This window comes from Kitasatospora sp. NPDC022785 (assembly GCF_055561295.1).
Map to the genome: position 1 here is coordinate 114,345 of NZ_JBVHHB010000012.1, position 110,204 is coordinate 224,548.

General features: G+C 73.3%; 103 protein-coding genes, 6 tRNA genes and 2 pseudogenes (1 of these 111 only partly in view). 57 read left to right on the plus strand and 54 right to left on the minus strand.

Translation table 11 applies throughout. From position 1 onward, the window contains the following. Window positions 1–23 precede the first annotated feature (23 nt). A complete protein-coding gene (locus ACZ3YO_RS20730; RefSeq protein ID WP_465571182.1) occupies window positions 24–914 on the plus strand; it encodes an alanyl-tRNA editing protein in 891 nt (296 codons plus the stop codon). Between the two features lie 169 nt (window positions 915–1,083). Here ACZ3YO_RS20730 and dcd read toward each other — a convergent pair whose 3' ends face one another. Then, the gene (dcd, locus tag ACZ3YO_RS20735; protein WP_465571185.1) at window positions 1,084–1,659 is read right to left on the minus strand and encodes a dCTP deaminase; all 576 of its coding nucleotides are present in this window, start codon (window positions 1,657–1,659) and stop codon (window positions 1,084–1,086) included. A 93-nt stretch (window positions 1,660–1,752) separates the two neighbouring features. Continuing rightward, window positions 1,753–1,974 carry a hypothetical protein gene (locus ACZ3YO_RS20740; protein ID WP_153461495.1) on the minus strand — a complete coding sequence of 74 codons (222 nt, stop codon included), beginning with the start codon at window positions 1,972–1,974 and terminating at the stop codon, window positions 1,753–1,755. A gap of 281 nt (window positions 1,975–2,255) precedes the next feature. On the opposite strand from ACZ3YO_RS20740, the gene ACZ3YO_RS20745 reads away from it, so the two are divergent. Next, a tRNA-Gly gene (locus tag ACZ3YO_RS20745) sits at window positions 2,256–2,329 on the plus strand. Window positions 2,330–2,475: 146 nt separating this feature from the next. On the opposite strand, the gene ACZ3YO_RS20750 is transcribed toward ACZ3YO_RS20745, so the two are convergent. The 3 genes from ACZ3YO_RS20750 to ACZ3YO_RS20760 form a co-directional block, all read right to left on the minus strand. Beyond that, window positions 2,476–2,784, minus strand: coding sequence for a hypothetical protein (locus tag ACZ3YO_RS20750; protein WP_465571189.1), 309 nt, complete (start codon window positions 2,782–2,784; stop codon window positions 2,476–2,478). Between the two features lie 206 nt (window positions 2,785–2,990). Further along, entirely contained in the window at window positions 2,991–3,497 is a 507-nt protein-coding gene (locus tag ACZ3YO_RS20755) for a nuclear transport factor 2 family protein (protein WP_465571192.1), read from the minus strand. Window positions 3,498–3,562: 65 nt separating this feature from the next. Further along, window positions 3,563–4,594, minus strand: a complete 1,032-nt coding sequence (locus tag ACZ3YO_RS20760; protein WP_465571195.1) for a medium chain dehydrogenase/reductase family protein — start codon at window positions 4,592–4,594, stop codon at window positions 3,563–3,565. A 122-nt stretch (window positions 4,595–4,716) separates the two neighbouring features. Between ACZ3YO_RS20760 and ACZ3YO_RS20765 the strand changes: the two genes are divergently transcribed. From ACZ3YO_RS20765 to ACZ3YO_RS20785, 5 genes are all read left to right on the plus strand, one after another. Then, the gene (locus ACZ3YO_RS20765) at window positions 4,717–5,370 is read left to right on the plus strand and encodes a TetR/AcrR family transcriptional regulator (protein ID WP_465571197.1); all 654 of its coding nucleotides are present in this window, start codon (window positions 4,717–4,719) and stop codon (window positions 5,368–5,370) included. 228 nt (window positions 5,371–5,598) lie between these two features. Beyond that, window positions 5,599–6,519, plus strand: coding sequence for an ABC transporter ATP-binding protein (locus tag ACZ3YO_RS20770; protein ID WP_465571200.1), 921 nt, complete (start codon window positions 5,599–5,601; stop codon window positions 6,517–6,519). Next, the gene (locus ACZ3YO_RS20775; RefSeq protein ID WP_465571203.1) at window positions 6,516–7,331 is read left to right on the plus strand and encodes an ABC transporter permease; all 816 of its coding nucleotides are present in this window, start codon (window positions 6,516–6,518) and stop codon (window positions 7,329–7,331) included. Before ACZ3YO_RS20770 ends, ACZ3YO_RS20775 begins: the two co-directional genes overlap by 4 nt. A gap of 70 nt (window positions 7,332–7,401) precedes the next feature. Then, window positions 7,402–8,577 carry a sensor histidine kinase gene (locus ACZ3YO_RS20780; protein WP_465571205.1) on the plus strand — a complete coding sequence of 392 codons (1,176 nt, stop codon included), beginning with the start codon at window positions 7,402–7,404 and terminating at the stop codon, window positions 8,575–8,577. Beyond that, a complete protein-coding gene (locus tag ACZ3YO_RS20785) occupies window positions 8,574–9,182 on the plus strand; it encodes a response regulator (RefSeq protein ID WP_465571208.1) in 609 nt (202 codons plus the stop codon). Before ACZ3YO_RS20780 ends, ACZ3YO_RS20785 begins: the two co-directional genes overlap by 4 nt. Window positions 9,183–9,304: 122 nt before the next feature. On the opposite strand, the gene ACZ3YO_RS20790 is transcribed toward ACZ3YO_RS20785, so the two are convergent. The 5 genes from ACZ3YO_RS20790 to ACZ3YO_RS20810 all read right to left on the minus strand — a co-directional run bounded on the left by ACZ3YO_RS20790 (window position 9,305) and on the right by ACZ3YO_RS20810 (window position 14,164). Next, window positions 9,305–10,432 (minus strand): glycosyltransferase, encoded by a 1,128-nt coding sequence (locus tag ACZ3YO_RS20790; RefSeq protein ID WP_465571211.1) that lies wholly within the window; start codon window positions 10,430–10,432, stop codon window positions 9,305–9,307. A 277-nt stretch (window positions 10,433–10,709) separates the two neighbouring features. Next, window positions 10,710–11,588: an RNA polymerase sigma factor SigJ gene (sigJ, locus tag ACZ3YO_RS20795; protein ID WP_465571214.1), complete on the minus strand. Its 879-nt coding sequence runs from the start codon at window positions 11,586–11,588 to the stop codon at window positions 10,710–10,712. Window positions 11,589–11,683: 95 nt separating this feature from the next. Then, window positions 11,684–12,376, minus strand: a complete 693-nt coding sequence (locus ACZ3YO_RS20800) for an NAD(P)-dependent oxidoreductase (RefSeq protein ID WP_465571217.1) — start codon at window positions 12,374–12,376, stop codon at window positions 11,684–11,686. 188 nt (window positions 12,377–12,564) lie between these two features. After that, window positions 12,565–13,344 carry an alpha/beta fold hydrolase gene (locus tag ACZ3YO_RS20805; protein ID WP_465571220.1) on the minus strand — a complete coding sequence of 260 codons (780 nt, stop codon included), beginning with the start codon at window positions 13,342–13,344 and terminating at the stop codon, window positions 12,565–12,567. Between the two features lie 550 nt (window positions 13,345–13,894). Continuing rightward, window positions 13,895–14,164, minus strand: a complete 270-nt coding sequence (locus ACZ3YO_RS20810; RefSeq protein ID WP_465571222.1) for a transposase — start codon at window positions 14,162–14,164, stop codon at window positions 13,895–13,897. 237 nt (window positions 14,165–14,401) lie between these two features. Here ACZ3YO_RS20810 and ACZ3YO_RS20815 point away from each other — a divergent pair, with 237 nt between their 5' ends. Then, on the plus strand, window positions 14,402–15,550 hold the full coding sequence (locus ACZ3YO_RS20815; protein WP_465571225.1) for a hypothetical protein: 1,149 nt from the start codon (window positions 14,402–14,404) through the stop codon (window positions 15,548–15,550). Between the two features lie 119 nt (window positions 15,551–15,669). Here the strand turns inward: ACZ3YO_RS20815 and ACZ3YO_RS20820 are convergent. Both ACZ3YO_RS20820 and ACZ3YO_RS20825 read right to left on the minus strand, forming a co-directional pair. After that, window positions 15,670–17,315: pseudogene (locus tag ACZ3YO_RS20820) on the minus strand (IS1182 family transposase). Between the two features lie 134 nt (window positions 17,316–17,449). Then, window positions 17,450–18,112: a TetR/AcrR family transcriptional regulator gene (locus tag ACZ3YO_RS20825; RefSeq protein WP_465571228.1), complete on the minus strand. Its 663-nt coding sequence runs from the start codon at window positions 18,110–18,112 to the stop codon at window positions 17,450–17,452. A 197-nt stretch (window positions 18,113–18,309) separates the two neighbouring features. Here ACZ3YO_RS20825 and ACZ3YO_RS20830 point away from each other — a divergent pair, with 197 nt between their 5' ends. After that, window positions 18,310–18,879: a hypothetical protein gene (locus ACZ3YO_RS20830; protein ID WP_465571231.1), complete on the plus strand. Its 570-nt coding sequence runs from the start codon at window positions 18,310–18,312 to the stop codon at window positions 18,877–18,879. A 444-nt stretch (window positions 18,880–19,323) separates the two neighbouring features. Here ACZ3YO_RS20830 and ACZ3YO_RS20835 read toward each other — a convergent pair whose 3' ends face one another. Both ACZ3YO_RS20835 and ACZ3YO_RS20840 read right to left on the minus strand, forming a co-directional pair. Continuing rightward, window positions 19,324–19,968 carry a response regulator gene (locus ACZ3YO_RS20835; protein ID WP_396324121.1) on the minus strand — a complete coding sequence of 215 codons (645 nt, stop codon included), beginning with the start codon at window positions 19,966–19,968 and terminating at the stop codon, window positions 19,324–19,326. A 25-nt stretch (window positions 19,969–19,993) separates the two neighbouring features. Next, on the minus strand, window positions 19,994–21,253 hold the full coding sequence (locus tag ACZ3YO_RS20840; RefSeq protein ID WP_465571234.1) for a sensor histidine kinase: 1,260 nt from the start codon (window positions 21,251–21,253) through the stop codon (window positions 19,994–19,996). 373 nt (window positions 21,254–21,626) lie between these two features. On the opposite strand from ACZ3YO_RS20840, the gene ACZ3YO_RS20845 reads away from it, so the two are divergent. The 8 genes from ACZ3YO_RS20845 to ACZ3YO_RS20880 all read left to right on the plus strand — a co-directional run bounded on the left by ACZ3YO_RS20845 (window position 21,627) and on the right by ACZ3YO_RS20880 (window position 28,609). Continuing rightward, a complete protein-coding gene (locus ACZ3YO_RS20845; protein ID WP_465571236.1) occupies window positions 21,627–22,187 on the plus strand; it encodes a GlcG/HbpS family heme-binding protein in 561 nt (186 codons plus the stop codon). 272 nt (window positions 22,188–22,459) lie between these two features. Then, complete coding sequence (locus tag ACZ3YO_RS20850; protein ID WP_396324130.1) at window positions 22,460–22,876, plus strand: PPOX class F420-dependent oxidoreductase; 417 nt, start codon at window positions 22,460–22,462, stop codon at window positions 22,874–22,876. Window positions 22,877–22,920: 44 nt separating this feature from the next. Continuing rightward, complete coding sequence (locus ACZ3YO_RS20855) at window positions 22,921–23,343, plus strand: YunG family protein (RefSeq protein ID WP_465571239.1); 423 nt, start codon at window positions 22,921–22,923, stop codon at window positions 23,341–23,343. Window positions 23,344–23,471: 128 nt separating this feature from the next. Further along, window positions 23,472–24,356 carry an NAD(P)-dependent oxidoreductase gene (locus tag ACZ3YO_RS20860; protein ID WP_465548637.1) on the plus strand — a complete coding sequence of 295 codons (885 nt, stop codon included), beginning with the start codon at window positions 23,472–23,474 and terminating at the stop codon, window positions 24,354–24,356. 169 nt (window positions 24,357–24,525) lie between these two features. Next, a complete protein-coding gene (locus ACZ3YO_RS20865; protein ID WP_465571242.1) occupies window positions 24,526–25,083 on the plus strand; it encodes a GNAT family N-acetyltransferase in 558 nt (185 codons plus the stop codon). A gap of 68 nt (window positions 25,084–25,151) precedes the next feature. Continuing rightward, entirely contained in the window at window positions 25,152–25,703 is a 552-nt protein-coding gene (locus tag ACZ3YO_RS20870) for a flavodoxin family protein (protein ID WP_465571435.1), read from the plus strand. 293 nt (window positions 25,704–25,996) lie between these two features. Next, the gene (locus ACZ3YO_RS20875; protein ID WP_465571245.1) at window positions 25,997–27,202 is read left to right on the plus strand and encodes an LPXTG cell wall anchor domain-containing protein; all 1,206 of its coding nucleotides are present in this window, start codon (window positions 25,997–25,999) and stop codon (window positions 27,200–27,202) included. A gap of 180 nt (window positions 27,203–27,382) precedes the next feature. Next, on the plus strand, window positions 27,383–28,609 hold the full coding sequence (locus ACZ3YO_RS20880; RefSeq protein WP_465571247.1) for a hypothetical protein: 1,227 nt from the start codon (window positions 27,383–27,385) through the stop codon (window positions 28,607–28,609). Window positions 28,610–28,629: 20 nt separating this feature from the next. Here ACZ3YO_RS20880 and ACZ3YO_RS20885 read toward each other — a convergent pair whose 3' ends face one another. Then, on the minus strand, window positions 28,630–29,376 hold the full coding sequence (locus ACZ3YO_RS20885; RefSeq protein ID WP_465571250.1) for an aquaporin: 747 nt from the start codon (window positions 29,374–29,376) through the stop codon (window positions 28,630–28,632). A 273-nt stretch (window positions 29,377–29,649) separates the two neighbouring features. Here ACZ3YO_RS20885 and ACZ3YO_RS20890 point away from each other — a divergent pair, with 273 nt between their 5' ends. Then, window positions 29,650–30,426, plus strand: a complete 777-nt coding sequence (locus tag ACZ3YO_RS20890; RefSeq protein WP_465571252.1) for a MerR family transcriptional regulator — start codon at window positions 29,650–29,652, stop codon at window positions 30,424–30,426. A gap of 11 nt (window positions 30,427–30,437) precedes the next feature. Here ACZ3YO_RS20890 and ACZ3YO_RS20895 read toward each other — a convergent pair whose 3' ends face one another. Then, window positions 30,438–31,490, minus strand: a complete 1,053-nt coding sequence (locus ACZ3YO_RS20895) for a helix-turn-helix domain-containing protein (protein WP_465548643.1) — start codon at window positions 31,488–31,490, stop codon at window positions 30,438–30,440. A gap of 236 nt (window positions 31,491–31,726) precedes the next feature. On the opposite strand from ACZ3YO_RS20895, the gene ACZ3YO_RS20900 reads away from it, so the two are divergent. Then, window positions 31,727–32,410: an RNA polymerase sigma factor gene (locus ACZ3YO_RS20900; protein WP_465548644.1), complete on the plus strand. Its 684-nt coding sequence runs from the start codon at window positions 31,727–31,729 to the stop codon at window positions 32,408–32,410. Continuing rightward, window positions 32,407–33,837 carry a hypothetical protein gene (locus tag ACZ3YO_RS20905; RefSeq protein ID WP_465571256.1) on the plus strand — a complete coding sequence of 477 codons (1,431 nt, stop codon included), beginning with the start codon at window positions 32,407–32,409 and terminating at the stop codon, window positions 33,835–33,837. Before ACZ3YO_RS20900 ends, ACZ3YO_RS20905 begins: the two co-directional genes overlap by 4 nt. Before the next feature lie 189 nt (window positions 33,838–34,026). Here the strand turns inward: ACZ3YO_RS20905 and ACZ3YO_RS20910 are convergent, their stop codons facing one another. Both ACZ3YO_RS20910 and ACZ3YO_RS20915 read right to left on the minus strand, forming a co-directional pair. Then, entirely contained in the window at window positions 34,027–35,529 is a 1,503-nt protein-coding gene (locus tag ACZ3YO_RS20910) for an aminopeptidase P family protein (protein ID WP_465571259.1), read from the minus strand. A gap of 130 nt (window positions 35,530–35,659) precedes the next feature. Beyond that, complete coding sequence (locus ACZ3YO_RS20915) at window positions 35,660–37,147, minus strand: PP2C family protein-serine/threonine phosphatase (protein WP_465571262.1); 1,488 nt, start codon at window positions 37,145–37,147, stop codon at window positions 35,660–35,662. A gap of 597 nt (window positions 37,148–37,744) precedes the next feature. Here ACZ3YO_RS20915 and ACZ3YO_RS20920 point away from each other — a divergent pair. After that, window positions 37,745–38,386 (plus strand): bifunctional DNA primase/polymerase, encoded by a 642-nt coding sequence (locus tag ACZ3YO_RS20920; protein ID WP_465571265.1) that lies wholly within the window; start codon window positions 37,745–37,747, stop codon window positions 38,384–38,386. Window positions 38,387–38,604: 218 nt separating this feature from the next. Here ACZ3YO_RS20920 and ACZ3YO_RS20925 read toward each other — a convergent pair whose 3' ends face one another. The 4 genes from ACZ3YO_RS20925 to ACZ3YO_RS20940 all read right to left on the minus strand — a co-directional run bounded on the left by ACZ3YO_RS20925 (window position 38,605) and on the right by ACZ3YO_RS20940 (window position 43,055). Further along, window positions 38,605–39,591, minus strand: a complete 987-nt coding sequence (locus ACZ3YO_RS20925) for a DUF5926 family protein (RefSeq protein WP_465571267.1) — start codon at window positions 39,589–39,591, stop codon at window positions 38,605–38,607. Window positions 39,592–39,703: 112 nt separating this feature from the next. Continuing rightward, window positions 39,704–40,297 (minus strand): ATP-binding protein, encoded by a 594-nt coding sequence (locus ACZ3YO_RS20930; protein ID WP_396324128.1) that lies wholly within the window; start codon window positions 40,295–40,297, stop codon window positions 39,704–39,706. 329 nt (window positions 40,298–40,626) lie between these two features. Beyond that, the gene (locus ACZ3YO_RS20935; RefSeq protein WP_465571269.1) at window positions 40,627–41,469 is read right to left on the minus strand and encodes a glycerophosphodiester phosphodiesterase family protein; all 843 of its coding nucleotides are present in this window, start codon (window positions 41,467–41,469) and stop codon (window positions 40,627–40,629) included. 98 nt (window positions 41,470–41,567) lie between these two features. Next, complete coding sequence (locus ACZ3YO_RS20940) at window positions 41,568–43,055, minus strand: purine-cytosine permease family protein (protein WP_465571272.1); 1,488 nt, start codon at window positions 43,053–43,055, stop codon at window positions 41,568–41,570. A gap of 383 nt (window positions 43,056–43,438) precedes the next feature. Between ACZ3YO_RS20940 and ACZ3YO_RS20945 the strand changes: the two genes are divergently transcribed. The 8 genes from ACZ3YO_RS20945 to ACZ3YO_RS20980 all read left to right on the plus strand — a co-directional run bounded on the left by ACZ3YO_RS20945 (window position 43,439) and on the right by ACZ3YO_RS20980 (window position 52,832). Further along, entirely contained in the window at window positions 43,439–45,238 is a 1,800-nt protein-coding gene (locus ACZ3YO_RS20945; RefSeq protein WP_465571275.1) for a S1C family serine protease, read from the plus strand. 68 nt (window positions 45,239–45,306) lie between these two features. Then, a tRNA-Ser gene (locus tag ACZ3YO_RS20950) sits at window positions 45,307–45,394 on the plus strand. 196 nt (window positions 45,395–45,590) lie between these two features. Then, complete coding sequence (locus tag ACZ3YO_RS20955) at window positions 45,591–46,706, plus strand: peptidoglycan-binding protein (RefSeq protein WP_465571278.1); 1,116 nt, start codon at window positions 45,591–45,593, stop codon at window positions 46,704–46,706. A gap of 82 nt (window positions 46,707–46,788) precedes the next feature. Then, window positions 46,789–47,619: a MerR family transcriptional regulator gene (locus ACZ3YO_RS20960; RefSeq protein ID WP_465571284.1), complete on the plus strand. Its 831-nt coding sequence runs from the start codon at window positions 46,789–46,791 to the stop codon at window positions 47,617–47,619. Window positions 47,620–47,682: 63 nt separating this feature from the next. Next, window positions 47,683–49,008 carry an MFS transporter gene (locus tag ACZ3YO_RS20965; RefSeq protein WP_465571286.1) on the plus strand — a complete coding sequence of 442 codons (1,326 nt, stop codon included), beginning with the start codon at window positions 47,683–47,685 and terminating at the stop codon, window positions 49,006–49,008. Window positions 49,009–49,292: 284 nt separating this feature from the next. Next, the gene (locus ACZ3YO_RS20970) at window positions 49,293–50,657 is read left to right on the plus strand and encodes an FAD-binding oxidoreductase (RefSeq protein WP_465548656.1); all 1,365 of its coding nucleotides are present in this window, start codon (window positions 49,293–49,295) and stop codon (window positions 50,655–50,657) included. A gap of 527 nt (window positions 50,658–51,184) precedes the next feature. Beyond that, window positions 51,185–51,490, plus strand: a complete 306-nt coding sequence (locus tag ACZ3YO_RS20975; RefSeq protein ID WP_465571290.1) for a hypothetical protein — start codon at window positions 51,185–51,187, stop codon at window positions 51,488–51,490. 559 nt (window positions 51,491–52,049) lie between these two features. Beyond that, on the plus strand, window positions 52,050–52,832 hold the full coding sequence (locus ACZ3YO_RS20980) for a pyridoxal 5'-phosphate synthase (protein WP_396324097.1): 783 nt from the start codon (window positions 52,050–52,052) through the stop codon (window positions 52,830–52,832). Window positions 52,833–52,954: 122 nt separating this feature from the next. Here ACZ3YO_RS20980 and ACZ3YO_RS20985 read toward each other — a convergent pair whose 3' ends face one another. Beyond that, window positions 52,955–54,049, minus strand: coding sequence for an EamA family transporter (locus ACZ3YO_RS20985; RefSeq protein WP_465571293.1), 1,095 nt, complete (start codon window positions 54,047–54,049; stop codon window positions 52,955–52,957). Between the two features lie 152 nt (window positions 54,050–54,201). On the opposite strand from ACZ3YO_RS20985, the gene ACZ3YO_RS20990 reads away from it, so the two are divergent. The 3 genes from ACZ3YO_RS20990 to ACZ3YO_RS21000 all read left to right on the plus strand — a co-directional run bounded on the left by ACZ3YO_RS20990 (window position 54,202) and on the right by ACZ3YO_RS21000 (window position 58,587). Further along, a complete protein-coding gene (locus ACZ3YO_RS20990) occupies window positions 54,202–55,080 on the plus strand; it encodes a DUF1906 domain-containing protein (RefSeq protein WP_465571296.1) in 879 nt (292 codons plus the stop codon). A 78-nt stretch (window positions 55,081–55,158) separates the two neighbouring features. After that, entirely contained in the window at window positions 55,159–56,472 is a 1,314-nt protein-coding gene (locus ACZ3YO_RS20995; RefSeq protein WP_465571299.1) for a hypothetical protein, read from the plus strand. A gap of 453 nt (window positions 56,473–56,925) precedes the next feature. Next, window positions 56,926–58,587: a long-chain fatty acid--CoA ligase gene (locus ACZ3YO_RS21000; protein WP_465571302.1), complete on the plus strand. Its 1,662-nt coding sequence runs from the start codon at window positions 56,926–56,928 to the stop codon at window positions 58,585–58,587. Between the two features lie 80 nt (window positions 58,588–58,667). Here ACZ3YO_RS21000 and ACZ3YO_RS21005 read toward each other — a convergent pair whose 3' ends face one another. Continuing rightward, a complete protein-coding gene (locus ACZ3YO_RS21005; RefSeq protein ID WP_465571305.1) occupies window positions 58,668–62,369 on the minus strand; it encodes a hybrid sensor histidine kinase/response regulator in 3,702 nt (1,233 codons plus the stop codon). A gap of 176 nt (window positions 62,370–62,545) precedes the next feature. Here ACZ3YO_RS21005 and ACZ3YO_RS21010 point away from each other — a divergent pair. The 3 genes from ACZ3YO_RS21010 (at window position 62,546) to ACZ3YO_RS21020 (ending at window position 63,029) form a co-directional block, all read left to right on the plus strand. Then, window positions 62,546–62,639: transfer RNA gene (locus ACZ3YO_RS21010), tRNA-Ser, on the plus strand. A 207-nt stretch (window positions 62,640–62,846) separates the two neighbouring features. After that, window positions 62,847–62,922, plus strand: a tRNA-Arg gene (locus tag ACZ3YO_RS21015). A gap of 31 nt (window positions 62,923–62,953) precedes the next feature. Then, window positions 62,954–63,029: transfer RNA gene (locus tag ACZ3YO_RS21020), tRNA-Arg, on the plus strand. A gap of 57 nt (window positions 63,030–63,086) precedes the next feature. Here the strand turns inward: ACZ3YO_RS21020 and ACZ3YO_RS21025 are convergent. Next, on the minus strand, window positions 63,087–64,289 hold the full coding sequence (locus tag ACZ3YO_RS21025) for a globin domain-containing protein (RefSeq protein ID WP_465571309.1): 1,203 nt from the start codon (window positions 64,287–64,289) through the stop codon (window positions 63,087–63,089). 10 nt (window positions 64,290–64,299) lie between these two features. Continuing rightward, entirely contained in the window at window positions 64,300–64,716 is a 417-nt protein-coding gene (locus ACZ3YO_RS21030) for a globin domain-containing protein (RefSeq protein ID WP_465571312.1), read from the minus strand. A gap of 354 nt (window positions 64,717–65,070) precedes the next feature. Between ACZ3YO_RS21030 and ACZ3YO_RS21035 the strand changes: the two genes are divergently transcribed. The 3 genes from ACZ3YO_RS21035 to ACZ3YO_RS21045 all read left to right on the plus strand — a co-directional run bounded on the left by ACZ3YO_RS21035 (window position 65,071) and on the right by ACZ3YO_RS21045 (window position 70,980). Further along, window positions 65,071–68,430, plus strand: a complete 3,360-nt coding sequence (locus ACZ3YO_RS21035) for an Ig-like domain-containing protein (RefSeq protein WP_465571315.1) — start codon at window positions 65,071–65,073, stop codon at window positions 68,428–68,430. Window positions 68,431–68,614: 184 nt separating this feature from the next. Further along, window positions 68,615–69,910 (plus strand): SPFH domain-containing protein, encoded by a 1,296-nt coding sequence (locus ACZ3YO_RS21040; protein ID WP_465571318.1) that lies wholly within the window; start codon window positions 68,615–68,617, stop codon window positions 69,908–69,910. Beyond that, window positions 69,907–70,980, plus strand: coding sequence for a C40 family peptidase (locus ACZ3YO_RS21045; RefSeq protein WP_465571321.1), 1,074 nt, complete (start codon window positions 69,907–69,909; stop codon window positions 70,978–70,980). The genes ACZ3YO_RS21040 and ACZ3YO_RS21045 overlap by 4 nt, the downstream gene beginning before the upstream one ends. Window positions 70,981–71,086: 106 nt before the next feature. Here ACZ3YO_RS21045 and ACZ3YO_RS21050 read toward each other — a convergent pair whose 3' ends face one another. Beyond that, window positions 71,087–72,052 (minus strand): aldo/keto reductase, encoded by a 966-nt coding sequence (locus ACZ3YO_RS21050; protein WP_465571324.1) that lies wholly within the window; start codon window positions 72,050–72,052, stop codon window positions 71,087–71,089. A 151-nt stretch (window positions 72,053–72,203) separates the two neighbouring features. Here ACZ3YO_RS21050 and ACZ3YO_RS21055 point away from each other — a divergent pair, with 151 nt between their 5' ends. Beyond that, window positions 72,204–72,404, plus strand: a complete 201-nt coding sequence (locus tag ACZ3YO_RS21055) for a hypothetical protein (protein WP_396324084.1) — start codon at window positions 72,204–72,206, stop codon at window positions 72,402–72,404. Window positions 72,405–72,446: 42 nt separating this feature from the next. Here ACZ3YO_RS21055 and ACZ3YO_RS21060 read toward each other — a convergent pair whose 3' ends face one another. The 8 genes and pseudogenes from ACZ3YO_RS21060 to ACZ3YO_RS21095 form a co-directional block, all read right to left on the minus strand. Then, window positions 72,447–73,451, minus strand: coding sequence for an endo alpha-1,4 polygalactosaminidase (locus tag ACZ3YO_RS21060; protein WP_465571327.1), 1,005 nt, complete (start codon window positions 73,449–73,451; stop codon window positions 72,447–72,449). A 126-nt stretch (window positions 73,452–73,577) separates the two neighbouring features. Next, complete coding sequence (locus ACZ3YO_RS21065) at window positions 73,578–74,261, minus strand: spherulation-specific family 4 protein (protein ID WP_465571330.1); 684 nt, start codon at window positions 74,259–74,261, stop codon at window positions 73,578–73,580. Continuing rightward, the gene (locus tag ACZ3YO_RS21070) at window positions 74,258–75,163 is read right to left on the minus strand and encodes an NAD-dependent epimerase/dehydratase family protein (RefSeq protein ID WP_465571333.1); all 906 of its coding nucleotides are present in this window, start codon (window positions 75,161–75,163) and stop codon (window positions 74,258–74,260) included. Before ACZ3YO_RS21070 ends, ACZ3YO_RS21065 begins: the two co-directional genes overlap by 4 nt. Before the next feature lie 128 nt (window positions 75,164–75,291). Then, window positions 75,292–75,999: pseudogene (locus ACZ3YO_RS21075) on the minus strand (nucleotidyltransferase family protein); the annotation flags it as partial. A 65-nt stretch (window positions 76,000–76,064) separates the two neighbouring features. Continuing rightward, a complete protein-coding gene (locus ACZ3YO_RS21080; RefSeq protein ID WP_465571336.1) occupies window positions 76,065–77,057 on the minus strand; it encodes an SDR family NAD(P)-dependent oxidoreductase in 993 nt (330 codons plus the stop codon). An 84-nt stretch (window positions 77,058–77,141) separates the two neighbouring features. Then, window positions 77,142–78,668 (minus strand): hypothetical protein, encoded by a 1,527-nt coding sequence (locus ACZ3YO_RS21085; RefSeq protein WP_465548675.1) that lies wholly within the window; start codon window positions 78,666–78,668, stop codon window positions 77,142–77,144. After that, window positions 78,665–80,167, minus strand: a complete 1,503-nt coding sequence (pelF, locus tag ACZ3YO_RS21090) for a GT4 family glycosyltransferase PelF (RefSeq protein WP_396324078.1) — start codon at window positions 80,165–80,167, stop codon at window positions 78,665–78,667. Before pelF ends, ACZ3YO_RS21085 begins: the two co-directional genes overlap by 4 nt. 107 nt (window positions 80,168–80,274) lie before the next feature. After that, window positions 80,275–82,656, minus strand: a complete 2,382-nt coding sequence (locus tag ACZ3YO_RS21095; RefSeq protein ID WP_465571340.1) for a hypothetical protein — start codon at window positions 82,654–82,656, stop codon at window positions 80,275–80,277. Between the two features lie 413 nt (window positions 82,657–83,069). Between ACZ3YO_RS21095 and ACZ3YO_RS21100 the strand changes: the two genes are divergently transcribed. Then, on the plus strand, window positions 83,070–84,035 hold the full coding sequence (locus tag ACZ3YO_RS21100) for a tyrosine-protein phosphatase (RefSeq protein WP_465571342.1): 966 nt from the start codon (window positions 83,070–83,072) through the stop codon (window positions 84,033–84,035). Window positions 84,036–84,103: 68 nt separating this feature from the next. Here ACZ3YO_RS21100 and ACZ3YO_RS21105 read toward each other — a convergent pair whose 3' ends face one another. From ACZ3YO_RS21105 to ACZ3YO_RS21140, 8 genes are all read right to left on the minus strand, one after another. After that, window positions 84,104–85,051 (minus strand): RNA polymerase sigma factor SigF, encoded by a 948-nt coding sequence (locus ACZ3YO_RS21105; protein WP_465571345.1) that lies wholly within the window; start codon window positions 85,049–85,051, stop codon window positions 84,104–84,106. Window positions 85,052–85,239: 188 nt separating this feature from the next. Next, the gene (locus ACZ3YO_RS21110) at window positions 85,240–86,085 is read right to left on the minus strand and encodes an RNA polymerase sigma factor SigF (RefSeq protein ID WP_465571347.1); all 846 of its coding nucleotides are present in this window, start codon (window positions 86,083–86,085) and stop codon (window positions 85,240–85,242) included. Between the two features lie 592 nt (window positions 86,086–86,677). Then, complete coding sequence (locus ACZ3YO_RS21115) at window positions 86,678–86,971, minus strand: Dabb family protein (protein WP_465571350.1); 294 nt, start codon at window positions 86,969–86,971, stop codon at window positions 86,678–86,680. A 61-nt stretch (window positions 86,972–87,032) separates the two neighbouring features. Continuing rightward, on the minus strand, window positions 87,033–87,197 hold the full coding sequence (locus ACZ3YO_RS21120; RefSeq protein ID WP_174315669.1) for a hypothetical protein: 165 nt from the start codon (window positions 87,195–87,197) through the stop codon (window positions 87,033–87,035). Window positions 87,198–87,649: 452 nt separating this feature from the next. Next, window positions 87,650–87,739 (minus strand) — tRNA-Ser (locus ACZ3YO_RS21125). A gap of 176 nt (window positions 87,740–87,915) precedes the next feature. Further along, entirely contained in the window at window positions 87,916–88,518 is a 603-nt protein-coding gene (locus ACZ3YO_RS21130; protein WP_465571352.1) for a nucleoside deaminase, read from the minus strand. 49 nt (window positions 88,519–88,567) lie between these two features. After that, a complete protein-coding gene (locus ACZ3YO_RS21135) occupies window positions 88,568–89,113 on the minus strand; it encodes a tRNA adenosine deaminase-associated protein (protein ID WP_465571355.1) in 546 nt (181 codons plus the stop codon). A 265-nt stretch (window positions 89,114–89,378) separates the two neighbouring features. Further along, entirely contained in the window at window positions 89,379–89,615 is a 237-nt protein-coding gene (locus ACZ3YO_RS21140; RefSeq protein WP_396324071.1) for a hypothetical protein, read from the minus strand. Between the two features lie 150 nt (window positions 89,616–89,765). On the opposite strand from ACZ3YO_RS21140, the gene upp reads away from it, so the two are divergent. After that, complete coding sequence (gene upp / locus ACZ3YO_RS21145; protein WP_329488640.1) at window positions 89,766–90,401, plus strand: uracil phosphoribosyltransferase; 636 nt, start codon at window positions 89,766–89,768, stop codon at window positions 90,399–90,401. Window positions 90,402–90,475: 74 nt separating this feature from the next. Here upp and ACZ3YO_RS21150 read toward each other — a convergent pair whose 3' ends face one another. Both ACZ3YO_RS21150 and ACZ3YO_RS21155 read right to left on the minus strand, forming a co-directional pair. Further along, on the minus strand, window positions 90,476–91,147 hold the full coding sequence (locus ACZ3YO_RS21150; RefSeq protein ID WP_465548703.1) for a LytR C-terminal domain-containing protein: 672 nt from the start codon (window positions 91,145–91,147) through the stop codon (window positions 90,476–90,478). Window positions 91,148–91,382: 235 nt separating this feature from the next. Next, window positions 91,383–91,679: a type II toxin-antitoxin system VapB family antitoxin gene (locus ACZ3YO_RS21155; protein ID WP_030061387.1), complete on the minus strand. Its 297-nt coding sequence runs from the start codon at window positions 91,677–91,679 to the stop codon at window positions 91,383–91,385. A gap of 148 nt (window positions 91,680–91,827) precedes the next feature. On the opposite strand from ACZ3YO_RS21155, the gene ACZ3YO_RS21160 reads away from it, so the two are divergent. Continuing rightward, window positions 91,828–93,477 (plus strand): helicase HerA-like domain-containing protein, encoded by a 1,650-nt coding sequence (locus ACZ3YO_RS21160; RefSeq protein ID WP_465571359.1) that lies wholly within the window; start codon window positions 91,828–91,830, stop codon window positions 93,475–93,477. 25 nt (window positions 93,478–93,502) lie between these two features. Here ACZ3YO_RS21160 and ACZ3YO_RS21165 read toward each other — a convergent pair whose 3' ends face one another. Next, window positions 93,503–94,696, minus strand: a complete 1,194-nt coding sequence (locus ACZ3YO_RS21165) for a hypothetical protein (RefSeq protein ID WP_465571362.1) — start codon at window positions 94,694–94,696, stop codon at window positions 93,503–93,505. A gap of 93 nt (window positions 94,697–94,789) precedes the next feature. Next, window positions 94,790–95,455 carry a rhomboid family intramembrane serine protease gene (locus tag ACZ3YO_RS21170; protein WP_465571364.1) on the minus strand — a complete coding sequence of 222 codons (666 nt, stop codon included), beginning with the start codon at window positions 95,453–95,455 and terminating at the stop codon, window positions 94,790–94,792. Window positions 95,456–95,558: 103 nt separating this feature from the next. On the opposite strand from ACZ3YO_RS21170, the gene ACZ3YO_RS21175 reads away from it, so the two are divergent. Continuing rightward, complete coding sequence (locus tag ACZ3YO_RS21175) at window positions 95,559–96,077, plus strand: YbhB/YbcL family Raf kinase inhibitor-like protein (protein WP_465571366.1); 519 nt, start codon at window positions 95,559–95,561, stop codon at window positions 96,075–96,077. Between the two features lie 12 nt (window positions 96,078–96,089). Then, window positions 96,090–96,974, plus strand: a complete 885-nt coding sequence (locus ACZ3YO_RS21180) for a hypothetical protein (protein ID WP_465571369.1) — start codon at window positions 96,090–96,092, stop codon at window positions 96,972–96,974. A gap of 26 nt (window positions 96,975–97,000) precedes the next feature. Here the strand turns inward: ACZ3YO_RS21180 and ACZ3YO_RS21185 are convergent, their stop codons facing one another. Continuing rightward, entirely contained in the window at window positions 97,001–97,978 is a 978-nt protein-coding gene (locus ACZ3YO_RS21185) for a helix-turn-helix transcriptional regulator (protein ID WP_465548687.1), read from the minus strand. 96 nt (window positions 97,979–98,074) lie between these two features. On the opposite strand from ACZ3YO_RS21185, the gene ACZ3YO_RS21190 reads away from it, so the two are divergent. Together ACZ3YO_RS21190 and ACZ3YO_RS21195 are read left to right on the plus strand one after the other, a co-directional pair. Further along, window positions 98,075–99,559, plus strand: a complete 1,485-nt coding sequence (locus tag ACZ3YO_RS21190; RefSeq protein WP_465571373.1) for an MFS transporter — start codon at window positions 98,075–98,077, stop codon at window positions 99,557–99,559. A gap of 68 nt (window positions 99,560–99,627) precedes the next feature. Continuing rightward, complete coding sequence (locus tag ACZ3YO_RS21195; protein ID WP_465571374.1) at window positions 99,628–99,840, plus strand: KTSC domain-containing protein; 213 nt, start codon at window positions 99,628–99,630, stop codon at window positions 99,838–99,840. Between the two features lie 47 nt (window positions 99,841–99,887). Here the strand turns inward: ACZ3YO_RS21195 and ACZ3YO_RS21200 are convergent, their stop codons facing one another. Together ACZ3YO_RS21200 and ACZ3YO_RS21205 are read right to left on the minus strand one after the other, a co-directional pair. Beyond that, window positions 99,888–100,157 (minus strand): DUF2087 domain-containing protein, encoded by a 270-nt coding sequence (locus tag ACZ3YO_RS21200; protein ID WP_465548690.1) that lies wholly within the window; start codon window positions 100,155–100,157, stop codon window positions 99,888–99,890. A 54-nt stretch (window positions 100,158–100,211) separates the two neighbouring features. After that, complete coding sequence (locus ACZ3YO_RS21205) at window positions 100,212–100,865, minus strand: TetR/AcrR family transcriptional regulator (protein ID WP_465571377.1); 654 nt, start codon at window positions 100,863–100,865, stop codon at window positions 100,212–100,214. An 84-nt stretch (window positions 100,866–100,949) separates the two neighbouring features. Here ACZ3YO_RS21205 and ACZ3YO_RS21210 point away from each other — a divergent pair, with 84 nt between their 5' ends. From ACZ3YO_RS21210 to ACZ3YO_RS21230, 5 genes are all read left to right on the plus strand, one after another. After that, window positions 100,950–101,345 carry a DUF4345 domain-containing protein gene (locus ACZ3YO_RS21210; protein ID WP_465571379.1) on the plus strand — a complete coding sequence of 132 codons (396 nt, stop codon included), beginning with the start codon at window positions 100,950–100,952 and terminating at the stop codon, window positions 101,343–101,345. A gap of 104 nt (window positions 101,346–101,449) precedes the next feature. Beyond that, window positions 101,450–101,791, plus strand: coding sequence for a DoxX family protein (locus tag ACZ3YO_RS21215; protein ID WP_396324060.1), 342 nt, complete (start codon window positions 101,450–101,452; stop codon window positions 101,789–101,791). Between the two features lie 410 nt (window positions 101,792–102,201). Continuing rightward, the gene (locus ACZ3YO_RS21220) at window positions 102,202–103,044 is read left to right on the plus strand and encodes a papain-like cysteine protease family protein (protein WP_465571383.1); all 843 of its coding nucleotides are present in this window, start codon (window positions 102,202–102,204) and stop codon (window positions 103,042–103,044) included. A gap of 14 nt (window positions 103,045–103,058) precedes the next feature. Beyond that, window positions 103,059–104,033, plus strand: coding sequence for a hypothetical protein (locus ACZ3YO_RS21225; RefSeq protein WP_465571385.1), 975 nt, complete (start codon window positions 103,059–103,061; stop codon window positions 104,031–104,033). 106 nt (window positions 104,034–104,139) lie between these two features. Further along, window positions 104,140–104,481: a DoxX family protein gene (locus ACZ3YO_RS21230; RefSeq protein ID WP_465571388.1), complete on the plus strand. Its 342-nt coding sequence runs from the start codon at window positions 104,140–104,142 to the stop codon at window positions 104,479–104,481. A 74-nt stretch (window positions 104,482–104,555) separates the two neighbouring features. Here the strand turns inward: ACZ3YO_RS21230 and ACZ3YO_RS21235 are convergent, their stop codons facing one another. Continuing rightward, on the minus strand, window positions 104,556–105,146 hold the full coding sequence (locus ACZ3YO_RS21235; RefSeq protein ID WP_465571391.1) for an HhH-GPD-type base excision DNA repair protein: 591 nt from the start codon (window positions 105,144–105,146) through the stop codon (window positions 104,556–104,558). A gap of 386 nt (window positions 105,147–105,532) precedes the next feature. On the opposite strand from ACZ3YO_RS21235, the gene ACZ3YO_RS21240 reads away from it, so the two are divergent. The 3 genes from ACZ3YO_RS21240 (at window position 105,533) to ACZ3YO_RS21250 (ending at window position 108,122) form a co-directional block, all read left to right on the plus strand. Next, a complete protein-coding gene (locus ACZ3YO_RS21240; RefSeq protein WP_465571393.1) occupies window positions 105,533–106,426 on the plus strand; it encodes a hypothetical protein in 894 nt (297 codons plus the stop codon). Between the two features lie 331 nt (window positions 106,427–106,757). Then, window positions 106,758–107,291, plus strand: a complete 534-nt coding sequence (locus tag ACZ3YO_RS21245; RefSeq protein ID WP_465571395.1) for a hypothetical protein — start codon at window positions 106,758–106,760, stop codon at window positions 107,289–107,291. A gap of 108 nt (window positions 107,292–107,399) precedes the next feature. Beyond that, window positions 107,400–108,122, plus strand: a complete 723-nt coding sequence (locus ACZ3YO_RS21250; RefSeq protein WP_465571398.1) for a DUF6461 domain-containing protein — start codon at window positions 107,400–107,402, stop codon at window positions 108,120–108,122. 21 nt (window positions 108,123–108,143) lie between these two features. Here the strand turns inward: ACZ3YO_RS21250 and ACZ3YO_RS21255 are convergent, their stop codons facing one another. Genes ACZ3YO_RS21255 through ACZ3YO_RS21265 form a run of 3 tightly spaced genes read right to left on the minus strand, consistent with a single transcriptional unit; the run spans window position 108,144 to window position 109,394 of the window. Next, on the minus strand, window positions 108,144–108,335 hold the full coding sequence (locus tag ACZ3YO_RS21255) for a DUF397 domain-containing protein (RefSeq protein WP_465571400.1): 192 nt from the start codon (window positions 108,333–108,335) through the stop codon (window positions 108,144–108,146). A 14-nt stretch (window positions 108,336–108,349) separates the two neighbouring features. Beyond that, window positions 108,350–108,535 carry a DUF397 domain-containing protein gene (locus ACZ3YO_RS21260; protein ID WP_465571439.1) on the minus strand — a complete coding sequence of 62 codons (186 nt, stop codon included), beginning with the start codon at window positions 108,533–108,535 and terminating at the stop codon, window positions 108,350–108,352. Further along, on the minus strand, window positions 108,447–109,394 hold the full coding sequence (locus ACZ3YO_RS21265; protein ID WP_465571402.1) for a helix-turn-helix domain-containing protein: 948 nt from the start codon (window positions 109,392–109,394) through the stop codon (window positions 108,447–108,449). The genes ACZ3YO_RS21260 and ACZ3YO_RS21265 overlap by 89 nt, the downstream gene beginning before the upstream one ends. A 173-nt stretch (window positions 109,395–109,567) precedes the next feature. Between ACZ3YO_RS21265 and ACZ3YO_RS21270 the strand changes: the two genes are divergently transcribed. The 3 genes in view from ACZ3YO_RS21270 to ACZ3YO_RS21280 are tightly spaced (at most 30 nt apart) and all read left to right on the plus strand, a layout consistent with a single transcriptional unit that may run on beyond the window. Continuing rightward, complete coding sequence (locus tag ACZ3YO_RS21270) at window positions 109,568–109,894, plus strand: hypothetical protein (protein WP_465571405.1); 327 nt, start codon at window positions 109,568–109,570, stop codon at window positions 109,892–109,894. Window positions 109,895–109,924: 30 nt separating this feature from the next. Then, window positions 109,925–110,149, plus strand: a complete 225-nt coding sequence (locus ACZ3YO_RS21275; protein ID WP_465571408.1) for a hypothetical protein — start codon at window positions 109,925–109,927, stop codon at window positions 110,147–110,149. Further along, window positions 110,146–110,204 carry the beginning of a hypothetical protein gene (locus ACZ3YO_RS21280; protein ID WP_465571410.1) on the plus strand. The gene runs 169 nt beyond the window's last position, so the window shows 59 of its 228 coding nt (coding positions 1–59); its start codon is at window positions 110,146–110,148; its stop codon lies off the right edge, out of view. Before ACZ3YO_RS21275 ends, ACZ3YO_RS21280 begins: the two co-directional genes overlap by 4 nt.

Consider the following 110,204-nt stretch of genomic DNA (forward strand, 5'->3'; position numbering starts at 1 on the left):
CCCTCACGCGCACGGAGCCAGGAATGACCCTCCCCACCACCCACGTCAGCTTCCCGGCCGGGGCGGTGACCGGCGAGTCCCCGGTGCTCGCGGTGCACCCGCTGGACGGCGGACGGTACGCGGTCGTCACCGAGGCGACCCCGTTCCACCCGCTCGACCACACCTGGCCCGACCAGCCCGCCGACCTCGGCACCCTCACCGTCGACGGCACCGAGCTCGCCGTCGTCGACTGCCTGACCGGGGCGGTCGGCCCGGACGGTGGCGCGCCGCTGGTCGGCGCCGACATCCCGGTCCGCCGCGGCGACGAGGAGTGGTCCTGGCTGGTCCTGCACGTGGTCGACGGAGACCCGGGCGCCCTGGCCGGCAAGGTCGCGGTGCTCGCCGTGGACGCCGAACGCCGTGCCGCCCTCTGCGCCTCGCACAGCGGCTGCCACCTGCTCGCCCTCGCCCTGAACGCCGCCCTGGCCCCGCGCTGGCGCAAGGACCCGGGCCGCGCCGACGCCTTCGGTCACCCGGACTTCGACAGCCTGGCGATGGCCACCTCCGTGATGGACACCGAGGCGAGCACCGACACCTACCGGCTCGGCAAGTCGCTGCGCAAGAAGGGCTTCACCACCGAGGCGACCGAGGACTTCCCGGCCCTCGCCGAGGCCCTGCCCGCCCTCACCGAGGCCGTCAACCGGCAGCTGGCCGCCTGGGTCGCCGCCGACGCCGCCGTCCGCATCGACGTCCCCGGTCCCGAGCTGACCGCCCGCCGCCAGTGGCACTGCGAGCTGCCCGAGGGGCCCGCGCAGATCTTCTGCGGCGGCACCCACCTGCACCACCTCGGCGAGCTGGCCGAGCTCCGCACCGAGCTGCGCCTCTCCGAGGACGGCAGCGAGCTGGTCGCCGTCACCCGCCCGAAGCGCGGCTGAGCGGGCCCTGAGCGGGCTCTGAAGCAGCCCTGGTAGCCCTGGCAGCCCTGAGCCGGGCCCGTAACGCCGCGGGCGGCCACCCCCGTCGTCCGGGGTGGCCGCCCGCTGTGCGTGCGCTCTCCGTGGTCCTCGTCCCGGATCCTCCCGGGATCCTTCTCGGACCCCCGGATCAGATCTTCGTACGGTGGAAGTTCAGGAACGAGCGGGACGGCGTCGGGCCGCGCTGGCCCTGGTAACGAGAGCCGTAGCGCGCGGAGCCGTACGGGTGCTCGGACGGCGAGGAGAGCCGGAACAGGCAGAGCTGCCCGATCTTCATCCCCGGGAAGAGCTTGATCGGCAGCGTCGCGACGTTCGACAGCTCCAGCGTGACGTGCCCGCTGAAACCGGGGTCGATGAAGCCGGCCGTGGAGTGCGTCAGCAGGCCGAGCCGGCCCAGGCTGGACTTGCCCTCCAGTCGCGAGGCGACGTCCTCGGGCAGCGTGATGACCTCGTACGTCGACGCCAGCACGAACTCACCCGGGTGCAGGATGAACGCGTCGTCGCCCTCCGGCTCGACCAGCCGGGTCAGGTCCGGCTGCTCCTCGGAGGGGTCGATGTGCGGGTAACGGTGGTTCTCGAAGACCCGGAAGAAGCGGTCCAGTCGCACATCGATACTGGAGGGCTGGATCATCGCAGGGTCGAACGGGTCGATCGCGACCCGGCCCTTGTCGATTTCGGTCCGGATGTCCTTGTCAGAGAGCAGCACGCTTCGAGGTTACGTGCACGACACGGCCCCGGACGAATCGCCCGGGGCCGCACCCGTCACTCCCGCCGCGCTTCCGCGCCGCTTCCGCCTCGGTCAGGCCAGGAACTCCGCGGCCTCCAGCCGCATCGCCCGGGCCAGTTGCGGAGCGGACAGCTCCTGCACGTCGGCCAGCACCGAACTCCGCAGCCGTCCGCACTGCGGACAGCGGATCAACCGGCCGGGCCCCAGCCGGCCGGGCCCGAGGTTCTGCATCGGGAACGTGGTGGTGCTGAACAGGTGCCCCTCGGCACAACGAACGACGGCGCGCTGCTCCATCGGTCCCCTTCCCATCCTTACCCCAGTACTCACCCGTACTCATCGCGCCCCGGACGGGCCGGGGCCCCGGGACAGCGTCACATTAGGGGAAGTTCCGGACATTCCACACCACGGCTCGCCGCCCCGAAACCCACCCCGCCGGAGCACTCTCACGCGGCCCACACAGTACGCCTCCGCCCCGCTCCCGGCCGCCTCCGCCACGACCTCCTGCCACCTGTGCAACCGGCGTCACGGATGGGGTACAGTGATGGCGGATCGAGCGGTCTCTGACGGCTCATCAGGCGGGCGTAGTTTAATGGTAGAACATGAGCTTCCCAAGCTTATAGCGCGAGTTCGATTCTCGTCGCCCGCTCCATGCCGAAAGCCGCAGGTCAGCTGACTTGCGGCTTTTGTGTTGTCTGGACCAACTCCCCCGCCGTGCCAGATCCGTGCCAGAACGCTCCTGGAACAGCAGTCGCCCCCCGGGCAGGGTGTGCCCGGTGGGGGCGCCAGGAGCCGTCCTCAGCCGGCGGTACCGAGGGCTTCGGCGAGGCGGGCGGCCTGGTCGGGCGAGAGCTCGAAGCGGATGCTGCGGGGGCTGTAGCAGCCGCCGAAGAGCCGTACGCGGCTGGTGTGGGCGGCGCTGTTGGTGCCGCTGAGAGGAGACCCGTCTCCTTGGAAGTACCACGTCTCGCCGTCCCAGAAGGGGTGGTCGAGCAGGGCCTCGGCGAGGGTGGCCGCGGCCTCGGGCGGAGTGCCGATGGAGGCAAGGGTGCGGGCGACGGTCGCGGTGGCATCGGCCGGCAGGTCGGCGTCGCCGAGGACGGGCAACAGGAGTCGCAGGCGGGAGATCCTAGGGGGAGCCGGGTTTCCGCAGTATCGGTAATCACTGCCGCCGAAGAAGCAGCAAGTGATCACGGCACTCGGTCGGCCTGAGCCGCAGCCGCGGGTCTGTCTGCTGATCCTGCTGCTCCGCCGGGGATTTCGAGGATCCTCGACAGGGTCGAGCCGAACCGGTGGGTGGTCGGCGCGTCGGCTCAGTGGGTGGGCGGGGTCCAGTCGGCGGGCAGGCCGGACTGGGCGAGGACGGAGTCGAGGCTGTAGTAGTCCTGGTCGGAAGCGATCCGGTGGTGCTCGCCGAGGTCGAGGAGGGTGGCCATCGGCACGGCGAACGGCTTGGGCGCACCCTTGAGGTGGCCGGAGTAGACGGCTTCGACGGTGATGTGGGAACCGTCCTGGTGGGTGGCCTTCACCGTGACGTGGACGTCGTCGATGAGGCTGTCGGTGCGGGCCTTCCACCCCGCGATCTCCTGGCGGCCGTGGAAGGTGACGCCCAGGCCCTGGTCGGTGTAGGTGCCGTCCGCGGTGAACAGGGCGCCGAGCGCCCGGGGGTCGGCACCGTTCCATGCGGCGGCCCATCCGGCGACGGCCTTGGGGAGGTGCTGCCCGGTGGGCTGCGCGGCCGCGGCGGTGGTGCCGAGTACGGCGCAGACGGCCGTGGCGCCGATCAGTGCGGTCGGGGTGCGGCGCGGGGTGGACTTCACGGCGGGACTCCTTCGGGTGGGGGCGGGTCGAGAGGTGGGTGCGTGGGGCGGGTGCGCGTCAGGGGTCAGGGAGTCAGGACGACCTTGCCGGAGACGGTGCCCGACTCGGCCAGGCGCAGGGCTTCGGCGGCCTCGGCGAGCGGCAGTTGGGCGGCGATGCGGGCGGTGACCTCGCCGCGGCGGACGGCGGCGAAGACCTCGGTGAGGTCGGCGCGCAGCCGGGCCCGGAAGCGGTCCTTGTTCAGCGGCCGACCGGCCCAGATGTTGTAGAAGTGGGCACGGCGGCCGTTGGGCAGGGTGTTCCAGAGCCAGGTGCGGGCGAGGATCTTCAGGACGGGCCACTGCTTGGAGCCGGTGTCGTCGCGGGTGGAGGCGCTGCCGTAGGAGATGAGGGTGCCGCCGGGGGCGAGCAGGTGCCAGGAGTCGACGACGCTCCGGCCGCCGACGTGGTCGAAGACGGCGTTCACCCCGCCGGGTGCCAGTTCGCGGACCTGGGCGGGCACGTCGCCGGCGCGGTAGTCGACCGGGACGACGCCCAGTTCCCGCAGGGCGTCGTGGTGCCGGGGGGAGGCCGTGCCGATCACCTTCACGCCCGCCGCGCGGGCGAGTTGGACCAGGACCGAGCCGACGCCGCCGCCGGCGCCGTGCACCAGGACGGTCTGTCCGGTGCGCACCCGGGCCTTGCGGTGCAGCATCTGCCAGGCCGTGATGCCGTTGACCACGACGGTCTCGGCCTCCGCCGCCGTGAGGCCCTCCGGGACTCGGACCGCGTCGTCGGCGTCGAGGACGACATGGCTGGCCCACCCGCCGACCTTCACCAGTGCGGCCACCCGCTGCCCGGCCAGGGCCGGGTCGACACCCGCGCCGGTTGCCAGCACCCGGCCGACCAGGTCGTAGCCGGGCACGAACGGGAAGGCCGGCTGGTCGTAGTACCGCCCGCGGCGCATCTGCTGCTCGGCGAACGAGACGCCGGTCGCCTCCATGGCGACCACGATCTGCCCCCGGCCCGCCTCCGGAACGGCGCTCTCGCGGATCTCCAGGCCCTCCGGCGCCACGATGCCCGGCAGGACGACCTCGATACGACGTTGGGTGCTCATGATCGCCTCTTCTCGTAGATGCTTTCGCGTTCGTTAGAAGTTATAGCTCTATCTGAACGTAATAGTCAAGAGCGATGGTGATACCCTCTAACTAGCAACGGCTGGAGAGAGGAAGGCGGGTCATGGGCGAATCGGGTACGAGGACACCGAGGGAGCGCTACCGGGTACAGGTGCAGGAGGAGATCAAGCGGCACGCTTGGGGGCAGATCGCCACCGCCGGGGCCTCGGCGTTGTCCCTCAACGCCATCGCCAAGCAGATGGGCATGAGCGGGCCGGCCCTCTATCGCTACTTCGCCAACCGCGACGAGCTGATCACCGCGCTCGTCAGGGATGCGTACCGCAGCCTGGCCGACACCTTCGCCGCCCGCGCCGAGGCCGGCACCGACCTCGGCGGCCTGGCGGACGCGCTGCGCCGGTGGGCTCTGGACGACCCCCAGCGGTACTTCCTCGTCTATGGCACCCCCGTGCCCGGGTACCGGGCACCCGAGGACACCACGCGCATCGCCTCCGAGATCATGGCGCACCTCCTCGACGCCTGCGCCGCCGTGCAACCGCCCGCCACGCCGCGCCCGCTCGACACCCACCTCGCCGAGCACCGCGCCTGGGCCGGAGAGCACCCGGCCCCGTCATCGGCGCTCGGCCGGGCCCTCGCCTTCTGGACCCGCCTGCACGGCGTCCTCTCGCTCGAACTCGCCGGACACTTCACCGGCATGGGATTCGACCCCACCGAGCTCTACGCCGACGAGGTGCGAGCACTCGGGGGCCAGTGGAGCTGACGTGTCGGGGCCGATCCGCGCCCGCCGTGCCGGATCGCGCCAGCTCGGGCGCCGGCTCGGTGTCGTCCAGGCGAGGCGTTCGGGATCGCCCAGCTGCTGTGGCTGCACCGATCGCCGAGGCCTGCGCGTACGGCATGACGAAAGTCATGGTCACCGTCGTGCGGAACGCCTCCGGAACCCGTGAAGTCCGCTCTACTGCCACGGCCCCCGGATTCCTAGGGTCGAACCATGAACACCGAATCCGTGATCCAGGTCGCCGACCTGCGTGTCGACTACGGAGCCAGGACCGCCGTGGCCGGCATCCGTCTCGACGTGCGTCCTGGCGAGGTGGTCGCGCTGCTCGGCACCAACGGCGCGGGCAAGACGACCACCATGGACGTGCTGGAGGGCTATCTGCGGCCCACCTCGGGCAGCGTCACGGTCCTCGGCCACGACCCGTACACCGAGCGCGCCCGCATCGCCCCGCAGATCGGGATCATGCTCCAGGAGGCCGGCTTCTTCGGTGAACTGACCGTCGCCGAAACGGTCCGTGCCTGGCGACGCTTCACCCCGTCCGCCGCCTCCGTCCAGGACGCGCTGCGCCTGGTCGACCTGGAGGACCGGGCCCGGACTAAGGTCGGCCGGCTCTCCGGTGGCGAGCGGCGCCGGCTCGACCTCACCCTTTCCGTCCTCGGCAGGCCCCGGCTGCTGTTCCTCGACGAACCCACCACCGGTCTCGACCCCGAGTCGCGCCGGGAGACCTGGCGATTCCTCAAGAGGATGGTCGACGACGGCATGACCATGCTGCTGACGACGCACTACATGGAAGAGGCCGAGTTCCTGGCCGACCGGGTCGCCATCATGGACCGCGGCCGGATCGTGCGGCACGGCACGGTGGGCGACGTCCTCGCCCGGGAGGCGAGCACCCGGATCTCGGTGACGGCCGACGCCGCCGTCAACGCCCGCACCCTGCCGCCGTTCCCCGACGCCGAGGTGCACGAGGCCGACGGGCGCCTCACCCTCGTCACCGCCGACCCGCAGTCCGTCCTGCGGATGGTACTGAACTGGGCCGACGACAACGCGGTCCGCCTGCGCGGCCTCGAAGTGCGCACCGCATCCCTGGAGGACGTCTTCCTCGACCTCGCCGCGACCGGAAGGGGACGAGCATGACCTGGCTGCGTCTCACCTCCTCTCAGTTCCTGCTCTCCCAGAGCGTGTACTGGCGCGATCTCGGCTTCGCCCTCACCGGGGCACTGCTGCCACTCGGGCTGAGCCTCGCCTACTCGATCAGCCGGCACGGCAAGGGCGAGATCGCCGGATACGACACCGGCGTCTACCTGCTGCCAGGGTTCGCCGGGTTCGTCCTGCTGTGGATCGTCTACAACGTCATCAACTCCGCGGCCTCCCGCCGAGACCGGCTCGTCTACAAGCGGCTGCGCGGTACCGCGCTGCCCGACACCGCGATCCTGGCCGGAGAGGCGGCCAGCGGCAGTGTCACCAGTCTCCTGCACGTGGTGATCCTGCTGGTGGTGGGCACCCTCGCCATCGACGCTCCTGCCCCGCACAACCCGCTGCTGCTGCTCCTCGGCATCCTGCTCGGCGCCGTCGCCTTCTCGCTGCTGGCCATCGGACTGTCCGGGCTGCTGCCCTCCGGCGAGGTCTCCACCTGGATCGTGACCCCGGTGATCCTGGCGATGATGATGACGTCCGGGATTGCCATGCCGATCAGCGACCTTCCCGGATGGGCCCAGCATCTGGCGCCGTATCTGCCGTCCAGCCCGGTCGTGGAGATCGTCCGCACCGCCTGGCTCGGCCGCGATTTCGCGAGCGACCCGACGGTGACCGGCGTCCCGGCCGCCGTCGGCCTCGCCGGCTCCTTCCGCGCCTGCGCCCAGCCGATCGGCATCCTGTGCGCCTGGGCCGGCCTGTCCTTCTCCCTGGGCAAGCGGTTCTTCCGCTGGGACCCGCGCCGGTCCGCCTGAACCGTCGGGCGCCGAAACGTGTCGATAGGGTCGAAGGACAGCAAGCCGAACCGCGGAGGGGGACCAGCAGGTGGGAGCTCGCACTCCGGCCGCGGTGGCCCGCATCGTGGCGTGGCTCATCCTGCTGACCGCGGCCGTCTTCCTCGCCGAGGGGCTGGCGCTGTGGCTGCGCCACCGCCCGTCGCTCGGCCCGGTCTGCCTCGCCGCCGTCGGGCTGCCGGCCTTCTGCCTCACTTTCTCCCGCACCGTCTACGACGTCGTCGCCCGCGGTGGCGCCCGCGACCGGCACCTGCTGGACGCGGCGATCTGCACCAGCGTCGCCTTCGCCCTGCTGCTCCTGCTGGGCGGCGCCTGGGGCGCTCTGCCCTCCCTCGCCGCCTGCGCCGCCGTCGTCTCCCTGAACGCCCGCCGCTCGGTCTGGGCCGCCACGGGCATCCTCCTCGGTACGATCCCGTCCTGTCTGCTTCTCGGCATGCCCGCGGACGTCCTCGTCGACGTCGTCGTACGCAGCGCGGTCACCGTGGTGGTCGTCGGAGCCCTCGGCCTGCTGCCGTCCTTCGCGCGCGAGATCCACGACCACCGCGCCGAGCTGGCCCGGCTGGCGGTCCTCGAGGAGCGGCTGCGTTTCGCCCGCGACCTTCACGACGTGCTCGGCCACGGCCTGTCGGTCGTCGGTATGAAGCTGGAGGTGGCGCTGCTACTGCTGCGTAACGATCCCGAGCGCGCCCGCACCGAGATCGAGCAGGCTCTCGGTGTCTCCCGCGAGTCCGTGTCCGACCTGCGCTCCCTGGTCCGAGGCTACCGTCAGCCGTCCCTGGAGTCCGAACTGAACGGTGTCCGCTCGGTCCTGCAGTCCGCGAGCATCACCTGCTGCACCGACCAGGTGCCCCCGGGCGTCCCGCAGTCTCTGCAGGACGTCGCCGGCTGGGTCGTGCGGGAAGGCGTCACCAACGTACTGCGGCACAGCGCGGCCACCGAGTGCCGTATCAAACTCCGTGTCGACGACGGCCGCCTGCTCGTCGAGGTCGCCAACGACCGGGCCCGGCCGGTGGGCCTGTCCGACGGTAACGGCCTGCGCGGCCTGCGCGAGCGCCTCGCCGACATCGGCGGCGAACTGACCGCCGGACCGGACGGCACCGGGGGCTTCCGGCTGCTGGCCCACGCCCCGCTGCACCACACCGCACCCGTTCCGGCGGCCCGCGACCGGGCCACGCATGACCGCACCGCGCAGAGGGGACCCACATGACGATCCGCATCGCCGTCGCCGACGACGAGGCCTTCATCCGCGACTCGCTGTCCGTGCTGCTCTCCGCGCACGACGACCTCGAGGTCGTGGCCACCGCGGCAGACGGCACCGGCGCCGTCCGGGCCGTCCTCGCGGGCGGCGTCGACGTGGCCGTTCTCGACCTCGACATGCCGGTCATGAACGGACTCGCCGCCGCCGAGGCCATCCGGAAGGGTTCGGCCGCGTGCGCGATCGTCGTCCTGACCAGTCACGGCCGTCCCGGCCATCTCCAGCGCGCACTGAGCCTCGGCGTCCGAGGCTTCGTCACCAAGGACACCCCGGCTGCTCGGCTCGCCGAGGTCGTCCGCACCGTGCACGGCGGCGGGCGGTACGTCGACCCGGAGATCGCGACCGATGCCCTCACCCTCGGGGACAACCCTCTCACCGCCCGCGAGCGCGAGGTCCTCGGCCTGGCCGGCGACGGCCTGTCCACGGCCCGCATCGCGGCCCGCGTGCACCTTGCCGAGGGCACCGTCCGCAACTACATGTCCTCGGTGCTCGCCAAATTCGGCGTCGACAACAAGCTCGCCGCCTACCAGCGCGCGAAGGAAACGGGCTGGCTCTGACCAGGCCCGACAGAACCCGGCCGGCCGGCGGTCAGTGTCGGGCGTCCGACTTTCCGGGCGGCGCAAACGCCGGAGTCGCAGGTCAGCGGACCTGCGACTCCGGCGGCTCGGGGGTGCCGGGGTCAGTGGGTGCCGGCGGCGAGGGCTTCGAGGGCGGGGACGAGGGCGGCGGGGGAGGGCAGGGCCGCGTTCTCGGCCCGGAGTCGGGCGGCTCCCTCGCGGAGGCCCGGGTCGGTGAGGAGACGGTCGAGGAGCGTGGTGTCGACGTCGGGGGAGGCGGAGCGCAGGGCGGCGCCGGCGGCGGTGAGGGCGTCGGCGTTGATGAAGTGGTCGGCGCCCTGGGGGAGCACGAGTTGGGGCAGGCCGGCCTGGAGGGCGGTGAGCATGGTGCCGGAGCCGCCGTGGTGGATCAGCGCGTCGGAGGTGGTCAGCAGTTCGGCGAGCGGGACCCAGGGGAGCGGGCGGACGTTGTCCGGCAGGGTGCCGAGCGGGGCGAGGTCGGCGTCGCCGACGGCCAGCAGGAACTCGGCGTCCACCGAGGCGGCGGCCTCGATGAGGCGGACGATCGCGCGGACGCCGTCCATTTCGGTGAGGATGGTGCCCAGGGTGACGGCGACGCGCGGGCGGGTGCCGCGGCGGAGCAGGTCCGCGGGGACCACGCCGCCGCCGTTGAAGGGCAGGTAGCGCATCCGCAGGCCGTCCGGGTCGCCGCCGAGCGAGGCGGGGACGACGTTCAGCGGGGTGGCCTTGGCGGGGCCTGCCACACCGTGTGTCTCGTAGGCCTCGGTGAAGTTGGCGGCGATCCGCACGGCCATGCCGAGGCCCGAGGCCACGCCGAAGTTCTGGATCACCGAGGGGATCTTGAGCTTGGCGGCGACCAGCGGGGCGGCGGCCTGGAAGGAGTCGTGGACCACCAGGTCGGCGCCCCAGTCGCCGGCCGTGGCCAGCAGGCCGTCGACGGTGGAGCGGGAGGCGAGGGCGAAGCCCTTGGCCGCCCTGTCGAGGATCTGATCCTGGGTCAGGTCCAGTGCGACGTAGCGGATCTTCTCGCCGGTGGACTGCTCGATGGTCTCCCGGATGCTGCGGCCGTCGCCGATCTCGATGATCGGGAAGCCCGCCGCCCGGAGTGGTTCCAGGGGCCTCGATCCGGCGAAGAGGACCTCGTGCCCGGCGGCCCGCAGGGCCTGGGCGGTCGGGATCATCGGGAAGAGGTGGCCGGCCGCGGGCGGGCCGGTGAAGAGTATGCGCACGGGTGTCTCCTGATCATTCGGCAGGCGGGCCGGCCGGGCGGGCCGGTCCGTCGGCCGGTCGGGCGGTCGCCGGACTGGTGCGGGTCGTTCGGTGCGCCCGCACCTCCTCCCTATCGGAACTGACGAATGGTCAACTCATGTTCCCCAGGGGATCGATAATCGGACGTTCTGCTGCCGGCCTTGCCGGCCGGGAGGCGGTGTGCTCCGCGGTGGGGCGGGCGGCGGCGGGAGTGGCCGGAGGAGCGGCGGGGTCGGGGCGGCCGTTCGTAGCGGCCGCTCAGAGCGGCGGGAGGGGGAGGGCCCGGAGCCGGTCGGGGTCGGCGAGGAGGTTGATCTCGGTGATCAGGCCGTTGACGACGGTGAGCGACAGGACGGAGAACAACCGGCCGTCGGGGGCGGTGGCCAGGCCGAGGGTGCCGTTGATCAGGACCGGGCGGGCGAGCGGGGCGAGGCCGCGGAAGAGCAGGGCCTGCTGGGCGACGGCCGAGGCGCCGTGGACGAGGCGGGGCAGGGTGCCGAAGCGGGTGGCGCCGACGTCGGCGCGGAGGGTGACGTCCGGGTCGAGCAGGGTGACCAGGGCCTCGAAGTCGCCGGTGCGGGAGGCGGCGAGGAAGGCGTCCACGACGACGCGCTGGCGGGTGAGGTCGGTCTCCGGGGTGGCCGCGCCCCGGACCCGGCGGCGGGCCCGGCTGGCCAGCTGCCGGGTGGCGGTGGGGGTGCGGTCCACGATCGGGGCGAGGTCGTCGAAGGGCACGGCGAACATGTCGTGCAGCACGAAGGCGAGACGTTCGGCCGGCGGCAGGGTGTCCAGGACGACCATCATGGCCAGCCCGAGCGAGTCGGCCAGCAGCGCGGCCTGCTCGGGGTCGGCGGCGTCGACGCGGCCGATCACCGGGTCGGGCACATGGGTGTCCAGCGGCTCCTCGCGCCGGGCGGCGCGGGAGCGGAGCTGGTCCAGGCAGACCCGGCCGACGACGGTGGTCAGCCAGCCGGCCAGGTTGTCGACCCGGGAGGCGTCGGCGCGGCTGAGCCGGAACCAGGCCTCCTGGACGGCGTCCTCGGCCTCGCTCAGTGAGCCGAGCATCCGGTAGGCCACCGACCGGAGCCGGGGGCGCTGCTGCTCGAACTGCCGGGCCAGGGAGTCGGTTTCGTTCATCGGGCGCCGTCGCAATCGGTGTCGGGCCCGTCCGGTCGTGACGGGCTGGACTCTGTCTGGCATGTGACGATAGGTCGGCCATGGCGGCGCGGCCGTCAGGTGGCGACGCCGACGGTCCGGTGGACCGAGTCCGGCCGCTCCAGCAGGGCGAGCATGCAGTGGGCGACGTCGGCGCGGGCGACCGAGAGGCCGCGGCGCACGTTGCGCCCGTACGCCGTCCGGTAGTCGCGGGTGAGCGGCTTGTCGGTGAGGCGGGGCGGGCGGACGATCGTCCAGTCGAGTCCGCTGTCGCGGACCACGTCCTCCATGTGGGCCAGGTCGGCGTAGTGCCGGCGCAGCGCGGCCCGGGTGAGCGGCGCGGCGAGGTGGCGCATGAAGAACCCGTCGCCCGGGTCGTGCCGGGGCGGTCGCGGGCGGGCGGGGGAGGGGACGGCGCCGATCGGGGCCGCACTGACCACGATCAGGCGCCGGACGCCGACCTCGCGCATCGCGGCGGCCACCGACCGGGTGCCGCGCCAGGCGACCCCGGCCTCGGCGCCGGAGCGGGGGCCGAGGGTCGAGAGGACGGCGTCCGCACCGGTGATCGCGGTGCGCAGGGCGGCCGGTTCGGCGGAGGCCAGGTCGGCCTGGACGACCCGGACGGTCTGTGGGGCCGGGGCGCGGCCGGCGGTGTCGGACAGCCCGGCCGGGTTGCGGACCACGGCGGTGACGTCGTGGCCGGCGGCGAGGGCCTGGTCGAGGAGCTGCCGTCCGATACCGCCGGTGGCGGCGAGGATGGTGAGTTTCATCGGGCTGCCTCCTGTCTGCGAGGGGTGGCGTGCGGCGGCGACACCCTATGAGCGGATCGGACGGCAGGAGTGTGACGACGGGGGCGGTGAATGTGACGCAGATCACATGAGTCCGGGTCGCGCGGGGCCGGGTCGTAGGGCCGGGGCGCGCGGAGCCCAGGCCGTACGGCGCCCCGGGCCGCGGCGGGTCAGGCGGCGGCGAGGAAGTCACGGACGGTCTTGGTGAAGGCCTCCGGCTGCTCGGCGATCACGACGTGGCCGGTGTCGAACTCGGCGTACTCGCTGCCGGCGATGGCCGCGTGCAGGCGGCGTGCGTTCTCCACCGGAATGGTGGCGTCCTGGGCGCAGCCGATCACCAGGGTCGGGGCCTGGACGAGGGGGAGCAGGGCGGTGATGTCGAGGTGGAGATCGAGTGCGATGTGCCGCAGTGTGCCGGGGGTCGGCTGCATGAAGCCGGCGCTGGCCTCGACGCCCTCGCGGCCGATCCGGTTGAGGAAGCCGCGGCTGAAGGCGGTCAGGGTGGCGTAGCGGCCGAAGGCGGCGGCGTCGCCGGCGAGGGCGAGCCAGACGATCATCATGTTGCGCACGTACTCGTCGTCCGCGTTGATCCAGCCCGCGGTGGCGACCAGGCGGCGCACCTGCTCGGGGCGTCGGGCCGCGGCGGCGGTGGCGACGACGGCGCCGAGCGAGAAGCCGACCATGTGGACGGGGCCGCGGCCGGCGTCCTCGATGACGGCGTTGACCTGGGCGGCGAGGGTGTCGATGGTCAGCTCGGCGCCGTCGTCCTCGGCGGCCTCGCTGCCGGACAGGTCGGGGAGGAGCAGGGTGTAGCGGTCGGTGAAGGCGTCCAGCAGCTGGTCCCACATGGCGGAGCCGGGGCCGGTGCCGTGGACGAGGATCAGGGTCTCGGGGCCGTCGCCCACGATGCGGTAGGGGATGCGGGCGGTGTCGACGGTGACGCTGGGCATGGCGGGTGGTCCCTTCGGTGGGGCGGGGGCTGCGCTGACAAAAAGTAAACTACACGGTGTAGGCGATGGATTCAACTACACCGTGCAGTGCAATGTGCGGGGTGGTCCCGACCCGGCCGCGCGACCTCGAAGGCTGGGAGTGCGGCGAGGGCCGGCCCGGGGTGGGATGCTGTTGGCGAATCCACCGGCGTGGACCGCGCGCCAACCTCTGTCCAGGGGAAACGCGGCTCTGTCCAGGGAGTTTGCGCGGTCGCCAGCGTGGCCGCAGACGTTGTCCATCGGCTCCGCGTCGGACGGTCGCGCCCGGGCCGTTTCCGCGCAGGCGCGATGGCGCGGGGTGTCCATCGCGCGCGGCGCGGTCTGCTGGGTCTGTCCATAGGCGTGCGGTGGGCGCGGGGGTCCGGCCGCGCGTGTCCATAGGCGCGCGGCGCGCGCGTCAGGCGGCGAGCTCGAGCCGCCGCAGGTGCGAGGCGCGCGTCTTCGCGCGCGGGATCTCGGCCAGCCAGGCGTCGACGCGCGCGAGGTTGATCGCGGCGGCGGTCAGCTGGTGCTACAGCTGCGTCTTGGCGAGGTCGTGGTAGCGCGCGCGGCGCATGTCCCGCCCGTGGACGGCCTGGGCGATGGTCCCTTCGATGCCGGCGCGCGCGTGGTAGCGCTGCCGCCATTCGTCGGTCTGCTGGTCGGCTCGGGCCTTGCGCAGGGCCTCGAACTCGCCGCGGTGGTGGAAGGTCATGCGTCGTCCGATCCGGCCGGTGCCGCGGGTGCTTCCACGCTCTTCCGGCGCCTCGACGGTCATGGCACACGCCACGGCGGAAGGCATGGGCACTTCCGTGATTGCCACCTGATCGGGTGGTAGCGATGTATGTGCCGCTTCCACGGGTTGGCTGCGCGGTTAGCTCTCCGAGCGATGATCTTCGCTTCCTGTTGAAGAGGGAGAGACATGTTCGGCAGACGGCCATCACGAGTGCCATCGTTCGCACCCGCTCCGGAGGGCCCTGCGGGGAGTCGATGCCGGGGGCGCTCCCTGCGGTGCGCTGGCCGAGCCACCGCGGTGGCCATGGCGGTCACCGGTTCGCTGCTGCCACTGGGATTGGCAGGGCCCGCGCAGGCGGCTGAGAAAGTGCACATCAAAGTATTCGACACCCCCGGTCAGTACGAGTGGACGCCGCCGGTGTCCGACTGGGAGGTCACGATCTCCGTCTGGGGTGCTGGCGGCGGTGGGGGCGGCGGGGGCGGCGGCTCCACCGGCGGAGGTGGCGGAGGCGGCGGCAACGGTGGCGGCGCACTAGCCGCAAACGCCGGTGGCGGTGGTGGCGGTGGCGGCGGCGGAGCAGGGGGTGGGGGTGGTGGCGCTGGTGGCTCCGGCGGCTTCGTCACCTGCACGGTGCATGTGCACTCGAAGCTCATCGTCAGGGTGGGCAGGGGCGGCACCGCAGGTGTCGGTGGAGCCGGCACCGAGGACAGCGACTATGCCAGCGCCGGCGGCAACGGCCCGGACGGGTCGAGTGGTAAGCCGGGCACCCCGGGCGCCAAGGCCGCCGACAACACACTTCAAAAGGCCGACGGCACGTCCGTCACCGGCTTCGACTTCCACAACTCCCGCTTCGAGGCTCCGTACATCTCCGTGACGGGCGGAGAGGGTGGTGCCGCTGGCCAGGTCGGGAGCGGCGGCTCGGGCGGCGGAGGCGGTTGGGGCGGCGGGATCACCGGCAAGGGCGCGCCGGGAACCGGCGGGGCCGGGGCGAAGACCGCCGGCGCCCAGGGCACGGGCGGGAAGGAAGGCGGCGGCACCGGCTGGTGCGATGACAACGACGTGCAGGGTGTGGGAAGCCCGGGTGGCACCGGCACAGCCGGCACCGCAGGCACCGCAGGACACGATGGGAAGAGCGGGAACGGGATCCAGAACGGGAAGGTGAAGGGCGGGAGCAGCGGAATCTACGGGAACGGCGGCCTGGGAGGCAAGGGCAGCGCCCCAGTATCCGGTGGCAGGTCATACGGCGCCGGCGGCAACGGCGGCAGGGGCGGTGAGGGTGGCTCCGGCGGCATCGGTGGCACGGGCGGCTGTTACGAACCCAACGCCGGCAATGCCAGGGCCCACTGCGAGAAGGGCGATGACGGTGGGTTCGGAGTCAGGGGCAGGCCCGGAGCTTCCGGGACGGCCGGCCACAACGGAGCTGTCGTCATCACCTGGACCGGGCCGGCATGAGACGCACGGTGGGGCCGCGCAGCGACGACTGACCGGCCCTACCCGTCACACCCGCAGGGCCGACCAGCACCGATACCGTTGGCGAATCGGCTCGTGAAGCACTCTCCGCCCCACCCGAGTTATCCGGTGGGGCGGAGTGCTGCGAAGTGGCTGGTCCGTGTGGGGGCGAGTGCGGTGTCGGTGAGCCAGGCGTCGAGGCGGACCAAGTTGATGCCGGCGGCGGTGAGCAGATGTTGCAGCTGTGCCCTCGGTAGCGGGATCTGCGTAGGCCGAAAGCCCGGGAGGCCTGGGAGATGGTTCCCTCGACGCCGGCGCGGTGACCGTAGCGCCGCTGCCAGGCTTCATCCTCCTGATTGATGCGGGCTTGCCGGATCGCTTCGTGCTCCGGTCGGGTTCGCAGGGTGATCTCCCGGCCGATGCTCGGGATGGTCCGGGTGCACTGCGAGCGAGTCGGACAGGGCCGGCAGTCCGTCGGGGAGAACTTAACGCGGATCACCGGCACCTTGCCGCGGTGATCGTCGTACCACTGACGGCTGATCGCGCCGTTCGGGCAGGTGGCTTGCTGTCGGTCCCAGTCGACGGTGAAGGCGTCGATGCTGTAACCGTTCTTGCTGGTGGCCTGCCACCCAGTGTTCGGCCGGACCGGGCCGCATAGCTCCACCCCATGGTTCCGGCGTGCCGCGACCATGTTGGCAGCGGTGGCATACCCGCTGTCGACCAGATGGACATCGGGCAGGAGACCCCGCCCGGAGAGCTTCTGATGGATCACTTCGGTCTGAGTGCTGTCGTCCACCGAGGCCGGAGTGGTCACCACGCTGGTGATCAGGTGTGGAGCGGTAGGCTCGCAGGTCTCGGTCAGATGGACTTTGTAGCCGCTCCAGACACGGTCCCGCTTCACCCCGACCCGGGCATCGGGGTCGTATGGCGAGCCTGGGCGCTGTGCAGCAGTCGGCCGGTTGCTGGGCTTGCGCCAGGTCACCTCGCCCTCGACCAGCTCGTACTCCTGGACCCAGGTCTGCCGAAGGAACTCGACTGCGGGCAGGTGCCGCAGCCAGTCCGGGGCCGCGGAGGAGCGCACCGCCCGTAGCAGGTCCATGCCGTCCTGGCCGACCTGGTTGCCGTGCTCGACACGGGCCGCCCAGCGACCTGGCATCTTCGACTTGGTGTCGTCGGGCCTGGCAGAGTACCGCTCGAACCACTCCGGCGGGGTCCACTCCGCCAGCCATTGAGGGGCTGCCACAGCCAGCGCATTCAGCGCCGCACGCAGCGTTTCCACCACGAATTCGAACCGGTTGAGGTCTCGCACCGCCGCCAGTACGTGCGTGGCGTCACTGCGCTGCCGACCGCTGGCCTTGAGCAGCCCGTGTGCCGCCGCCCGGTCCAGGACGGCATCCAGAACCCGAGCCTCGGCGCCTCCGGCTATGAGCCGGTCGCGGAACTCGCTGAGCACTGAGAAGTCGAAGCCGACGTCGGTCAGCTCCAGGCCGAGGGCGTACTTCCAGTCGATACGCGAGCGCACCGCGTGTGCCGCCTGCCGGTCCGACAGCCCCTCAGCGAACTGGAGCACCGAGACCAGCGCGAGCCGGGCCGGTGATGCCGCCGGCCGCCCCCGGCGCGAGAACAGATCAGCAAAGTCCTCGTCGCTGAACAGCGACCCGACCTCGTCCCGCAGCCGTACTGCCAGACAGCCGTGCGGGAAGACCGCATGGGCCACCCTCGCCGTCTCCTCGGGAACTTCCCCCGGCTCCACCGGACGCAAGGACACCGTCACCCTCCCCCAAAACGCGCGTTGGTCCGCACCACCAACGCGGTGGTGCGGACCAACGTCACGCTGCACGATGGGATTCGCCAACGGTGTCCCGGGGTGGGGCCGGCCCTCGCCGCGACGGTGGCGCCGCGTCAGCCGTAGAGGCGCAGGAACGCCCGGATGCCGGCGGTGACGCCGGCCGTCAGCTCGGCCTCGGGGAGGTGGATCGCGCCGTAGAAGGTGGCGTCGGCGGCGCCGCTGAACGTCAGCAGGGTGAACTGGGTGGCGGCCAGCTCGGTGTCCTCGACCTGCAGCAGCCCCTGGTCGGCGAGGCGGCCGAAGTGCGCGGCGAGGTCACGCTGGGAGGCGAGCGGGCCGGCGTCCAGCCAGGCGTTCAGGACCTCGGCCGGGATGTTGCCGGCCTCGGCGCGGATCGTCCGGCCGAGTGCGTAGTGGTCGCCCGCTCCGAGGACGGCGCGGGCGCGGTCGAGGGCGAAGGCGGTGAGGTCGGCCTCCAGGTCGACGATCTTGTGCAGGTGCCGGTCGGCCAGGCCGGCGATGATCTCGGTCAGCTCGCCGGCAGTCTCCAGGGCGACGGAGAGGAACAGCTTCTCCTTGTCGCCGAAGTGGTTGTAGATGGTGCGTTTGGATACGCCGGCCTCGGCGGCGATCGCGTCCACGCTGGCCCGGGTGTAGCCCTCGCGGCCGAACACCGTGCTCGCGGCGCGGGCGATGGCCTGCCGCTTCTCGGGCATCCGGCGCGAGCCCGTGGCCGGAGCGGGCGCTCCGGAGGTCGCTGAGGTCCCAGGGGTCATCGGGCGGTCTCTCCTTCGCTAAAGATTGCACTACTCGGTGCAGTTTACGCCTGGGGGGCGTGCTGTGCGGCCGGTGCGCCGGCCGTGGAACTGGCGCGGCGCGGCGGCCGTCCAGGGGAGTGCGGAGGAACGAAATCCCGTCCCGGGTTGAACCCCGGGAGAAGACGGAGGTCCCGGTGCAGCCAGGTGGTACCGAAGTGAACGTCGAGACTCCCGCCGGGCCGTGGCCGGCGGCGGCCGCCCCGCCGTCCGCCCCGTCCGCGCACACCGGGGCGGTGGACCAGGCGGCGGCGGCCGTGCGCTGCGAACTCCTGTTGCAGGACTCGCTGGACGCCGTCCGGCCGCAGCTCACCTGGCGGCACGGGGCCGCCCGGGCGGGCGCGCGGCTTCCGGTGCCCGGGTCCGGCCCGGACGACGCGGCCGTGCACTGGTACGTCGGCCGTAGCCGGGACATCGTCACCATCGTCTCGGCGGCCCGCCGGGCGGCGCTGCCGGGCATGGTCGAGACGCGGTGGCGGCGGCGCGGATGGACCGTCACCTCGGTGAACGCCGGGCGCGAGTGGCCCGGCCTCGCCGCGACCACGCCGGACGGCTACCGGCTCGCGCTGGAGTTCGGCGAACTGGGCGAGGCCCGGCTGACGGCGCTGTCGCCGGGGGTGGCCCGCTCGGAGCCGTGGTCGGACGGCGGGGTCGAAGTGCCGGGATCCTCGGGCTGCTCGACCCGGCTGCCAGAGGTGTGCTGCCCGTTCTGGAGTGCCATGGGGTGAGGCGGGGCGACGGTGCGGGGTGGGGTAGGGGAGGCGCGGAGCGAGTCCCCCCGGACACGCTCCGCACCGCCTCGTCGCACGGCTTCGACGCGCGTCGCTCCCCCCGACTCCCCGGCCTCTCGCCGTCCCCCCTGGCTCCACCCTCCGGCGAGGGTCGTCCGCACAGGCCTCGGCGAGCCCCCTGTCGGCGGAGGCGTCGTTGATCTCCACGCTAACAAACCGAGTGGTTGGTTTGTCAATATCGGGATCCACGAAACATCCACATCTGCGGGCCGGGGATCCGGGTCGGGGCGCAGCCGCCTGACCGGCCGTCACCGGCCCGTCGGGAGGCCTCGACAGTGCACCGGGGGCGTGTCGCAGCGCATCCGCCATCACCCGTTCGGGTGGCCGGAATCCGACATTCCGCTCGCTCGTTCGGGCCGGCGCGCAGGAGGGGGCGCGGGCTCAGCGCAGCAGCCGGCGCTCCTTGGCCACGGCCACCGCTCCGGCCCGGGTATCCACGCCCAACTTGTCGTAGATCCGGCCCAGATGGGTCTTCACCGTCGCCTCGCTGATGAACAGCGCGCGGGCGATCTCCCGGTTGCCCAGGCCCTGCGCCAGCTGGGCCAGGATCTCCTGCTCCCGCTCGGTGAGCTGCGGCGCCGGGGCCCGCATCTGGGCCATCACCCGGGAGGCGACCGGCGGGGAGAGGACGGTACGGCCGCGCGCCGCCGCGTGCACCGCGGCGAACAGCTCCTCCGGCCGCTCCGCCTTCAGCAGGTAGCCGGTGGCGCCCGCGCCGATCGCCCGGGTGATGTCGGCGTCGGTGTCGTACGTGGTGAGGACGAGGACGTGCGGGGCGCCGGGCGCGGCGGTGATCCGGCGGGTGGCCTCCACACCGTCGATGCCCTCGCCGAGCTGGAGGTCCATCAGCACGACCTGTGGCGCGAGGCGGGCCGCCAGCGCGACCGCCTCCTCCCCGTCGCTCGCCTCGCCGACTACCTCGATGTCCCCGGCGCTGGCCAGCAGTGCCAGCAGGCCGGCCCGGACCACGGCGTGGTCGTCGCAGACCAGCAGGCGGACCGGCGGTGTCGCGGGGGCGGTACTCATGGCCGCCTCCCGGTCGCTCGCTCGTTCATCGGGGCTCCAGGGGGGCTCGTCGGGGCTCCAGCGGGATGGCGGCCGAGACGACGGTGCCCTCGCCGGGTGTGCTCTCGACGGTCAGGGTGCCACCGAGCTGGCGCAGCCGGGCCCGCATCGCGGGAAGTCCGTGGCCGCGCCCGCTGTCGGGCCGGGCGACGGGCCGGGCACCGCCGGCCGGCCCGTCGGCCCGGAAGCCCCGGCCGTTGTCGGCGATGTCCAGGACGGCCTGGTCGCCGAGGAAGGAGAGGGTCAGCGCGACGGCCGAGGCGCCCGCGTGCTCACGGACGTTGGCCAGCGCGCCCTGGGCGATCCGCAGCAGCGCGGACTGGGCGGCGGCCGGCAGCGGCACCGCGGCGCCGTCCAGGTGGAAGCGGACCGGCAGGCCGCTCTCGGCGGACTCCCGCTCGGCGAGCGCGCGCAGCGCCTGGTCCAGCGTGCGGCCGTCGGCGAGTTCGGCGGGCGCGAGGTCGTGGACGAAGCGGCGGGCCTCGGCGAGGTTGCGGGCCGCCACCTCGGCGGCGGTCCGGACGTGGGTGCGGGCCGTCGCCGGGTCGGCGTCCCAGGTGCGGTCGGCGGCCTGGAGCAGCATCTGCTGGCTGGAGAGGCCCTGTGCCAGGGTGTCGTGGATCTCCATGGCCAGCCGCTCGCGCTCGGCCAGGGTGCCCTCCCGCCGCTCGGTGGCGGCGAGTTCGCGCCGGGTGCGGCGCAGGTCGCGGATCAGCGCGCGCTGCCGCTCGGCCTGCCGCTCCATGAAGAGGAAGACGCCGGTGGCCAGCGCGGCCACGGCGGGCGGCAACAGGATCAGGTTGGCGTCCACACCGCCCAGCCGGACCTCGCCGACCACCACCAGCAGCGTGAGCGCCGCGACCAGCGGGATCGCCGCCCGGGCGGGCAGGGTGCGCAGGGCCGTGTAGACGAGCGGGACGGCGCACCAGGCGAAGCTCGGCGCCAGCAGCACCAGCACCGCCCAGAGCGCCACCACCAGGGCCAGCGGCCAGAGCGGGCGGCGCTGCCCCGGGGCGGGCGGGTGGCGGTGCGCCAGCCAGGAGCCGGCCGGCTGGGCGACGGCCAGGGCGAGGCCGAGGCCGATCACCCAGGGGATGCGCGGGCTGCCGGGGTGGTGGCCGAGGTAGCGGCCGAGCGAGGTGGCGAGCAGCAGCAGGAAGGCGGAGTCGAGCAGGACGGCCAGCCGGCCGGCGTCCGGATCACCGGCGGCGGCTCCGGGCGCGGCGGCGGGCTCGGGCTGCTCCACGTGCTCGCTCCTCACTCCGCTTCCGAACGCGGCGGTTGCCGCGCCACCCGGGCCGGCCGGGGACCTTCCCGGGGCCGGCGGGACCTTCCCCGCCCGGGTCGGCCGGGACCGTCCCAGGGTCGGCGGGGACCTTCCCGGGCCGCGTACGGGCCGGCTGACCTGCGCCGATCCCTCGATGGTGACCCGTCCGGCCGGGGCGCGCATCAGCCGATCGGTTGACGGGTTCGTCATCCATCATGCGCGCGGGCGGCGGCCGGACCGTCGATGTGGGGAGGGAGTCCGCGGCCGGAGGATCGGTACCGAAGCCGCCGAGCCCGATCCGGTCCCCTGGTTCCGGCCGTGGCCCCCGACCGATCCGACGAGGAGCTGGACCATGAAGAAGACCTCCGTGCGCACCCGCGTGCTGACCGGTACCGTCGCCGTCGCCGCGCTGGCGGCCGCCACCGTCGGTGCCGTCTCGGCCAGCGCCGAGACCACCGAGGCCCCGGCCGCCGCCACCGCGGTGACGGCCGACACCCAGAACAAGAACCTCACCCAGACCACCGGTCTGACCATCGAGGCCGCCACCAAGGCCGCCGAGGCCACCCTGAACGCGGCCACCAAGGCCGGCCAGCACGTCTCCGTCGCCGTGGTGGACCGCGACGGCGTCACCCGGGTGCTGCTCAAGGGCGACGGGGCCGGCCCGCAGTCGCCGGAGTCCGCCGAGCGCAAGGCGTTCACGGCCGTCTCCTGGAACGCGCCGACCTCCGAGCTGGCCAAGCGCCTCGCCCAGGCGCCGAACCTCAAGGACATCCCCGGCACGCTGTTCCTGGCCGGCGGCGCCCCCGTCCAGGCCAAGGGCGCGCCGATCGCGGCGATCGGGGTCGCGGGCGCGCCCAGCGGTGACCTCGACGAGCAGTTCGCCCAGGCGGGCGTGGCCGAGCTCGCCAAGTAGCAGCGGGCGGCGCGGGCGGCGCGGCTGGCCGGCGCGAGGCCGGTGAGCAGCCGGCCGGTGCGCCGGGGCGGCCCCCCGACCGTCCCGGCGCACCGGCCACCGCGTCGTCGCCCGCCCGCGACCCCTCGCCCGCCACCCGGGTACCGGGAGCTCCCCGTAGCGGGGACCCCGAGTGGGGGAACCCCGCGTACGGGGGACCCCGAGTGCACGGGACCCGCCCGGAAACCGGTGCGGCGCCGTACCGGAGCGGTCAGGATGTCCGCATGGCACACATGACCGAGGCCGAGTGGCGCGCCTTCCTCTCCGCCGGCACCCGAACCGCCAAGATCGCCACCACCCGGGCCGACGGCCGCCCGCACGTCGCGCCGGTCTGGTTCCTGCTGGAGGGCGACGAGATCCTCTTCAACACCGGTGCCGACACCGTCAAGGGCCGGACCCTGGCCCGCGACGGCCGGGTGATGATCTGCGTAGACGACGAGCGGCCCCCGTTCGCCCGCGTCCTGGTCCAGGGCACCGCCCGGCTCAGCGACGACCTGGCCGAGGTGCGCAGCTGGGCCACCCGGATCGCCGCCCGGTACATGGGCGAGCACCGTGCCGAGCAGTACGGGGCCCGCAACGGCGTGCCGGGCGAACTGCTCGTACGGGTGAAGATCGAGAAAGTCGGCGCAGAACAGGGGGTCGCCGACTGAAAAGCCGGGTGCCGCTGTCAGTGGCCCGTGGCAGGCTTCCCGGTATGACGGCGTGGACCCTCAACGACATCGAACGTGCGATCCGCTCCTCCTGGGGTGTCGACACCTGTGCGCCCGAGGACTTGGCCCACTGGCGTCCCGACAATCCCGCCCGCGGCCAGTGCGGGGTGACGGCGATGGTGCTGCACGACCTGCTGGGCGGCGAGCTGATGATGGGCGAGGTGCACGTCGGCGGGGTCCGGACGGACCTCCACTGGTGGAACAGGTTCGCCACCGGCGTCGAGATCGACCTCACCCGCGAGCAGTTCGGCCCGGACGAGCGGGTCGGCCCTGGCCGACCGGTCGCCCGACCGCAGCGCCCCGGCCGGCTCCAGGCCCAGTACGAGCTGCTGCGCCACCGGGTGATCGCCGAGCTGGAGGCGGGCCTGTCCCCGGTCTCCGCGCTGCCGGCGCGGGCGGTCGCCTGAGCGGGCGGTGCGTCCCGCCCGGGCGCGCATGAACCCCGGCGCGGGGCCGGCCTGACGTACAGTCGGGCGCGTCGGATCGTGAACGGGCGACGGGCGGCAGGGCGCCGTGGCGATGACGGGAGTGTGCGATGTCCGGGATGACGGTCGGGTTCGTGGGGCTCGGCGCGATGGGGCAGGGCATGGCCGCCAGCCTGCTGCGGGCCGGCCACGTGGTCCGGGTCTGGAACCGTTCGCCCGGGCCGGTGGCCGCGCTGGTGGCCCAGGGCGCGGAGGCCGCCGACGGTCCGGCAGACGCCTTCGCCGCCGAGGCGGTGGTCTCCATGCTCGCCAACGACGAGGCGGTCGAGCGGCTGCTGCTCGACCCGGCGCTGCTGGCCGGCGCCGCGGCGTCCGTCCACGTCAACATGGCCACGGTCTCGGTGGCGCTCGCCGAGCGCGCCGCGGCCCTGCACGCCGAGCACGGCCTCGGCTACGTCGCCGCACCCGTGCTCGGCCGGCCCCCGGTGGCGGCGGCCGGCGAGCTCAACGTCCTGGCCGCCGGGAGCACCGCGGCACTCGCCGCCGCGGAGCCGCTGCTCGCCGCGATGGGCCGGCGGACGTGGTACTTCGGCGAGCGCCCGCCGCAGGCCAACACCGCCAAGATCAGCGCCAACTTCCTCCTGGCCTGCGCGATCGAGTCGATGGCCGAGGCGTGCAGCCTGGCCGAGGCCAACGGCGTCCGGCCGGCCGACCTGATCGAGATGCTCAGCGGCACGCTCTTCCCCGGCCCGGTCTACTCCGGCTACGGCGCGATGGTCGCCGAGCGCCGCTACGAACCGGCCGGCTTCCGGCTGCCGCTCGGCCTCAAGGACGTCAACCTCGCGCTCACCGCGGGTGCCGACGCCCACGTGCCGCTGCCCTTCGGCAGCATCCTGCGGGACGCCTTCCTCGACGCGCTCGCGCACGGGGACGGCGAGAAGGACTGGGCCGCCGTCGCGGCCGTCGCCCGCCGCCGGGCCGGGCTCCCGGAGTAGCGGACCTCATCGGCCACAAGGCGAAGAGCCGGTGCGAAGAGCCGGTGCGAAGCCGGTGCCAGGACCCGGTGCGACAACCCGGCGCCAAGACTCCGCGCCAGGACCCCGCGCCAGGACCCGGCGCGAAATCCCGGTGCCCGGCGCCGTACCGGCTGCCTACGATCGCGGCGTGACGCTCACACACGAACCCCGTTCCGAGGAGCCGTGGCTGGTCCGCACCGGCCGGCTGGAGCTGCGCGCGGTCTGCGCCGACGACCTCGCCGCGCTGTTCCGGATCAACACCGACCCCCGGACCTGGAGCCACGTGCCCGAGGGGCGGCACCGGGACGAGGGGACCACCCGGGCCTGGATCGAACGGGCCGTCGGGCGCTGGGAGTCGGGCGGACTCGGCTACTGGACGGCCCGGCTGCCCGCCGACGGCACGGTGGTCGGCGTCGGCGGCGTCGCCTTCCAGCCCGACTCCGGTTTCTGGAACCTCTACTACCGGCTGGACCCGGCGCACTGGGGCCGCGGCTACGCCACCGAGCTGTCCCGGGCCGCGATCGACGCCGCCCACCGGCACGCGCCGGAGGTGCCGGTGGCGGCCTGGATCCACACCCACAACGCCGGCTCCCGCGGGGTCGCCGCCCGGCTCGGCCTGACCGACCAGGGCCTGCGCCGGGACCCGACGCTCGGGGAGCTGCTGCACCTGTACACCGACCGGCAGGTGCCGTCGGCCCGGTCGTAGACTCGAACCCTTTGCCGACCGACACAGCCACGGGGGTCCCGATGTCCGAGCAGCACGCCGCTGCCGAAGTGCCGCGCAGCTTCCTCTTCCTGGTCGCGGGCTCGCGGGCGGGCAGCAACTCCGAGCAGCTCGCCCGGATCGCCGCCGAGGCGAGCCTGCCGGCCGGCGCGGAGCAGCGCTGGCTGCGGCTGAGCGACCACCCGCTGCCGCCGTTCGAGGACCGCCGGCACACCGGCGACGGCGGCTTCCGCGAGGCGGCGGGGCACGAGCGCACCCTGCTGGACGCCACGCTGGCCGCGACCGACCTCGTCTTCGTCGCGCCGCTGTACTGGTATTCGCTGCCGACCAACGCCAAGCTCTACCTCGACCACTGGTCGGCCTGGCTGCGGGTGCCCGGCGCGGACTTCCGTGCCCGGATGGCCGGCGGTACCGTCTGGTCCGTCACCGCCCTCGCGACCGAGCCCGACAAGGCCGACCCGCTGATCGGCACCCTGCGGCTCTGCGCGGACTACATGGGCATGCGCTGGGGCGGCGCGCTGCTCGGCAACGGCACTCGCCCGGGGGACGTGCTGAAGGACGAGCAGGCGCTGGTCGCCGCCGAGTCGTTCTTCGCCGGCTGAGCCGCGCGCCCGGCCCGGCGGCCGTTCGGGACGGCCCCTCCGGGCGTGTGCCGGCCACGCTGGGGCCATGCCGCAGGGTGGTGCAAAAGCCATGTCAGGTGACGGAGTTGGGCCAATTGGACAGGGCACGGCCGGAGGCGTGTACGAAGCGTGGCACCCGCCTTCCGGGGCGGGTCGGTCCTTCGGTAGTCTCCGTCGGACTTTCAGCTTCGCGGGGGGACCGCTGTTCGGACAGCCCACCCTGCCGCGCCCCCGGGCCGCGCCCGGACACTCTCGTGAGGTCTTCCTTGCCCATGTCCATACGTCGCAGTCTTGCCCTCGCCGGCGCCGCCGCGCTCGCCTCCTCGATGGTGCTGGCCGGTGCCCAGGGTGCCGCCGCCGTCGGAACCACCGGCTCCCCGTCCGCCGCGGCCGTGCCGCAGGCCGACAAGGCCGGGCACCAGAGCCTCGACCTGTCCGTGCACGGCGTGCCGGACACCTTCATCGCGGGTGGTGACGCCCGCGAGTTCACGTTCAAGATCGACAACTCGACCAAGCACGACTTCGCCCTCATCCCGCTGCTCAAGTTCAAGAACCGCGAGGGCAGCCTGGAGGCGGGCGACCTCAAGGTCGAGTACCAGCTGCCCGGCGGCCAGTGGCTGCCCGGCTCGGTCGCCCCCGGCGGCGGGGACTCCGACGACGACGCGGTGCTCACCCTGCTCGGCGGCGTGGGCCAGGACGGGAACGTCGCCGATGACGCCCTCCAGGTCGTCAACCAGGGCAAGAACCTCACCATCAAGGTCCGGGTCTCCTTCACCCAGGACGCCCCGCTCGGCAAGGCCGGCGTGGTCCCGGTGGTGTTCTCCGCCCAGCTCGACGACAAGACCCACGAGCCGGTCGGCGAGGGGCACTTCAGCTGCGACGGCATCCGCGGCGCCGGCTTCACCATCAAGGCCGGCGGCACCAAGCCGAGCCCGACCGGCAAGCCCACCACGGCGAAGCCGACCACCGGCAAGCCGAGCCCGACGGCCACCCACTCGCCGTCCGCGACCGCCACCGCCTCGCCCTCCGCGACGGCCACCGCGACCGCGACCACCACCGCGTCGCCGTCTGCGACGACGACCGCGACCGCCTCGCCGTCCGCGACCACCACCGCCACCGCCTCGCCGTCGGCAACGGCCACCGCGACGGCCACGTCGACCGCGACCGCCTCGCCGTCGGCCACCACCACGCCGAGCGAGGCCGCCACCAGCTCCGCCCCGGCCCCGGCCGCGAGCAGCAGCGACGTGCAGCAGCCGATCGACTTCCCCGTGGCGGTTCCGGCCGTGACCGCGCCGAAGCTCACCCCGGCCGCCGTCACCAAGGCCAAGGCCGCCGCCGACAACGCGGACAAGGCGCTGGCCCAGACCGGTGGCGGTGACGACACCACCGCCATCGCGATCGCCGGCGGTGCCGTCCTCGCGGCCGGTGCCGGCACCCTCGTGGTGCTGCGCCGCCGCAAGTCCACCTCGCAGGGCTGACCGGGCTGGTCTGACCGGGCTGGTCTGACCGGGCTGGTCTGACCGGGCAGGGCCCGGGCGAACTGCTCAAGCGCCCCTCGGGTGTCCGTCAGCCGGACACCCGAGGGGCGTTTCCGCTTCCGGTGGGTCGCATAGGATGACCGGCCGGAGGGGGGCGGAGCGGCGCGGAGAGGTACAGGGGTGCGGGGAGCACGTTCGGCACGGGTCAGGACCGACTACGAGGCCGCCACCGGGCGGATCGCGGGCCTGCCGCTCCGCAGACACCACGTCCTGCTGGTCGCCTGGACGGTGCTCTGGTTCCTGCTGGTCGAGCCCAGCGGCGGCTTCTCCTGGCACTACCTGCGCCAGGGCGAAGAACTGCTCTTCAGCGGTCAGGCCGACGGCGGGCTCTCGCTCTACGCCCACCACCCCGAGCTGCAGATCGGCCCGGTCAGCCTGGCCGTGGCCCGGCTCTTCGACCCGTTCGCCGCGCACACCGGCCAGGTGCTGGCCGAGGCCGCGATGTCCGGGCTGGGCCTGGTGATGCTGGTCCTGGTGGGCCGCACCGCCGCCTGGTACTACCTCGGCACCGGTACCAACCACCGCCGGCTCCAGCAGCGGCTGCTGATAGCCGGTCTGGCGTTCATCCCGATGTGGGTGGAGGTCTCGGTCCGCTTCGCGCACCTCGACGACGTGCTGGCGCTCTTCTTCACCACGCTCGCCGCGCACGCGCTGAGCCGCGGCAGGGCCGTCCAGGTGGCGGTCTACCTGGCGCTGGCGGTGGACTCCAAGCCGTGGGCGCTGGCCTTCGCCCCGCTGGTCCTCGCCCTGCCGCGGCCGGCCTGGCTGCGGACCGCGCTCTGGTTCGCCGGTCTCGTGGCCGTCGCCTGGCTGCCGTTCTACCTGGGCAATCTGGACACGGTGGCCGCCGCCAAGTTCACCATCCCCAACCAGCCGGCCTCGGCGCTGCGCTGGTTCGGGGTCACCGACCCGACCACCCCGTGGTGGGACCGGCCCACCCAGTTCGCGCTGGGCCTGGGGCTGGGCACCATCGCCGTCTGGCGCGGCCGCTGGCCGGCCGTGGTGCTGCTGGGGGCGGACGCCCGGATCCTGCTCGACCCCAGCGTCTACACCTACTACACCGCCTCGATCCTGCTCGGCACCCTGCTCTGGGACGCGGTCGGACAGAAGCGGCTGGTGCCCTGGTGGAGCTGGATCGCCCTGGCCGCGCTGTACGGGGGCACGCTGCTGATCCCGTCGGACGCGGCGCGCGGCCTCGTCCGGCTCGCGTTCGTGGTGGTCTCGGCCGGGTACGTGCTGCTCTGGCCCACCCGGCGGGGCCGCCGTCCGCACCGCGGTGACGGCGAGGCGGCCCGCGGCCGAGGGGCCCGGCGGCGTGAACGGACGCTGGTGGGGACGGCTCCGTAGGCCGGAGTCCGGCGCCCTCCTCAGCCCGCGACGAGGCGGCGCGCGTCGTCCGGCACCGCGGTGGGCCGGGCTGCCCGGGACCGGCCGAACAGCACCGCCGCCAGCGCCACGCCGACCGCGGCCCCGGTCAGTTGGGCCAGCACGAAGCCCGGCACGGAGCCGAACGCTATGCCGGTGTAGCTGTCGGTCAGCGTCCGCCCGAGGGTGACCGCCGGGTTGGCGAACCCGCCCGAGGAGGTGGCCCAGCAGGCCGCCCCGACCCAGAGGCCGACCGCCGCCGGCACCAGCCGCCCGCGCCCGCTGCCGGCCAGCCCGACGACCACCAGCATCAGCGTTCCGGTGGCCACCACCTCGCCCAGCCAGAGGGCCGTCCCGTCCCGGCCGTGCCCGGACGGCTCGGCGAACGGCCGCCCGAACATCATGTTGGCCAGGCCCGTCCCGGTCACCGCGCCGGCCGTCTGCGCCGCCGCGTACGCGCCCAGCTCGCGCAGCGTCGGCGCCGGCCCGCTGCCGTCGCGCCGGCCGCCCCACCACGCACCCGCCGTCACCAGCGGGTTGAAGTGCCCGCCGGAGACCGGGCCGAGCAGTTCGATCAGCACCGCCAGGGCGAACGCGGAGGCGCCGACGTTGGCGAGGAAGCGCACGGCGCCGTCGGAGCTGAGTGCGGCGGCCTGGATGCCCGAGCCGACCACCACGGCGGCCAGCGCCGTCGTGCCGACCGCCTCCGCGGCCAGCCGTCGTACCAGGGGCGCAGGGGTGGTGGTCATGGCGCCCATGGTCCCGGCCGCCGCCTTGGCCCGGCAATAGGCGGCTTCGTCCAACCTGGGGCCGGGTTGCGGCCCTCTGCTCGGAGAGTCGCACGGGGCTGACGGCCCCGGTGCGCGCGGGGCCCGTGACACTGGGCTTGACCCTCACGCAACGGGAGGCGGGAGGGTCGTGGTCAGCAAGAAGGGAGCAACTCGTATGAGCGGGCGCAACGAGCGGGCCGGTGCACGGCGCGCGTCTCGCGAACCGGCTGCCGGGCGCAGCGAGGTGGGCGCATGAGCGGCGGATACTCGGTCGGTGAGGTGGCGAAGATCGCCAGGGTCACCGTCCGCGCCCTGCACCACTACGACGAGATCGGACTGCTGTCCCCCCAGGGCCGGACCCCGGCCGGCTACCGCCGGTACCAGGACGCCGACCTCGACCGGCTGCAGCGGATCCTGTTCTACCGCGAACTCGGGTTCCCCCTGGAGGAGATCGCGGCCATCCTGGACGACCACTCGGTCACCCCGAGCGAACACCTGCGGCGCCAGCACCGGCTGCTGACCGACCGCATCGCCCACCTCCAGGAACTGGCCGCGGCCGTCGAACACGCCATGGAGGCAGAGAAGATGGGTATTCAGCTGACCCCGGAGGAGAAGTTCGAGCTCTTCGGTGAGTCCTACAAGGAGGAGTGGGAGACCGAGGCCGAGCAGCGCTGGGGCGACACCGCGGCCTGGGCGCAGTCCCAGCGGCGCACCGGTGGCTACGCCAAGGCCGACTGGGAGCGGATCAAGGCCGAGACGGACGCGCTCAACGCCCGCCTGGTCGAGGTCTTCACCGCCGGCGAGCCCGCCGACGGCGGCCCGGCCATGGACCTCGCCGAGGTCCACCGGCAGCACATCTGCGACAACTTCTACGACTGCACCTTCGAGATCCACCGCGGCATCGCCGGGATGTACGTCGCCGACCCGCGGTTCACCGCCACCTACGAGCAGCTCGCCCCCGGCCTCGCCCAGTGGCTGCACGACGCCATGCTCGCCAACGCGGCCTTCCGAACCGGCGAGTCGGCGTAACGTCCCGGCGCTCAGGCCACCCCACGGCCGAAGCTGCGGCGGTAGGCCGTGGGGGAGGTGCGCATCACGCGGCCGAAGTGGTGGCGGAAGGTCGCGGCGCTCTCGAAGCCGACGGCGGTGGCGATCTCCTCCACCGAGCCGTCCGGGGATTCGAGCAGCGGCAGGCTGGCCGCGATGCGCTGGGTGACGACCCAGCGCATCGGGCTGGTGCCGTTGCGGGCGGTGAAGTGGCGCAGGTAGGAGCGGTCCGACATCCGGGCGGCGCGGGCCAGCAGGGAGATGGTCAGCGGGGAGGAGAGGTGGTCCATCGCCCACTGCATGGAGCGGGCGATGCCGTCGTCCTCCCCCTCGACCGGCCGGACCGCGGCCTCGATGAACTGGGCCTGGCCGCCGTCCCGGTGGGGCGGCACCACGAAGCGGCGGGCGACGCTGTTGGCCACCTTGGCGCCGTGGTCGCGGCGGACCAGGTGGAGGCAGAGGTCGATGCCGGCGGCGCTGCCGGCGCTCGTCAGCACGGAGCCGCCGTCCACGTAGAGGACGTCCGGGTTGACGCGCACCGACGGGTGACGCTGCTGGAGCAGTTCGGCGTACCGCCAGTGCGTGGTGGCCTCGTGGCCGTCCAGCAGGCCGGCGGCGGCCAGCGCGAAGGCGCCCGAGCAGATCGAGACGATCCGGGCGCCGCGTTCGTGCGCCGTGCGCAGCGCGGCGACCAGGCCGGGGGAGACCTCGCCGCTGAAGGCGTTCGGCACCCCGGGGATCACCACGGTGTCGGCGGCGGCGAGGTCGTCGAGGCCGTGATGGGCGGTGAGCGAGAAGCCGCCGACGGCCCGCAGGGCGGTGCCCGGCCGGTCGGCGCAGACCTTCAGCCCGTACCAGGGGGCCGCCAGCAGTCCGCTGAGCTCCGGCCTGGCCAGCCCGAACACCTCGACCACCACACCGAGTTCGAACGGTGTCATGCCGTCGAAGGCGTACACCGCGACATCGTGGACCGGCTCCGGCCGCCGCCCGATCGCGACGGCCACCGGCCCGGTCGTCTGCCGGTCGGGCTGCTGCTGCTCGGCCATGGGGGACCCCCTGCTGACGGGTGGCGGGATGGCGGTGAGTGTAGCTGTTCCGGCCAGTGCGGAATTTCCCCGAGGACGACTGCAACCTCGGGCGCCCCCGCGCGTCCATCGATATGGGGGGGCATCCGGGGCCGGAAGAGCGGTACTGGCAGGATTCCCGCAGATCACGATCTTGATCACAGGTCCTGACGGGCTGGCTGGTGCCGGATGCCGTCCTGGGGGAAAGCAGAACGTACATGTCCATGGCCATCGGGCCGATTGTGGGACCCGGGAGGGGCCGCGGCTTCTCCTTCGCCGGGCTGGCCGTTCTCTTCTTCGGAGCTCAGGAAGCCGCCGGTGCGACGGTCGGCGCGGGCCCGGAGCAGGAGGCGGCGCAGCGCCGTTCGGGCTTCCGACTGCTTCGCGGGGGGCGCAAGCAGGCGGCCGAGGAGGAGCGGCCGACCCTGACCGACCTCTACCATGCGCACCGGCTGGGCCTGGTACGGATGGCGGTCCTCCTGGTCGACCATCAGGACCTGGCCGAGGACGTGGTCCAGGAGGCCTTCACCCAGCTCTACCAGCGCTACGGGGAGCAGCTGGAGGACTTGGACAACGCGCTCGGGTACCTGCGGACCTCCGTGGTCAACGGTGCCCGGTCGATGCTGCGGCGCCGGAAGACGGCCCGCGAATACGTACCTCCGCACGAGGCCGATGCGCCGTCGGCCGAGGACCACGCCGTGCTCAACGACGAGCACCGGCGGGTCCTGGTCGCCCTACAGGAACTGACCCCACGCCAGCGCGAGGTACTCGTGCTGCGCTACTGGTCGGACCTGTCGGAGGCGCAGATAGCCGAGACCCTGGGGCTCTCCCGGGGCGCCGTGAAGTCCACCGCCAGCCGGGCATTGGACGCCTTGGAAAAGCATCTGGAGAAGGTTCGATGACCGACAAGCTTCCCCGCCTATCCGGCGGCGACAGTGGCGGGCCGGACGAAACCCCGATGGAACTGCTGCTCCGCGAGGCGATGAACGCCCGCGCGACGCAGATCACCGCGCACAGCCTCCGCCCGTCCGCCCCGCCGAAGAACCGGGTGCGCCGGCTGCGGCCGGCGTACATCGCCGCCGTGCCGCTGTTCGGCCTGGCCGCCGCGATGGCGTTCGGCGTGCTCGGATTCCGCGGCGACTCCGTCGCCGGGCAGCAGGACCCGGGACCGGCCGCCAGCGCCACCGCCACCGAAACGGTCACGGCGAGCCCGAGCCCGACGGCGGAGCCGACGCCCTCGCAGAGCCCGACCGCGACCCCGACCTCCACCTCGCCCCCGGCGGCCGATCCGGGGGAGGGGGACGAGCCCGCGACGCCGGCCGGCACCGCCACGTCGCCCGCCGCCCCGACCAGCAGCGCACCGCCGCAGTCGGCCTCCGTCCCGTACACCTTCCGTGGCGTCAAGTTCAAGGTACCGGCGGGGTGGAAGGTGGTGCCGCCCGGCCCGTCGCAGACCTCGGTGTGCGTCCTGAGCCCGGGGGCGCCCGCGGGCGCCGAGCAGACGTGCGCGCCCTACGGCGTGCTGATCGCGTCCTACCTCACCGCGGACGAGGTCGAACACGCGACCTGGCCCACGGCGTTCGACCTGGACGCACCGGACGGCTTCAGCCACCAGCCCTACTGCCCGGTCTGGGGCCACCCGTACGTCCCCGACGGCCCCATGAAGATCGGCACGCCGGTGCGCAGCCGCGACATCGTGGCCGGGCGGCCGATCAACAAGACCCAGTGGCAGGTCACCTGCAAGCCCGGGGACGAGTTCACCGCACAGCTGTGGGGTCTGAAGACCGATCAGGTCTTCATCGCCGCGAACGGTCTCAAGCCGGAGTACCAGTCGGCCCTGGTGTCGATCCTCGACACCATCGACCTCAGCGGCCGCCAGGCCCCGCCGGCGGCAACGGGCCAGGCCGTCGCGGTCACCGTCGACGGTCTCGGAACGGGCCAGCAGGTGCCGAACGACGGCAGCCCGGTGGCCTTCTCGGTCACCTTCAAGAACACCGGCCAGACCAACTTCAGCTCGGTCGTTCCCCAGGTGTACGCGGAGGCCTACGCCGGAAGCCAGCCGGCCGTGCACGGGGCGATGGAGCGCCAGGACGGTGCCGCCTGGATCCCCCTGGACATCGCCCAGCCGGCGGCGGGCAAGCCGACCACCGCCGGTGCCATTGCACTGGCTCCCGGGCAGAGCGTGACGGTGAAGTACCGGATGAGGCTGACCGGCGAGGACGGCGCCGGGGTGATGCCGGTGACCGCGAACGCGCTGATGATCCCGGATCAGGGCCCGTTCACCACGCTCGGCACCCGCAGCATCCCGGTCCGGGTGGTCGTCAAGTAGCGCGCCCGTTCGGCCCGGTGAGGCGCCGCGAGCAGGGTTCTCCCCGGTCGCGGCGCCTTTCGCGTGCCGTGGGAGACCTCTGTACGCCGAGCCGGTCGTCCTGCACCCCGCCGTGAAGTCCTGACCACGACGGTGACGGCCCGGCTCCCCGTGAGGCGGGGGAGCCGGGCCACCACCGTCGCCACGGGCTCAGGCGAGCGAGGCCATCCACGCCTCGACGTCCTCGGCGCGCCGGGGGAGGCCGGCCGAGAGGTTCTCGTTGCCGTCGGCGGTGACCAGGATGTCGTCCTCGATCCGGACGCCGATGCCGCGGTACTCCTCGGGCACCGTCAGGTCGTCCTGCTGGAAGTACAGGCCGGGCTCGACGGTGAGCACCATGCCGGGCACCAGCAGCGCGTCGACGTGCTCCTCGGTGCGGGAGTGCGCGCAGTCGTGGACGTCCAGGCCGAGCATGTGGCCGGTGCCGTGCAGGGTCCAGCGGCGCTGGAGGCCCAGCTCCAGGACCTTCTCGACGTCGTACGCCGAGGCGTCCAGCAGGCCCCAGGCGAGCAGGCGCTCGGCGAGCACGCGCTGGGAGGCGTCGTGGAAGTCGCGGAACCGGGCGCCCGGCTTCACGGCCGCGATGCCGGCCTCCTGCGCGTCGTAGACCGCGTCGTAGATCTTGCGCTGGAGCTCGTTGAACCGGCCGTCGATCGGCAGCGTGCGGGTGACGTCGGCGGTGTAGAGGGTGTGCGTCTCCACGCCGGCGTCCAGCAGCAGCAGCTCGCCCGGGCGGACCTCGCCGTCGTTGCGGACCCAGTGCAGGGTGGTGGCGTGCGGGCCGGCGGCGCAGATGGAGCCGTAGCCGACGTCGTTGCCCTCGACCCGGGCGCGGCGCCAGAAGGTGCCCTCGATCCAGCGCTCCGAGGTGGCGACGGCCTGGCCCAGCTCGCGGACCACGTCGGTGAAGCCGTTGACGGTGGCGGTGCAGGCGGCGCGCAGCTCGCCGACCTCCCACTCGTCCTTGACCAGCCGCAGGCCGCTCAGGAACTCCTTGAGCTCGGCGTCCTTGTCGGCGTCCAGCACCTCGGCGAGCGCGGCCTCCAGCCCGGCGTCGTAGCCGCGCACGATGCGGGTCGGGACGGAGCCGCCCTTGGCCCGCTCGGCCAGCTCGTCGGCGGCCTTGCGGACGTCGCGGGCGGGCAGGCCGAGCAGCTGCTGCTGCTCGGTGAGGCTGTGCCGGCGGCCGACCCAGAGCTCGCCGTACCCGTCCAGCCAGAACTCGCCGTTCTCCCTGTCGGAGCGGGGCAGCAGGTAGAGCCCGAACTCGTGGCCGGCGTCGCCGGTGGGCTCGGCGACCAGCACCGCGTCCTCGGTCTGGTCACCGGTGAGGTGCACGTACTCGCTGGCGGCGCGGAAGCCGTAGTCGGTGTCGTTGGCGCGCACCCGCAGGTTGCCGGCCGGGACGACGAGGCGCTCGCCGGGGTAGGCGGCGGAGAGCCGGGCACGGCGCTCGGCGGCGTACGGGGCCTGGGCGACCGGGGTGAGGCCGTGCAGCTCGGTGTCGGCCCAGCCGGACTTCATCGAGGCGGCCAGCTCGTCGGAGACCTCCGAGTAGAGGCCGTTCTTGCGGCCACCCTTGAACTTCGGCGTCTCGTCGCCGCCGGCGGCCTCGGGGTTCTCGGCCACCGCCGGGGTGCGGTCCTCGGTCACGTACGTCGCCTCCTTGCGCGTGGTGCCGCCCGGGCCGCGTCGGATCGCGACGCGCGTGGGCGGCCGTGCGTCCATGGTACGGACGCCCGGCCGCTCGCCTGTCCGGGGTCATGACAGCGGGAGCCGGTGCCTACGTGAAGCGGGCGGCCAGCAGCATCAGGTCGTCGGTGGCGGGCCCGGCGCCCGGGTCGGGGCAGACGGCCAGCAGGTGGGCGCAGAGCCGGTCCGGGTCGATCCGCACGTCGCGCGGGGCGTCGGCGGCGGCCCGGCGCAGGTTGGCCTGCCCGGCGTGCAGGGTCGGGCCGCAGCGGCGGGCCAGGCCCTCGGTGTAGAGCAGCAGGGTGTCGCCGCGCTCGGCGGTCAGCTCGACGCCCGGCGCCTCCCAGCAGGAGAGCATGCCGAGCGGCGCGGAGAGCGAGGTCTCCACGAACTCGGCGCCGTACCGGGTGACCAGCACCGGTGGGCAGTGCCCGGCGCCGGCCAGGGTGATCCGGCGGTCCTCCGGCTCCACCCAGGCGTAGACGGCGGTGGCGCTGCGGGCCGGTTCGGTGGTCTTGAGCAGCAGTTCGAGGTCCCCGAGGACGGAGACCGGGTCCTCGCCCTCCAGCACCGCGTACGCCCGCAGCGCCGCCCGGATCCGGCCCATCGCGGCGGCCGCGCCGGGGGCGGAGCCCGGTCCGGCGCCGGGGCCGTCGCCGGAGACGCTGCCCACGGTCAGGCCGACGGTGCCGTCCGGCAGCGGGATGGCGTCGTACCAGTCGCTGCCGGCCGAGTGGTCCAGGCCGGCCGGGACCAGCCGGGCGGCCAGCCTGAGCCCGGCGGGCTGCGGGAGGCGGTCGGGCAGCAGCCCGCGGCGCAGCGCCTCGGTGGTGCGCCGGACCTTCTCCGCGTCCAGCTGCTTGGCCAGCAGCGGGGCGGCGACCTCGCAGTACCGGCGGGCCAGCTCGCGCTGGCGCTCGGTGGGCCCGGCGGGTTCGTCGTAGAACCAGAGGGCGGCGGCCAGCGGGCCCTCCTCCTCGGTGGCGAGCGGCAGGCCGTAGCAGCCGCCGAGGCCGAGGTGGGCGGCGAGCTCGCGCAGCCGGGCGCCGACCGCGGGGTCGTCGGCGAGGTCCTGGGAGGACAACTCGGCCGGGCGGTCGTGTTCGCGCAGCAGCCGGGCGACCAGGCTCTGGTCCGGCGGCACCGTCTCCAGCGAGCCGAGGCTGGCGCGGTCCAGGCCGTGGCCGACGGGCTGGCTGGGGCCGCCGCCGGGCAGCGCGGTGACCAGCAGGGCGCGGCGGGCGCCGAGCAGCGCGGTGCCGGAGGCCAGCACGGTGTCCAGGGTGGCGGTCAGGCCGCGGGCGCGAGCGAGCAGCTCGGTGTGCTCGTGCAGGCTGGTGAAATCGGACAGCCGTCCGGCCAAACGGTCCTGCACGCCGGACGGGGGCGCGGTGCGGCCCTCGGTGACGCCGCCCTGGTCGCCGACGGGGCCGTCCTGCTCCCCGGACGGTCCGGCGTGCTCGTCGGCCTCCCCGGCGGCGGGGGCGGGGAAGCCCGGATGGTCGAGCACCGAGAGCCCGCTGGCGCCGCAGGGCTCACCCGGCTCGGAGGACGTCGACGGTGGGTGGGACTCGGTCATGCCGCCACTCCTGACGCGGTGGTACGTGTCATGCGGAACCCCCAGGTACGGCCGGGTGGAGCGAGGACGGCCACAGGGCGCGTTTCGCCTCGATTCGCTACTACTCGTCATTGAATCGACAGCAATGCCACCACTTCTACACAGGCCATTCGGGGCATGTCCAGATCCGTGACGACGCGGGCGGCCGGTTCCACCTCCCCCGGAGCCCGCTCTGGGGGCGCGTTCCGTCTGTGCGCGCGCCGGTCGGTGCCGAGGGCATGGAGCGGCCGAGAACGGGCAGAACCGTGAGGACGGCTCCGGTGGCCGTCCGGATCGTATGCTTCCGCCGCCCGTGAGCCGGGTCGGCCGGAAGTCACTCACTCGTACGGTGGAACCAACCGCGCCCGGGCGGCGTCCATCCGGTCGCATACGGGATTCTCGTTCCAAGGGCTGTTCTAATCCGCGGTCCTTTCAGGTCGTGCTCCACACCGTGCTCCACCGCCGCCACGCCGCTCGTCGTGCCCTCCCGCCCCCTTTTCTCCGGGCCGGTGCGGCGTACCCCGACGCGGGCCGGCGGGCCCGGAGCGAACCGAGCGGTCACGGAAAGGAACGAGCGCCATGCGTGAGAACCCGAGGAACAGCCGTTCGGAGGCCCGGGCCGCCCGGCTGGCCGAGGCCCTGGCGGCCGCCGTCGACCACCGCTGGCCCGTCGTGCCCGGCACGCTGGTGCTGGGCGGCGCCTGCTCCTGCGGCAACCCCGAGTGCCCCGTCCCCGGCGCCCACCCGCACGACCCGCCGCTGCTCGCGGCCACCACCGACGCCCGGATGGTGCGGTGGTGGTGGGAGCGGCAGAGCCCGGACGCGCCCGTCCTGGCCGCGACCGGTGGGACCGTCTCGGCGGTCAGCCTGCCGGCGGCGGCCGGCGCCCGGGCACTCGCCTACCTCGGCGCGCTGCGCCTGCCGCTCGGCCCGGTGCTGGCACTGCCCGGACGCTACGCGCTGCTGGTCGCCCCCTACTCACTTGAGGCGCTCGGCGAGATGCTCGCCCAACTCCCTTGGGTGCCGGGCTCGTTGCGCTACCACGGGACGGGCGGCTTCCTGCCGCTGCCGCCCGGCGGCGGGGCGGGCGGCCGGGTGCGCTGGGTGCTGGCGCCCCGCCCGGCGGCCGACGGCGGGGTCTGGCTGCCCCAGGTCGGGCCGCTGCTGGGCGAGTTGGTCGAGGCGACGGTCCGGCTGGACAGCGGGCGCTCGGCATACTGATCGGGCACGCTCGAACCGGATGATCCTCGGCGCGGCCGAACCGGATGATCCGGAAAAACAAAGATCCGGCCGCTGGCGACGGGGGATGCACCAGCGACCGGACTCTTTAGACAGTAACAAGGATCCGCGGCCACGCCAATTTCCAAGAGGCCTTCACAGCCCGGAAATTGCGGTCCCGACGGCCAATGTGACGCGTATCACCCGGATCCCGGGTGCCTTTAGTTCAGGGTGACCTGACGGTTCACCAGGTTCGCCCGGGCGCGCCGCTCCTCGGCGGTCAGCGGCGTGGCGTCGGCCAGCGTCGCGGCGAGCCGCTCGGCGAACTCGGCGGCCGGCTTCTCGCAGTCGGCCGCCGTCATGGCGAGCGGCAGGTCCCAGACCGGGACGGTCAGGCCGTGCGCGCGGAACGAGCCGACCAGGCGGGTGTCCTCGCCGATCGAGGACCGGTCGGCGGCGGTCAGCCGGGCCAGCGCGTCCAGCAGCTGCTCCTCCGGGACGGTCATCACCCAGCGCAGGTGGTTCTTGTCCGGGGTGCCGCACCAGTACGCCGAGTCGACGCTGTCCAGCTTCTCGGTGGGGATCGCCGAGGCGTTGGCGCGCTCCAGCGAGGCGGCCACCTCGCCGGTGGCGGTCTCGGCGTCCTCCAGCCAGAACTCGAAGCCGGTGTGCACGGCGGGCGCGAAGGCGGCGTCGAGGTCCAGCAGGTCCTGCAGGCGGCGGCCGCCCGGGACGGTGCGGCGGGCCGGCACCGGGGTGCCCGGCTCGGTGGCCAGCGCCAGCTCCAGGGCGTCCGCGAGGTCGCGGCTCAGGTCGCCGGAGGCGGACTGGGTCTGCAGGCCGAGCAGGATCGAGCCGTCCTGGCGGCGCAGCGCCGGCCAGGCCAGCGGCAGGACGGTGGCCAGCGTCACCGACGGGACGTCACCGTTGGCGGCCTCGGCCACCCCTGCGGCGAGCGTCAGCGGCGCCGTCGCGGCCGGCACCAGCTCGCGCAGCGCCACCCAGTCGGCCTCACCCGGCAGGCCCTCGAACGGGCGGTGCACCAGCTCCTGCACGGCGTGCGAGGCCTCCCGGCCGTGGCAGGCCTTGTACCGGCGGCCCGAACCGCAGGGGCAGTTCTCGCGGGCCCCGACCACGGGGATCTCACCCGTGACGGCGGTGGTGGACTGGCTGCGCTGCGGCGCCTTCCTGGCGGCCTTCTTGCCCATGGTGCGGCTCTCCCGGGGACGGTTGTGTTGTGCTCCGGGCAGCCTACTGACGTTCTCCCGGCACATGGGCACGCACCGGGACGCCGAGCGGGGCGGGGGTGTCCGCAGACGGTCAGGCGCTGCGGGCATCACCGCCTGCGCGCCGGGCGTGCCGGGCCCGGGCGGGCAGCGCCGCCCACACCGTGACCTCGCCGGGCGCGTCGCGCACGCCCCAGTCGCTGGCCAGCCGGCCGACGATGCCCAGCCCGCGGCCGCCGCGCGAGGTCAGCGACGGGCTGGCCGGGGACGGCCGGGTCTGCGACCCGCCGTCGGTCACCTCCAGGGTGAGGATTCCGTCCGCGTGCATCTGCCAGCGGACCAGGATGCCGCCGTCGGCCTCTCCGTCGGCCGGCTGGGCCTGCGCCCGGGTCTTGGCGCCCGCTGCACCGGCGGCCCCGGAGGGGACGCCGACCAGCACCTGGTCCACCACCTCGGCGCGGGCACTGCGGCCGAGCGCGAGGAGCGGGCCGAGCGGCCGGGCGTATCGACAGGCATTGCTCAGCAGTTCGGAAAGGATCAGAACAGCATCATCAATGACCGGTTCCGGTATCTCCCGGTCACCCAGATCTCGACGCAGTCGGCGCCGTGCGACCCCGACACTCGCTGGGCCGTGCGGCACTGCCATGGTCGATGAAGTCGGCACTTCACGCGCCACCATCAACGCCACCCCCGGACCTCCTTCAGCGTATGCCGAGGGATGGATGCCCCTTGGTAATGCGTCGGAAACGACCGCGCGGCGATCCCGCGCGGACATTTCAAGACTCGCGACCCTCGGTGCGCGACAGGTGATTCGGTGCTCACCCTCCGTCGTTAAAACGGATAATCTCCGGCACAAACGATCGTGCAAGGTTTGCGTTCCTCCCGGAACGATCAACCGACCGGCGGATGGGCGCGAGACCGGGCGGACTTACGGGCGGGCGACCGGGCGGACCGACCGGCGGGCGGGATTAGCGGACCGACGGGCGGGGGCGGCCGGGCGAACGAACCGGAACGGGATCACCGGCCGAGCTGGGCCAGCACCTCCGCCGGGCGGTTGGTGATGATCGCCGACACCCCGAGCTCCAGACAGAGCTCCACGTCGGCCGGCTCGTCCACGGTCCAGACGTGCACCTGGTGGCCCAGCTCGCGCAGCCGCGTCACCAGCCGGGGCCTGGCCCGCACCAGGTCGATGCCCGGCCCGGCGATCCGGGCCCGGCCCGGCAGGGGCGCGCCCGGGCGCAGCCGGCCCTGGAGTGCCAGCATCCGCTCGAACAGGAAGACCCGCGGGTACTCCGGCGCGGCGGCGGCCACCCGGGTCAGGGCCAGCGAGGAGAAGCTCATGATCCGGGCCTGCGGGCGGTCGCCCTCACGGGGCTCCTCGCCCTGCTGCGCCCCGCCGATCTTGAACCGGTCGAGCAGCCGCAGCAGCTCGCTCTCCACCCGCCCCCGGAAACGGACCGGGTGCTTGGTCTCGATCGCCAGGTCCACCGGCCGTCCGCAGTCCGCGACCAGCTCCAGCAGGCTCTCCAGCCGCAGCACGCCGCGCAGCTCCGGGTCCTCGCTCGGCACGCCGGTCTTCCACGCGCCGAAGTCGTGCGCCTCCAGCTGCGCCAGCGTCATCGCGGAGACGGTGCCGCGGCCGTCCGAGACCCGGCCGATCCGGCGGTCGTGGACGCAGACGAGCTCCCCGTCGGCGGTCACCCGGACGTCGCACTCGACGGCGTCCGCGCCCTCCTCGAGCGCCCGGCGGTAGGCCGCGAGCGTGTGCTCGGGCAGCGCGTGCGAGGAACCACGGTGGGCGATCACCTGGACGGGCGGCGCGGTGCGCGCCGTTGCCGGGGAGAGGTCTGGGCTGGTCACACCCTCCACGATAGGTGGCGGAAGTGACGCGAAGGCGAAGACGGCCCCAATCGGCGGGGCCGTCTTCGGTGGAGCCGTCGCCGCTCGGGCGGCCGGGGTCAGGCGGTAGGGGTCCCGGCCGGTGCGGACCGGCGGGTCAGCGGGGTGAGCGCCCAGGTGGCCAGGGCCGGCACCAGGAAGCCGAACAGCGACGCCGAGGTCCACTCCTGGGGCGTGAAGTGCAGCGCCTCCTGGACGGAGGTCCAGAAGTCCGTCCACCAGCCGGCGATCGCGGTCGGCGCGATCAGCTGGTACACCGCGAAGCCGAGCGCCCACGGCAGCAGCATCAGCCAGCGGGACGGCGCGTCGTCGGCGAGGTTCCAGCCACGCCGGCCGGCGCCGAGGAAGTAGTCCACCGCCAGCACCGCGAACATCGGCACGAACACCGAGCCGATCAGGCCCAGGAAGGCGTAGTAGGAGTCGGTGAACTCGGTGATCTGCAGCGCCAGCACGGTGATCAGCACACCGGTCCCGCCGGTGAGCACCCGGCGGTCCACCTTCGGCAGCAGGTTGTGGACCGACATCGCGGTCGAGTACACGTTGGCGAAGGACTGGTCGGTCTCGCGCAGCACCAGGACCAGCAGGAAGAACCAGCCGGCCCAGACGCCCAGGAACGAGTCGAAGATCCTGGTGGCGTCGCCGTCGGACTGCAGCAGCGCGAACAGCCCGAGCACGTAGCACCAGACCTGGGCGACGGTGTAGCCGGAGAAGCTGCCCCAGAACGCGGCGCGCGGCGTACGCGAGTGGCGGGTGTAGTCGGCGGCCAGCGGCACGAACGAGATCGAGACGGCGATCATCGCGTCCGTGGCCTTCAGGAAGCCGTGCCAGTTGCCCGCGCCCGGGTCCGGCACGCCGTGGCGGCCCAGCTGGACGGTGAAGTACACCATCGCGACCGCCACCGCCGCGGCGACGAAACGGCGCAGCACCGCGATCGCGCCCAGCGGCCAGATGGTCAGCGCGGTCGTCACCGCACCGGCCAGCACGACGAACACCCAGCGGTAGCCCTCGGTGTGCGCCACGGTCTGCGCGCCCATCGCGATGACCAGCAGCTCGTACACGCCCCAGCCGATGCACTGGACGATGTTCAGCACGGTCGGCACGTACGAGAGCCGCGTCCCGAACAGCCCGCGCAGGTTCGCCATCGCCGGCGCGCCGGTGCGCGCCCCGATCAGCGCGGCCACGCCGAGCATCGCCGTGCCGGCCACGGTGCCGGCCACGATCGCGGTGACGGCGGCGGCCAGCGACAGCTCGCTGCCCTGCGCGCCGAGCACGGTGGCGGCGGTGGTGAAGCCGATGAGGCTGACGCCGAGGTTCATCCAGAGCGCGAAGTGGTCCCGGAAGCGGAGCGTGCGCGGCGGCGCGGTGTCCAGGACGAGCGGCGCCTCGACCCGCTCGGTCCGCTGCGGACGGTCCAGCACGGCGGTGGAACCGGAGGCGGGGGCGGCCGCGTCGGAATCAGCGGCCGTGGGGTGGACGTCCGGGGACGACCCGGGGAAATCCTTGGACGCGGGCGCGCCCGAAGAAGAGGATGGCGAAGCAGGCGGCATGGCCGATACTCCCTACGCCGGCATTACCCGGACAGGTTCCGGCGGTCTGCGCCCCCTCGACGATCCGTCCACGGAGTCCGTGGCGTACGGTCGACCGGCGCACTCTCAGCCTGGTGGGTCCAAGCTCCCGCGTGTCAGTTTGGAGCGTCAGGCTAACCGGCGCGGGGGTGTACGCCAAGGCCAGGCGCCTGCGGTCCGCATCGCGGGACGCCGCGGAGGGCGGCGGGGCCGCCGGTCGGGGTGCCGGTCGGGGACGTCGTATCGGGGCTGCTGTTGGACCGGGCTAAGGATTCTTATGAGTTCTTCAGAAGGGTCCTTACGGCAATCGAATCGAGTGTGCGAAAAACTATGGTTGTTGGTCCTGTCAGCTATGGAGGTCGTCCGTGAGCACCGAGCGCGAGATTGGGTCCACCGGGCCGCAGGGGGAGCAGCCCTCCGGTGGCCAGGGGGTGGTGGGTCCCGCTCCTGACGGTCCGGCGCAGTCCGCGTCCGCCGGTTCCGCCCCCGCAGAGGCGCCCGAGGCCGACTACACCCTGACCGACGCCGCGGCGGGTACGCCGGCCGCCGGCCGGTCGACGCCGACGCTGGCGTTCAGCAAGGTGACCGCCCCCGAGCCGACAGCCGCGTCCGAGCCGGCCACCGCGCCCGCTGCGGAGGCCGCCCCGGCCGCCCCCGCGGTGACCGACGCCGGGTACATCGACGCCCCGCCGCCGGTCCTGCCGCCCGCCCCGCCCGCGCCCGCCGCCCACGCGGCCCCCGCGGCCCCGGCGCCCGCCGCTCCGGCCGGCAACCCGTACGCGACCCCGGCCGCGCCCGTCGCCCCGGTCGCGGCGGCCACCCCCGCCCACGACCCGTACGGCGCCCCGGCGGCTCCCGGCGCGCCCGCCGCGCCGGCCCAGCACCACCCGTTCGGCGCCGGCCAGCCGCTCGGCGGCTGGGGCATGCACGACTCCACCGCCGGTGGCGCCGGCGGTGCCGGCACGCCCGGTGGCCCCGGCTACCCCGGCGGCCCGCTCGGCTACCCGGGCGAGTACCCCGCCGCCCCCGAGCCCGGCGGCCCGCGCAAGAAGCGCGGCGGCCTGATCGCCCTGGTCGCCGCCGTCGCCCTGGTCGCCGGTGTGGCCGGCGGCGCGCTCGGCGTCACCATCGCCGACCGCAACGACACCAGCATCTCCGCCGCGGACGACCACAAGAGCACCCCCGTCCAGGCCAGCAACCCGGGCAAGAACGAGCCCGCCCCCGGTTCGGTCGCCGGCATCGCACAGAAGGCGCTGCCCAGCGTCGTCACCATCAAGGCGCAGGGCAACGGCGAGTCCGGCACCGGCACCGGCTTCGTCTTCGACACCGAGGGCCACATCCTCACCAACAACCACGTGGTCGCGCCCGCCTCCAGCGGCGGCAAACTGACCGTCAAGTTCGCCGACGGCTCGTCCTACAACGCGTCCGTGCTCGGCCGCGCCGAGGGCTACGACGTCGCCGTCATCAAGCTCGACAGCCCGCCCAAGGGCAAGCTGACGCCGCTTCCGCTGGCCGACTCCGACAAGGTCAACGTCGGCGACTCCACCATCGCCATCGGTGCGCCGTACGGCCTGGAGTCCACCGTCACCACCGGCATCATCAGTGCCAAGGACCGCCCGGTCGCCTCCGGCGACGAGACCGGCGCCCAGTCCTCGTACATGAACGCCCTGCAGACCGACGCCTCCATCAACCCCGGCAACTCCGGCGGTCCGCTGCTGGACTCCAGCGGCGCGGTGATGGGCATCAACTCGGCGATCCAGTCCAACACCTCCAGCACCGGCCGGGCCGGCAGCATCGGCCTCGGCTTCGCCATCCCGATCAACCAGGCCAAGTGGGTCGCCGAGACGCTGATCAAGACCGGCAAGCCGGTCTACGCCAAGCTCGACGTCCTGCGCAACGACGACTACAAGGGCGACGGCGCCCAGATCCAGACCCGGGACATCCAGGGCACCCCCGCCGTCACCCCCGGCGGCGCCGCCGACAAGGCCGGCCTCAAGCCCGGCGACGTCATCACCAAGCTCGGCGGCAGCCCGATCGAGAACGGCCCAGCCCTGGTCAGCAAGATCTGGACGCACAAGCCCGGCGAGACCGTCGACGTCGAGTACACCCGCAACGGCCAGACCTTCACCACCAAGGTCACCCTCGCCGAGCGCGTCGGCGACTGACCGGCCCCCTCGACCGCCGAAACCCGGTGCACCGAACCCCGCCGGACCCGTTAGGCTGACCTCCGCCTGGAGAGCTGCCCGAGCGGCCTAAGGGAACAGTCTTGAAAACTGTCGTGCGGTGACCCCGTACCGTGGGTTCGAATCCCACGCTCTCCGCTGGTAGGAGAACCACCTGCTCAAGGCGGGTGCCGACATCGAGTCGGCACCCGCCTTCTGCGTTTCCGGGGTCGTGAGGGGTGTCCGGTTTCACCTGAACGGGGGGTTTGGGGAGGGGGTGTCCTCTTGTGGGGGCGGAGGTCTCGTTAGTCGGGGGTAAGGGGCGGACCGCCCTGGGCCCGGCGAGGAGAGACGGATGGCCTGGTACCCCGGCGCTGAGAAGATGGAGCTTCAGCCCGAGTCGGACGAGCAGCCGGCGATCGTGCCGACGCAGGTGATCTTCCACAGCATCGCGGCGCCGTGGACGCCGCGGCGCATGTACGAGTACTGGCGGGACTCGACCAATCTGGAGTCGCACTTCGGGGTCGGCTACGACGGGTGCGTGGGCCAGTTCATCGGCACGCAGACCCGGGCGGACGCCAACATGCGGGCCAACCGGCGGGCGGACGGGACGGGGGCGGTGAGTGTCGAGTCGGCCAGCAACGACCAGCACACCGATCCGTGGACGGGCGCGCAGGTCGCGGCGCTGATCGCGCTCGGGGTCTGGCTGCACCGGGAGCACGGGATCCCCGTACGGGTCTGCCGCAGCGCGGACGACCCCGGCTTCGGGTACCACCGGCTCTTCCCGGACTGGTCGGACGGCGGTACCGCCTGCCCCGGCGATGCGCGGGTGCAGCAGTTCAGGGACGTGGTGCTGCCCGGTATCGCCGCGGGTGCGGGCGGCGCGGGCACACCGCTGCCGCCGCCGCGGTCGGACACCGCTCCGGCCCGGTACCGGGTGACCATCAACGGCCTGGAGTACGGCTACGGCGCCCACGGCCCGCAGGTCCGGGAGGTGGGGGAGGCGCTGGTGGCGTCGGGGCACGGCTCGCACTACACGGCCGGGCCGGACGAGGACTGGCGGGACGCCGACACCCTCAACTACCAGGACTACCAGCGCAGTCTGGGCTACTCGGGATCCGCCGCGGACGGCGTGCCGGGCGAGGACTCGCTGCGCCGGCTGCTCGGCCGGCTGCCCTCGCCGCACCGGGTCTCGCTGGCCCACATCGTCACGGCGGCGCGGACCGACCCCGGTGCCGAGCAGGGGCACCAGACCTACGGCGGCGAGGTCCGGATCGTCGAACAGGCGCTCGCCGACGAGGGGTTCCTGGAGCAGCGTTGGGTCGACGGCTCGCTCGGCACCAGGACGGTGCAGGCGTACGCGGCCTTCCAGCGCAGCCTCGGTTACGCGGGCTCGGACGCGAACGGCATCCCGGGGCAGCGCAGCCTGCGGGAGTTGGGGCAGCGGCGGGGGTTCGACGTGACCGACTGAGGGGCGGCGGAGGGCCGGCGGCCGGGAGGACAGACCGGGTGCTTGACCATGACACGGTGTGAGGGCCTGCACTGGAGGAATCATGTTCAACATCGGAGACTTCGCCAAGCACGGCCGGGTGTCGGTCCGCATGCTGCGCCACTACGACGCGATCGGGCTGCTGCGCCCGGCGCGTGTCGACCCGGCCAGCGGCTACCGCTTCTACGAGGCCGCCCAACTCGCCCGGCTCAACCGCGTCATCGCGCTCAAGGACCTCGGTTTCACGCTCCAACAGGTGCTGGCGGTCCTGGACGACCGGGTGGACGCGGCCGAGCTGCGCGGGATGCTGCGGCTGCGGCGGGCCGAACTCGCCGCGGCGATGGCGGCGGACGCCCAGCGGCTGGCCCGGGTCGAGGCGAGGCTCCGGACGATCGAGAGCGAGGGAACGATGTCTGCGCACGACGTGGTGGTGAAGCGGGTGCCGTCGGTCCGGGTGGCGGAGCTGACGGGCGTCGCGGCGAGTTACGAGCCGGAGGACATCGGGCCGGTGATCGGCCCGCTGTTCGCCGAGCTCTGCCACCGGCTGGCGGAGGCCGGGGTGGCGGAGGCCGGCCCGTCGGTCGCCCGGTACGAGGACGTGCCGGACGGGGACGGCGCGGTGCTGATCCGGGTCGCGGTCCCTGTTTCGGCGTCCCCGGCGGGGGAGGGGGAGTACGGCTTCGCGGTGGTCGACCTGCCGGAGATCGAGGAGGCGGCGACCATCGTGCACCGCGGGTCGATGGACGACACGGTGGGTGCCTTCCAGACGCTGGCCCGCTTCGTCGACGAGAACGGCTACCGCTCGGCGGGGTACGCCCGGGAGGTGTACCTGGAGTGCCCGGACGCCCCGGCGGACTGGGTGACGGAGCTCCAGGAGCCGGTGGTCCGGGGGTAGTTCAGCGGCGCCGGTGGAGGTGGCTTGCCCTCGACCCGGTCGAGGGTCCTACGGTCGGCGGCTATGGCGACGACCACGGACAACACGGCCACCGGGAGCACGACGACACCCACGCCCGCCGGCGCCCCGCCCGGCGGTACCACGCCCGCCGGCACCGACGCCGCACCGGTACGGCGGACCGCGCTCCCGGGCCCGTACCTGCTCTGGCTGGCCGGTGCCCAGGCCGGCCTGCTGGGCGATGCCGCGCTCCACTTCGCGCTGGGCTGGGCCGCGTCCGTCCACGGCGGGGGCGCGGCGGGCCTGGTGCTGACCGCGATCACGCTGCCGCGCACCGCCCTGGTGCTGCTGGGCGGCGCGGTGGCGGACCGGTTCGGCGCCCGCCCGGTCATGCTCGCCGGGGACGCGGTGATGCTGGCCGCCACGGTGGCGCTGGGGTGGGCAGCGGCCGGCTGGGGCACGCCGCTCTGGCTGCTGGTTGCGGCGGCCGCCGTGATCGGCACGGTGGACGCGTTCCACCTCCCGGCGAGCGGTTCGATGCCGCGCCGCCTGGTGGCCGCCGAGCAGCTGCCCCGGGCGCTCGCGCTGCGGCAGGCGGGCGGGCAGATCGCCGTGCTGCTCGGGGCGCCGGTCGGTGGGGCGCTGGTCGCGGTGGGCGGGCTGCCCGGGGCAGCGCTGGCGGACGCGGTGAGCTTCGGCATCGTCCTGCTGGTGCTGCTGCGGGTCCGGCCGTCGGAGGAACGGGAGGGAGAGCGGCGCGGGGAGCGGGAGCCGGGCCGTTCCGCGGCCGCCCCGGGGCTGCTGCGCGAGGCAGCCGACGCGGTCCGGCTGGTGCCGGCCGATCCGCTGCTGCGCGCGGCGCTGCTGCTGACCGGGGCGGCTGCCGGGGCGCTGCTGCCGGTGGTCTCGCTGCTGGCGCCGCTGCTCGCCAGGGCCAACGGCTGGGGTGCCGGGGCCACCGGGCTGGTGGCCGGCGGGGAGGGGGCCGGGGTGCTCGTGGTGGCCGGTCTGATCTCCTGGCGGGGTGCCCTGCGGCGGGCCGGGGTCGGCGCGGCGGCCGGGCTCTGCACGGCCTCGGCGGGGATCGCGGTGCTGGCCTGGTCACCCGGTGTGCCGGCGGCGGTCGCGGGCGGCGTGGTGGCCGGGGCCGGATCGGGTCTCTTCGCCTGCCACCTCGGACCGCTGGTCCTGGGGAGCGCCCCGGCCGGCCATCTCTCCCGGGTGCAGGCCCTGCTGACGCTGGTGCAGAGCGCCGCGCTGGTCCTGTCGACGGGCCTGCTCGGCGTCCTCGCCGACGTGGCCGGTGCACGCACGCCGATGGTGCTCTGCGCGCTCGCGGCCGGTGCGGCCGGGTTCGTCGCGCTGACGTCGGCCGTACTGCGCCGGGTCTGACGGATGCCGCTGCGTGGCGCGCCGCGCAGCTCCCCGAACGGCTCCCTGGGGGCCGCTCTCGGTCGTGGGTGGGCGGGGCCGGGCCGGGGGTCGCGCCGGAGCGGCGTACTTGCCGGTCGTCCGGCCGCCGGGCAGAGTGCGGACAGGGGCGTCGGGCGGCGTGCGACCGCGTGGCCCGCGTCCGGGCACCTGCGGCCGCCGGGCGGCGTACGGCGTCGGGCGGCGCGCGTGGCAGAGCGGCGTACCGCCGGACGGCGTGCGCCGGGTGGTGATCGGAGGCGGCGATGAGTGATCTGACGGACCGGCTGGCACAGGGGCTCCCGGCCGGCGCGCTGGCGGTGGACCCGGACGTGATGGCCGCCTACAGCCACGACATGGCCGGGTTCTGCGAGGCCGGAACCCCGGCTGTGGTGGTCTTCCCGGAGACAGTCGAGCAGGTGCAGCACGTCCTGCGGACCGCCACCGAGCTGCGCGTCCCGGTGGTGCCGCAGGGCGCCCGGACGGGCCTCTCCGGCGCGGCCAACGCCGTCGACGGCTGCATCGTGCTGTCGATGGTCAGGATGAACCGCATCCTGGAGATCGACCCGGTGAACCGGATCGCGGTGGTCGAGCCGGGTGTGGTGAACGCGGAACTCTCGCGGGCGGCAGGCGAGTTGGGGCTCGCCTACCCGCCGGACCCGTCCAGCTGGGAGTCCTGCACGATCGGCGGCAACATCGGCACCGGCGCGGGCGGGCTCTGCTGCGTCAAGTACGGCGTCACCAGCGAGTACGTGCTCGGGCTGGACGTGGTGCTGGCGGACGGGCGGCTGCTCTCCACCGGGCGGCGGACGGCCAAGGGCGTCGCCGGCTACGACCTGACCCGGCTGCTGGTCGGTTCGGAGGGCACCCTGGGGGTGGTGGTGCGGGCGGTGGTGTCCCTGCGGCCCGCGCCCGCACCGCAGTTGGCGCTGGCGGCGGAGTTCCCGAGCGCGGACGCGGCGGGCGCCGCGGTCTGTGAGGTGATGGCCCGCGGCCTCGCGCCGTCGCTGATGGAGCTCATGGACTCGGTGGCCGTGCGGGCGGTCAACGAGCTGGGGCAGATGGGGCTGCCGGAGTCGACGCAGGCGCTGCTGCTGGTGGCCTTCGACGGGACGGACCCGGCGGCCGAGCTGGCGGTGGTGGGGGAGATCTGCCGGGCGGCGGGCGCGACGGAGGTGGTGCCGGCCGAGGACCAGACCGAGTCGGACATGCTGCTGGAGGCCAGGCGGTTGGCGCTGCCGGCGCTGGACCGGCTGGGTACCACGATGATCGACGACGTGGCGGTGCCGCGCTCCCGGCTGGCCGAGATGCTGAACGGCGTGGCCGGAATCGCCGAACGGCACGAGCTGACCATCGGGGTGGTGAGCCACGCGGGGGACGGCAACACGCACCCGATCGTCATCTTCGACGCCGCCGATCCGGAGGAGACGGCCCGGGCGCAGCGGTCGTTCGACGAGATCATGGCGCTGGGGCTGGAGTTGGGCGGCACGATCACCGGGGAGCACGGGGTCGGGCTGCTGAAGCGGGAGTGGCTGGCGCGCGAGCTGGGGCCGGTGGCGGTGGAGCTGCAGCGGCAGGTGAAGGCGGTCTTCGACCCGTTGGGCATCCTCAATCCCGGGAAGGCGGTCTGATGGTCGGCTTTTCGTGCTCTGCCGACCCCGGCCGGAGGCTTTTCCCGACGGAAACTGCCGCAGGCCGAAGGCTGTCGCCGTCGGCTAAATAGGATTGTTGGAATAGTCGCAGGATGGCTGGATATATCGACATGGGTCGGTCGCGCCACCTTGATGGGGCGTGACCGGCGAATCCCCGCGCCAGGGTGGCGCGCTTGAGTTCTCCGTGTGCTCCCCATGCGCTGTTCCCGAGGGCTCCCGAGGGCTCCGGATCCTGCCATCCATCGGGCGAAGTCCCAGGTTGATGGCGGTGTGTCGGAGCGCTTTCCGTTGGGCTGTCCGTTATTCCTTGCCGCCCTGGATATCACGCTAACGGGCGAAACTGCCGGTGCGAGGTGGTGCTTTGTCGATTTGTTGCGGAAGTCTGTCCCTCGGCGTCGCAGTCCGCAGGTGTTCGTCTGGCCGGCGAACTCCCGCACCAATGCACGAATACCCGATTGACAGTTTTTTCTTGGAGGCAACTCATGGCTCGCATCCGCAATCGCCGATTGGCCGGACTTCTGTTGGCCGCTCCGCTCGCGGCCGGTCTGCTGCTCGCGGGCGCCGGTTCCGCCGCCGCCGACAACGGCGCGGCGGCCAACGACGGCTCCAACAGTGGCGTGGTGTCGAACGTCGGCACGGGCAACGTCTTCGGCTCGGTCGACGGCAACTACGTTTCCACCCAGCAGACGGCCACCGGCTCCGGAGCCTCGAACCAGGCCAACACCCTCGCGGTGAAGGACAACTCGGGCGTCATCCTGGCCGGCCAGTCCAACAAGAACGTCAACCTCGTCTTCGCCCCGGTCTTCCACTGACCGGAACGGGTACCACCGCCGGCGGGGGCGCCGGGGGTGGTCGGCCGCGGGTGAGCTGAGCACTCGCGGTGGGGCTCGAAGCGACACGACGCGAAAATCGCAGGGAACGACCGGGGCAGCGGAAAGGGTCACCGCCAACCGGCCTCGTGGGCGGTGCCGATCGACGGCGCCGCCCACGAGTGCGTCCGGGCGCGGGTCCTTCCGGCACGCACCGGCGCCGGCCGGGGGCGGCCCGCCCGGGCCGGGGACATCTCGCCCGGGAACGGGGCCGCCCGCCCCGGGCAGGCGCGGGCGCCGACGCGAACGCGTGCCCGCCCGCCGGTCCGCCCGCCAATACGCCCGCCGATCCGGCAGCCGCCCGACCGCGTGGGCGACCGCGTCACCGGCCGCCGGCTCGACCGCCGACCCGGCCGCGCGCCGACCCTCGTCGAGCCAGGGCGCGCGCGGAGCCGTCGCCCCTCGGCGGTACGGTTGCGCTCCGACAGCGCACCCCGCGCCCGGGCCCCCGAGGCCCGTCCGGCGAGGGGCTGCGACCGCGGCAACCGGAAGGAAGGGCGCGATGGCAGCGGAGGAGGAGGGCCTGACCGGTCCGGGCGAGGCCATGCCTGCACCGGGACCGGAGTCGGGGCCCGAGTCGTGGCCGGCGCCGAGGCCCGAGACCAGGCCCGAGCCCAGGTCCGTACCCGAGCTGCTGCTCGGCCGCCCGCCGATGGCCCGTCCACTGCCGTCCTTCGACGCCGAGGCGGCCCCGGCCGAGCCCGGCCCGCTCTTCGTTGACTGGCTCGCCACCGCCCTCGCGGCCGGTGTGCTGGACCCGCAGGTCGCCACCCTCTCCACGGTCGACGCCGACGGCCTGCCGGACGCCCGGGTGCTGGTGCTGCGCGACGTGGACGCGGCCGGCACCGGCTGGGTGTTCTCGGCCGCCGCCGACAGCCCGAAGGGCCGCCAGCTCGCGGATCATCCGGCCGCCGCGCTCACGCTGTACTGGCCGCCGCTGGGCCGGCAGGTCCGGGTCCGGGGCACCGTCGAGCGGGCCGCCGACCAGGTCGCCGGCGCCGAGTTCGCCACCCGCTCCCCGGCCGCCCGGGTCGGCGCGCTGGTCGGCCGGCAGAGCGAGCCGCTGGCCTCCCTGGCCGAGTACGACGAGGCGGTCGCGGTCGCCCGCCGCCGCCTGGAGGCCACCCCGGACGCGGTGGCCGCCGGGCACGCCGTCTACACGCTCTGGGCGCACGAGGTGGAGTTCTGGCAGGGCGACGCGGACCGCCGCCACGTCCGGCTGCGCTACACCCGGACCGGCCCGGTCCGCACCCCGGAGTGGTCGCGGACGCTGCTCTGGCCGTAGCCGGTCCGCCGGTGGGGCGCCGGCCGTAGCCGCTCCGCGCCCCGCCGGCCACCGGCCCGCCCGCCGTGCACTCGGCCGGCCCACCCGCCGTGCGCTCGGCCGGCCCGCCCGCCGTGCGCGGCTCAGCGCCGACCGGTCAGCGTGGCCCCGACACTGGCGGCCACCACGCAGCCGATCCCGGCCACCTGCGCCGCACCCAGCAGCTGGCCCAGCACCACCAACCCGACCAGCGCGCTGACCGCCGGCTCCAGGCTGACCATCACGCTGAACACCCGCTGCGGCATCCGTCGCAGCGCCGTCATCTCCAGCGCGTACGGGATCACCGGCAGCAGCAGCGACACCCCGGCCACCGCGAGCAGCAGCGCCAGCGGTGAGGCGCCGGGCGCGGTCAGCCCGTCCCAGGCCTGGCCGAGCCCGAACGGCGCCAGCGTCAGGGCGCCCACCGTCATCGAGACGGCGAGTCCCTGGAAGCCCTGGAAGGCGGCGCCTACCTTGTCCGTGAACAGGATGTACGCGGCGTAGCAGGCGGCGGCCCCGAAGGCGTACATCAGGCCGACCGGGTCCAGCGAGGATCCGCCACCGCCCTCGCCGAGCAGCGTCAGCAGTGCCACGCCGCCGGCCGCCAGCAGTGCCCAGACCAGGTGGCTGGCCCGGCGCGCGAAGACGAGCGCCACCGCGAGCGGCCCGAGGAACTCGATGGTCGCGGCGGTGCCCATCGGCAGCCGGTCGATCGCCCCGGCGAACAGCAGTGTCATCCCGGCGGAGGCCATGCCGAGCAGGCCGGCGGCGGCCAGGTCGCGCGGACGGCGACCGCGCAGCCGGGGCCGGGTGACGGCGAGCAGGATCGCCGCTGCGAAGCTCAGCCGGAGGAAGGTCGTGCCGCTGACCCCGAGCGGGCCGAACAGCGGCTTGGAGAACGCGATGCCGAGCTGGACCAGGAACATCGCGACCAGACAGAAGAGCGGCGCCGGGATCCTCCCCCAGCCTTCGGCCGGGGGGTCCCCCATCGGGCGCCGCAGGAACTTCGGGAACCGCCGGCCGGCGGGCCGGCCGGAGACCGTGTCCGGTGGCGTCCCGGTACCGGGCGCCCCGCCTCGTCGCCAGCCGCCCCGCTCGCCGGCCGGCTCGCCCTTGGGGGCGGGCGGCATGGCAAGGGCCTCGGCGACGACGGAGGCCGGCGTCGGGGCAACGGTTTCGCTGGGGTTGGGCGTGGGCATGCTGGCGAGTTTGCCGTAAGGAGTCAGGTAGGGGCAAGCTCGTTACAAAAATCGGGACGGATGCGGACGTGTACCACCGAAAGGGTGGGGTTCTCCGGCGTACGCGGCGCGGCTGCCGGATTCGTCCGATGGTCCGTCAGTATCAAGGCCGGGTGCGCTATCTCCGCCCGGCGGCCGTGGCCGCCGCCTCCCTCGTCCTCCTGCTGGCCACCGACGGGACGGACGTGAGCGCCGAGGCGACCGCCCCGGTGGCCGCCGCCGTCCCCCGCATCCGGGCCTCCGTCCTCCCGGACCGGGCCGGTCCCCCCGGCGTCCGCGTCCGCGACCTCTACAGCGGCGCCGCCTTCGACGCCTGCACCGCGCCGCCGCTCGACGCCCTCCGTGCCTGGCGCGGCGCCTCGCCGTACGGTGCGCTCGGCATCTACACCAGCGGCGCCCAGCGCGGTTGCGCCCAGCCGAGGCTCACCGCCGACTGGGTCCGCCAGGCGCGGGCGATGGGCTGGCGGTTCCTCCCGGTCCACGTCGGCCTCCAGGCGCCGTGCAGCGAACTCAAGGGCAAGCCGAGCCGCATCGACCCGGCCCGGGCCGCCCAGCAGGGCCGGGACGAGGCGGCGGACGCGGTCCGCGGCCTCAAGGCCGTCGGCCTGGGCAAGGGCAGCCCGGTCTTCCTCGACATCGAGGCCTACCCCATGCGCGACCCGGCCTGCGGTCAGGCCGTCGTCGACTTCGCCCTCGGCTGGACCCAGGGCCTGCACAACGCCGGCTACCGGTCCGGCTTCTACTCCAGCCTCGACTCCGGCATCGCCGACCTCGCCGCCGCCGCCCGCGCCGGCAGCTCCCCGCTGCCCGACACCCTCTGGTACGCCCGCTGGAACGACGAGGCGGACACGGCCGGCGGCGGCGCCCTCACCCCCGAGCTCTGGGCCGACCGCCAGCGCGTCCACCAGTACCACGGCAACGTCGAGGAGACGTACGGCGGCGCCACGCTCACCATCGACCGCAATCAGGTCGACGCCCCGCTGGCGGGCTGACGGTCCGGCACCCGTGGGCGGATAGGGTGTCCCGTCGACTCGAGCAGGCAGAGCTCGATCACGCGGAGGGGGACGAGCGTGTCGGAAGGCCAGGGGTACTACGGCGGCGCGGGCGGGCACGGCGCCGCGCCGCAGCCGAACCCGTACGCGCAGGGGGGTCAGCAGCCCGGCCCGTACGGGCCGGGCGGGGCGAACCCGTACGCGCAGCCGAACCCGTACGCCCAGCCCGGCCCCCAGCCGGGCCCGTACGCGCAGCCGAACCCGTACGCCCAGCCCGGCCCCCAGCCCGGCCCGTACGCCCAGCCGAACCCGTACGCCCAGCCCGGCCCCCAGCCCGGCCCGTACGCCCAGCCTGCCCCGTACCCGCAGGGCACCCCGCAGCCGACGCCCGCACGGCCCGCGCCCGCGCCCGCGCCCGCCGCACCCCTGGGCACCGGCCTCCCCGGCCCGGGGCCGCGCCGCAGCCGGGTCGGCGTGCTGCTCCAGTTCACCCTCCAGTGGATCTACGCGCCGCTCTGGATCGCCGCCCTGGCGGCCCTGTTCGTGGCCCTGCTCTGGAGCGGTGCGAGCGGCCCGTCCGGCTCCGACTCCTGGCTGAAGGTCAACCGCACCTTCATCCCGCCGCGCCGCCTCAAGGCGGAGCTCACCGGCCGGCCGGAGGTCTGGGAGCGGTACCTCACGCCGATCCTCCAACGGCGGATCCGCGCGGCCGAGGAGACGCACGCCGCCGGCGGCGGTGAGGTCGGCGACGACCTCACCCGCGTGATGCACGTCAAGTTCTCGGTCCGCCTCTACCGGGGCCTCGGCGCGGCCGGCGTGGTGCGGCTCGCCGAGCGGTACGGCTGGGAGCGCGGATCCGTCGGCGCCGGCGAGGGCAGCGTCTGGATCCGCCGCGTGTTCCCCGCCCCGCCGCGGGTGCCCGCTCCGGGCCCGCAGGACCCGCCCGCCGCCCCCGGCACGCCGTGGGGGCCGCGTCCGGGCCGGTTCGCCCTCCTGCTGCCGTTCATGTTCGTCCTGCAGATCGTCTACGTCCCCGTCTACGGGGTGCTCAGCCTGCTGGCCTTCTGGGTGAACCACCCGGAGCCGGACCACTGGGACCGCTGGGGTGCCCGCTGGGCGGTGGGCCCGTGCGCCTTCTGGGCCGAGCTGTCCGGCAGTGCCGCCGCCTGGGACCGCCACATCCGCCGTGTCCTGGCCCGCGGGACCCGCCAACGGTCCGACTCCCCGGGTGCGGGCCTTCCGCGGCGCATCCGGATCAATCTGGCCACCTACCGCGGCGCCGGGGCTCAGGCGGTCCTGCGCATCGCCGCCGAACAGGGCTACGTCCTCGACCCGGCCTACACGCCGGAGCCCGAGCACTGCGTCCGCCTCCACCGCCCGGAGCAGGGCTGACCCGGCGTCACCCCGCGGTGGTTCCTACTCCTTCAGAGCGAGCGTCAGCCAGCCGAGGCCCCCGCAGTCCTGGCAGGTCTCCGAGATGTGCCCCGTCCCCGACCGGTCCGCCCGTACCCCCAGCCGCGCCCGCATCCGCACCCCGCCGGAACAGCACGGACAGGGCACCCGGAACCCGCCCGCCCCCCGGTCGGCCCGGCGATCCCCATCTCTGCCACTCATGCCCATCAGTATCGCCCGCCCCTGCCACCCCCGGGCGCCGCAGCCGGGTGCGTCCGGGCGTCCCGGCGGGCGCGGAGTGCGGCATCCGCGGTGAATCCGTGATCCGTGCAACGGGGTCGGAATGCTGACATCGGGTGGGCGGAGAGGCACAATCGGGCTCGACCGCCCGCGTTACCGACGAGTAGAGGCGGTGCGGTCGCAGCCGCAGTGCCGCCCGGTCAAGGAGGACCCGTGTTCAGCACGATGCAGGACGTACCGCTCACCGTCGCCCGGATCCTCACCCACGGGGCCACCATCCACGGGCGGTCGACGGTCACCACCTGGGACGGCACCGGGCCGGTGGTCCGGACGTACGCCGAGGTCGGGGCGCGGGCCGCACAGCTGGCGTGCGCGCTGCGGGATGAGCTCGGGGTGACCGGGGACGACCGGGTCGCGACCTTGATGTGGAACAACGCCGAGCACCTGGAGGCGTACCTCGCGGTGCCGTCGATGGGCGCGGTGCTGCACACGCTGAACCTGCGGCTCCCGGCGCACCAGCTGTCGTTCATCATCAACCACGCCGCCGACCGCGTGATCATCGTCAACGGCACCGTGCTGCCCCTGCTGGCCGCCGTCCTCCCGGAGCTCGGCCCGACGCTCAGGCACATCGTGGTCAGCGGCCCCGGCGACCGGTCCGTGCTGGCCGGCTTCGCGGGCACCGTGCACGACTACGAGGAGCTGCTCGCCGGCCGGCCGGCCGAGTACCCCTGGCTGACCGACATCGACGAGCGCCAGGCCGCCGTGCTCTGCTACACCTCCGGCACCACCGGCGACCCGAAGGGCGTGCTCTACAGCCACCGTTCGGTCTACCTGCACTGTCTCCAGGTCAACACCGGCGACAACTTCGCCTTCACCCCGCGTGACATCGCGCTGCCGGTCGTCCCGATGTTCCACGTGAACGCCTGGGGCATCCCGCACGCCGCCTTCATGTCCGGCGCCGGCCTGCTGATGCCCGACCGGTTCCTCCAGCCGAAGCCGATGGCCGAGATGATCGCCCGGGTGAGGCCCACCGTCAGCGCCGCCGTGCCGACGATCTGGAGCGGCCTGCTGGACGAGCTGGACGCGGGCGACTACGACACCTCCAGCCTGCGGATGGTGGTCATCGGCGGCTCGGCCTGCCCGCCGTCGCTGATGCAGGGGTTCGACGAGCGCCACGGCATCCGGGTCGTGCACGCCTGGGGGATGACGGAGACCTCGCCGCTCGGCTGCTTCGCCCAGCCGCCCGGCGGGCTCACCCCCGAGGAGGAGTGGCCGTACCGGGTCACCCAGGGCATCTTCCCGGCCTCGGTCGAGGCCCGGCTGATCGGCCCGGCCGGCGAGCGGATGCCGCACGACGGCGTCTCGGCGGGCGAGCTGGAGGTGCGCGGGCCGTGGATCGCCGGCGCCTACTACGGCGGCGCCGGCCACGACCCGGAGCGCCCGGAGGACAAGTTCTCCGAGGACGGCTGGCTGCGCACCGGTGACGTCGGCACCATCACTGCGGACGGCTACCTGACCCTGACCGACCGGGCCAAGGACGTGATCAAGTCCGGCGGGGAGTGGATCTCCTCGGTGGACCTGGAGAACCAGCTGATGGCCCACCCGGAGGTCGCCGAGGCGGCCGTGGTGGCCGTGCCGGACGAGAAGTGGGGCGAGCGGCCGCTGGCCACCGTCGTGCTGCGGCCGGGGGCCGCGGCCGGCCTGAAGGAGCTGCGCGCCTTCCTCGCCGGGCGGATCGCCTCCTGGCAGCTGCCGGAGCGCTGGGCGATCGTCGAGTCGGTGCCGAAGACCTCGGTCGGCAAGTTCGACAAGAAGGTGATCCGCGCCCAGTACGCCGCGGACGAGCTGGACGTCACGGTGCTCGGCAAGGAGTAGCCGACGGGCCGGCCGGGACCACGGCTGAGGGCCGGTCACCCCGCACGGGGTGACCGGCCCTCAGCCGTGTCCGTCCGAGGTCACCCGGCGGCCGGGACGCCCGCCTCGCCCATGGCGCCGATCCGCCCGAGCAGGTCGACGATCCGCGACTGCACGTCCGCGCTGGTCGAGCGCTCGGCGAGGAAGAGCACCGTCTCTCCGGTGCGCAGCCGGGGCAGTTCGCGAGGGTCGAGGTCCACCGAGGTGTAGACGACCAGCGGGGTGCGGTGCAGCCGGTCGTTGGTGCGCAGCCAGTCGAGCAGGCCGACCCGGCGGCGGCGGATCTGGAAGAGGTCCATCACCACCAGGTTCGGCTGCACGCTGCTGGCCCGGGAGACGGCGTCGTTCTCGTCCACCGCGTGCTCGACGTGCATGCCGCGCCGTTCCAGGCTGCTGATCATGGCGGCGGCGATGTCCGGGTCGCCCTCGACCAGCAGGACGCGCGGGGCGTGGTGCTCGCCGTCGCGCGGGGCGAGCGCGCGCAGCAGGACGGCCGGGTCGGCGCCGTACGCGGCGTCCCGGGTGGCCTGGCCGAGGCCGGCGGTGACCAGCACCGGGACCCGGCTGTTGAGCGCGGCGGTGCGCAGCGACTGCAGTGCGGTCCGGGTGATCGGGCCGGTCAGCGGGTCGACGAAGAGCGCGGCGGGGAAGCCGGAGACCTGGGCGTCCACCTCCTCGCGGGAGCGGACGATCACCGGGCGGTAGCCGCGGTCCTGGAGGGCCTGCTTGGTGGCCGGGTCGGGCTCGGGCCAGACCAGCAGGCGGCGCGGGCCGCCGTCCCCGCCGGGGGCGGGCAGCGCGGGGTGCTCGGCGGGGTCGTCGTGGCCGGCGGCGGGCAGCTCGGCCATCGGCCGCGGCGCGGTCCGGGCCTCCGGTACGGCGGGCAGTTGCGGCGCACCGGCAGGCCGGGCCGGGGCGGGGGCCTCCGGGGCGAGGGCGGCCGGGCCGCCCGGTGCACCCGGAGCCTGGAGCGGACGCGGCGGCGCCAGCTCGGCGAGCCCGGTGCCGACGGGCTGCGGGCCGTCGGCCTGGCCGGCCGCGGCCGGACCGTCCGACCCGGGGGCGGGCAGCGCGGGCCGGGCGGGGGCCGGCGCGGTGAGGACGGCGTCGGGGGCGGAAGGCTCCTGGGCCTCGGCGCCGGGGCCGGGCGGGACGGCCAGCCGGCGGCGGCGGCCGGTCGGTGCGGCGGCGGCCGGTTCGGGCAGCGCGGGTGCGGGCCCGGCCGGCAGCGCGTGCTCCAGGCCGGGGTAGACGGTGGCGGGGTCGGGGACGCCGGGGAGCGCGAACCCGCCGGAGGAGTCCTCGTTGGCCGGCAGCGCCCGGCGCCGCCGGGACGGCTTGGGGGCCTGCCCGTCGTCGGCCCGGCCGCTGTCCGGGCCGACCGGCGTGCCGTCGGCGGGGGTGCCGTCGGCCTGGATCCCCCGGGCGGGGGTGCCACCGGTCGGCGTGCCGTGGGCGGGGGTGCCGGCGGCCGGGGTGCCGTCCACGGGAGTCCCGCCCGCCGGCGTGCCGGGGGCCTCGGCAGCGGGCGCGGGCGCCGGCCCGAGCGCGAGCGGGCCGCGCGGGCCTGCCGTGCCGGCCTGGGCGCGGTGGTCCTCCGGGCGGCCGTCGGCGCCGTCGAGACCGTCGACCGGCACGGCGTACGCGGTGCCGGACCGGCCGTCGTCCTTGCCCCACGGGTCGGTCGGCTGGGCGGTCGGACCGCCGAGGCCCTGCCGCCCGTACGCGGGGTCGTTGCCGGTGCCGTGCCACTGCTCGGGGACGGCCCGCTCGACCCGCGCGGGGGCGTGCGGCCACTGGTCGGCGGCCCCGGCGGGAGCGTCAGCCGCCGGAGCGGGGGGCGCGGCGGGGGGAGCCGGCGGCTGTTCGACGGCCGGCCGGCCGCGGCGTCCGCGCCGCTCGGCGACCGGCTCCTCGGCGGGCTGCTCGTCCGCCCGCTGCTCCGTCACCGGCTTCGGGCTCTCACCGCTGGACGCCGCGTCGGCGTCGTCCTCGGGGTGGTGCGCGGTGGGCAGCTGCGGGATACCCGGCAGGTCGGGCAGGACGGCGGAGTCGGTCTCCTTGGGACGGTCCGACCGCCCCTCGGCCGCCGCGCGCTCGGCGGCGGCCTTCGCCGCGACCGGGTCCAGCGGCAGCTCGACGACGTACGTGGTGCCGGCCTTGCCGGGCAGTTCGTGCGGCTGGAGCACGCCGCCGTGCCGCTCGACCACTGCGCGGGCGATCGGCAGGTGGACGGGGCTGCCGCCGCGGCCGGGGCCGCGGATCTCCACCCGCGCGACGTCGCCGCGCTGGGCGGCGGCGAGCACCACCATCGGCGCGTCGCCGCCGGTGGGCGGCAGGGTCGCCCCGGCGGCGATGCCCGGACCGGGGGCGGCCAGACCGGGGGAGGAGAGGGCGGGCGGAGCGTCCAGCGAGAGCGCGACCCCGCTGACGTCGGCGACCAGGTGGGCCAGCGCCTGGGCGAGCCGCTGCTCGTCGGCGATCACCTCGACGGCGGCGGCGTGGACGGAGAACCGCACCCGGCCGGAGCCGACCAGCTCGCCCGCGTGCTCGACGGCCTGCCGGACCACCTTGTCCAGGGCGACCGGGACGCGCTCGGGGGCCTTCCGGCCGGCCTTGCCGTCTCCCTTGCCCTCGTCCCCGGCGTCGCCCGGTCCGGAGCCGGCCGAGGCCTCGCCCGCCTCGGAGCGCTGGTGGGCGAGCACGCCGTCGATCAGCTTGCCGAACCGGCGGCACTCGTCGGCCAGCCGGCGCAGTGTCCAGTTGGCCTCGGGCCAGAGCTGGCCGGCCGGGTCGGCGGCGAGTGCGTCGATCCGGCGGTGCAGCGCCGTCAGCGCGCCGCCCAGCTCGCTCTCCAGGACGGCGGTGAGGTGCTCGTTGCGGGCGACGAGGGCCAGCTCGCGGCTGCGGTCGGTGAAGGTCATCACCGCGCCGACCAACTGGTCGCCGTCCCGGACGGGGGCGGTGGTGAGGTCGACGGTGACCGGCCGGCCGTCCTTGCGCCAGAGCACGGTGCCGCGCACCCGGTGCTTGCGTCCGGAGGTGAGGGTGTCCAGCAGTGCGGACTCCTCCAGCGCCAGCGGGGTTCCGTCGGCCCGGGAGTGCTGGATCAGCGGGTGCAGCTCGCGACCGCCGAGCTCGCTCGCCCGGTACTCCAGGATGTGCGCGGCGGCCGGGTTGACCAGCACGCAGCGGCCTTCGAGGTCCACGCCGAGCACGCCCTCGGCGGCGGCGCGCAGGATCATCTCGGTCTGCTTGTGCTGGCGTCGCAGCTCCGCCTCGACGCCGAGCCGGCTGGAGAGGTCGCGGACCAGCAGCAGGAGCAGGTCGCTGCCGGAGGACCGGGAACTCTCACGGTACGGGTCGTAGGGGACGAGCGGCGAGAGCGCGTAGCCGCGGCCCTCGCCGGAGGCGCCGTCGTCGGCGAAGTCGTTGCCGGAGACCTCGACCGGGAAGGTCGTGCCGTCGGTGCGACGGGCGGTCATCCGCACCGGGCGGTCGAGGGCGTCGTCCTCGCGCGGGGTCGGCCGCATCGAGCCGGGGATCCGGCTCGGGTCGAACTCCGGCAAGAGGTCGAGGACGCCCATGCCGACCAGCGAGGTGCCGGGCGTCTGGAGCGCCTGGACGGCTGCGTTGTTGGCATCGACGACGGTGCCGTTGCTGTTCACCAGCAGCAACGCGTCGGGCAGGGCGTCGAGTATGGCGGCGAGGCGAGCAGCGCCTCGGATCGGCCTGCTGCTCACGTCGACAGGTCTCCTCGGCTCAGGGCAGCTCCTCCGGAGACGGCAGTATCTCATTCTTCTTTGCGGCGGGGACGACCCGCCTAGTAACGTTGTCGGTGGTTGGTGCCGAGCCCCCGGGTTGTGGCATCATCACTGGCACACGGAGCGGGTCCGCCACGCGGGCGCGTTTCATGTGGGGAGGCTTCGCCTAGTCCGGTCTATGGCGCCGCACTGCTAATGCGGTTTGGGTCTTAAAGCCCATCGAGGGTTCAAATCCCTCAGCCTCCGCCAGCCGGGAGCCCCGTCGACGATCACGTCGGCGGGGCTTTTCGCATGTCCGGGCCCGATGCGCCGGGCGGCTCGCGGCAGGCGGCCGGAGGGGGCCGGTGAGGGCCCGGGACGGCGCCCGGGGGTGCCCGGATCAATCGATTTCGCCCCGCGTCGCAGGTCATGTAATGTTGTCCCCGCACCGCCCCGGTGGCACGTTCACCAGGGCGAGCGCTCATAGCTCAACGGATAGAGCACTTGACTACGGATCAAGAGGTTGCAGGTTCGAATCCTGCTGAGCGCACCAAACCCCGCAAGACCGGGTCCGCCCGGCACTTGCGCTCATAGCTCAACGGATAGAGCACTTGACTACGGATCAAGAGGTTGCAGGTTCGAATCCTGCTGAGCGCACCAGCGAGAAGCCCCCGGCCACCGGCCGGGGGCTTCTCCCGTTTCCGGCGCCGGCCGGGCTCATCCCAGGTCGGTGCGGTTGATCCAGGGCACGTCCCGCTGGTCCAGGAACCAGTCGGAGGAGGTCAGCGGCCGGGTCCGGTTGAAGGTCACCGGCACCGGGTCGTGCATGATCCGGCCGGGGTCGGCGCCGAGGCCGGCCAGCAGCTCGGCGAGTGCCGGGGCGAGGTCCGGCGGTCCGCTGAGGTGGACGTCCCAGCCGGACCAGTCGCCGTGCCGCAGCAGCACGTCGCGGACCATCCCGACCGCTTCGTCCCGCCGGTTCCCCGGCGCGGGGGCGGCGAGCAGCACCCGGAGCCGGTTGTTCCGGGCGAGCTGCCGCTCGGCGGCGGCCAGGTCGTACTGCTCGGCCTCCGAGCGGGCGGCGAGCACCACGGTGACGTGGCGGGTGGCCCGTTCGGCGGCGAGCTGTTCCAGCAGCGCCAGGATCTGCCCCCAGCCGGTGCCGCCGGCCACCGCCAGCAGCGGCCGGCGCGAGCCCGGGTCGAGCACCGCGTCGCCGAGCGCGGGCCCGAGCCGCAGCAGTTCGCCCGGGACGACGTCGTCGACCAGCGCGGTACTGAGCAGCCCGCCGGCCACCCGGCGGACGTGCACGTCGAGGCTGCCGTCCGGCCGCGGGGCGTTGGCGATCGAGTACGGGCGCCAGACCTTCGGTGCCCGGCGGCTGCTGAGGGTGAGGTACTGGCCGGGGACGAACGGGTACGGGCGCATCGGGGCGAGGGTGAGCACGGTGATGTCGGCGGCGGCGCGGCGCCGGACGGCCACCTCGGCCTCCCACCAGGCGGGGGTGTCGGCCGGGACGTCGGCGGCGGCCTCGGTCATCACCTGGGCGATCACCGTGAACGCCTCGGTCCACGCCTTCTCGGTCTCGGGCGTCCACGAGTGGCCGGAGAAGTGCCGCACCGCGGCGATCAGGCTGGCCCCGACGGCGGGGTAGTGCTCGGGCGCGGCCTGGAACTTGCGGTGGTCGCGCCCGAGCGCCCGGAGGTATCCGGTGAGCTGTTCGGCGCTCTCCAGTCGCAGCACGATCCGGGTGAGTGCGGCGAAGAACCGGTCCCGCTGCTCGGCCATCTCGGCGGGGAAGTACGCCCGTAACCCCGGGTTGTGGGTGAACAGGTGGGCGTAGAAGTACTTGGCCACGTGGTCGGCGCGGCGCTCGACGACGGCGAAGCCGGCGCGGATGACCGCGGGGTCGAAGGGCACCGCGACCCGGCTAGGCGGACCGCGCGGCGGTGAGGGCCTCGCCCATGGTGTCGGCGACCACGCCGTAGACGGCGGTCCAGGAGGCCTCGGCCTGCGGGGTCCAGGCGTCCCCGGCGAAGTGGGCGAGGGTGGCCAGCAGGCTCGCGCCGACGGCGGGGAAGTGGTCGGTGACCGCCCCGTACCCGGAGTGCCGGGCGCCGAGGTTCCGCAGGATGCCGACCAGCGTGTCGGTGTCCTCCAGATGGGTGACCAGCGCGCCGAGGGCGGCCCAGAGCCGGTCCTGCTGTTCGTCCAGGTGCTCGGCGAAGAGGCCGCGGACACCGGGATTGTGCTCGAACAGATGCTGGTAGAAGTACCCGGCGACGGCGGGGCCATGGGGTTCGACGACCGCGAAACTGCTCTTGACGAGAACGGGGTCAATAGTCACGGGCTCCGACTCTACTGAGCGGTCCGGTAATTCGAACAGAGCAGCCCGGTGAATAGTCAGGTGCCGGACGGCGGCGCCTGGTTGGAATCACCGGGATTCTCCGGGATTCTCCGGGATTCGCCTCGATGCGCCGCCTAACGGATGAAATACATCCCTTTCGGGTACATCCTGTCCTGCCGGTCGGATGACCGCCGATCGGGTGGCATTCGACCATGAGTGCAGGTGTCGCGGTATGACCGGCTCAGGATCGTGATTCCGTTTTGTCGGATCTTGTGCCCAGACTGCCGGCCGATGATCACTGGCCCTCGGTCACTGGCCACCGGCCCCCGGCAGCCGATACCGAAGGAGAGCCGGATGAGCCGACAGTTTCCTTACGACGCCGCCCTGTCCGCCCCGGCCCCGCACCGGCGTGGCGCCCGGGCAGGAGGGGTGCGAAGGCTCCGGCTGGCGGCGGCCGGCGCTTCGGCGGCCCTGGCGGCCGGCCTGCTGATCGCCTGGAACCCGCCGCTCTCCTCGGCTCAGCAGTCCCCTGACACCTGGTCGGGAGATCACCGCGCGGTCCTGCCCTCCGGTCTCGTCGTCCGGCTCGACTTCTCCGCCGCACCCGGTTCGGCCGCCGCGGCCGAACCGGGTGAATTGGCCGACCGGGCCGGAGGCGGCCGGGCGGCCGCTCTCTATACGGACGGAGTTCGGCCCGGAGATCCCGCGCAGATCTTCCGGATCGCGGAGGACCGTCCGCAGACCGATGGTTCCTGGCACACGGTCGGAACACTTCAGCTCGGCTTTTCCCGGCCGGTCCGGAATCCCCGGCTGCATCTCAGCGGACTCGCGGGAACGGCGACCGGGAAGGGCGGCGCCACCAGCACCGCGACCCGGCTGACGCTCACCGGCGGCTCGCCGAGCGCCCCGACCCTGGTCAACCGCACCGACTGGCCCGGCTGGACGGTCGACGGCAACACCCTCGCCCCCGACGGTGCGGACGGCAGCGCCGAGGCCGGGGCCGCCGCCGAGGGCAGCCTGGAGCTGGCCGGCACCTTCCGTACCGCCGTCTTCCGGGTCGAGCAGCGCTCCACCGCCCGGGCCGGCTCCACCACCGCACCGCAGCCGCTGGACCTGGCGGCCACCATCACCCTGGACGAGGGCGTCGGGACCGCCCCGCAGCTCTACGGCAACGCCTCCCACGTGCTCTCCGACCTCTTCCTCGGTGCGGACGCCACCGACGCGACCCGGCTCGCCCGGCGACCCGCCACCGTCGCGCGGGGGGCGGCCGACGAGCCGTTGGTCCAGCTCGACCACGGCGCCGCGCGGCGCAGCGTCTGGTCCAACCCGGTGCCGCCGAAGCTCCAGCCCGGGCGCGGCGAGTACCAGGGTGCCGACCCGGCCGTCAGCTACCCGGCGGAGGCGGCGATCGGCCGCTACTACCGGCTCACCGTCCCAGTCGCGGTGAGCGGCGCGCCCGCCACCCTGGCCGGCTGGGTCGACTTCGACCGCAACGGGCACTTCGACCCCGTCGAGCGGGTGCAGACCGAGATCGCGGCGGGCGCCGACAGCGCGACCCTGGAGTGGACCGTCCCCGCCGACGCCGCGTCCGGGGAGACCTGGGCCCGGCTGCGGATCGGCCGGGACGCGGCGCAGTTGGTGCCGGCCGACGGCTTCGCCGACTCCGGGCAGGTCTCCGACCAGCGGATCCGGCTGACCGTCGGCGCCTCCCGGCCCGAGATCGCCACCCCGGTCGACGGCACCATCGTCTCCGACGCCCGCCCGCAGGTGCGGGGCGAGGGCGCGGTGGCGGGTGCGACGGTCGAGGTCCGGGACGGCGACGCGGTGGTCTGCAAGGCCCGGGTCGAAAGGGGCGGCGACTGGTCCTGCCGGCCGGACGGCCCGCTCGGCGCGGGGGCGCACAGCCTCACCCCGGTCGAGACCACCAGCGGCGGGGTGGTGCTGCGCGGCGAACCGGTCCGGATCACCGTGAAGACCGCGCCGCCGGCCGTCCCTGTGCTCAGCCTCCCCGAGTACACCAACGACCCGGGCCTCCAGCTGACCGGTGCCGGGGAGCCGGGCAGCACCGTCTCGGTCACGGACCAGCCGGCCGGGGCCGGCGGCGGCGCCACCGCCGAGCTGTGCAGCACGGCGGTGCGGCCGGACGGCGGCTGGTCCTGCCTGCCGGTCGAGAACCTGCCGGACGGGCGGCACCAGCTCACCCCGGCCGCCGTCGACGCCGCCGGGAACCGGACGCCGGGGCGGCCGGTGGCGCTCATCGTGGACACCGCCCCGCCGGACCGGCCGGTGCTGACGACGCCCGCCGCCGGCGAGACCGTCCGGACCGCCCGGCCGAAGCTCGCCGGGCGGGCGGAGCCGGGGGCCAGGGTGACCGTCACCGCCCGGTCGGGCAGCGCGGCCTCGGCCGAGCGGATCGTCGCCTGCGGGGTCACCGCCGCCGCGGACGGCAGCTGGAGCTGCACGGCCGGCCGGGACCTGGCGGACGGCGAGCAGTGGCTGGTCGTCACGGCGACCGACCGGGCGGGCAACGGGACGGCGGCCGACGCGGTCACCGTCCGGGTCGCGGCGGCCGGGGCTCCGGCGGCGTCGCCGGGGGCGGCTCCGGTGACGCCAAGCCCCACGGTGCCGAGCCCGGCGGCTCCGAGTCCGGCGGCTCCGGGTTCGGTGACGCCGACTCCGGTGACACAAAGTCCGGCGGTTCCGACGGTGGCGGCTTCGGCGGGGGCGTCGCCTGCCGCATCCACGGCGCCGCCTGTTCTCCCGTCACCTGCCGTGCCGGCATCGGCGGCGCCGACGCGTCCCTCGCCGGCTGTTCCGTCGCCCTCCGCGTCCCCGAGTCCGGCTACGGCGCCCTCGGCGTCCCTGCCGACGGTCTCGTCCACGGTGCCGGTCCCGCCGACCCCGTCCGTCTCGGCTGTTCAGGCGGTCCCGTCCGTCCCCGGCCCTGAGGCCGCGCTGGAGCCCGTCTTGCCCGGCCTGCTGCCGATCGTCGTCCCGGCATCGGCGGCGCCGACGCGTCCCTCGCCGGCTGTTCCGTCGCCCTCCGCGTCCCCGAGCCCGGCGACGGCGCCCTCGGTGCCCTCGGCGTACGCGCCGACGGTCTCGCCGACTCGGTCCGTTCCGGCCGCCCCGTCTGTCTCGGCTGTTCAGGCGATCCCGTCCGTCCCCGGCCCTGAGGCCGCGCTGGAGCCCGTCCTGCCCGGCCTGTTGCCGATCGTCGTCCCGGCCGCCCCCGGCTCGGCCGCCGGTCCGCCGGCGCCGGCGGCCCCGGCCAACGCCTCGGTCGGCGCAAAGCCGAGCCAGAGCCAGAGCCCGAGCCCGACCGCCAGTTCGTCCCCGTTCCCGTCCCCGTCCGCCCCGGCGGTGTCTCCGTCGTCCCTGGCCTCGCCGTCCCTGTCCGCCCCGGCGGTGTCCCCGAGGTCCCTGGCCTCGCCGTCCCCGTCCGCCACCGTGGCTGCCGCCCCTGCGGTCGCCCCCGGGACGGCGGAGGCAGTGTCCCCCGGACAGGTGTCCGCCGAGACCTCCCGGGCACCGGCCGCGCCGCCGGACCAGCAGCCCGTCGGGGCCGCGGCGGAGGCGTCGCAGGCGGCGTCCGACCGGCCGCGGTCGGACGGCTGGCGCGGCGGCCTCGCCGGTGTCCTGCTGCTGCTCACCGGGGTCGGGCTGATCACCCGTCGGGTCTTCACCCGCGGCCCCGGCGCACGGCGGCGCTGAACCACCCCGACCATCCGCTCATGTGCCTGCGCGTCAGGTCTGCTTCGGATGATTCGTCAGGAAATGTCGACACGCACTATCGCAAATGTCGCATTTGATGACGTATGAACTTAGCCTGGCTCTGGCACTGCCCGTCAGATCCGGGCCGCCCGTTGCGCGACACACTGAACCCGAGGATCCGTGCATGGACGTCACCCGCGACTCTTCGCAGCGACCCGACAACCCGCCCAAGGTGCTGCCCCCGGCCGTGCCGGAACGTTTCTCCTCCGGCTCCAGCCCGCTGGCCAGGCGGGCGGCCACCAGGACGCCGGTGACCCCGGCGACCGCGGCGCCCAAGACCGCCAAGCCGGTCGACGGCGGCCCGGCCACCATGCCGCTGGCGGTTGTCCCCGGCCCGGCGGTCTCGCCCGTCGACCTGCGGGACCCGCTGGAAACGGCGGGCCCGGAGACCGTGGAGGTCCCGGAGCCCACCCCGGCCGGCGCGGTCATCGCGACCCCCTCCCGCCGGCCCCCGCGTGCCGATCAGGCGCTGCGCGAGCACGGCGCCACCGCGCTGCCCGGCTGGATCGCCCTGCTGGCGGTGCTGGTCGGCCTGGCGGCCGTCCTGCTCGTCCTGCTGCACGACGGCGTCGTCCCGTACTGGGACGCGTTGCCCGACCTGCGCGGCACCGCCGCCCGGGCGGGCGGCCGGGCCGACGTCGACGCCCGGTCGGTCACCGCCGTCACCGCCGCCGGCCTGCTGATCGTCTTCTCGCTGGCCGGGCTGCTGGCCAACGCGGGCGGCGAGACCCGGGTGCTCAGCCGCTGGGGCAGCTACCGCGGCACCGTCCGGCGGACCGGTCTGCTCTGGGTCAACCCGCTGCTGAGCCGCCGCCGGGTGGACGTCCGGCTGCGGCACTGGCGCAGCGAGCCGGTCAAGGTGGTCGACCGGACGGGCACGCCGATCGTCGTCCGGCTGCTGATCGTCTGGCGGGTCAAGGACACCGCCCGGGCGCTGCTGGCGATCGCGGACCACGAGGCCTACCTGCGCGAGCAGGTGCAGGCCGTGCTGACCCGCACCGCGTCCACCCTGCCGTGCGACAGCAACGCGGCGCCCGGTCCGGCGCTGCGCGACGGCCAGTGGTTCGCCGACGAGCTGACCCGGGCGCTGGCCGCCGAGGTCGCCCCGGCGGGCCTGGAGGTGTACTCGGTGCAGCCGCTGTCGCTGGACTACGCGCCCGAGGTCGCCGAGTCGATGCGCCGCCGCCGGCTGGCCGATCTGGACGCGGGCCTGCGCACGGTGCTGGTGGACGACGCGGTGGAGGCGGCGGCGCTCGCCGTCCGCCGGCTGGAGCGCGCCACCGCGCACGAACTGGACGAGGCCGCCCGCAGCGCCCTGATGGAGCAGCTGCTGATCGCCTTCGTCGCCCCGGCCGGAGTGGCCGCCTCGGTACCGCCCCCGGCCGCCCGGGCCGGGCGGAAGGAAGGACGACCGGCATGAAGATAGCCACCGGCTCGGAAGCCGACTTCGGGACCGACCTCGACGCGGAGTTCGCCGCCTTCGATGCGGAGCGCGCGGGATTCGATGCGGAGTTCGCCGCCTTCGATGCGGAGTTCGCGGGCTTCGGCACCGACGCCGCGCTGATCGGCTTCGAGGAGAGCCTCGGCAGCATCCTCGCGGTCTCGGGGTGCGCCTGCCTGGCCTGCGCGGCCCGGCCACGCACCGCGCGCCCCTCCGCGTCGTCCGGTGGCGGACGAATACACCGCGCCATGCGAAATACCTGCCTGGCCACCACCGTGCTGGCCGGTGCCGGTGTGGTCGGCCTGACGGCCGGAGCCGGGTCCGCGCACGCCGCGGCCGGCAAGCAGGGCTGGGACGGGTCGAAGTACTGGTTCCAGAACGCCAAGGGCCAGTGGCGGTACACCACCCACGACGACGTCTACGCCGGCCGCACCGGCAAGCCGGCCAAGCCCGCCCAGTCCGGCGGATCCGGCACGTCGTCCGGTACGGCGGGCGCCTCCAACGGCTCGGCCGCGTCCTCGGGGATGCGGCAGGGCTGGGACGGCTCCAGGTACTGGTTCAGGAACAGCGGCGGCGAGTGGCGGTACACCAGCCACTACGACGTCTACCTGAGCCGTACCGGCCAGTCCGGCGGCGGCGCCTCGCCCGCTGAGCCGGCCCCGGCGCCGGACAGCACGCCGGCCTCCGACAGTGTCGGGGCGGCGGTCGACTACGCACTCGCCCAGCTCGGCAAGCCGTACGTCTGGGGCGGCAACGGCCCGTCCGGCTACGACTGCTCGGGGCTGGTCCAGCAGGCGTACCTGCGCAGCGGGATCAGCCTGCCGCGGGTGGCCGACGACCAGTACGCGGCCACCACCCCGATCGGCGTGGGGCAGCTGCGCCGCGGTGACCTGCTGTTCTGGTCGGACACCGGCCGCGCCTCCGGCATCCACCACGTGGGGATCTACCTGGGCGGCGGCAAGTTCGTCGAGGCGCCCCGGCCGGGCAAAACGGTCCGGGTCTCGACCATCAGCAGCGGCTTCTACCCGACCCACTTCGGGCGCCCGTAGCAGCCGGCCCCGCGGCGGGGGACAGCGGTGGGGACAGCGGCCGCCGACGGAATCGGATCCGTCGGGGGCCGCTGCCGTGGTGCGGCGGTTGCCGGTCGGGCCGGGCTCAGGCGGAGGCGGTGTTCAGCAGGGTGAGCTGCTCCGGGGTGAGCCGCAGGGAGGCGGCGGCCAGCAGCGGGGGGAGCTGCTCGACCGTGCGGGCGCTGGCGATCGGGGCGGCGACCGTCGGGCGGGTGTTGAGCCAGGCCAGGGCGACGGTGGCGAGCTCGGCGCCGTGCTCGGCGGCGACGCTGTCCAGCGCCTCCAGGACCTTGGGGCCGCGCGGGTCGGCCAGGTAGCGGGAGGCGCCCTCGGACCGGGCGCTCGCGACCTCGCCGCCGCCGGGGCGGTACTTGCCGGTGAGGAACCCGGAGGCGAGCGCGTAGTAGGGGACGGTGGCGAGGCCGTGGTCGGCGACCACGTCGGCCAGCGGGCCCTCGAACGTGGCGCGGGAGACCAGGTTGTAGTGCGGCTGGACGGCTACGTACTTGGCCAGGCCCTCGCGCTCGGCGAAGGCCAGTGCCTCCGCGAGCCGCTCGGCGCCGATGTTGGAGGCGGCGATCTCGCGGACCTTGCCCTCCTTCACCAGCTCGGTCAGCGCGGTGACGAACTCCTCGACCGGGGTGTCGTCGTCCTGGTGGGTGTAGTAGAGGTCGATGCGGTCGGTGCCCAGGCGGCGCAGCGAGCCCTCGACCGAGGACTTGATGGTGGCCGCGCCCAGGCCGCGGGCATCGGGGTGGAGGCCGACCTTGGTGGCGATCACCAGGTCGTCGCGGTTGCCCCGGCTGCGGATCCAGTTGCCGATGATGGTTTCGGACTCGCCGCCGGTGTTGCCGGGCACCCAGGAGGAGTAGGTGTCGGCGGTGTCGACGAAGTTGCCGCCGGCGGCCGCGTAGGCGTCGAGGACGGCGAAGGACTGCTGCTCGTCGGCCGTCCACCCGAAGACGTTGCCGCCGAGGGAGAGCGGGTGTACGGCGAGGTCGGAGGTGCCCAGCCGGACCCGGCCGGGGGCGTCACTGCGGTTTCCGGTCATGCCCGGGGTCAACCGGATCGGGCGGGCGGGCATTCCATGATCCGGACGGACTTCACACGCCTGTCGCACCTGTGTCGCACTGGTGGGGGGAACGGACCGGAGGAGGGTCCGGGGTGTCGGCGGGGTCCGTGGATTCGTTAGAGTCCGTGCCATGGCTGACAACGACTACGACCCCGCCGGCAGCACCCAGATGTTCCGGGCGTTCGTCGACGAGAGCCCGGCACCGCAGGCACCGGGCTCCGTCTCCACCTACGGCAGCAGTGGCGGCAGCAGCCGGACCGGCATGATCGCGGTGATCGCCGTCGTCGCGCTGGCCGTTCTGGGTGCCGTCATCTGGCTGGCGGTCAAGTAACCCTCTCGACCGAGTGCCTGGCGGACTGCCCGCTCTGCTGGTTCAGCAGGGCTTCCGCCAGGCGTCCAGTTCGAGCTTCTTCTGCATCGAGCTGAAGCCGAGGGCTTTGGTCCGCTCGCAGAACTTCTCCGTGCCGAGCTTGTACTCGACATGGAAGACCGCCTTGCCCGCCTGGACGAACGGCGAGAGCCGGGCGCACTCGTCGAACTGGGCGCACTCCTCGTTCACGGCGAAGTCGAAGTCGGGCAGCAGGGCGGGAATCTGCTCCAGGTCGTTCTTCAGGCCGATCGCCATGCCGCGCTCGTGCGCGAGCCCGGCCAGCATGCGGTTGTACCTGAGCTGGTCGTCGGCGGTGAGCGGGAAGCCGCTGTTCTGGTTGTAGGCCTCGATGGTGTCCGGCTCGACCGCGTCGAAGCCCTTGGTCCGGCACATGTCGAAGCGGGCCGCCATCAGCGGCTTCAGCTGGTCGAGCTTGCGGATGTCGAACCACTTCTCGCCCTTCCAGCCGTTGCTGTCGCCCTGGAGGGCCTTGGCGAAGGCCTTGGAGTCGGGGCGGAAGTCCTCCCAGGAGCCGGCGTTGATGTAGCAGATCACCTTGCGGCCCTTGGCGTGCAGGGCGGCGACGGTCGCGGCGTCGGTCTCGAAGCCGTCGATGTCGTAGACCGGGACGTCCACCGACTGGTCGACGCCGCCGCCGAGTTGCCACTGCCAGGCGAGGCCCGGGGTGGGCTGCCACCGGGCGCCGGCGGGCTGCGCCGTCGTACCGGGCGCGGACGGCGTACCGGGGGTCCCGGGCGCGGACGGTGTGCCGGGGGTGCCGGGCGCGGACGGTGTGCCGGGCGTGCCTGGCGTGGTCCCGGGGGTGGTCGTCCCGGGTGCGGACGGGGTGCCCGGGACGGGGGCGGCGGTGGCCGCGGGCGGCTGGGCGCCGGTGGCGTCGGCCGAGGGGTCGTCCTCGTCCTCCGAACCCGAGCTGCTGCACGAGGTGGCCAGCAGGGCGGTGGTCAGGGCGAGGGCGGCCAGCAGGGGCCGGGTGCGGCGGGTCACGGTAGTCGAACTCCGGGTCGGATCAGGTCGGCTCGGCGACGGTGCGTGCGGCGACGGTGCGTGCGGCGGTGGTGCTTGGGGCGACGGTACGGGGAGCGGTCGGGCGGTCGCCGGACGGCCGGGCGGTCAGACGGCCAGGCCGTGCGGCAGGGTGCTCCAGGGGTTCTCCCCGGCACCCGGCACGGCGCAGCCGACACCGGCCCGCCGGGCGGCGATCAGGGCGACGGCGTCCCGGGCCTGGTCGGCGGGCACGTCGTACACGAGGTGGCAGAACCGGGCGGCGGCATGGCGCCCGGTCCAGAGCGGCAGGGTCATCTCCCGGTACGCCGTCCAGTCGCCCTCGAAGGTGACCAACAGGTCGGCGAGGCCGACCTCGGCGTAGCCGGGGTCGGGGTGGTCGCCGTGGCCGAACACCACGGTGGCGCAGCCGGCGGCGCGGGCCGCGGTGGCGAGGCGCCGGTAGTGGGCCAGCGCGCCCGGGTGGGTGGCGACCTGGTCGAGGTAGACACCGGTGATGCCGTGGCGCTGGCGGTAGGTCAGGATGTCGTTCACCACGGCGGCGTGCGGCCGGCGTCCGTAGTCGGTGTCGGCGTAGCCGAGCAGGGGGAGGCCGGCCTTGCGCAGCTCGTCGGCGGCCTCGGCGAAGACGTTGTCGGGGGTGTCGCCGGGGCCGTCGGCGAGGTTGAGCACGACGGCGGCGATCCGGTCGGGGTCGGCGGCGGCGACCGCCTGCCAGGCCGCCGGGTCCACCGCGGGGTGGACGTACAGCGGCACCAGCAGGCGGCCGTCGGGCAGGCTCGCGCCGGTCATGCGGTGACCAGTGGTTCGGTGCTGAGCCAGAGGTCGCGCAGGGTGTCGGCGAGGCCGGTCTCCGGGTTCCAGCCGAGCTCCCGGGCGGCGGCCGAGACGTCGGCCTGCTGCCAGGAGACGGCGGCCGAGCGCTCGGAGCCGGCGCCGCTCTCGTCGATCCGGCCGGTGAAGCCGGCCGCCGCGACCAGTCCGTCGGCGATCGCCCGGACCGGCTGGGCCCGGCCGGAGGCCAGGTTGAGCACCCGCGGCAGCGGGCGCTCGGCGGCGACGGCCAGGCCGACCGCGCGGGCGACGTCCCGGGCGTCGACGAAGTCGCGGTGGGCCGAGAGGTCCCCGACCTTCACGACGCCGTCGGCACCCTCGGGCGCGGCCCGGCGCAGCTCGGCGGCGAGCCGGCCGGGCAGCGAGCCGGCCGGGGCGCCCGGGCCGACCGGGTTGAACACCCGCAGCACCACGGCGTCCAGTGGCGAGCCGGCCACCGCGAGGGAGCCGGCCAGCTTGGTGGCGCCGTAGACACCGACCGGGCGGGCGTCGGCGTCCTCGGCGAGCGAGCTGCCGGGGGCGCAGACGCCGTACTCGCCGGCCGAGCCGATGTGCACCAGCCGGGCCTTCGGGGCGCCCTGGTGGAGCGCCTCGCAGAGCACGGCCGGGCCGCGGGCGTTGACCTCGGCGAGCGTGACCGCGCTGCCGGCCACCGCGCCGGCGAAGTTGACCACGGCGTCGGGGGCGAGCGCGGCCAGTTCCTCGCCGAGCGGGCCGGCCTGGGCGGTGGCCAGGTCGAGACGCAGGTCGTGGTCGGGCCGGCGTCCGGCGGTCAGCACCGTGGCGCCGGGCACCGACCGCAGGACGGTGGCGGCGTGCCGGCCGAGGAAGCCGTCCGCGCCGAGCAGCAGGATTCTCACGCGGCCCGTCCGTCGTTCTCGGGGCCGGTGGCGGCCACGGCGGGCCGGTCGGCGTCGTCCGGTGCGGTGCGGGCGGCCGGGACCGGCAGCTCCGGCCCGCCGGGGACGGCGTACAGGCCCTCGGGCTCGCCCGGCATCAGCTGCGAGCGGATGAGCGCGAACTCGGCGTTGGCCCGGTCGTAGTCGTCCGGGCGGCCGATGTCCAGCCAGTAGCCGCCGAACTCGTAGGCGGACGGCGGGGTCTGGGCGGCCAGCAGGTCCAGCACCAGCTCGTCGAAGCCGAGCGGCAGGCCGGGGGTGTACTTGGCGAGTGCCGAGCGGGAGACGCCGTAGACGCCCATCGAGACCCGGTAGTCGATGCTCGGCTTCTCCTGGAAGCCGGTGATGGAGCCGGACTCGGTGGTCAGCACGCCGAAGTCGATCTTCACCTGGCGGGCGTAGGTGGCGATGGTGAGCGGCGCCCCGGAGGCCTCGTGGTGCTTGAGCACCCCGGCGAAGTCCAGGTCGGTGAGGATGTCGCCGTTCATCACCAGGAAGTGCTCGGGCAGCCGGTCCTGCATGGTGAGCAGGGGGCCCATGGTGCCGAGCGGGCTGTCCTCGACGGCGTAGCCGACCCGCAGGCCCCACTGGGAGCCGTTGCCGACGTAGGCGCGGATGATGTGGCCGAGGTGGCCGATGGCCAGGGTGACGGTCTTGAAGCCCGCGGCGGCGAGCTGGCGCATCACGATCTCGAGGATCGCGTGCTGGTCGCCGATCGGGACGAGCGGCTTGGGGAGCGCGGTGGTGTAGGGACGGAGGCGAACGCCCTTACCGCCGGCCAGGATCACTGCATGCATGGTGTTTCCCCCACGGAAATAGTGCGACAGGAGCCTTGGAGCCAGGACTGGCAGGTGTACGAGGGTCAGACGTTGTAGATGTCCGTCTTGTAGCGGGCCAGGTTGGCCGGGTCGCGGAAGAACTCGATGGTCTGCTCCAGGCCCTGCTCCAGGGAGAAGGCGGGGGCCCAGCCGGTGGCGGCGCGCAGCCGGGTGGCGTCGGCGACCAGGCGCATCACCTCGGAGTTGGCCGGGCGGATGCGCTGCTCGTCCTCCTTCACCGCGACGTCCACGCCCATCAGCTTGCCGACCAGGGTGACCAGGTCGCCGACCGAGATCTCGCCGCCGGTGCCGGCGTTGAAGGTCTTGCCGACCACGGCCTCCGCCGGGGCGGTGCCGACCGTGCGGAAGGCGTTGGCGGTGTCCTTGACGAAGGTGAAGTCGCGGGTGGGGCGCAGGTCGCCGAGGGTGATCTCGGTCTCGCCGGCCGCCAGCTGGGCGATCACGGTGGGGATGACGGCGCGCATCGACTGGCGCGGGCCGAAGGTGTTGAACGGGCGCAGCGTGACGACCGGGGTCTCGAAGCTGGCGTGGTAGCTGTCGGCCAGCCGGTCCCCGCCGGCCTTGGAGGCGGCGTACGGGGACTGGGTGTTGATCGGGTGGTCCTCGGTGATCGGCACGGTCTGCGCGGTGCCGTAGGTCTCGCTGGTGGAGGTGTGCACCAGACGGGGGATGTCCAGGTGGCGCACGGCCTCCAGCACGTTCAGGGTGCCGGTGACGTTGGTCTCGATGTACGAGTGCGGGGCCCGGTACGAGTACGGGATCGCGATCAGGGCGGCCAGGTGGTAGACCGCCTCGGTGCCCTTGACCAGGCCGTTGACCGAGCCCGGGTCGCGGACGTCGCCGAGGACGATCTCGACCGACTCCAGCACGTCCTTGGAGAGGGTCTCCAGCCAGCCGAAGGACGAGAAGGAGTTGTACTGGACCATGGCGCGGACCTGGTGGCCGTCGGCGACCAGGGTTTCGACGAGGTGGGAGCCGATGAAGCCCTCGGCTCCGGTGACGGCGACGCTGCTCATACGTGAATCGCTTTCTGTTCTTCGGGACGGCCGGGCGGGGACGGTGCGTGGTGGCCCGGCGCTGTGTCAGTGGTGTCCGACGGTTCAGCGGTGCTTGGTGGTGCGGCCGAGCACGGGCCCGGCGATGGCGGTGAGGAGGGCCGCCGCGCCCCCGCAGCCGATCAGCTGCAGGACGGTCGGATCCACACCGGTCAGCAGCCCGGCGCACTCGGCGCCGGCGGCTGCCAGACAGATCAGGGCGGTGCTCCAGCTGAGCCCGAAGGCGTTCAGCAGCAGCGCCAGCCAGAGCGAGCCGCCCAGCAGCAGCAGCGCACCGAGCTCCGGGACGCCGAGCGCCGGGGCGCCGGGCCAGAGCACGGTGGCGGCGGCGTCCAGCGCGGCCACGGTGGTGAGGTAGATGAACAGGCAGCCCAGCAGGATGCCGCCGGTGCGGCGGGTGAACGCGGCGGCCGTGTGAGTGGTCCGCAGTGCGGCCACGGCCATCGCCCGGTAGCGGAAGAGCAGCCACTCGGCGAGTCCGAGACTCAGCGTCAGCGCGATCATGGCCGGCCCCGTCGGGCTGGCGGACGCGCCTTCGGCGGCCCCGGTCCGGACCGCCTGGTGGACGGTGGCGCCCAGACCGGCGATCAGGGTGAGCGCGCCGACCGCCAGCCCGAACAGCAGGTGCGGCAGCTCGTGCAGGACCGGCAGCTTCAGCTCGGTGGCGTCCTGCTCGCTGCGCAGGCAGCGGAGGATCTCCCGGGCGGCCAGCCCGACCGCCAGCCCGAGCGAGGCCAGCAGGACGACCGTCCGGGCCAGTTGCGGCACGTCCACGGCCAGCACCACACCGGCTCCGACGGCCGACGGCGCCAGTGCGACCAGCAGGAACTTCTCCCGCCCGAGCACCAGCAGTACGGTGGCCGCCGCCAGGTAGCCGGACTGCCCGGCGGCGAAACAGAGCGCGCCGAGCGGGCCGCCGACCACGTACCCGGTGGTGGCCGCGACCAGCGCCCCCACCGGTGCGCCGACGGCCAGGCAGCGCCCGGCCGCACGGCGCCGGCCGCGGCCCAGCCAGGCGTACGAGCGGTGCGCCAGCGCCTGGTTCCAGGACCAGCTGACCAGGGTGGACAGGGAGAGCGCGAGCATCCCCGAGGGGAGGCCGAAGCGCATCCGGGTGGCCGCGAACAGGTTGGCGCCGAGCAGGTAGCCGAGGCCGGGCAGGGCGAAGACCAGGCCGCGCACCACGCAGCGCCAGGGATCGGCCCGCCAGGGGTTGGCGAACTCGGCGCTCGGGCCCGGGTAGCGGCGCTCGACCCGCTCGAACAGCTCCTCGGCGACGGTGAACGCGTCGGGGCGGCCGTACAGCAGCCCGGCCTGCTCGTCGGAGAGGCCGTCCGACTCCAGGAAGGCCGCGATCTCGTAGGGGTGGACGGCGTCCGCGCAGACGTCGGCCAGCCGCTCGGCGAGTTCGTCCAACGGGTCGGGGGAGAGGTCGAGCTGCTCCTCCGGCGCGGCCGGCTGCACGGGCACCGCCGGACGGCGGTTCCTGCGGGGGAGGGTGCGAAGCTGCACGGTCTGCTCGGCCCAGTCGGGGCCGGCCTCGTCCGGGACGAGGCGGAGGGGACCGCTCACGCGCCCACCTCGCTGCGCTCGGCGGCGGCCACGGGCTCCCACGCGTCGGGGACCGCGTCCGTCACCGCGACGACGCCGTTCGGCAGCCAGCGGGCGGTGCCCAGCAGCTCGGTGTAGATGCCGCGGAAGCCGTCGATGTTCTGGCGGAGCGTGAACTGCTCGATCACCCGCAGCCGGGCCTGCTCGCCCAGCCGGGCGCGGCGCTCCGGGTCGCGCAGCAGCTCGACGGCGGCGGCGGCCATGGGTTCGGGTTCGCGCGGCGGGACGACCAGGCCGGTGTCACCGACGGCCTCGCGCACGCCGCCGACGTCGGTCGAGACGGTGGAGCGGCCGCAGGACATCGCCTCGATCAGGGTGAACGGGAAGCCCTCGCTGATGCTGGAGAGCATCACCACGTTGCCCGCCGCGTACGCGTCGGTGATGTCGGCGACGCGGCCCTCGAAGGCCACCGAGTCGGCTATGCCGAGCTCGGCGGCCAGGGCTATGCAGCCGTCACGGTAGGCCTCGCCGCCCTTGGGCGTGCCGCCGAAGAGCCGCAGCCGGGCGTCGGGTATCTCGCGGCGGACGATGGCGAAGGCCCGGATCAGCGTCTCGAGGTCCTTGATCGGGTCGACCCGGCCGGCCCAGCTGAGCGTGGGCGTCTCGGGCTCGGGCCCGGCGGGCGGGAAGGCCGCCGGGTCGACGCCGTTGTAGACGGTGCGGATGTGCGCGGACGGCGTGCCGCCGCGCTCCTCCCAGCGCCGGTTGTACCGGTTGCCGGGGGTGACCAGCGCGGCCCGCCGGTAGCTCTCCTCGGCGAGCATCCGGTAGAAGCCCAGCAGCAGCGCCTTGACCGGCCAGCGGTACGGGCCGGTGCGGTAGCCGAGGTAGCGCTCGCGCAGGTAGATGCCGTGCTCGGTGAGGAGGAACGGTACGCCGTACTGCTGGGAGGCGATCAGCCCCGGCAGGGTCGCCAGGCCGCCGCTGGCCGCGTGTGCGACGCCCTCCTTGGGCGGTTCGACCGACAGCGGGCGCAGCGCGTGCTCCAGCAGGTCGGTGGCGTTGAGCGCGTCGTGCAGGGTCGGCCGGGAGACGGCGGTGGAGAGGTAGTCGCGGGTCCAGACGTGCTGGAGGGTGCGCAGGGCGCGCTCGCTGCGCAGCGCCGGGCTGAGCAGCCCGCGCCGGGCGAGGTCGGCGAAGCCGTACAGCTCGGTGCCGAAGTGGGTGGTGTAGACCGGGTCCAGGATGGAGTGCAGGAAGCGCTCGTACGCGTTGAGGAAGCGGCGCATCTCCTTGCCGCGCGGGGCTCTGCCCTCGGTGGCCGGGCCCCAGAGTGGTGCGGTCGTGACGGAGCGCACGTTGGCGGGCAGCTCCCAGGCCAGCGGTTCGTGGCCGGTTCCGGTGACGGCGATGACGTCGAAGTCGACGTCCGGCATGCCCTGGACGAGCTGGTCGCACCAGACGCTCACGCCGCCGTGCTGGTGCGGGTACGTCCCCTCGGTGAGCAGGGTGACGCGCATGGTCTTCCCCCCTCCTGTCCTTGCGTCAAGCGCCCGGCCTGGCGGCCGGGTCGGGTGCCGGTGGTGGGGCCGGGGGACGGCCCGGCCCCACCACCGGTATCACCTGTTCAGCGGGTGCCGGTCTGGTCGGCGGTCTTCTTGGCGGGGTCGGCCTTCCCCCCGGAGGCCTTGCCGTTCTGGGCGCCGCCCTTGGCGTTGCCCTGGGTGGTGCTCTTTCCGGCGGCGCCCTTGCCGGCGGTGCCGGTGGTGACGCCCTTTCCGGCCACCGGTGCCCCGCTGCCGGGGACCAGCACCGGCGCGTCGGTCCGGGCGGTGTCGCCGGGACCGGCCGGGACGGCGTCGGCGGTGCCCTGCGGCACGACCTTCTTGTCGGCCGGCGCCGGGGCGGTCACCGACTTGGCGGCGATGCTCGGCGCGACGGCCGGGGCCGCGGCCGGGGCAGCGGCCAGCTTCAGCGTGACGGTGCTCTGCAGCGCCGCGGGCTTCACCCAGCCGGACAGCGTACCGGCGTAGGCGGTGCCGAACGCGGTCGAGCCGATGGACAGCTTCTGGGTGGTGCCGGTGGGCATGGTGGCCTGGATCTGGACGCCTGCCGGGGCGGACACCGTCACGGTGTCGCCGACCCGGTACGCGGTGACCTGGCCGGCGGCGACGGCCGCGTTCCAGGCCGCCCGGCGCTGGAACTCGACGCCGATGTCCTTCTGCGCCAGGTTCACGACCGGGGCGTTGTCGGCGTGCAGCGAGCGGTAGGTCGAGAGGACCTTCTCCAGCACCGGGTAGACGATCCGGTCCTCGGACAGGTTCGACTGGTGGATGAAGTGCGGCCGCGGGTCGTTGCTCAGCATGTGGCCGAGGTCGATCCGGGCCTCCAGCGGCACGATGTACGACTGGTAGCCGGTGTTGACGTCCAGCGGCGCCGGCAGGCAGGTGGAGTTGGCGTTGTTCTCGCAGACGCCGCTGCCGCCGTTGGCCGCGCTGGTGTAGATCCAGTTGTACTCGTCGGTCTCCTCCTTCGCCGTGGCGGCGTTGTAGAAGACGTTCATCGGGTACCGCGGCACGGTCAGCGTGGACGAGCCGACGGCCCGCTGGGCGGGCTCGCGGGAGGCGTCGCTCGCGGTCCACTTGACCCCGTTGGCGGCCAGCGAGGGCGCCAGGTACGGGTTGTCGCTGGTCTCCTGCGGGGCGGTCAGCAGGCCGGAGTGCTCACCGGTGACCAGCTCGGTCTTGTCGACGGTCAGGTGGTGCGCCGCGGCCCAGTCGAGGTTGTTCTTGACCTGGGACGTGATGGTGGCCTGGTCGACCCAGACGGTGTTGCCGGTGGCGTCCTTGGTGCACTTCCACGGCACCACCGAGACGTCCTGCAGGCAGCCCAGGTACGGGTGCGTGTAGGTGTGGTTGACCCACCGGTAGCTGGCCTGGTCGGCGATCATCTGGTCCGCCACCGGGTCGGTGGTGGCCGTGTGGTCGGCCTTCCAGTCCTCGCTGCCGCCGCCGTTGAACACCATGTCCATGGTGAAGTTGTTGGCGGTCTGCCACTGCTTCGCGTACTGCGCGTCGGCGACCGTCATCCGGATCGGGTTGGCCGTCTCGGGGGTGCCGGGCGGGCAGGTGACGTCGCCAGGGGTGCACTTGAGCACCGTGTCCCAGCGGTCGTCGGCCAGGAAGACGTCGTCCACGTGGGCCGCGAAGTAGTTGCGGTCGTAGCCGAGGTGGACGCCCTGGGTGATCCAGTCGACGATGCCGCGGGCCAGCAGCCGGTACTGCTGCTGGTACTGGTTGTAGACGAAGGTGACGACCAGTTCCTTGCGGCCGTCGTGGCTGTACTCGCCGACCAGCGAGCCGCGCGCGGTGGAGCCCGGGATCGGGGCGTCCACCAGCGGCGTGAACGAGGCACCGGCCGGCAGGGAGGCCAGGGGGGTGGCCAGGTAGCCGTAGCTCTCGTCCACCGACGGGTCGTTGTCCTCGAACGGGACGGCGCCCTTGAGGTAGCCGAACGGGCCGGCCAGGCCGGCACCGGTGACCTGGCCCTGGACGCCGTCCAGCTTGCCCATGTAGCCCGGGTCGGCCGCCCAGTTCAGGCCGACGTCCGGCTGGGCGTAGGTGTAGGCGTCGACCTGGCGGACGCCGAACGCGGCCTCGTAGGTGGCGAGGGCCGTCATCTCGGCGGAGCCCGCCGCGAACGGGTTGTTGTTGGGCATCACGATGCCCTGGTACTTGCCCCGGGGCTGCCCGTTGACCGTGTCGCTGAGGAAGGCGGCGTCGATGACCGGGCGGTTGGCGTCGTTGAGGTCGACGAGCTTGTACGGGGTGCCCTGGCTCTTCAGCTCGGCGGCGACGGCCGCCGTCGCGGGCCCGCCGTCACTGATCACCAGGACCGTGAGGTCGATCCTGGGGGCCGTGCCGGCACCGTGTGCGAGGGACGACTGCAGGCCGCCGGCCAGCAGGACTGCTGCCGCGCACGCGGCAACTCTTCGGGTCGCTCGACCCATGTGGTGTTCCTCCCCTGGGCAGGGCGCTCCGCTGCTCGGCGCTCTCCTGCCCTGTCGCTGTTCGCGGGCAGCAGGCTGCCCGGCGCCCATCCTGGTGGATACTCCGCACCGATTGGGACCAAATGGGCGGGAGTGCAGCGAATCTGTTACCAACGTTCATGGCGATGCCATGAAGGCGCTGATTGTGGCCGGAACTGCACCCTCGACGCAAATAATGAATTGAAAATTAAAAACCGGAACCTGAGCGTTACTGCTGCTCACCGACCGTGTAGCGGGGGTGGGGCCGCCGCGCCCTACACTGGCGGCGTTGCGCATGACACTCTCGCACATGCCGCGTTCCGCCGGGCAGGTTCATGCAATATCGCGCTGGGTTGTGCCATGTCACAGTCCGAATATCCAATGGAGGCCACCGCGTGACCGAGCAGCAGACCGAGACCGCCGCTATCCAGGCCACCGGGAAAGCGGCTCAGACCTTGGCGCAGGGCGCCCGGGAGGCCGCCGCACAGGCCCGGAGTCTCGGCCTGCGCGGCGCCGCCAACGCCCGCGATCTCGGCGGTTACCGGACGGCCGACGGCCGGGTGCTGCGGCACGGCGTCGCGCTCCGTAGCGACGGCCTCAACCGGCTCACCGACGAGGACCTCGGCCTGCTCGGCTCGCTCGGCCTGCGCCAGGTGGTCGACCTGCGCAGCCTCGACGAGGTCCGCGAGGCCGGCCCCGACCGCGTTCCCGGCCTGCCGGTCGCCGAGATCGCCGCCGCCGAGCTCTCCGCCGCCCCGATCACCGTGGAGCGCACCACCCCGGACGGCGTGACCCTGCACCACCTGCCGGTCTTCGCCGCCGATTTCGACATCTACGTCGCCCTGCGCGACGCCCTGGCCGACCGCAGCCCGGAGAAGCAGCGCGCCCTGCTCGGCGGCGGCAGGGCTACCGCGATGATGACCGGGCTCTACCGCTGGTTCGTCACCGACCCGGTCGCCCGCGAGCGCTTCGCCACCGTGCTGCGCCTGCTGGCCGCGCCGGACGGCCCGCCGCTGCTCTTCCACTGCTCGGCCGGCAAGGACCGCACCGGCTGGACGGCCGCGGTGCTGCTGACCGCCCTCGGGGTGGACCGGGAGACGGTCTTCGCCGACTACCTGCTCACCAACGAGCGCTCCGCCGCAATCGTCGAGACCATCGTCGACAGCTTCTTCACCCGCGGTCTGATGCAGGAGCCGGAGCTGCTGCTCCCGGTCTTCCGGGCGGAGCGCGCCTACCTGGAGGCGGCCTTCGAGGAGGTCGCGGCCGGCTGGGTCACCTTCGAGAAGTTCTGGCAGGACGGCCTGGGGCTGGACGACGAGGTGCTGGCGGGCCTGCGGGCCAACCTGCTGACGGCGCACTGACCCTGCGGCCCCGCCCGGCCCTCAGGCCCCTCCCGGCCCCTCGTCCGGTCCGGCCGGGGCCCGGCCGCTCAGCCCTCGCTGATCAGGCCCTCGCGCAGCTGCGTGAGGGTCTTGGTCAGCAGCCGGGAGACGTGCATCTGCGAGATGCCGATCTCGTCGCCGATCTGCGACTGGGTGAGGTTGCCGAAGAACCGCAGCATGATGATCCGGCGCTCGCGCGGCGGCAGCTTGGCCAGCAGCGGCTTCAGCGACTCGCGGTACTCGACGCCCTCCAGCGCGAGGTCCTCGTAGCCGAGCCGCTCGGCCAGCGGGCCGTCGCCGTCCTCCTCGCCGGGACTGGAGTCCAGCGAGCTGGCGGTGTACGCGTTGCCCACCGCGAGGCCCTCGACCACGTCCTCCTCGCTGACGCCCAGGCAGGTGGCCAGCTCGGCGACGGTGGGGGAGCGGTCCAGCCGCTGGGCCAGCTCGTCGCCGGCCTTGGTGAGCGCCAGCCGCAGCTCCTGGAGCCGCCGGGGCACCCGGACCGACCAGCTGGTGTCCCGGAAGAAGCGCTTGATCTCGCCGACGACGGTCGGCATCGCGAAGGTGGGGAACTCCACCCCGCGCTCCGGGTCGAACCGGTCGATCGCCTTGATCAGGCCGATCGTGCCGACCTGGACGATGTCCTCCATCGGCTCGTTGCGGCTGCGGAACCGGGCCGAGGCGTACCGGACCAGCGGCAGGTTGAGCTCGATCAGGGTGTCGCGGACGTACGTGTGCTCGGCGCTGCCGGCCTCCAGGGCGGCCAGCCGCAGGAAGAGCGAGCGGGAGAGCGTCCGGGTGTCCAGCCCGGCACCGGAGGCGGCCTCCGCGGGCGGCTGGGCCGCCGTCGGGGCCCGCTCCGCCGATCCCGGCGGGGCGTCGGGGGCGGGCGGGGCTTCGGCCGGGCCCCGCTGGACCGGGATCAGGTCGACGGCGACCGTCGTGCCACTGGCCTGACCACCGTGGATCTCCGCAGCGCCCAGATCTCCGGACATGCACCCACCCCCTTGTGACTGACACGTGAACGGGCGCTGTCGCGCGGAGGTTCCCGGCGACGCCCTCCCCCTCCATACCGGAACACGGTCCCCGGCAAACCCGAACGTCGCAAGACGTCACGCGTCGGTAACGCGGAGCAATCTCGGGCCGATTGCCTTTTCGCGGTGTTCTGCCGGGATTGTGATGGTCAGTCTTCCCAGGAATTGCCGGTCCGAAGCCTGGTCAGGATTCGGGACAACAGGCGCGAGACATGCATCTGGGACATTCCGAGCTCGGTGCTGATCTGCGATTGCGTCAGATTGGCGAAGAACCGCAGCATGACGATCCGCCGTTCCCGTTCCGGCAACTGCACCAGGAGGTGGCGGACCATGTCCCGGTGTTCGACCTCGGCGAGGGCCGAGTCCTCGTAGCCGAGCCGGTCCAGCAGGGCGAGCCCGCCCTCGTGCTCCTGTGCGGCCTCCAGCGAGGCCGCGTTGTATGCCCGCCCGGCGTCCAGGCAGGCCCGGACGTCCTCCTCGGGGATGCGCAGGCTGGCGGCGATCTCCGGCACCTTGGGGGTGCGGCCGTGGACCACCGTCAGCTCCTCCATCGCGCCGCTGACCTGCACCCAGAGCTCCTGGAGCCGGCGCGGGACGTGCATGGTGCGGACGTTGTCCCGGAAGTACCGCTTGATCTCGCCGAGGATGGTGGGCAGGGCGTAGGTCGGGAACTGGACACCGCGGGTGGGGTCGAACCGGTCGATCGCGTTGATCAGGCCGATCGTGCCGACCTGGACCACGTCCTCCATCGGCTCGCTGCGGCTGCGGAAGCGGGTGGCCGCGTAGCGGACCAGCGGGATGTTGACCTCGATCAGGGCGGCCCGGACCCGCTCCCGCTCGGGGGCGTCCGGGGGCAGTTCGGCGAGCCGCTCGAAGAGCACCCGGGTCAGGGTCCGGACGTCCACCACGGGGCGGCCGCCGGGGCCGCGCAGGCTGTCCGGGCGCAGTTCGCCGGCCGGGCTGATGATGGCGGCCAGGACCTCGTCGGGCGGCATGGCCTGGGCCGGCGGCTGGGGTTGGCTCAGGGTCTGGCTCTGAGTCGGGCTCTGAGTCGGGCTCGGGCTCTGGTCTGCGGGCCGGGTCGGGCTCTGGGGCTGGTCCGGGGGCTGACTCTGGGTCGGGGGCTGGGTCCGGACCGGTGGTCGGGGCGGTGGCTGGGTCCCGGCCGGTGGCCGGGCCGGGGTCGGCGTGTGGTCCGGGGGCTGGGCCGGGCCTCGGGCGGGTGGTGCCGGCGCCGGTGCGGCGGCCGTCGTACTGGTCTGTGCAGCGCCCGGCCCGGTATCGGTTCCCGGCGCGCTCCCTGGTGTCCGCACGGACACGTCACCCCTCCCAAAGTCGACAATGGTGGGACTTGCGGATCGGGTGTCGCGTCTCGGTGCACCACCTCGCCATGTCCGGCAAAACCGGTCATAGCATCACAAGGCGGGCGCAGGTCGGGCAAGCACCACACAGAGGTGTGTTGGTGGTGTGGTGGCGTTTCACCAGGCCTCCCGGCGGGGGCGCGGAAGGACCGTTCCGGGACACGGCAAGGCGCCCCGCCCGGGTCTCGGGAGGGGCGCCTGGGGCCGTCCGGGGGATGTCCCGGGATCAGACCTCGATGTCGGCGATCACCCAGGTGGCGAACTCGCGCCACTGGCCGGCCGCGGCCTGGTGGGCCGGGTGGGTGAGGTAGGCCTGCAGCGCGTCGCGGTCCTCGACCAGGCTGTTGATCGCGTAGTCGTGGGCGATGTCGCGCTCGGTGGTGTTCCAGCCGCACTCCCACTCGCGCAGCTCGGGGATGACCGGGCCGAGTGCCTCGAAGGCCTTGGCGCCGGCGAGCGCGCGCTCGTCGTCCTTGCTGACGCCTTCGTTGAGCTTGAACAGGACCAGGTGCCGGATCACGATGCCGCTCCTCGCGGACGGGGGTTGAGGGACGGGCCCACCGTAGCCGGTGCCGGAGGAGCTACTTCACCAGCCCGGTCATGAAGGTGCCGATCGCCTTGGCGGCGTTCGAGATGCCCTCGAAGCCCAGCTGGACGAGTTCGGCGGCGCGGGCCGGCGAGGTGATGATCGTGTAGAGCACGAAGACGAGCAGGAGAACCATGCCGATCTTCTTCGCCTGCGCCATCGGGTGACCTTCCTCCCTGCTGTGGGCCGCCGCCATTCGGTCCCCGAGCGTCCCTCTGCATCGGGCAGCTTATCCACCGGACGGCCTATCAAGTGTGCGACGCGTTCACCCGGCGGGACGAAGGTCCCCGTGACTGGGGCCTTTCTCCGGGTGCCCGCGAGCGGGGCGTCGAGCAGGATGGTTGATGTACCGAGGATCTGGCAGGAATCCCCGGTAGGTGGATCCGGAGCTCCCCGCTGTGGGACCGGTGCCGCGGCTTCCCCCGACGCGGCCCCGGTTGTGGGACTCCGCCGGGGGAGCGGTTGTTCCCCCCCGAACCGCTCCCCCCTTCCAGGCTCCGTACTCGAAGGGCGTTGGTGGTCATCGGCCCCGGGTTCGGAGCCCTTTCCGCGTATGAGGGTGCGCGGAAACGACGAGGGCCCCGTCCGGTTCGGACGGGGCCCTCGTGTTGCTGGCGGTAGCGGTGGGATTCGAACCCACGGTGGAGTTGCCCCCACACACGCTTTCGAGGCGTGCTCCTTTGGCCGCTCGGACACGCTACCGAGGGGAACTCTACCGGACGGGTGGCGCCGTCACGAAATCCGTATCGGGGCGGCCGGTCCCGCGGGTGTCGGGGCCGGGTGTCGGGGCCGGGTGTCGGGCCGGGCGTCAGCGGTGGGGGTTCAGCGGTGGGGGTTCAGCGGTGGGGGTTCGGTGCTCGGTGTTGGGCGGTCGGGGCTCAGCGGTGGGTGTCGAAGAACGCGCGGAGCTGTTCGGCGCAGTCGTCGGCGAGGACGCCCCAGACGACCTCGGGGCGGTGGTTGAGCCGGCGGTCGCGCATCACGTCGAAGAGCGAGCCGGCGGCGCCGGCCTTCTCGTCGAGGGCGCCGTAGACCACCCGGTCGATCCGGGAGAGGACGATGGCGCCCGCGCACATGGTGCAGGGCTCCAGGGTGACGACGAGGGTGCAGCCGCTGAGCCGCCACTCGCCCTCCCGTCGCCCGCCACCGTCCGTGTTCGGCGCGCTTCGCGCGGCCCTCCGCAAATTCGCGGCGGCGTCGCGGATCGCCACCACCTCGGCGTGGGCGGTCGGGTCGCCGACCGCCTCGCGCTCGTTGTGGCCGCGTCCGATCACCTGACCGTCCGGCCCCAGGACGAGCGCCCCGACCGGGACGTCCCCGGTGGCCGGCGCCAGTGCGGCCTCGGCGATGGCGAGGCGCATCGGCGCCGCCCAGCGGTCGCGGACCGGGTCGGGGCGGACGGGGGCGGGAAGCGGGGCTATCCGCGGGACAGCCCGGGGGGCTTCCTGCGGGACTGCCTGGCTGGCGGACGCGGGCTGCATGGCATCCAGTGTCCGGCATCCGGTGGCGGGCACCGGTCGCCGCCGGCCGTTACCGGACCGACTCCAGGACCTCGCCGCAGCCGAGGGCCTCGGCGATCTCCTCCAGGGCGTCGCCCGGAACGGCGCCCTCGCCGCTGAGGGCGAGCAGCTCCTCGGAGGGCAGCCCGAACTCGGAGAGCAGGTGGGAGTCGCCCAGCGGGCCGACGGGGACGCCGCCGCGGGTGCCGGCGTCGTCCTCCTCCTGCTCCTGTGCCTCCTCCTCTTCCTCCAGCTCGGCGACGAGGTTGTCGAGGTCGCCGAACTCGCTCTCGCCGGCCTGGTCGACCAGCTCGTCGGTGAGGACGGAGCCGTACGAGCTGCGGGCGGCGGCGGCGCCGTCCGACACGAAGATCCGCGGGTCCTCCTCACCGTCCACCCGGACGACGGCGAACCAGGCGTCCTCCTGTTCGATGAAGACCAGGACGCTGTCGTCGTCCTGGGCGGCCTCGCGGGCCAGGTCGGCCAGATCGGCCAGGGTTTCGACGTCATCGAGTTCCGTCTCGCTCACATCCCACCCGTCCTCGGTGCGAGCAAGCACTGCAGCGAAGTACGCCACCAGGGACACTCCCAAGATCTCGGTCTCGGCTGTCGGCGCGCTCGGGCAACGCGGAATCTGGCCGCCCCCGCGCCAGAGGCGGTCCGCTGTTCGGACCGTCCCATCGGAATCGTGACAGAAAGCCCGGCTTTGCGGGGGGTGTTCGGCAGCGCGTCTTTGCAGGTCGTGTCGGAAGGGTTGGCCGGGGGTCGGTGAAGGGCCGCCGGGCCGGTCCGGGACCGCTCGAACGGCGGCTGGACGGCACCGGGAGGGGGTGGGAGGCCCGTCAGATCCGGAAGGTTCGCATCCGCATCGCTTCGCGCATCCGGCGTTCCTTGGTGCGGCGGGGCTGCACCCGCTCCCGCAGTTCGCGCGCCTCGGCGAGCTCGCGCAGGAAGACGGCCCGCCGCTTACGGCGTTCCGCCTCGGTCTCCGGATGCTCCGGGGGTTGGTCCGAGCGCCCGCCCGACGGGCCCGCGAGCCCGTCCGCCGAGCCGTCCCCGGTCCTCGGGTTGCTCGTCATAGGACGTGACTTTCCCAGATCGGCCCGATTGATACCACAGGAGGCCGTTCCGTCCGGACATTCGCGGTGCGTCACGGCGTGTCACGGCAGAGTGACCGCGGCCCGTCGCGGCGTGTCGTACGGGCGTCCGGGCCGGGCTAACCTCGATGCATGCGGATCCACGTCGTCGACCACCCCCTGGTCGCCCACAAGCTCTCCACCCTGCGCGACGAGCGCACCGACTCGCCGACCTTCCGTCGCCTGACCGACGAGCTGGTGACCCTCCTCGCGTACGAGGCCACCCGGGACGTCCGCACCGAGGAGGTGGAGATCACCACGCCGGTGGCGGTCACCACCGGCACCCGGCTCAGCTACCCGCGCCCGCTGGTGGTGCCGATCCTCCGGGCCGGCCTCGGCATGCTGGACGGGATGACCCGGCTGCTGCCGACCGCCGAGGTGGGGTTCCTCGGCATGGTGCGCAACGAGGAGACCCTGGAGGCCTCCACCTACGCCACCCGGATGCCGGACGACCTCTCCGGCCGCCAGGTGTACGTGCTCGACCCGATGCTGGCCACCGGCGGCACGCTGGTCGCGGCGATCCGGATGCTGATCGAGCGGGGCGCCACCGACGTCACCGCCGTGGTGCTGCTGGCCGCGCCCGAGGGCGTCGCGGTGATGGAGAAGGAGCTGGCCGGCCTGCCGGTCACCGTCGTCACCGCCGCGGTCGACGAGCGGCTGAACGAGAACGGCTACATCGTCCCCGGCCTGGGCGACGCGGGCGACCGTCTGTACGGCACGGCCGGCTGACCCCTGTACTGACGAGGAGAGCCCCCCGGCACCGTGCCGGGGGGCTCTCGTACGCTCGCGGGCGGCCGGCCGGCTCAGCAGCTGCCGGTGGTGCTGGGGGTGGGCGAGGGCTTGGTGGCCAGGGCCAGTGCGGCGGCGGCCTGGGTCTCGTCCAGCAGGGTGTTGTAGCTGTCGCCGACGACGACGTCCACGCTGTTGTCGGTGCGGGCGTCCGTGGTGACGGTGGCTCCGGCGATCTGCGAGCTGATCAGGGTGGCGGCGCCGGCGCCGGCCGGGCCGGCGATCACCACGGCGGTGCCGGGCACCTTCTTGTCCAGCTCGGCCGGGGCGTTGCCCTTCTTGTCCACGGTGAAGCCGCGCTTCGTGAACTCGTCGGCCGTCCGCCCGGCCAGGCCGGACTTGGTGGTGGCGTTGAAGACGTTCAGCTTGAAGCCGGCCGGCTGCGGGATGGCGTGCGGGTCGCCGGCGGGGGCGCCCGGGGCGCCCGGGGACGCGTCCGGGGTGGGGGTGGGCGCGGCTAGCGGTTTGCCGGACGGGGACGCACAGGCCTGGGCGGAGGCGTTCTTGCCCTTGCCGGTGAAGATGTCGTAGAGCTGGACGCCGCCGAGCGCGATCAGCGCCAGCGCGAGCAGCGAGCCGATGAGGGCCATGACCTTGCGGCTCTTCTTGGGCGGCCGGCCCAGCCGTGGATAGCTGTTGCCGGTGACGCGGTACTGCTTCCCCTTCAGGCCTTGGGGAGTCAACATGCTCACGGTTTGTCTCCCCCTCGTGCCAGGGCGGGGATCGGGTGACGGGTCGGCCGGGTTTGGCGTTCGCCGTGGTCGCGGCCGTAGTCAGCAGACTAGTGCCGGACGGCTGCGAAGGTACTAAATGATCATCATCTGGAGTATGCCGGTACCCGAAAGGAGGTACCCGGGTACGAACGGACCGCCCTCCGGCGGATGACCGGAAGGCGGTGCGAGGGCGCGCGTGAGCGGCCCGTCACTCCATTTCGAGGACGCGGGCGTGCAGCACCTGGCGCTGTTGCAGCGCGGCGCGCACGGCCCGGTGCAGCCCGTCCTCCAGGTAGAGGTCGCCGTGCCATTTCACGACGTGGGCGAAGAGATCGCCGTAGAAGGTGGAGTCCTCCGCGAGGAGGGTCTCCAGGTCGAGTTGGCCCTTGGTGGTCACCAGCTGGTCCAGCCGCACCGGGCGCGGGGCGACGTCCGCCCACTGGCGGGTGCTGGTCCGGCCGTGATCCGGGTACGGCCGCCCATTGCCGATGCGCTTGAAGATCACACGGAAAGCCTACCGTTTGGGCGGCGGATGGCGCAGCAGCGGCGGCCCCGCCACGCGCTCCGGTGCGAGCTGCGGGCGGACGAATGCGGCTGTTTCATGGGAAATGTCGCGAACGTCGTTCCTCAGCTCCCCCTCTGGAGTGTGCCCGATGTCCACCGCCGAGCCGCCGTCCTCCGCCGTCGTCCCCGATCAGGTGCGGGAGATCGCCGACGGATACGCCTTCACCGGGCCCGCCCTCGACCTCGGCGCGGTGCTGCTGGACGGCACCGCCTACCCCGCTGCCCCGGTGCGGATCCCGCTCGGAGTGCTCAACCGGCACGGGCTGGTGGCGGGTGCCACCGGCACCGGCAAGACCAAGACCCTCCAGCTGATCGCCGAACAGCTCTCCGCCCAGGGCGTGCCGGTGTTCCTGGCCGACATCAAGGGCGACGTCTCCGGCGTCTGCGCGCCCGGCGCGCCGAGCGCGCGGACGGCCGCCCGCGCGGCCGAGGTCGGGCAGAGCTGGTCGCCGCAGGGCTGTCCGAGCGAGTTCTACGCACTCGGCGGCCTCGGCACGGGCATCCCGATCCGGGCCACCGTCACCAGCTTCGGCCCGCTGCTGCTCGCCAAGGTGCTGGACCTGAACGAGACCCAGGAGGCCTCGCTCGGGCTGGTCTTCCACTACGCCGACCGGAGCGGCCTGGAGCTGTACGACCTCAAGGACCTCACCGCCGTCATCACCTTCCTCGCCTCGTCGGAGGGCAAGGAGGAGCTGAAGGGCATCGGCGGGCTCTCCGCGGCGACCGCCGGGGTGATCCTGCGGTCGCTCACCCTGCTGGAGAACGAGGGCGCGGGGGCGTTCTTCGGCGAGCCGGAGTTCGACACCGCCGAGCTGCTGCGGACGACCGACGGGGGCGCCTCCCACCCGGAGGGCGGGGGAGGGAGGGGCGTCGTCTCGGTGCTGGAGCTGCCCGCCGTGCAGGACCGGCCGCGGCTCTTCTCGACCTTCCTGATGTGGCTGCTGGCCGACCTCTACCAGGAGCTGCCCGAGGTGGGGGACCTGGACAAGCCCAAGCTGGTCTTCTTCTTCGACGAGGCGCACCTGCTGTTCAAGGGCGCGTCCAAGGCCTTCCTGGAGGCGATCACCCAGACCGTCCGGCTGATCCGCTCCAAGGGTGTCGGGATCTTCTTCGTCACCCAGACGCCGAAGGACGTGCCGCCGGACGTGCTGGCCCAGCTCGGCAACCGGGTGCAGCACGCGCTGCGGGCCTTCACCCCGGACGACGCCAAGGCGCTCAAGGCGACGGTCTCGACCTTCCCCAAGTCGCCCGCGTACGACCTGGGGGAGGTGCTGACCTCGCTCGGCACCGGCGAGGCGGTGGTGACGGTGCTCTCCGAGAAGGGCGCGCCGACGCCGGTGGCGGCGACCAGGCTGCGGGCGCCGCAGTCGCTGATGGGGCCCGTCGAGGCGGGGGCGTTGCGGGCCGCGGTGGACGCGTCCGCCCTGACGGCCCGGTACCGGGACGCCGTCGACCGGGAGTCGGCGTACGAGAAGCTGGCGGCCCGGGCGGCGCGGCCCGAGGCGGCGCCGGTGCCGGCTCCTGCTCCGGAGACTGCTCGGGGGTCCGCTCCCGAGCCCTCGCAGGAGCGGGCGCCGTCGGAGTCGCGTCGGCAGGAGCGGGAGGAGAAGGACGGCGGCGGGCTGCTCGGGTCGCTGCTGAGCAACCCGGCGCTCAAGTCCTTCGCCCGCTCGGCCGGGACGCAGCTCGGGCGGGAGATCTCGCGCAGCCTGTTCGGGACGTCCCGGCGGCGGCGCTGACGCCCCTCGCCCGGTCGGGCGGCCGTCAGCCGGACAGGGCGGTGCCGATCCGGTCCAGCGAGGAGAGCCGCATCAGGCCGTAGTTGTAGAACTCGACCTCCGGCACGCCCAGCTCGCGCAGGGTGGCGATCTTGGCGGCGAGGTTGGCCGGGCCGTCGCAGTCCGAGGCCATCGGGCGCAGGATCACCGCCATCTCCCGGGGGCGGACGCCGTGCAGGGCGAACGCGGCGATCTTCTCGCGGACGGCCTCCGGGGTCTTCGCGTAGCCGAGCGTCTCGATCTGGTCGGCAGCCTTGGTGAGCGCGGGCAGGTCGATGCCGGAGAGCCAGCCCTTCCCCGGGCCGCCGCCGTCCATGAAGCTCAGCCGCATGCCGTGCCGCCGCGCCTCCGCGGCCACCTCGGCGGCGAGCGAGGTCACCGTCGCGGCGGAGGCGTCCACGTAGGCGGCGAACGCGCCGCCGGCCAGTTCTCCCCCACCCTCCGGGCGGGAGGTACCCCCATGGGCTCCCGGCTCGGCGGCGGCCGCGTCGTCGGCCAGCCGGCGGCGTAGCTCGGTGCGGACGGCGGCGGCCACCTCGTCGGCCGGTACGCCCGCGCGGCCGGCGGCCGCGCGGCAGTGGTCGCAGAAGCAGACCCCGAGCAGGGCCTCGGCGACGGGGCCCAGGTCCTCGAAGTAGCGCTCGTGGTGGTAGCCGTGGCGCAGGCCGTGGAAGTGCAGCGACTCGGCCCGGATCGCGTCCACCCCGTACCGGGCCAGCTCGCCGACCAGGGTCACCGCGTACTCGCGGACCTCCGGGCCGGCGGGGCAGAGCTCGGTGAGGTGGCGGTCGCCGAAGGCGTTGGCAGGGGCGCAGTCCGGGTGCTCGAAGCCGAGCCGGTCGTTGTGGCAGAAGACCGTCCACGCGTGCAGCTTGAGCCCGCGGCGACGGGCCTCGGCGGCGGCCTCGGCGAACGGGTCGCGGTCGCCGATCGCGGTGGAGGGGACGGGCCGCAGCCGGCGGCCGGCCCAGCGGGCGGGGTCGGGCCGGAAGTAGGCGGCGCCGGGCTCCAGGTAGCGGATCACCCGGTGCGGGTTGTGCGGGAAGACGTCCCGGGCCCCGTGGTAGACCGAGGCGAGGGTGACGCCGCCGACGCCCGCCCGGTCGGTGAGGTTGCCGAAGAAGGTGTCGGCGCCTTCGTCGAGCAGGTCGGTGGCGAAGGCGAGGACGGACGACTCCACGGTGCGGCTCCGGAGCAGGGGGGCGGGTGCCCTCTCACGCTAGCCGCCGGGGGTGGGTTGGTCTAGACCTGGCCGGGGTGGGCGGGTCGTGGCTCAGAGGCCGAGGTCGTCCAGCTCCTTGAGCAGGGCGGAGCGGGGGCCGGCGGCCTGCTGTGCGGCGGGCGCGGGTGCGGTGGCGGGCTTCGGGCCGCGGTTGCGGAAGAGCCAGGCGCCGCCGAGCCCGCCGATCAGCCCGCCGAGGTGGCCCAGCCAGCTGATCCCCGGGTCGCCGGGCACCACGCCGAGCAGGACGTACGCGTACGCCGCCGCGACCACGACGCCGATCACCGCGTCCAGCAGGTTGCGGTCGAGGAGGCCGCGCAGCACCACGTAGCCGAAGTAGCCGTAGACCATGCCGCTCGCGCCGACCGTCACCGCCTCGGGCCGCTCGAACAGCCAGACCGTCAGGCCGCCGGTGAGGAGGACGACCAGGGAGACCCAGAGGAACTTCCTCATGCCGCGGTAGGCGGCGAGGAAGCCGAAGGCGAACAGCGGCCAGGAGTTGGCCTCGATGTGGTCCCAACTGCCGTGCAGCAGAGGCATGGTGAGAATGTCCGGCAGCTCGTCCAGGCGTTGCGAGCGCAGGCCCCACTCGCGGGAGAGCCCGTAGTCGTCCGTCCAGTTCACCAGCTGGACCAGCCAGAGGACGGCCAGGACGCCGAGCATGGTGAAGAGCGCTTGTCGGGAGTCGGCGAGCAGGCGGGCGGTTTTGGAGGCCATGTCCCGACTCTAGGACGGGGTGACCGGTGGCGGCACCCCACTACAGTGAATCGCGTCATTGAGCCTGAGCTGCGCCGCGCAGCCCGCCGAGAGGTGACCCTTCATGAGTGTCCGTCCGCCGCTGCCGTACGAGTTCCTTCCGCAGGTGCCGTCCTTCGCTCTGACCAGCGAGGACATCACCGAAGGCGGCACGCTGGCCAAGGAGTTCATCCACGCCGGCGGCAACCTCTCGCCGCAGCTGGCCTGGTCGGGCCTGCCGGCGGGCACCCGGTCCATCGCCGTCACCTGCTACGACCCGGACGCCCCGACCGGCTCCGGCTGGTGGCACTGGCTCGCCCTCAACCTGCCCGCCGGCACGGCCGCCCTGGCGCGCGGCGCGGGCTCGTCCGATGCCGACCTGCCGGGCGACGCCTCCTTCCACGCCCGTAACGACTTCCCCGGCAACAAGTACGACGGCGCCGCCCCGCCGCCCGGCCCGGCCCACCGGTACGCGTTCGCCGTGCACGCGCTGGACGTGGACGCGCTGGACGTCACGGCCGAGACGCCCGCGGCCCAGATCGGGTTCCACATCACCTTCCACACGCTGGCGCGTGCGGTGATCACCGCCGAGTACGGGGTCTGAGATCATCCTCGGATGAACGAACCGGTCGAGGTCTGGCGGCTGCCCGAGCAGGAGTTCAGGGCGGGCCGCCGGGCCTTCGGCTGGACGGTCGGGCCGGGAGGCGAGCTGGTCGTGCTGGTGGTGTCCGAGGACGCCCTGTCGAAGGCCCACGGCCGGCAGGGCCTCGACCTGCCCTGCGACGCCGAGTTGGTGACGGTGACGCCGGAGCGCGAGTGGCGGCTGCTGCTGCGCGGTGTCGGCGTGCAGCCGGACCACCTGGCGCTGCTGCCCGGCGGCCGGACCCTGGTGGCGTGCGCGGGAGCCGAGGAAGAGCCGGACGGGTGGGAACGCAACGCCGTCGTGTACGGGCCCGACGGGACGCCGAAGCGGGAGCTGACGCTCGGCCACTGCATCCAGGCGCTGGTGACCGACCGGGCCGGTCTGATCTGGATGGCCTACGGGGACGAGGGCGTCTACGGCGGCCACTTCGCCTCGCAGACCGGGCTGCACGGGATGGACGCGGCCGGCCGTACGGTCTGGAGCCCGCAGCGGGGTGAGCTGCCGGCGGACCCGCTGGAGGGGCTCGCCGCCGCCACCGAGGGCCGGGCGGTCTGGCTGGCCTGGTACCCGGACACCAAGGGGAGCTTCCTCACCCGGATCGACCCGTCGGGCACGGCGGCGCTGTCGCTGCCGCTCCCGGTGCGCGAGCCGGTCGGGTTCGCCGTTGACGGCGAACGAGCGGTCTTCCTCCTGCCCTCGGCCGGGCTGACGTGGTGCGAGCTCGTGGGCGGGGTGTGGAAGGAGCGTCGACGGGCCGGGCTCCGGCTGCCGGGCGAGCTCGACCGGACACGGGCGTACGGGCGGGACGGCGTGCTCTGGTTCCGGTCGGGGAACGGCTGGTACCGGGTGGCGGCCTAGGTTTTCCGACCTGTGAGGTTGGGGCCCTAAGCGCCGCCGTCCGCCTTGTCGACCGCCCGGTTGGCGCGGGCGGCGAGGGCGCGCAGGTGGCTGTTCATCTCCGGCGGTTCGTGCACCTCGAACTCGCAGCCCAGCATGAGCAGGCGCATGGCCAGGTATTCGAGGGAATCCGCCCGGGAGCGGATGAGGCAGCTCTGCTCGTCGATCGCCTCGACCGAGGAGTCGTTGTTCCGGTTGAGCCAGCGCTCTACGTCGGCGGCCGGCGTGTGCAGGGTGGCGACCAGGGTGTACGTGGGGCTGAGGCGGCGGAGTTTGCTCGCCACGTACGCGGCGGCGTCCTCGGCGGGGAGCTCGCGCGGGGTGAAGCGGGCGCCGGTGGCGAAGGGCTCGCTGATCCGGTCCACCCGGAAGAGCCGCCAGTCGTCGCGGTCGAGGTCGTACCCGACGAGGTACCAGCGCCGTCCGGCCGAGACCAGGCGGTTGGGCTCGACCTGGCGGCGGGTCTCGGCGCCGTTGCCCGCCCGGTAGCCGAAGCGGAGCCGCTCGCGGTTGGTGACGGCGTTGGCGAGCACGGTGAGATCCTCGGGGTCGACGGTCGGCCCGTCGCCGGTGAGCAGCGGGACGGTGGCCGTGTTCAGCGCGCCGACCCGGTGGCGCAGGCGGCCCGGCAGCACCTGGAGCAGCTTGCCGAGCGCGCGGACGGACGCCTCCTCGATGCCGACCACGGCGTGACCGGCCGCCGCCCGGAGGCCGACCGCGATGGCCACCGCCTCCTCGTCGTCCAGCAGCAGCGGCGGCATCGCCGTCCCGGCCACCAGCCGGTAGCCGCCGATCGCGCCCATCGTGGCCTCGACGGGGTAGCCCAGTTCGCGGAGCCGGTCGATGTCACGGCGGATCGTCCGCGGGCTGACCTGGAGGCGCTCGGCCAGCTCGCTGCCGGGCCACTCGCGCGGGGTCTGAAGGAGGGAGAGCAGATTCAGCAGCCGTGCCGGTGTGTCCGTCATGACGACCAGGATGCCGGACAAGGAGGACAGGATCTGACCTACATCCCCTCTACTGTCGCAGACGTGCCGAAGAGCGAGGTAGCGGAGGAGAACGTGATGGGTGCAGTGGATTCCGACCGGCGGAGGTGGATCGCGCTGGCGATCGTGATGACGGCCTCGTTCATGGACCTGGTGGACGTCACGATCGTGAACATCGCCGTGCCGAGCATCCAGGCGGACACCGGCGCCTCGTTCAGCGCGGTCCAGTGGGTGACCGGCGGCTACGCCCTGGCCTTCGCGATCGGGCTGATCACCGGCGGCCGGCTGGGCGACATCTACGGCCGCAAGCGGCTCTTCCTGCTCGGCATCGGCGGCTTCACCGTCGCCTCCGCGCTCTGCGGCCTGGCGAGCGGCGCCGAGATGCTGGTCGCGATGCGGGTGGTGCAGGGCGCGACGGCGGCGCTGATGGTGCCGCAGGTGTTGTCGATCATCCACGCGACCTTCCCGGCGGAGGAGCGTGGCAAGGTGTTCGGCCTGTTCGGCGCGGTGGTCGGCCTCGGCGCCGTCTCCGGCCCGATGATCGGCGCGCTGCTGACCGAGTGGGACCTCTTCGGCCTGGCCTGGCGGCCGATCTTCCTGATCAACCTGCCGGTCGGCATCGCCGGGCTGCTGCTCGGCCGGGCGTTCATCGGCGAGTCCCGGGCGGAGAAGGCGCTGAAGCTGGACCTGCTGGGTGTGGCGCTGGCCAGCGTCGGCCTGCTGATGCTGATCTACCCGCTCACCCACGGCCGGGAGGCCGGCTGGCCGCTCTGGGGCTACCTCTCGATGGCCGGTTCGCTGCCGGTGTTCGCACTGTTCGTGGCGTACGAGCGGATCAAGACGCGGCGGGACGGCTCGCCGCTGGTCGAGCTGTCGCTGTTCCGGGTGAAGAGCTTCGCGGCCGGCATCGGCGTGCAGCTGGCCTTCGGTGTCGTCTCCGGGATCTTCTTCCTGGTCTGGACGCTCTACATGCAGCTGGGCCTGGGCTGGAGCCCGCTGAAGGCCGGCACGACCGGCATCCCGTTCTCGATCGCGGTCTCGGTGGCGGCCGGGCTCTCGGTGCAGCAGCTGGTGCCGCGGTTCGGGCGGAAGGTGCTCCAGGCGGGCGCGGTGGTGATGGCGGCGGGCGTGCTGACGTACATCTGGGAGGCCGAGCGGTACGGGACGGCCATCGCGCCGTGGCAGATGGCGCTGCCGCTGGTGGTGATGGGCCTCGGGATGGGGCTGATCGTCGCGCCGATCACGGACGCCGTCCTGGCGGAGGTGCCGCGCGAGCACGCCGGCTCGGCATCGGGCCTGATCAACACGGTGCAGCAGGTGGGGAACGCGCTGGGGCTGGGCCTGGTGTCGGTCGCGTTCTTCGGCGCGATGCCCGAGATGCCGGCTCCGGCCGAGGTCGGGACGGCGTTCAACGGGGCGTTCGTCCACGCGATGTGGTGGGTCGCGGGGGTGCTGGTGGTGGTGTTCCTGCTGATGTGCGCGCTGCCGAAGCGGAAGGCGGCGCCGGCTGCGGACGCCGCGGTGGCGGAGGCACCGGAGGAGCGGCAGCCCGTCCTGGTCTGACGGTCGGTGTGTGAGGGGCCCCGGTCGCGATGCGCGGCCGGGGCCCTCGTGCGCACACTGGGAGCGCGATGAAGCGGCAGGCGGTGGACTCGTCGGCGCTGCGCTCGGTCGGGTACGACGCGGCGCTGCTCGTGCTGGAGCTGGAGTTCACCAGCGGGCACGTCTACGTGTACGAGGCCGTGCCCGGCCGGGTGCACCGGGAGTTGATGGCGGCGGAGAGCCGCGGGCGGTACTTCGTCCGGGAGGTCCGGGGGCGGTACGCGTACCGGCGGCTGACCTGAGGGTTTCGCGGCCGGCCCGAGGCTTTCGCGGGTGGATCGAGGGGTGGTCAGGCGGTACGGCGGTAGCTGCTGCCGTCCTTGGGGCGGGTGAGGTGGCCGCCCTCGACCAGGAAGCGGCGCAGGGCCGGGTAGTCGTCGTGGACCGTCCGCAGCGCGTCGTTGACCTCGTGCTCGGTGTAGGCGCGGTCCGCGTCGAAGAGGGTGCCGGCGAGGTGGGTGAGCAGCTGCTCGCGGCGGGCCGCCTTGCGGGGGATCGTGGTCAGCCGGCCCTCGCCGGAGAAGAGGGCGGACACGCTGGGCGCGGTGGTGTCGGTCATCCGTCGAGCGTCGCGCGGCACGAGGTGGGCGGGCAACACGTTTTCGCCCGGTCGCTACCGCGGCCAGTCCGGGGCGGGGTCGGTGGCGAGGAGCGGGCGGACGGCCCCCAGCACGGCGCCGATGCAGACGTCGCGCAGCTCGGTGCGGGTGCAGGTCTCCTTGGTGAGCCAGTCCACGCAGAGCACCTGGACGAAGACCAGCCAGCTCTTCAGGACCCCGGAGACGGCCTCGCGCGCGCCCGCGTCGGCGAGCGGGAGGACGCCGAGCAGGCGGGCGCGGAGGGCGTCCAGCTCGTTGGTCATGATCGTCTGGATCACCGGGTCGCCGGCGAGGACCCGGTTGGCGGCGAGGACGGCGTTGCGGTTGGCGATGAAGTAGTCGAGGTGGGTGTCCATGCCCTGGGCGAGCTGCTCGACCAGGGTGTCGGCGGGGTCGAACCGCGTCTCGGCGAGCAGCTGGTCGGCTGCCTGCTGGTACACCGCGGCGAAGAGGTCCTGCTTGCCCGGGAAGTGGCGGTAGAGCAGCGCGCGGGAGACGCCCGCCTGCTCGGCGATGTCCTCCATCAGTACGTCCTCGTAGGGGCGCGCGGCGAAGAGCTGCGCGCCGACGGCGAGGAGTTGGGCGCGGCGATCGGCGGGGCTGAGGCGTCGCCGGGGCCGGTCCTGCGGGCTCTGCGGGCTCTGCGGGCTTTGCTGGCGGGGAGGCACGCGGGAATCCTACTTGACACGTGTCTACTAGAGGTCCCTACTTAAGTAGACGTGTGTCAACCAGCAGTGAGGGGTGAGTCGGTCATGGCAAGGGTCAAGGCTCTGCGGTCACTTGCGTGGGCGATGGGGATCGCCGACGTGGCGATCGGGCTCTTCCACGTCCTGGGCGGCAACGCAGCCGTCCCGGGTGCGGCGGACGCCGGCCCGACGGTCGACAGCATGGGCCGGTTCTTCGGCGCGATCTTCGCCGGGTACGGGCTCGCGTGGATCTGGGCGGCCCGGCGGACGCCGATCCCGGCCGCGGTGGTCCGGGTGCTGACCGGCGTCTTCCTGCTGGGCGCGCTCGGGCGGGTGCTCTCGATCGCCGTGGAGGGGTGGCCGCACGGGTTCCAGGTGGGCCTGATGGTGCTCGAACTCGCCCTTTCCGCACTGTACTTCTGGCTCGCAGACGCGGACGAGAAGGCACTCGCACGGGCCTGACGCAGCATCCGGGAAGAAATCTTCGGCAGGCGTGTCACGTTCGCGCGGTGCGGCGGGTCAGAGGGGTGAGAGAGCGCGAGAGACCCGCAACCGAGGAGAATCCGATGTCCGTCGCTTACGTCGTCGTCACCGTCCTGGCCGCCGTGATGGCGGGCTTCTCGGGCGGGTCGATCTTCGCCCGCGCCGCGTACGTGGTGCAGCCGCTGGCCGACTACGGGGTGCCGCAGTCGTGGTGGAACTGGCTGGGCGCGGCGAAGGTCGCGGGGGCGGTCGGCCTGGTGGTCGGGTTCTTCCTGCCGGTGATCGGGGTGCTGGCCGCGATCGGCCTGGTGCTGTACTTCGGCGGTGCGGCCATCACCGTGGCCCGGGCGAAGGCGTACGGGCACATCGCGTTCCCGCTGATCTACCTGGCGCCGGCCGCCGCCTCGCTGGTGCTGTTCGCCTGACGGCGGCTCACTGAGACGCCTGTGCCCGGCACTCCTCACGAGCGCCGGGCACAGGCGTCGATGGGCCGACGGGGCGGGAGGCGCTCCATAAGCGCTGCTTCGTCATGCCGAATCGCCGCTTCTGGAATCATCATCGACAGTAACATTGCACTAACTGTGTGCAATTTTACGCATCGGTGAAATGTCTCGGGATTTTCTCCGGGCGGTAATGATTATGTAACTGTGGACTAGACCAACCCGTGTCGCCGGTCGCCAACATGCAGGGCGATGACCGAAGTTGACTGGATGTCACATCATTCGGTTGAAAGTGGGATCACCGCGCTCGGAATCTCTCGTTCCGGTCATCGTGTGGCTCTGCCAGACTCCCCGGAATTCGGTTTTCACCGCAAACGGGGAGTGCGATCTGACGCATGAGCAGACACCGTAGAAAGTCACGTCGGGCGGCGGTGGTGGCGGCCGCCGCCACCCTGCTGGCCGGCACGATCGCGGTCGGCCTGGGTGTGACGGCCCAGGCGGACCTGGTCAAGGGCACTGTCGTCGGGGGACAGGGCAACTACAGCACCGTCAACGAGCGCGTGCTGCCGTCACTTTCGGCCCGGACCACCGGCCAGGCCCAGGTGGGCGACCGGATTCCGATGATCTGCCGCACCACGGGCGACACGGTCGAGAGCAACAACCGATGGATCTGGTCCGGCGCCTTCTACATCGCAGACGCCTTCATCAGGGAGAACACCGGCAACCTGCCGGTCTGCAGCTCCACCCGGCCGACCAGCTGGACGGCGCTCGACATCACCATGCAGAAGCAGGTCCAGGACCAGTGGTGCTGGGACGCCTCCGGCCTGACCATCGCCAACTATTGGGGCTACACCCAGTACAACCAGTACGACTTCTGCCGCCTCGCTGCGCAGGGCCGTTGGCTGGACTGCAACGACAAGCCCGCAACGCTGGAGGACATGGCCAACGGCCTGTCCCGGATCGGCTTCCGCAACACCGGCTACGGCCTGAGCCGCAACGCGACGTTCAGTGAGGTCTCCAACGAGATAGCCGGCGGCCGCCCGCTCGCCGTGCGGATCGGCTGGCGGTCGGGTGGCGGCCACATGAACGTCATCTACGGCTACGACAGCACCAGCAACATGATCGCGGTGGGCGATCCGTGGCCCAGCACGCAGACCTACACCTGGTGGAACTTCGACACCTACGTCAACAACAACTCGTTCCAGTGGACCCACTCGCGAACGGGCATCCACGCATGAGGAGGCGAACGGACATGCAGAAGCCGCGCATTGTCGCTCTCGCGGCCGTGGCACTGGCGGGGGTGGCTGCCGTCACCACGCCGGCGTGGGCCGAGGGCGGGACCGGGCCGAGCGTCGCGGCCGACGTGCCGGACTACGGCGTCGCACAGCAGGTGCTCCACTCCGGCCAGACGCAGACCACCGTCTCCCGCTTCCTCGGTGCCGTGAGCAACGCCGCCGCGCCCGGAGGTGGCGGCACGGGTGCCGACGGCGGCGCCACGGGCGCGCGGCCGAACGCCCCGAAGGCGGTGGGTGCGCCGTCGTTCGAACTGAAGGACCCCGTCCCGCTGTACGAGCTGTCGCCGGACTTCGTCTCGGGCAAGGCCCAGGCGACAGCGCAGGGCGCGTTGAGCCTGTCCTACCTCGTCTCGCGGGTGAACGCCGCCGACGGCCATCAGGCGGCCGTGCTGCTCGCGCCCCAGGCGAAGGGTGGCAACGGCTGGCAACTGGCCGGCATCCGGGACGGCGACAGCGAGGTCAAGCTGGCGGAGGGCGCCACCGCCGGTGCCCGCACCTTCGGCGAACCACAGATCCACGCCTGGTACCGGCTCACGCCGAGCGGTGACGTCGTGCCGCTCAACTCCGAGGCCACCAAGGGCTTGGGGGGCCGCCAGAGCATCACGCTGGCGGCCTATCAGAAGCTGGTGTCCGGGCGGTATGCGGACAAGCAGTCCGGCTCCGGGTACGACCAGAAGGGCCTGGCCGGCGGCTTCGGACTGGTGGATGGCGCCCAGGAAGTGGCCGGGGCGCAGCCGATGGCCGGGACGCAGCCGGTGGCCGACGGGCAGCCGGTGGCCGACGGGCAGCCGGTGGCCGGGGCGCAGCCGGTGGCATCGGCCGAGTCGCATACCGCCGGATCCTGGCAGGCTGCGGCCGCCGGGGCGGCGGCCGTTCTGGTGGTCGCCGCCGGCGGGATCCACCTGCGCCGTCGTCGCGCAGCGGATCGCTGAGAGCCCGGAAGGTTTTTTGGGCGGGGGCGTCACATGGGGGCGGTGCGGCGGGTCAGAGGGGTGAGGGAGCGCGAGAGACCCGCCCGAGTCCGATGAGGAGAATCCCATGTCCGTCGTCTACGTCGTCGTCACCGTTCTGGCCGCTGTGATGGCGGGTTTCTCGGGCTGGTCGATCTTCACCCGGGCCGAGTACACCGTGGGTCCGCTGGCCCAGTACGGGGTGCCGCAGTCGTGGTGGAACTGGCTCGGTGCGGCAAAGGCCGCGGGGGCGGCCGGTCTGCTGGTGGGTCTGTTCGTGCCGGTGATCGGGGTGCTGGCGGCGGTCGGGTTGGTGCTGTACTTCCTGGGCGCGGTCATCACCGTGGCGCGGGCCCGCGACTACGCCCACACCGTGTGGCCGCTGATCTACATGGCGCCGGCCGCCGCGTCGCTGGTGCTGTTCTCCTGAGGCGGAGGCTCTCCGTCGCGCCGCCCGTGCCCGGCACTCCTCGCGAGGGCCGGGCACAGGCGGCCGCGGCGTGATCAGGCCTTCGCCTTGGCCTCCTTGGCGGCGCGCTTCACCTCCTGCTTGTGGGCGCGCACCTTCTCCAGGGACTCCGGGCCGGTGATGTCCGCGACCGAGTGGTACGCCCCCTCCTCGCCGTAGGCGCCGGCCGCCTCGCGCCAGCCCTCGGGCTGCACGCCGTACTGCTTGCCGAGGAGCGCGAGGAAGATCTGCGACTTCTGCTTTCCGAACCCGGGGAGGGCGTTGAGGCGGCTGAGCAGCTCCCGGCCGGACTTGACGTCCCGCCAGAGGCCGGACGCGTCCCCGTCGTACTGGGCGACGAGGAACTGGCAGAGCTGCTGCACCCGCTTGGCCATCGCGGCCGGGTAGCGGTGGACGGCCGGCTTGGCGGAGAGGATGGCGACGAACGCCTCGGGGTCGTGGACGGCGATCTCGTGCGCGTCGAGGTCCTCCCGCCCGAGCCGCTGCGCGATGGTGAGCGGGCCGGCGAACGCCCATTCCATGGGCACCTGCTGATCGAGCAACATCCCGACGAGCGCGGCGAGCGCGCTGCGCCCGAGCAGTTCGTCGGCCTCAGGCTGCTGCGCGAGCCGGACGGTGACGTTCATGGGCAAGCCCTCCTCGGATCGTGGAGACTCGGGTCGCCGCCCAGTCTGGTGGACGGGGGAGGAGGGGGAGGGGTCAACACGCCCAGGGGTGGGGAATCCTTGGAGTGGCTGGGTGGTTCGTTGGCGTAGTTTTTGTGCCGTCAGGTATTGCACGGGATATTCGTCTGCTTTGCCCGGCGCGGGGCTTGATCAATCGTGTCCGGATCGATCGATTTTCCGGAGGCCGGCTCAATCAACTGCGGGCGGGAACGGTCGTTTGGCGCCGATATCGTCAACAGGCTTTGTGTGAAAGGCTGTTGTGGTACGTTCCGTGACCTAACGGAAAATAGGCGACCCCGGCGGTGCTACCAACACCCCGGGGCCAGGCACCAGGAGAGTAGCTCCCGATGCGTATCCATCGTACCGAACAGGTACGCCACTTCACCGTGCTTCCCAACAGCCTGTTGCAGGACCGGCGGCTGAGCTACACCGCCCGCGGGCTGCTCACGGACCTCCTCTCCCGGCCCGACGGATGGCGCGAGGACGGCCGGCACATGGCCGACACCAGCCCGCAGGGGCGCGGAGCCGTCCGGCGGGCTCTGAAGGAGCTGGTCGACGCCGGGTACTACCGGGTCGAGAAGATCCGGATGCCCGACGGGACGATCCGCAGCGAGGCACATGTGTACGACACCCCGCAGCGGGCGGCCCCGGGTGTCACCCGTCCGGCGGCCGGTGGAGGGAGCGCCGGGTCCGCAGACACCCTTTTAAAGGACCGAGAGCAAGAACCCTCCCTCCCCCCGGAGTTCGTCGGCCCGGCCGACGAGGTCGGCGAGCCGGACGGGCGGGTGCGGGAGGCGGTGGCAGTGCTCTTCCGGGTGATCCGGCCGGAGCCCCGGCTGCGGCTGGGCGAGGCGGAGGCGATGGCCCTGGCGCCGCTGGTCGTGGAGTGGCTGGAGCGGGGGTGCAGCGTGGAGGACATGGCCCGGGCGTTGCTGCCCGGGCTGCCCGTCCCGATGCACTCGGCGGCGGCGGTCCTGCGGTCCCGGTTGAAGCAGAAGAAGCCGCCCGCGCGTGCTCCCGAGCCGCCTGCGGCGCCCCGGCTCGCGGAGTGCGCCGAGTGCCGCGATCCGGTGCCGGAACCGGGCATCTGCCGCCCGTGCGCGGGCCTCGGGAGGCGGCCGGTGGCCGTCGGCGGCGGAGCGGCGGCGACCGCCAGGGGCGTGGCACGGGCACGGGCGATCCTGCTGGCCGGGAAGGCGGCCCTGGCGGGTTCCGGGCGTGGGGGCGCGACGGTCGCTTGAGCTCTTGCAGCCCTCGCTCGGTTCGGTCGAACCGAGCGAGGGCGTGCGAACCACCGACGACCGGCTCGGCGGCCGGGCCGGCGTGCCACTTCGGGTTGGTCGGCTCGCCGCCCTTGGCTGCGACAGTCGCGTAGCGCCTCCGCCGATGCATCAGTCGAGGACGGTGTTTCTCCGGGGCCTCACGGCCTACCATCGCTTGGCGGGCGTGGGGTGGGCACAAGGGGAGGTGCTGCCAGTGCTGGCACGCGACTACGGGTACCGGGTGTCGGATCGCCCTGCCGGGGAGGTGACGCCCCACACGCTTGAGGCACTGGATTCGGCGGTAGCCGAGGTGCGGCGGAAAGCCGAGGAGAACGAGACCACGGGCTTCGTGTTCGGGGGCCTCCTGCTCGGAGTCCTCGGCTTCGCCTGGGTGGGATTCGGGGCAGCCGTCATAGGAGCGATCCTGGGGGCGAACATCATGAGCTCCCTCTTCGGTGCCGTCACCAAGAGCGGCATAGGCGTCCTGGAAGCGCGGCGGAAGATCCTCGTCGAGCAGCAGTGGCAGGTCTGGCCGTGTCGCCTCGTGGACGTGAGCGGATCCGTGCCGCGCAGAATACTTCTGCTGGCGCCCGACGGGACGGTCGCCGCGGCCTACCAGAACCTGCCCGAGTCGGCCTGGCTCGGGATGACCGACGGGCGGGGCCTCATCTGGTTCGCGGGAGACATCCGCTTCAATGCCGTGGCCGCGATGCCAGGGGGCGATCCGTGGTGGGAGGTCCAGCCGGCGCCCGCTCCCGCCCCTACGGGTGCCCTGCAGGCCGAGATCCAGGAGCAGCTGGTACGAGAAGCCGTCCAGTTCACGTTCGACCAGTGGTTCTCCTGATGCAGGTCCCGGCCGGCATCGCCTCGATCGGGACGGCGCTCCGGGGCGTCACGCCGGGCGCGGTCGCCTGGCAGCGCTTCGTCAGTGGTCGCTGACAGGATGCGGTGCATGAACTCAGTGACAGCGGCCGACTACAGCTGGATCCGCTCCTCGGGCTCGCCGTTCCGGTACGCCTTCGGCGTCGGGTACTCCCTCACGCTGGTGCGGGGTGTCTCGCCGGAGGACCTGCTCACGCTGGTGGGGGCCGAGCCGCGGGGTGCGTGCGAGGGGTTCGAAGAACTGGTCGAGGAGCACCAGGAGTTCTCGGAGGAGCAGGACGACTGGGTGGAGTCCTCGCTCGTGGGGGCGTTCACCGTGCCGGGTGACGGGGGCGACTGGGTGCTCGCCCTGGAACTCGGAGGCGACCTGGGGATGCGGCCACGATGTATGGAAGCCCTGTCCACCGGCACGCGGGCCGTCTCGCATTCGGGCAACGCCGGGAAGCCTATGGACTTCTTCCACTGGTACGAGAACGGCGAGTTGCGGACCACCTTCGAGTGGCCCGCGCACCGGAGCGGCAGCACCCCCGACGAGCTGAGCGCCGTGATGGGCGAGGTCGGACTCGACCCGATCGGCGACGGTGATCCCGCCGTCGATCGCAAGGCTGCCGTCCTGGCGCTGACCGAGCGCCTCACGGGCGTACGGGTGACCGGGGAGCTGTTGCGGGACGCCGAGTACCGAACGGGTGAGGTGCCGGAAGAACCCGTCGAGGAGTGGACGGGCGTCGTCATCGACGTCACGGACGCGCAGGGCGAGCGGACGTACGTCGAGGTGCGGCGGGATCAGCTCTGACGGGCGTCGCTGACCGGCGGCTCAGGCGTCGAACTCGCCGGTGTGGACGGTGGCGATGAAGGCGTCCCAGGCGGCGGGTGTGAAGACGAGGGCGGGGCCGTGGGGGTCCTTGCTGTCACGCACCGGGACGAGTCCGGGGTAGCCGGGGGCCACCTCGATGCAGTTGCCGCCGGAGTAGCTGCTCTTGCGCCACGTCGCGTTCGCCAGGTCCAAGGAGCGTGCTCCTCTCACGAGGTGCTGAAGTCGCCGGAATTGATGCCCACGACGAAGGACTGCCACGCGTGGGCGGTGAAGAGGAGGACGGGGCCGTGGGGGTCCTTGCTGTCACGCACCGGGACGAGTCCGGAGTAGCCGGGGGCCACCTCGATGCAGTTGCCGCCGTTGCCGTCTGAGTAGCTGCTCTTGCGCCACAGTGCGGTCGTCAGATCTGGGGCCAGGGACATGGGCGTTCAGTCCTCTCATGATTCCGCGGATCAGTCGGACAGACTCCGCCTCGGACAGCGCTGCTGCACGGATCCGATCATAGTCAGCGACCCAACTCCGGACCTGGTCTGGTTCGTCGATGAAGTGCCCGCGGTCCAGGCTCTCGGAGTAGATGCGGCTACGCCCGTTCGGCATCTCCAACAGCACCATCCCGGACATTCTGACGCTCGCTGCTGCCGCGTACGGGAGCACCTGAACGACGACGTTTCGGCGCTGCATACGTGCAAGAAGGTGCTGTAGTTGCTCACGCATCACTGCGGGGCCGCCGATCGGTCTCTCCAGCGTCGCTTGTTCCTGGATCGCGATGAGGAACGGTTCGTTGCCGCCGATGAGGAGACGTTCTTGACGCTCCAGCCGAGCGCGCACCAGGGAGTCGATCTCCTCAGGGCCGAGATCCCCGTTTTGGGCATCGAAGAGTGCCCGCATGTAACTCTCGGTCTGTAGAAGACCTGAGATTCGACCTGTGTGCAGCTCTCGGATGGCGAGCGCCTTGGCCTCCGACTTCGCGAACTCCTGGAACCAGTCCGGGTGGTAATCGTGCAAGTAGGGCGCGACTAGCTCATAGCTTCGAACCAGGTGTCCGCCGGCTCCGAGCGCCTTGTCGAACATCGCCGCATCCTTGAGCGTCGGCGGTGCCTTGCTCAACTCGAACTGCGACACGCGGGTCTGATGGATGCTCACCATCACGGCCAGTTCGTCCTGTCGCAGGCCCGCCGCCTGTCGCCAGTGGGCGAGTTCGTCTCCCCAGGTCCTGGGCCGGTCGCCCGGATCCACCTTCCTGCGAGCCATGACGGCCCACCTCCCCCGCTGTAAGAGCGCCTGAAGTGTCTTGTGGAAACTCTTGGTTATCCAACGGTCACAGACCGACACTTCCATCGCAAGGGATTCGCGAAAACGCGACGGCTCTCGCGTTCCTCCTGCGCTCCTCCCGCATCGGATCGTCCTCGAACAGTGGATTAGATATGACGAACCTCATCATCGAGCGGAACTTCCCGCCGTGCCTCTGCGCGAACTGCAACGACGCCATCCCCGAGGCCCGTCTCAACAGCGACAGCCTCACCCCCGTCGCGCCCGCGCCGGTCCCGACCGCCGTCCCGCCGGTCCTGCCGTACCGGCCCGTCCGCCGCGGTGAGGCCGTCTTCGACGTCCGCAGTGGGCGGTGGGGTGCGTTCATGGCCTTCCACCACGGCATGGTCTTCCTCCGCCCCTTCGGCGGCGGCGTCGAGTGGGACACCGACCCGCGCTGGCTCTCGCAGCACAAGCCGCCGACGGCGCCCGCCGCCTTCTGAGTCACTCAACTCCGCACCGGAGGAACCACCATGAGCATGCTGGGCAGGATGACGGCTCACGACCGCCGCCGTGCCGCCGACGCCTTCGACGACTTTCAGGCCACCCTCGCCGCCGCCGGCCTCACCCTCCCCGCGGCGGGCGTGGACTGGCGGTCGGCCCGGACCACGGGCGTTGTGCTGATCGACCTGGGCGCCGTCCGGGCGGACGTCATCGAGCGGCTCACCGACCTCATCCGCAAGGGACTTCGCGGGTGAGCCCGTCCGCCCGCACCGAGGTGGCCGCCGTCCTCCTGGTCGTCGGTGCCTCGGT

Coding starts and splice junctions, on each gene's coding strand:
- ACZ3YO_RS20970 (WP_465548656.1), top strand. CDS start 49,293: ATGAGTGATCTGACGGACCGGCTGGCACAGGGGCTCCCGGCCGGCGCG.
- ACZ3YO_RS21225 (WP_465571385.1), top strand. CDS start 103,059: ATGCAGAAGCCGCGCATTGTCGCTCTCGCGGCCGTGGCACTGGCGGGG.
- ACZ3YO_RS21140 (WP_396324071.1), bottom strand. CDS start 89,615: ATGACGAGCAACCCGAGGACCGGGGACGGCTCGGCGGACGGGCTCGCG.
- ACZ3YO_RS21230 (WP_465571388.1), top strand. CDS start 104,140: ATGTCCGTCGTCTACGTCGTCGTCACCGTTCTGGCCGCTGTGATGGCG.
- pelF (WP_396324078.1), bottom strand. CDS start 80,167: ATGCGCGTCACCCTGCTCACCGAGGGGACGTACCCGCACCAGCACGGC.
- ACZ3YO_RS20875 (WP_465571245.1), top strand. CDS start 25,997: ATGTCCATACGTCGCAGTCTTGCCCTCGCCGGCGCCGCCGCGCTCGCC.
- ACZ3YO_RS21045 (WP_465571321.1), top strand. CDS start 69,907: ATGAAGATAGCCACCGGCTCGGAAGCCGACTTCGGGACCGACCTCGAC.
- ACZ3YO_RS21185 (WP_465548687.1), bottom strand. CDS start 97,978: ATGACGGACACACCGGCACGGCTGCTGAATCTGCTCTCCCTCCTTCAG.
- ACZ3YO_RS20825 (WP_465571228.1), bottom strand. CDS start 18,112: ATGACCCCTGGGACCTCAGCGACCTCCGGAGCGCCCGCTCCGGCCACG.
- ACZ3YO_RS21055 (WP_396324084.1), top strand. CDS start 72,204: ATGGCTGACAACGACTACGACCCCGCCGGCAGCACCCAGATGTTCCGG.
- ACZ3YO_RS20915 (WP_465571262.1), bottom strand. CDS start 37,147: ATGACCGAGTCCCACCCACCGTCGACGTCCTCCGAGCCGGGTGAGCCC.
- ACZ3YO_RS21270 (WP_465571405.1), top strand. CDS start 109,568: ATGACGAACCTCATCATCGAGCGGAACTTCCCGCCGTGCCTCTGCGCG.
- ACZ3YO_RS21190 (WP_465571373.1), top strand. CDS start 98,075: ATGGGTGCAGTGGATTCCGACCGGCGGAGGTGGATCGCGCTGGCGATC.
- ACZ3YO_RS20800 (WP_465571217.1), bottom strand. CDS start 12,376: ATGAAACTCACCATCCTCGCCGCCACCGGCGGTATCGGACGGCAGCTC.
- ACZ3YO_RS21065 (WP_465571330.1), bottom strand. CDS start 74,261: ATGACCGGCGCGAGCCTGCCCGACGGCCGCCTGCTGGTGCCGCTGTAC.
- ACZ3YO_RS20855 (WP_465571239.1), top strand. CDS start 22,921: ATGACGGCGTGGACCCTCAACGACATCGAACGTGCGATCCGCTCCTCC.
- ACZ3YO_RS20850 (WP_396324130.1), top strand. CDS start 22,460: ATGACCGAGGCCGAGTGGCGCGCCTTCCTCTCCGCCGGCACCCGAACC.
- ACZ3YO_RS20905 (WP_465571256.1), top strand. CDS start 32,407: ATGACCGACAAGCTTCCCCGCCTATCCGGCGGCGACAGTGGCGGGCCG.
- ACZ3YO_RS20765 (WP_465571197.1), top strand. CDS start 4,717: ATGGGCGAATCGGGTACGAGGACACCGAGGGAGCGCTACCGGGTACAG.
- ACZ3YO_RS21240 (WP_465571393.1), top strand. CDS start 105,533: ATGCGTATCCATCGTACCGAACAGGTACGCCACTTCACCGTGCTTCCC.
- ACZ3YO_RS20730 (WP_465571182.1), top strand. CDS start 24: ATGACCCTCCCCACCACCCACGTCAGCTTCCCGGCCGGGGCGGTGACC.
- ACZ3YO_RS20940 (WP_465571272.1), bottom strand. CDS start 43,055: ATGCCGCCTGCTTCGCCATCCTCTTCTTCGGGCGCGCCCGCGTCCAAG.
- ACZ3YO_RS20890 (WP_465571252.1), top strand. CDS start 29,650: ATGAGCGGCGGATACTCGGTCGGTGAGGTGGCGAAGATCGCCAGGGTC.
- ACZ3YO_RS21275 (WP_465571408.1), top strand. CDS start 109,925: ATGAGCATGCTGGGCAGGATGACGGCTCACGACCGCCGCCGTGCCGCC.
- ACZ3YO_RS20740 (WP_153461495.1), bottom strand. CDS start 1,974: ATGGAGCAGCGCGCCGTCGTTCGTTGTGCCGAGGGGCACCTGTTCAGC.
- ACZ3YO_RS21170 (WP_465571364.1), bottom strand. CDS start 95,455: ATGGCCTCCAAAACCGCCCGCCTGCTCGCCGACTCCCGACAAGCGCTC.
- ACZ3YO_RS21105 (WP_465571345.1), bottom strand. CDS start 85,051: ATGTCCGGAGATCTGGGCGCTGCGGAGATCCACGGTGGTCAGGCCAGT.
- ACZ3YO_RS21110 (WP_465571347.1), bottom strand. CDS start 86,085: ATGCCGCCCGACGAGGTCCTGGCCGCCATCATCAGCCCGGCCGGCGAA.
- ACZ3YO_RS21200 (WP_465548690.1), bottom strand. CDS start 100,157: ATGACCGACACCACCGCGCCCAGCGTGTCCGCCCTCTTCTCCGGCGAG.
- ACZ3YO_RS21210 (WP_465571379.1), top strand. CDS start 100,950: ATGGCAAGGGTCAAGGCTCTGCGGTCACTTGCGTGGGCGATGGGGATC.
- ACZ3YO_RS20770 (WP_465571200.1), top strand. CDS start 5,599: ATGAACACCGAATCCGTGATCCAGGTCGCCGACCTGCGTGTCGACTAC.
- ACZ3YO_RS20960 (WP_465571284.1), top strand. CDS start 46,789: ATGTTCAACATCGGAGACTTCGCCAAGCACGGCCGGGTGTCGGTCCGC.
- ACZ3YO_RS21195 (WP_465571374.1), top strand. CDS start 99,628: ATGAAGCGGCAGGCGGTGGACTCGTCGGCGCTGCGCTCGGTCGGGTAC.
- ACZ3YO_RS21040 (WP_465571318.1), top strand. CDS start 68,615: ATGGACGTCACCCGCGACTCTTCGCAGCGACCCGACAACCCGCCCAAG.
- ACZ3YO_RS21120 (WP_174315669.1), bottom strand. CDS start 87,197: ATGGCGCAGGCGAAGAAGATCGGCATGGTTCTCCTGCTCGTCTTCGTG.
- ACZ3YO_RS20965 (WP_465571286.1), top strand. CDS start 47,683: ATGGCGACGACCACGGACAACACGGCCACCGGGAGCACGACGACACCC.
- ACZ3YO_RS21035 (WP_465571315.1), top strand. CDS start 65,071: ATGAGCCGACAGTTTCCTTACGACGCCGCCCTGTCCGCCCCGGCCCCG.
- ACZ3YO_RS20775 (WP_465571203.1), top strand. CDS start 6,516: ATGACCTGGCTGCGTCTCACCTCCTCTCAGTTCCTGCTCTCCCAGAGC.
- ACZ3YO_RS20760 (WP_465571195.1), bottom strand. CDS start 4,594: ATGAGCACCCAACGTCGTATCGAGGTCGTCCTGCCGGGCATCGTGGCG.
- ACZ3YO_RS20815 (WP_465571225.1), top strand. CDS start 14,402: ATGGCGGTCACCGGTTCGCTGCTGCCACTGGGATTGGCAGGGCCCGCG.
- ACZ3YO_RS21265 (WP_465571402.1), bottom strand. CDS start 109,394: ATGGCTCGCAGGAAGGTGGATCCGGGCGACCGGCCCAGGACCTGGGGA.
- ACZ3YO_RS20920 (WP_465571265.1), top strand. CDS start 37,745: ATGCGTGAGAACCCGAGGAACAGCCGTTCGGAGGCCCGGGCCGCCCGG.
- ACZ3YO_RS20835 (WP_396324121.1), bottom strand. CDS start 19,968: ATGAGTACCGCCCCCGCGACACCGCCGGTCCGCCTGCTGGTCTGCGAC.
- upp (WP_329488640.1), top strand. CDS start 89,766: ATGCGGATCCACGTCGTCGACCACCCCCTGGTCGCCCACAAGCTCTCC.
- ACZ3YO_RS21215 (WP_396324060.1), top strand. CDS start 101,450: ATGTCCGTCGCTTACGTCGTCGTCACCGTCCTGGCCGCCGTGATGGCG.
- ACZ3YO_RS20955 (WP_465571278.1), top strand. CDS start 45,591: ATGGCCTGGTACCCCGGCGCTGAGAAGATGGAGCTTCAGCCCGAGTCG.
- ACZ3YO_RS21250 (WP_465571398.1), top strand. CDS start 107,400: ATGAACTCAGTGACAGCGGCCGACTACAGCTGGATCCGCTCCTCGGGC.
- ACZ3YO_RS21175 (WP_465571366.1), top strand. CDS start 95,559: ATGAGTGTCCGTCCGCCGCTGCCGTACGAGTTCCTTCCGCAGGTGCCG.
- ACZ3YO_RS21235 (WP_465571391.1), bottom strand. CDS start 105,146: ATGAACGTCACCGTCCGGCTCGCGCAGCAGCCTGAGGCCGACGAACTG.
- ACZ3YO_RS21150 (WP_465548703.1), bottom strand. CDS start 91,147: ATGTTGACTCCCCAAGGCCTGAAGGGGAAGCAGTACCGCGTCACCGGC.
- sigJ (WP_465571214.1), bottom strand. CDS start 11,588: ATGAACGAAACCGACTCCCTGGCCCGGCAGTTCGAGCAGCAGCGCCCC.
- ACZ3YO_RS20885 (WP_465571250.1), bottom strand. CDS start 29,376: ATGACCACCACCCCTGCGCCCCTGGTACGACGGCTGGCCGCGGAGGCG.
- ACZ3YO_RS21095 (WP_465571340.1), bottom strand. CDS start 82,656: ATGGGTCGAGCGACCCGAAGAGTTGCCGCGTGCGCGGCAGCAGTCCTG.
- ACZ3YO_RS21220 (WP_465571383.1), top strand. CDS start 102,202: ATGAGCAGACACCGTAGAAAGTCACGTCGGGCGGCGGTGGTGGCGGCC.
- ACZ3YO_RS20895 (WP_465548643.1), bottom strand. CDS start 31,490: ATGGCCGAGCAGCAGCAGCCCGACCGGCAGACGACCGGGCCGGTGGCC.
- ACZ3YO_RS20810 (WP_465571222.1), bottom strand. CDS start 14,164: ATGCCTTCCGCCGTGGCGTGTGCCATGACCGTCGAGGCGCCGGAAGAG.
- ACZ3YO_RS21160 (WP_465571359.1), top strand. CDS start 91,828: ATGTCCACCGCCGAGCCGCCGTCCTCCGCCGTCGTCCCCGATCAGGTG.
- ACZ3YO_RS20900 (WP_465548644.1), top strand. CDS start 31,727: ATGTCCATGGCCATCGGGCCGATTGTGGGACCCGGGAGGGGCCGCGGC.
- ACZ3YO_RS20985 (WP_465571293.1), bottom strand. CDS start 54,049: ATGCCCACGCCCAACCCCAGCGAAACCGTTGCCCCGACGCCGGCCTCC.
- ACZ3YO_RS20785 (WP_465571208.1), top strand. CDS start 8,574: ATGACGATCCGCATCGCCGTCGCCGACGACGAGGCCTTCATCCGCGAC.
- ACZ3YO_RS20845 (WP_465571236.1), top strand. CDS start 21,627: ATGAAGAAGACCTCCGTGCGCACCCGCGTGCTGACCGGTACCGTCGCC.
- ACZ3YO_RS20805 (WP_465571220.1), bottom strand. CDS start 13,344: ATGCCCAGCGTCACCGTCGACACCGCCCGCATCCCCTACCGCATCGTG.
- ACZ3YO_RS21180 (WP_465571369.1), top strand. CDS start 96,090: ATGAACGAACCGGTCGAGGTCTGGCGGCTGCCCGAGCAGGAGTTCAGG.
- ACZ3YO_RS21130 (WP_465571352.1), bottom strand. CDS start 88,518: ATGCAGCCCGCGTCCGCCAGCCAGGCAGTCCCGCAGGAAGCCCCCCGG.
- ACZ3YO_RS20925 (WP_465571267.1), bottom strand. CDS start 39,591: ATGGGCAAGAAGGCCGCCAGGAAGGCGCCGCAGCGCAGCCAGTCCACC.
- ACZ3YO_RS21080 (WP_465571336.1), bottom strand. CDS start 77,057: ATGAGCAGCGTCGCCGTCACCGGAGCCGAGGGCTTCATCGGCTCCCAC.
- ACZ3YO_RS20980 (WP_396324097.1), top strand. CDS start 52,050: ATGGCAGCGGAGGAGGAGGGCCTGACCGGTCCGGGCGAGGCCATGCCT.
- ACZ3YO_RS20860 (WP_465548637.1), top strand. CDS start 23,472: ATGTCCGGGATGACGGTCGGGTTCGTGGGGCTCGGCGCGATGGGGCAG.
- ACZ3YO_RS21050 (WP_465571324.1), bottom strand. CDS start 72,052: ATGACCGGAAACCGCAGTGACGCCCCCGGCCGGGTCCGGCTGGGCACC.